This is a genomic window from Pseudomonas sp. HN11 (genome assembly GCF_021390155.1).
Lineage (GTDB): Bacteria > Pseudomonadota > Gammaproteobacteria > Pseudomonadales > Pseudomonadaceae > Aquipseudomonas.
In genome coordinates this window covers 5687473-5802298 of record NZ_CP089985.1, presented here as the reverse complement: position 1 = coordinate 5802298, position 114826 = coordinate 5687473, and the positions used below count along the sequence as shown (strand labels likewise).

Below are 114826 nucleotides of genomic sequence, written 5' to 3'. Positions count from 1 at the left end.
CACAATGGCACTTATCAGCATGCGTCAAATGCTGGACCACGCAGCCGAGTTTGGCTACGGCGTCCCAGCCTTTAACGTCAACAACCTTGAGCAGATGCGCGCCATCATGGAAGCCGCTGACAAGACCGACTCCCCCGTGATCGTCCAGGCTTCGGCCGGTGCCCGCAAATACGCCGGTGCGCCGTTCCTGCGTCACCTGATCCTTGCCGCGATCGAAGAATTCCCGCATATCCCGGTGTGCATGCACCAGGACCACGGCACCAGCCCGGACGTGTGCCAGCGCTCCATTCAACTGGGCTTCAGCTCGGTCATGATGGACGGCTCCCTTGGCGAAGACGGCAAGACCCCGACCGACTACGAGTACAACGTACGCGTCACTCAACAAACTGTGGCCATGGCTCACGCCTGCGGCGTATCGGTTGAAGGCGAGCTGGGCTGCCTGGGTTCCCTGGAAACCGGCATGGCCGGCGAAGAAGACGGCATCGGCGCTGAAGGCGTGCTGGATCACAGCCAAATGCTGACCGACCCGGAAGAAGCTGCGGACTTCGTCAAGAAGACCCAAGTCGACGCCCTGGCCATCGCCATCGGCACCAGCCACGGCGCCTACAAGTTCACCAAGCCGCCTACCGGTGACGTGCTGGCCATTGACCGCATCAAGGAAATCCACAAGCGCATCCCCAACACCCACCTGGTGATGCACGGTTCTTCCTCGGTGCCGCAAGAGTGGCTGGCGATCATCAACCAGTACGGCGGCGACATCAAAGAAACCTACGGCGTACCGGTTGAAGAAATCGTCGAAGGCATCAAGTACGGCGTGCGCAAGGTCAACATCGACACCGACCTGCGCCTGGCATCCACCGGTGCGATGCGTCGCCTGATGGCCACCAACCCGAGCGAGTTTGACCCGCGTAAATTCTTCGGCGCCACCGTGACCGCTATGCGTGACGTGTGTATCGCGCGTTATGAAGCGTTTGGTACTGCGGGTAATGCTTCTAAGATCAAGCCGATTTCGCTGGAAGCGATGTATCAGCGGTATTTGAAGGGTGAGTTGAACGCTAAGGTCAACTAAGACTGAGTCTGTTCAAACAAAAAACCCGCAGTGATGCGGGTTTTTTGTGCCGGATGATTTATCGGACGTTGTGTGTCAGCGCGTGCCAGTTATTCAGATAACGGTAAATCGAAGATTTTGTGAAATGACAGTGTAAGTTTGGGATGCATTGGTATGTTCGAAATAAACGTCGTAGGTGCCAGGCGAACTGAATTTGAAGGGCGCCTCTGCCTCATAATGCTCTCGTTTATTGTTGATGAATGCTTGTAAGAGTGGAGCGGTCAGCAGCGTGGTGATAACAGTCGCAGTCGGGAAACCGGCAGAGGGAACCGGATACACGTAGTAGGTAACTTTATCGCTAATCCGGGTGTCTTGATCGAGCAGGTGGTAGAGGACCAGATACCGTGCATTAATACTGACGACCGGAAACGTCTGAGGACCGGTGAAAAAATTTCCAGGCGGTACTGCGTTATGTATTTTCGGTTGGTTGCCCGAGGAAAATCCCGAAACGGGACCTTGAGCAATAGTAATTAAGCTAGGCATTCATTATTCCTCGGGAAAATAGGATGAAGTTTCGCCCTCTCTTAGTTTAGGGGAGTTGTAGCCATTTGACGCTGGACGCAGAATTTAAAGTGGAGTATGGGCGCTTCACCTGTGAGGTTTGACAGTTTCTTATATAACTTTGCTACCTCGATGGGCTTTTTTATTCTTCAGTATATCGAGGAATTCAAAAAGCCCGGCACCGGGTAACCTATCAGGGTTCAGTCGTGATCGATATCCAACTTCGCAAACGTCACTCTCGCCCCTTCCTTGCTGTCTCCACTGTTGTCCTGCACATATGCGCCCGCCTTGAAATACAGTGGCTTCGCCCCCCACGCGGCTCCAATCCGCTCATTCCACTCGCCATCTGCGGCATACACACTGAGCAACCCGGCTTTATTGAGGTTGATCACATAGGTAAAACTCTTCTCCAGCGGCACATTCGAGGCAACGATGATTACCCGTCCTTCACCATCATCCGGGCGCATGCGGACTTTGGCGACAATGTTGCCGGTCTGGGTCTTCTCCTTGAATTGGTACTCCAGCTTGATCAGCGGTTTCTGACTGTCATACGCGTGAATCTGCCCAATAACGATCTTGCCGCTGGACGGCACCTGATTAACTTCCAAGGTGGCACGTAGAAAGTTATCCGCATCCGGATAGGTCCAGTTGCGCAACCGCCCATCAGCATAGGTTTCGCGCAATTCACTGCGCGGGTACACGGCATTTTCAGTACGGGTACCGGTCACGGGCGTCCAGAATTGCACGCTGCTGCCTTCGGCCTGGAAATATTGGTCCTTGAAGCCACTCATCAGTTTGGGGGTTTCGATGGTCGCGGGCGGGGAGCCGACAGGGATGCTGAGGTTCCAAGTGGATAGGTCGATCATGGCGTAGGCCTTTTTACGGAGGGGTGTAGGCTATGGCCCTTGGGCCAGACAGGTTCTTTATAGGTGGTGTTAACCGACTTGTTAAATGGTTGCTGGCACTTTATTGGCGTCAAAGGAGTGTCAAAAAGCCATGTTTCCCATGGTCCGTGGGCTTCAGGCACTTACCGTTAGTCGGCTTCCTGAAAATTGGCGCAATGATGGCACTGCCATTACTTCTGATTTTTCGGCACCGGGGATAGAGTGATGCCTCAGTGTTTGTCCGGGTTTTATCTCAGAAGTGACCGGAGCAGCTCCTTCAAGGAAGAGACGTAGCATGGATTGCGCTCCACACCACGGCGATGGCGACTCGGTTCTTTTGGTGGTCGATGACTACCCTGAAAACCTGCTCAGCATGCGCGCGCTTTTGCAGCGCGAAGACTGGCAGATCATCACCGCCGGTTCCGGCCTGGAAGCCCTTGAGTTGTTGCTCGCGCATGACGTCGATTTGGTGCTGTTGGACGTGAAGATGCCCGGCATGGACGGCTTTGAAGTGGCCCGTCTGATGCGCGGCAGCCAACGCACGAAGATGACGCCGATCATCTTCCTCAGCGCCAATGCCCAATCCCCGGCCGCGGTGCTGGAGGGCTACGCCAGTGGCGCCATCGATTACCTGTTCAAACCCTTCGACCCGCATATCCTCAAGCCTAAGGTCCAGGCGTTGCTGGAGCATCAGCGCAATCGCCGTGCGTTGCAGCGCCTGAGCCATGACTTGGAATCGGCCCGCGCCTTCAATGCCTCGGTGCTGGACAACGCCGCCGAAGGCATTCTGGTGGTCGGCGAAGAAGGCGTGATCGAGTACGCCAACCCTGCGATATCACGCTTGCTCAATGCGACGATGGATGAGCTGCAAGGCCAGGATTTCCTGGGTTTCCTGCAAAAGCCCCACGTGCCGGCCTGGCCGGATTCGCTGATGTATACCGCTTACCGCCAGGGCGACACTTGGCGCCTGCACGATGCGATCTTACGTACCAGCCGCGGCCAGCAGGTGCCGGTGGCGTTGTCGTGCGCGCCGTTGCCGGCCGAACAGAAGGCGATGGTGGTGACGGTGCTGGACATGTCCGAAGTTCGCCACTTGCATCAGCAACTAGAGTTCCAGGCAGTCACGGATCCATTGACCGGGCTGCTGAACCGGCGCGGTTTCTATCAGGCGGTGGAGAACATCCTGCTGCGCAGTGAGCGCTTGGAACAATCTTTGGTATTGCTCTACCTGGACCTCGACGGCTTCAAGCGGGTCAACGATTCCCTTGGCCATGACGCCGGCGATCGGGTATTGCGCTGGGTCTCCGAGCAACTACAGGGCTGCCTGCGTTCCTACGACATCCTCGGGCGTATGGGGGGCGATGAATTCACCGCGTTGCTGACGCTGGAGTTTCCGGAGCAGGCTGCGAAGATTGCGGAAAAACTGATCGAACGCGTGTCGATCTGCCAACAGGTGGATGGCCTGGAGGTGATGCTTGGCGTGAGCATCGGCATCGCCACGTTCCCGGATTGTGGTTCGGACTTGAATGGCCTGCTGCGCGCCGCCGATATTGCCATGTATGAAGCCAAGCGCGCCGGGCGTCAGCAGTATCGCTACTACGACCAGGAAATGAACGGCCGCGCCCGCTCGCGCCTGATGCTTGAAGACAGCGTGCGCACGGCGATTCAAAACAAGGACTTCACCCTGGTGTATCAGCCCCAGGTCTCCCTGGAGGACGGGCGCCTGCGTGGTGTGGAAGCGCTGTTGCGCTGGCAGCACCCGAGTGTCGGCGATGTGCCGCCAGGGCTGTTCTTGCCGTTGCTGGAAGAGGCTAGGTTGATCAGCCAGCTGAGCACTTGGATTTACCAGCAGGTCGCTGCCCAGCGCCAGGCATGGAAAGCCACGTTCGATGCTGAGCTGGTGCTGAGCGTGAGCCTGAGCAGCAACCAGTTCAATATGCCCAACCTGGCGGCCCAACTGCAGGAGGTACTTGAACGACATGGATTGCAGGGGCGGCAGTTGGAGGTAGAAATCAGTGAGGACTGCCTCATGAGCAATCTGGACGAGTCGACCAAGCAGCTTGAATTGTTGCGCCAGATCGGCGTGCGCACCGCCCTGGATGACTTTGGCCTGGGCAACTGTTCCCTGGCGCATCTGCGCGATTTGGCCTTCGATACACTCAAGCTCGACCCGCAATTGGTCGCGCGTCTGCCGGGTTCAGCGCGGGACGCAGTGATGGCGCGCAGCATCATCGAGCTGTGCGGGCATTTTGATGTCGTGGTGGTAGCTGAAGGGGTAGAAACCCAAGAGCAAGCCCAATGGCTCAAGGCCAATGGTTGCCCGTTTATCCAGGGCCCGCTGGCGGCGCAGCCGTTGATAGTTGATGAGATGGCCGCCTGGGTGCGCGCCCGCCTGCGCTGAATTCGCTACACTGGCGCCCATCCGAACCCTGTTGCAGACTCCATGACCGCGCTGAAATACCTCCAGGCCTATCCCGCCGCCCTCCAGGAAAAAGTGCGCCAACTGATCGCCGAGGATCAGTTGGGAGCCTACCTGGAACAACGTTACCCCGAACGCCACCCCGTGCAGAGCGACAAGGCGCTGTACGCCTACGCCCTGGCCTTGAAGCAGGAACATCTGCGCAATGCACCGGCCATCGACAAAGTGCTGTTCGATAACCGCCTGGATCTGACCCACCGTGCCCTCGGCCTGCACACCACCATCTCGCGGGTGCAGGGTGGAAATTTGAAGTCGAAGAAAGAGATCCGTATAGCGGCGCTGTTCAAGGAGGCCGCGCCGGAGTTCCTGCGCATGATCGTGGTACACGAACTGGCGCACTTCAAGGAATCGGACCACAACAAGGCGTTCTACAAACTCTGTGAGTACATGATGCCAGGCTACCATCAGGTGGAATTCGACCTGCGGGTATACCTCACGTATCGCGACCTGCAGGGCAAATCCTGACTGCACAAGGCGACCGACCATGGATGTGAGCAAGACCAAAAGCAGCTTCTATCGCCGCCTGTACGTGGCCTATTTGATCGACAGCGGCCAGGCCAGCAGCGTCCCGGCATTGACCGATTTCACCGGCATGCCCCGGCGCACGGCGCAGGACACCATAACGGCGTTGGCCGACCTGGATATCCTGTGTGAATTCGAGCAGCAAGACGGTGCCCGTAACCATGCCGGACACTATCGGATTCGCAGCTGGGGGGCGATTGATAAGGCTTGGATTGAGGCAAACCTGACGGTGGTCAAGCAGGTATTGGGTTATCCCTGAATTCGGCAGTGGCTGGGCTGATGAAGTGCGCCCCAGAAGTTGGACACCCATCCAATTCTTGGGGCGTATTTTTCATGAGTAAGTACACGACGCAGTTCAAGCTATCCGCTATTACCACTTTCCTTGAGAAAGGCCGAGGCTTTCGCCGTATCGCCGCTCAATTTCAAATGGACCCTACATTGCTTCGTCGCTGGGTCGAGGCGTATCGATTGCACGGTGAGGCCAGTTTGAGCACCACCGGCCAACGTTACTCCGCCTTGTTCAAGTTCTCCGTCCTACAACGCATGTGGCGTGACTCCCTTTCCTTACGCCGCGCAGCGGCGCTTTTCAATTTGGGTAACTCCACTCAGGTGGGCAGATGGCAGCAGCAGTATTACAGTGGCGGCATTGAAGCCCTGGAGTCAGGGAAAAAAGGACTGTGTACCGTTATGTCTAAGCCACCCATTAAACCACGTAAATCTTCTGCCCCAATCACTGCCCCTGAGCCCGAACACAAGACGTTGCTCGATGAGCTCAAGTATCTGCGCATGGAGAACGCCTACCTAAAAAAGCTTGGGGAGTTAGGCGAGGCAGTGATGAGGCGGGAGAAAGAACAGAAGAAAAAGCCCGATTAGTCAGTGAGCTTAAGCAAGAGTTTTCCTTGAGTGAGTTGCTCAAGCTGGTGAGCCTTGCGCGAAGCACGTACTACTACCAACTCAAAGCGATGGGCGTTGCAGACCGGTTTGCCTCGGTCAAAGCAGCTATCCAGAACCTCCAGAATGAGCATATGGGCTGTCTTGGTTATCGTCGTATGACTTTAGAGCTTCGTAAAGAACGACCACAGATCAACGGGAAAACGGTACGTCGGCTGATGGGGGAGCTGGGTCTGAAATGCACCGTGCGACCAAAGAAATACCGGTCGTATAACGGACCGATGGGAGATGTATCGCCCAATACACTGGCTCGTCAATTCGAGGCTGAGAAACCGAATCAGAAATGGGTAACTGATGTCACCGAGTTCAAAGTGGCTGGCAAGAAGATGTACTTATCTCCAGTTTTAGATTTGTACAACGGCGAGATTGTGGCCTATCAGATGGCCATGCGCCCCCAATATGCTTTGGTGGGCGAGATGTTGGAAAAAGCTCTTCAACGCTTACCTGAGGGGGCTAAGCCTATGCTGCACTCGGATCAGGGCTGGCATTACCGACACTCAAAATACCGAGAGCGACTGGAAAAGGCGGGGCTGGAGCAAAGCATGTCACGCAGAGGAAACTGTTATGACAACGCCACAATGGAGAGTTTTTTCGGCACACTGAAGTCAGAATTTTACTACCGAAAAAACTTCGACAACGTGGAACAGTTGCAAGCTGGGTTGGATGAGTACATCCATTACTACAACTATAAACGAATCAAAGTGAAGCTTGGCGGACTGAGCCCTGTAGCCTATAGGGTCAAGTCCGCTGTAGCCTAACCAACAACTGTCCAACTTTTGGGGCGCACTTCACTGACGCTTTCGCGAGCAAGCCCGCTCCCACATTTTGACCGTGTGAACCCGATCCAATGTGGGGGCGGGCTTGCTCGCGAAGAGGCCTTCAATCCCGGCGCATACCAATGTGCGGAATATCATCCTCAAGGTATTCCTCACTGGCCACCACAAACCCATAGCGCCCGTAGTAGCCTTGCAAATGCGCCTGGGCTGACAGGAAAATCGGTGTTTCAGGCCAGATATCTTCAATCTGCTTGAGTGTTTCTTCCATCATCCGGTGCCCCAGCCCGGTGCCACGCGCTAGCGGCGCCACAATCACTCGGCCGACGACCACATCACCACCCTGGGTCTCCGGGTCCAGCAGGCGCAGGTAGGCCACCAACTGGTCATCCTGCCAGGCCATCAAATGATGGGTGTCGCCCGACAGATCCTGCCCGTCGATGTCCTGATAAACGCATTTCTGCTCGACAACGAAGACCTCGTTGCGCAGATGCAGGATGGCGTAAAGCTGCTCCTTGCCCAGCTCATTGTGGTGCTTGCAGACCCATTCAATGGTCATGGTATGTCCCCTTATGGATGTCTGCTTCGGATAGTAAGCGCGGCAGCCGTTTGTGTCTAAATCGACTATTTTTGTGAGTGAAATCAAATTGCCATCATTGAGTGCGTCCGGCACCGGTTTCTTTGTGTAATCTGAGCTACTGTTAGAACCTCAGGCCTCGCCTGAGCTAAGGCCACCGCCTGCCTGCCAAGGACTTTGAGCATGCCGCGATTCTCTCGTGCCGTTGCTTTGATTGGAGTGTTGTTGCTGGCCCAGCCGGCTCTTGCACAGCGTCTGCGCCTGGTAGCGGATGCCTGGCCACCCTTTACTGACGCCACGTTGATCAACGGCGGGCTGGCCACCGATATCGTCAGTACCGCCCTGGCCCGCGCGGGTTATGCCAGTGATTTCGAACAGGTGCCTTGGGCCCGGGCGTTGATGGGCGTGGGCGACGGTCGTTATGACGTATTGGTGAACGCCTGGTACGACGAAGCGCGCACACAACTGGGGCAATTCTCCGGCGAGTATCTGCTCAACCGCGTGCGTTTCATCAAGCGCCGTGACGATCCCATCGAGTTCCAGAACCTTGAGCAATTGCACGACTACCCCATCGCCGTGGTGCGCGGGTACGCCTATTCGGCGGCGTTCGATGGCGATGCGCAGTTACAGAAAGTGCCGGTGCATAACTTCGCCATGGCGGTGCGCATGCTCGCGGCGCAGCGGGTGCGGCTGACCGTGGAGGATGAATATGTGGCGCGTTATTACTTGTCCCGCGAGTCGGCGAGGGTACGCAATGCGGTGGAGTTTTTACCCAAGGCGCTGAGTGAAAACAGCCTGCATATCTTGGTGAGCCTGAAGAATCCGGAGCATGAACAGATCGTCGCCAGCTTTGACCGGGAGATTGCCAAGATGAAGGCCGATGGCAGTTATGCGCGGTTGATGAAGCAGCATGGGATGTAGCGGCCTAAGCCGCGCTGGTGTCCTTGATCAGATGCGCCGCCAACGTGCGTAACGGCCCCAGCTGCCGACAAATCAACGCCAACTGCGTTTGCACCAATCGCTGCCCTTCATCAACTTCGTCCGGCATCTGTTCCAGGTCTGCTGCCAGTGCCTCCTCGGCATCACTCTGGATTGCAATCGGCTGCTTGTTCGCCAGCCCGGTAGCGATTTCATCGATACTTGCCGCCAAGGTTTTGCCAGCACCATCGATCAAATGCTCACGCACCTCGGCCGGCAATTGGGTTTCGCGGTGCGCGCCCAACCCTGACAGGTAACTGAGCAAAGTGTGCGAGAGCACCAGGAAGCGGAAGCCTACGTCCGCTTCCTTACGGAAGTGTCCTGGCTCCATCAGCATATTCGCCAGGGTAGTCGACAATGCCGCATCGGCGTTGTGCGCGTTGCGTCGGGCGAGGCGGTAGGCCAGGTCGTCACTCTTGCCGGCGGCGTATTGCTGCATGATCTGGCGCAGGTAGATGCTGTTGCAGGTCAGGGTATTGGCCAACACTTTGTTCAGGCGGCGGCCTTGCCAGTCCGGCAGGAACAGGAATACCGCCAGGCCTGCAATCAAGCTGCCGAGCAAGGTATCGAACAGGCGTGGCAGGAACAGCCCGTAGCCGTCACCGACCTGGTTGAAGCAGAACAGTACCATCAAGGTAATGGCGGCGGTGGCCAGGGTATAGCGGGTGGTGCGGTTGATAAAGAACACCAGGCCGGCGGCAATGGCGAACATCGACTGCACCAGAGGGCTCGGGAACAGGTCAAACAGCGCCCAGGCCACGGTGAGGCCGATGGCGGTGCCGATGATCCGTTGGCCGAGCTTGCGCCGTGTAGCGCCGTAGTTCGGCTGGCAAACAAATAGTGTGGTGAGGATGATCCAGTAGCCCTGGGACGCGTGGATCGCATGCAACATGCCGTAGCCGACGGTCAACGCCAGGGACAGGCGCAAGGCATGGCGGAACAGCAGCGACGTCGGCGTCATTTGCGTGCGCAGGCGCGTCCACATCTCTTTGAGGTTGCGCGGGGCACGGTCCAGCAGGTTGCTGTCGGTGGCATCCGCCAGGCTGTCGGGGTTGCTGGCGTCACCCAGCAGGCGGTCGAGTGTGGACAGGTTGGCGGCCAGCGCACGCAACGAACGCAGCAGGCCACGCCAGGCCGGGTTGCTCTGGATGCGCAGGTGTTCCAAGGAAGCGTTCAAATCGCCCAAAGCCTCGGCGAAGCTGTCGTCATAGACGAACGGCTGACGCAGCTGGATCGACTCGGCCAAGGCTTGGCAAGCCTTGCCCTGTTGGCGCAGCAGGCGCTGGCAGCGGAACAGCACATCACTGTGGAAGAACGCTTCGGCCAGGGCGTTGTAGGGGTAGTGGGACGAGCTGGCGCGTTCGTGAATGTCCTGGGCCAGGAAGTACAGTTTGAGGTAGCGGCTGACCTTCGAGCCTGGTCGACCATTGCCCACGCGGTGCAGGATGATTTCCTTCGCGGCGTTCAGCGCTGCCACCACCCGGCCATTTTGCTGGGCCAGTTCCAGGCGCCGCGCTTCCACATCCAGTTGGCGGATCGGCTCGAACAATGACGACTTGAGCTTGAGGTAACGCCCCAGTTCGCGGAACAACCGCGCCAGGCTCTGCTGCACCGGCTGGTTGGAAAACAGCGCCTGCCACAACACCGACAGCGCGCCATACCAGGCGGCGCCGGCGACCAGCAGCAGCGGTTCATGCCAGAAATCGGAAACGGCACCACCGCGCTGGTCCACGCCGATCATGGTGTACACCGACAGGATCAGCGTCGCCGACGCAATCGCGCCATAACGCTCGCCCAAGGCGCCGAGCATGGTCAGGCAGAAAGTGGCCAAGGCCAGGGAAATCGCGAAGATCCAGGGATAGGGGAACAGCAGCTCCACCGACAGCGCGGCAATGCTGAAACACACCAATGTTACCGCCAGGGCGTTGAGGCGACCTTGCCAGCTGTCATCGGTCTCGGCCAGGGCGCTGGCGATAATCCCCAGGAACAGCGGGATCAGCAGCGTCATTTCATCCTGATACCAGCACAGCGCCATGCTGCCGGTGAGGGCGATGAACACCCGGATGCTGTAGCTGAATTTATCCAGCGCCCACAGGCGCCGCATGGACTGCTTGAACGAGGTCGATGACATGAAGTCTGGAGTCTTCCGGGACGATGCCGCTAAATTGAGCTATCAAGGACGCCACGGCAAGCGTAGCGATCACATCCAACAGCAAAATTTATTCCACTGCGGCGATCAGACGTACTGCGCCGCCGCGTAACCTGAAGCCCACGCCCACTGGAAGTTGAAGCCGCCCAGGTGGCCGGTCACATCCAGCACCTCGCCGATGAAGTAAAGGCCAGGGCTTTTCAGCGACTCCATGGTCTTGGACGACACTTCCCGCGTGTCCACGCCACCCAGTGTGACTTCCGCTGTGCGATAACCCTCGGTGCCTGCTGGCACCAATTGCCAGTTGCCGAGTTTTTGCGCGATGTCGGCAATTTCGGCGTGGGTGTACTGCTTCATCGGCTTGGACGCGAACCAGTTCTCCGCCAGCAGGTTGGCCATTTTTTTGGTGAAGATCTCGCCCAGCAGGGTTTTCAGCTCGCTGTTGGGGCGCTCGACCTGTTGCTGTTGCAGCCAGGTGTGAGCGTCGTGGTCGGGCAGCAGGTTGATCTGCACCATGTCGCCGGATTCCCAATACGAAGAAATCTGCAGGATCGCAGGCCCACTCAGGCCACGGTGAGTGAACAGGATGTTTTCGCGAAAGCTCTGGCCGTTGCAGCTCACCAGGCAATCCACCGACGTGCCCGACAACTCGCCGCACAAGTCCTTGAGCTGATCGGTGATGGTGAACGGTACCAGCCCGGCGCGGGTCGGCAGCAATTCGTGGCCGAATTGCTTGGCTACCTGATAACCAAAACCGGTGGCGCCCAGCGTAGGAATCGACAGGCCGCCGGTGGCGATCACCAGGGATTCACAGCGCAGCTCACCCAGGGTGGTCTGCAACTGATAACCGCTGTCGAGCTTGGCGATTTCCTCGATGGAGGTGTCCAGGTGCAGGCTGACGCCCGTCTGGATGCACTCGTCGAGCAGCATGCCGAGGATGTCGCTGGACTTGTTATCGCAGAACAGCTGGCCGAGCTTCTTCTCGTGGTACGGCACGCCGTGCTTGGCCACCAGCCCGATAAAGTCCCACTGGGTGTAGCGCGCCAGGGCGGACTTGCAGAAGTGTGCATTGTGCGAGAGGAAGTTGGCCGGCTCGGTGTACATATTGGTGAAGTTGCAACGGCCACCGCCGGACATCAGGATCTTCTTGCCGGCCTTGTTCGCGTGGTCGATCAACATCACCTTGCGCCCACGTCCGGCGGCGGTCAGTGCGCACATCAAGCCTGCGGCGCCGGCGCCAATGATCACAACTTCGGTCGAGCGCAAAACGGTGTCCTCACAAGAATCTGATTTGAAACGCGTTCAAATGTAGGAGCGGTGGCGTTCTTAAAGGATACGAACGCGCAACGAACGGCCTTTGATCTTGCCGTCGTTCAAACGTTGCAATGCCTGCTTGGCGATCCCGCGCTCCACGGCGACGAAGGCCTGGAAGTCAAAAATCGCGATCTTGCCGACTTGGGCACCCGGGATGCCGGCTTCACCGGTCAGTGCACCGAGGATGTCGCCTGGGCGGACTTTGTCTTTACGCCCGGCGGCGATGCACAGGGTGCTCATCTGCGGCAACAACGGACCACCGCTTTGCGGCTTGAGGTTGTCCAGTTGGTCCCAGTTCAGCGGCGACTTCTGCAGTTGCTCGATGGCCTGGGCGCGATGCGCTTCGGACGGCGCCACCAGGCTGATAGCAATGCCGGTCTCGCCAGCACGCCCGGTACGGCCGACGCGGTGGATATGGATTTCCGAGTCGCGGGCCAGCTCGACGTTGATCACCATGTCCAGCGAGTCGATGTCCAGGCCGCGTGCGGCAACGTCGGTAGCAACCAGCACCGAAGTGCTGCGGTTGGCGAACATTGCCAGTACCTGGTCGCGGTCGCGCTGTTCCAGGTCGCCATGCAGGCCGACCGCGGAAATGCCCTTGGACGTCAGGTGATCCACGGTTTCCTGCACTTGCTGCTTGGTGAAGCAGAAGGCCACGCAGGAGGCCGGGCGGAAGTGCGCCAGCACCTTGGTCACCGCGTCCATGCGCTCTTCCGGCGAGATTTCGTAGAAGCGCTGTTCGATCTGGTCGTCGGAGTGGAACGCCTCGGCCTTCACCTGCTGCGGCGCACGCATGAACTTGGACGCCAACTGCTTGATGCTCACCGGGTAGGTGGCCGAGAACAGCAGGGTCTGGCGGCGTGGCGGGGTCTTGCTGATGATGTCTTCGATGGCATCGTAGAAGCCCATGTCGAGCATGCGGTCGGCTTCGTCGAGGATCAGCGTGTTCAGGCCGTCGAGTACCAGCGAACCTTTGCGCAGGTGCTGCTGGATACGGCCCGGCGTGCCGACGATGACGTGGGCGCCGTGCTCCAGGGAAGCGATCTGCGGGCCGAGGGACACGCCGCCGCACAGGGTCAGCACCTTGATGTTGTCTTCGGCACGGGCCAGGCGGCGGATTTCCTTGGCGACCTGGTCGGCCAGCTCACGGGTTGGGCACATCACCAGCGCCTGGCAACCGAAGTAGCGCGGGTTGATCGGATTCAACAGGCCGATGCCGAAGGCGGCGGTCTTGCCGCTGCCGGTCTTGGCCTGGGCAATCAGGTCCAGCCCCTTGAGGATCACCGGCAAGCTTTGCGCCTGGATCTGCGTCATCTCGACATAACCCAGCGAGTCGAGGTTAGCCAGCATGGCGGCGGACAGGGGCAAAGTATTAAAAGCGGTGGCGATGGTAGTCACGGGACTGGCTCTGCAAAACAAAATGTCGCGCAGTGTAACAGGCCCCCTCGGGTTTATTTGTATGTTCTCGACGAGGCGTAAGGGGCCAGCGGTAAGTTATGAGCTGCAAGCGGCAAGCTTGAAGCTTAAGGCTTGAAGCTTGCAGCTGCCTCAATGCTCAATATGCTGCTCCGGGCTGGCTGCGCGTTTGCCGTCTTTTGGCGACAGTTGCAGGAAGATCGCCGCCGCCAGCATCGCCATGATGCCCACGGTGAGGAAGGTCAGCTGAAACGCGCCCAGTACCGTGCTGACGCCGTCGTTGCCGGTTTCGGCGGTGAACCCGCCAAGCAGTGCACCCGCGCAGGCGACCCCGAGGCTCAACGACAACTGCGCCACCACCGACAGCAAACTGTTGCCGCTGCTGGCCTGGGCGTCATCCAGGTCGATCAGGGTGACGGTGTTCATCGCGGTAAATTGCAGCGAGTTGATCGCCCCCAGCACTGCCAGCATCCCGAGCAGAAGCGGGTAGGGCGTGTGTTCCGTGACCAGGCCCATGCTCGCCAGCATGATGCCCAGGGCCAGGGTGTTGCCGGTCAACACGATGCGATAGCCCAGGCGCTCGATCAGCGGGCGTGCCACGGATTTGGCAAACATCGCCGCCGCCGCCAGGGGCAACATGCTCATGCCGGCTTCCGACGGTGAATAACCCAGCGCCACCTGTAACAACAGCGGCACCAGGAACGGCAAGGCGCCGCTGCCCAACCGCGCAAACAGATTGCCAAGGATGCCCACGGCGAAGGTGCGGGTCTTGAACAAGACCGGCGAGAACAGTGGATTATCGATATGCCCGGCCCGCAGCCAATACGCCGCCAGGCACGCGAGGCCGCCGAACAGCAGCAACATCACCCGCAGGTGCGGTAAGTGGAGTTCGCCCAGGCCTTCCATGGCGATGGTGATCAGTACCATCGCCGCGCCAAACAGCAGGAAGCCGATCCCGTCGAAGCGCGTGCGCTCACTGCCGCGCAGGTCGGGGATGAATTTCCACACGGCATAGCAGCCGATCATGCCCACCGGCAGGTTGATCAGGAAGATCCAGTGCCACGTCAGGTATTGCACCATCCAGCCGCCCATGGTCGGGCCGAGCAGTGGGCCAAGCAGTCCGGGGATGGTGATGAAACCCATGATGCGCACCAGTTCGGAGCGCGGATACGCACGCAACACCACCAGCCGTCCCACGGGCAACATCAGCGCACCTCCCAGGCCTTGGATCACCCGTGCGCCCACCAGCATGGTCAAGCTGCTGGACAAGGCACACAGCAGCGAGCCAATGCTGAACAGCATGATTGCGCCAAAAAAGATTTTCTTGGTGCCGAAGCGGTCAGCGATCCAGCCCGAAGCCGGGATCAGCAGGGCGACGGTGAGCATGTACGCGATCACCACGCCCTGCATGCGCAGCGGGTTTTCCGCGAGGTCCCGGGCCATGGCCGGCAATGCCGTGTTGAGGATCGTCCCGTCCAGCGACTGCATGAAGAAGGCAATCGCAACCACCCAGGGGAGCCAGCGGGCGGTTTTGGCATCGAGCGGGACACGGTTCGGCATGGAAAACCTTTTGTTAGCAGGCTATGTGTTGCCGATTATGCGCCATCCGTCGTGTGTTTTCCCACCAGGAAATCCAGCAGTTCACGGTGCACCGCCGCGGCGGCTTCGCTGGATTCAAGGTCGAGCAAGTGACCAGTCTGTTCGGCCACGGCAAAGCTGCTGCGCCCCACGTACTGCTTGAACGACTGGGCCTCGGCGGCGGGGGTGTATTCGTCCAAGGCTCCATTGAGGAAGTGCACCGGCGTTTCAATCTGCCGGAGTGCCGGCAGGTAATTGCCATCGCCCAAGGCCAGCACCTGGTGGATATGAAAGCGTGCCTGGCGGTATTCGGTGGTGGCCATGGTCGACAGGTGACGGTGGTTGTTGCGCTTGAGTCGGGGCGACAGGTATTTGCCTACGGTTTCATTGAGCAAGTGGCCGACGGCAGACTTGTCATCCGCCTCGATCAGTACGCGTACGCGCTCCACATAGTCGAGCATGGCCTGGTTGAGGTTGGGCGCTAGGGCCATCACCACGGAGCTTTCAATGGAGGGCGGGTTGTGCGCCAGGGTCAGCAACGTGGAGATGCCTCCCCAGGAGGCCGACACCAGGTGGTTAACTTCGAAGCGTTCAACCAGGGCGCGCAGCATCTGCACCTCATCGTCCTTGGTGACCAGGTCCAAGTCAGTGTTGTGTTCGCGGGAATAGCCGGAGAACGGCAGGTCGAACAGCAATACATTGAAGTGCTCGGCCAGGCATTTGCTGGTGCGAGCGAAGGAACGCGTGGTGGACAGCGCGCCATTGACCATCAAGACGGTCTTCTTTCCAGAATCGTTTCCTAGTTGCTCAACATGAACGTTGTAGTGCTTGAACAGCTTCTCAATGACAAAACTTCCATGGTTCATGTCAACGCTCCAGCTTGCCCTATCCCGGGCAAGGTCGTGCTCTCGTGGGTGGGGTGGCGGGATGCCATTAACCCTTATAACGAGGATTTTGGAGGAAAGGAAGGTGTCCTGCGGAGGAGATGAAACGCCTGTAGGAAGAGCCATGTCTACAGGCGTAAGAAGCTTACAGGGTCAGGGTCAGGCGTTTTACCAAGGCCCCCGGCAACAGGTTGGAGGCGGTGTTGCGCTGGCTGTAAGTACTGGCCGACAACAGCAGTTCCCGATCAGCGGTCAGGGTTTCCAACTGCGAACCGAGCAGGTTATAGACGCTGTCATCAAAACGCATGGTGCTGACCGGCGCCTTGATCTCGCCGTCTTCCACCCAAAATGTGGCAAAGCGCGTCATGCCGGTCAGGCGTGCCGCCGGCAGGTCCGAATAGTTCAGGTACCACAGGTTGCTGATGTACAGCCCGGTGCCCAACTGCTTGAGGATATCGGCCTGGGCCAGGCTGCCGGCGGCCATCTGCAAGGCGCTGGGCGATTCATCACTGCTTGCACCGTTGGTGCTCAAACCGTATTCGGCGGCGCTGCGCGAGTTGATCAACTGGCCGTCGGCTTTCCCCGCCTTGATCAGCGTGACGTCGCCGCGTGGGTAACCTTCGGTGGAAAACGCCTGGCTCAGGGAGCCGCTGATCTGTTCAGTCAATGTCACCAGCGGGCTCAGGGACTGTTCACCGGCATACAGCTTTTGCAGCGAGCTGCCTTTGCTGGCGATGGCCTGGGCGGAAAACCCGCCCCAGGTGATGATGCTGATGATTTCTTCAATCGCCGCCGGGGCGAGGTAGGCGCGGTATTGTCCGGGCGCCAGTTTGTGCAGTGGACGGCCGAGGAACTCAAGCTGCTCGCGGGCCTGCTGGAAGCGCGCGGCGAACTCGGCGCTGTCCCAGGTGTGCCCGGCGTAGCTGGCCTTCACGGCTTCGCCATTGGCGTGGAACAGGCTGAAATCGAAGTTAAAGCTATTGGCACGGTGCCAGCCGAAGGCGCCGTCGGAGCTGGCAAAGCCACGGCTGATAGGGCCGGCGGCATAAAAACCCACCAGATCGACGCCTTCTGCTGCCTGGCTGATGTCTTGCAGCACTTGGGCCAATGCCGGCAAGGGCCGAGTCTGTTCGTTGTTGCTCTGCCAGGCGTTGTGATTGAGCAGCAGGTAAGGATCCTGCGGCAGCAACGGCAAGGTTTCACGCAATTGCTGCAGGCCATCGGCCAAACGTTGGCGGTCCAGCTCGGGCTCGCCGGCTAGGGTGATGCCCAGGTCGGCGTGGCGACCATCGTTGATCAGTTTCAGGTTGAGGCTGGCCTGTTGCACCTGGCCGGCCTGGCGCACCTTGGCGTGGTTGAAACGCACGAACTCGGACGCTTCGTCCGCATAGCCGAGGTGGAATTGTTCGTTGGCGGTGATGGCCTGCTTGAGCCATTCCACCAGTGCCTTGAAGTTGTTCATCAGGCGTCTCCCCCAAATACGTCGACATCACTGAATACGCAGGCCGGCGACGCATGGCCAACGCGGATCACCTGGTTGGGTTCGCCTTTGCCGCAGTTCGGCGTGCCCAAGACCTTGAAGGTGCTGGCATCGCCAACCGCACTGAGGTTGCGCCAGAAGTTGGCAGAAATGGCACGGTAGTTGGGGTTCTTCACCACGCCTTTCAGCTCGCCGTTCTCGATCAGTTGGCCCCATTCGCAGCCGAACTGGAATTTATTGCGCGCATCGTCGATGGACCATGAACGGTTGGTCGACATCAGAATGCCGTTTTCGATGCCGCCGATCAGTTGCGCAAGGCTCTTGTCGCCCGCTTCGATGTTCAGGTTGGCCATGCGGTCGATGGGCGCACGGTTCCAACTGCTGGCCCGGCTGTTGGCCACGCCATTCATGCCCGAACGGAATTGCGACAGCGCACCGCCCAGCGGTTTGAGCAGCAGCCCTTCGCGGATCAGGAACTGCTTGCTGGCGGGCGTGCCGTCGTCGTCATGACTGTAGCTGGCGAGTTGCTCGGGGATGTCCGGGTCGAACGTCACGTTGAGCAACTTGGAGCCATATTGCAGATGGCCGAAGTCGCTGGCCTTCACAAAACTGGTGCCGGCGTAATTGCGCTCGTCACCGAGGATGCGGTCCAGTTCCAGCGGGTGGCCGATGGATTCGTGGATCTGCAGGATCATCTGGTCAGGCATCAGCAACAGGTCGCGCGGGCCGTTGGGGGTGTTGGGCGCGAGCAGCAGTTGCAGGGCTTCGTCGGCGATGCGTGGCGCGGCACCGACCAGGCCGAAGCGGCTGATCACCTCAAAACCGCCTTGCTGGCCGAAGTTGCTGCCGCCGAGGGTGCGGGTCTGGCTGTCGTTGCCGTCATAGGCAGTAACGTTGACGCCGGGGAACACGAAACGCTGGGCCTGGCGCAGCTCGGCGCCGGCGTTATTGAGGTAGATCTGCTCGACGTGGGTCAGTCCGAGGCTGATTTCCCAGCTCACCAGGCGCTCGTCCGTGGGCACGGCGGCGGATTCGTCGCCCAGCAGTTGGTAGCAGTCGCTCAGGGACGGGAACGGCTGGTTGAGCTCGGGGGACAGGTAGTCCGCCACATCGCTGGAGACGTGCTGGTCGCGCAGGTCGAGCAGGGCGTGGGGCAAGATTTGCCGGGCTTGCTGTTCGGCGCGCTCAAGGGCGGCTTGCAGGCCAGGCAGGGAAATGTCGTTGGTCGCCGCATAGGCTTCCACACCGTTGAGACGCACGGTGAGCATGGCGCCCTCGTCGTGGTTCAGGTGGGGAGGTTCGGCGACGTTTTTGCGCACGGCCAGGTATTGGCCGGATTCGCGTACATAGCGCAGCGAGAAAAACTCCGCAGAGGTGCGCAGGGCACTGAAATGCTGTTTGAGTGTGGCGTGATGGTCGAACATGGGGCCTTCCTTGTGGGCAGCTCAGCGCGGGCAGGCAAACAGAGTAGGCCTGGGGTGCTTAGCTGATCAAGGAGAGGCGATCATTGGAGTGAGCGGGGCAAGCCCGCTCACTCCAGGGTGTATCAGTTACTGCGCAGTAGGCCCCACTTCACGCATCGGCTTGCCACGCACCGGCGCATCGCCCGCCACGTAGTAGTCGGCGGTGCTACGCGGCAATGGCTGGCGGCCACGGATCTTGTCGGCGATTTTCTCGGCGATCATGATCGTCGGCGCGTTCAGGTTGCCGGTGGTGATGATCGGCATGATCGAGGCATCCACCACACGCAGGCCTTGCATGCCATGCACGCGGCCTTCGCCGTCCACGACCGCCATGTCGTCGGTGCCCATCTTGCACGAGCAGGACGGGTGGAACGCGGTTTCAGCGTGCTCGCGGATGAACTTGTCCAGTTGCTCATCGGTTTGCACGTCAATGCCGGGGCTGATTTCGCGGCCACGGTACGGGTCCAGTGCCGGCTGCTGCATGATTTCACGGGTCAGGCGGATGCCGTCGCGGAATTCCTGCCAGTCCTGTTCGGTGGACATGTAGTTGAAGAGGATGCTCGGGTAGTCCCGTGGGTTCTTCGACTTCAGCTGGATACGGCCACGGCTCGGCGAACGCATGGAACCCATGTGCGCCTGGAAACCGTGTTCTTTCACACCGTTGCTGCCGTTGTAGTTAATCGCCACCGGCAGGAAGTGGTACTGGATGTTCGGCCATTGGAACTCTTCACGGGTACGGATAAAACCGCCTGCTTCGAACTGGTTGCTGGCGCCGATGCCGGTGCCGTTGAACAGCCACTCGGCACCGATGGCCGGTTGGTTGTACCAGAGCAGCGATGGGTACAGCGATACCGGTTGGGTGCAGGCGTATTGCAGGTACAGCTCAAGGTGGTCCTGCAGGTTTTCGCCGACGCCTGGCAGATCGTGGACCACCGGGATGTCGAGGCTTTCCAGCAGCTTGGCCGGACCGACGCCGGAGCGTTGCAGCAGTTGCGGCGAAGCGATCGCGCCGCTGCACACCAGCACTTCTTTACGGGCGCGGGCTTCAACGCGCTCTTCGGCGGCGCCGATCAAGTAACGCACGCCAACGGCACGCTTGCCTTCGAACAATACTTTGTCAGTCAGGGCGTGGGTGACGATGGTCAGGGTCGAACGCTTCTTGGCGGTGTCCAGGTAACCGCGCGCGGTGCTGGCACGACGGCCTTTTGGCGTGACGGTACGGTCCATCGGGCCGAAGCCTTCTTGCTGGTAGCCGTTCAAGTCTTCGGTACGCGGGTAGCCAGCTTGCACGCCGGCTTCCACCATGGCGTGGAACAGTGGATTGTTACCGGCTTTAGGCGTGGTCACGCTGACCGGGCCATCACCGCCGTGCCAGTCGTTCGGGCCGATGTCGCGGGTTTCGGCCTTGCGGAAATACGGCAGGCAATCCAGATAGGTCCAGTCTTCCAGGCCTGGCAATTTCGCCCAGTTGTCGTAGTCCATGGCGTTGCCACGGATATAGCACATACCGTTGATCAGCGAGGAACCGCCGAGGCCCTTGCCGCGACCGCACTCCATGCGACGGCCGTCCATGTGTGGCTCTGGATCGGTCTCATAGGCCCAGTTGTAGCGGCGGCCTTGCAGTGGGAAGGCCAGGGCGGCGGGCATCTGGGTACGGAAGTCCAGGCGGTAGTCCGGGCCGCCGGCTTCCAGCAGCAGGACGGTGACGCCTTCGTCTTCGGTCAGACGGGTCGCCAGGGTGTTACCGGCGGAGCCGGCGCCAACAATGATGTAGTCGTATTCTTGAGTCATTTGTACTCCGGGGGAGCTGCTAGCTCCAAGCTTCAAGCTGCAAGAAAGAGCAGCGAGCGGTGTATCTGGGAGGTGCGGCAAACCAAACTGCTTTTACTTGCAGCTTGAAGCTTGCCGCTGATAGCTGGATCAGCTAATCAAAATACCGAAGCGTACTCACCCAGCTCGACTTGCACGGACTTGATGCGCGTGAAGTTATTGAGCGAGCTGATCCCGTTCTCACGGCCCACACCGGATTGCTTGTAGCCACCGACCGGCATCTTCGCATCGGACTCGCCCCAGGCGTTGATCCAGCAGATACCCGCTTCCAGCTGATGAATCACGCGGTGGGCGCGGTTCAGGTCCTTGGTCACCAGGCCAGCGGCCAGGCCGAAGTCGGTGTCGTTGGCGCGGCGGATCACTTCTTCTTCGGTTTCATAGGTGAGGATGCTCATCACCGGGCCGAAGATTTCTTCACGCACGATGACCATGTCGTCGGTGCAGTCGGTGAACACGGTCGGGGCCACGTAGGCGCCTTTGGCGAAGTCGCCGTCGGTCAGGCGGTTGCCGCCGCACAGCAGGCGGGCGCCTTGCTCTTTACCCTTGGCGATGTAGCCCAGCACGCTTTCCATGTGGGCAAAGCTGACCAGTGGACCGAAGTTGGTGTTGTCGTCCTGCGGGTCGCCCACACGGATGCGCGCAACGCGCTCGACGATCTTGGCTTCGAACGCCGCTTGCAGATGCTTCGGTACAAACACGCGAGTGCCGTTGGTGCAGACCTGGCCGGAGCTGTAGAAGTTGGCCATCATCGCGATGTCGGCGGCGCGATCCAGGTCGGCATCGTCGAAGATGATCAGCGGGGACTTGCCGCCCAGTTCCATGGTCACTTCTTTCAACGAAGAACTGGAAGCGCTGGCCATGACTTTCTTGCCGGTGTCGGTGCCGCCGGTGAACGAGACTTTCTCGATGCGCGGGTGCTCTGTCAGCCAGGTGCCGACTTCACGGCCGCTGCCTGTCAAGACGTTGAACACGCCAGCCGGAACACCGGCTTCGGTGTAGATCTCAGCCAGTTTCAGGGTGGTCAGCGAGGTGACTTCGCTTGGCTTGAAGATCATCGCGTTACCGGCGGCCAGGGCCGGCGCGGATTTCCACAGGGCGATCTGGATCGGGTAGTTCCAGGCGCCGATACCGGCGACCACGCCCAGCGGCTCGCGGCGAGTGTAGACAAACGACGTGTCGCGCAACGGAATCTGCTCGCCTTCGATGGCCGGCACCAGGCCTGCGTAGTATTCCAGCACGTCAGCGCCGGTAACGATGTCGACGTATTTGGTTTCGGAGAAGGCTTTACCGGTGTCCAGGGTTTCCAGGGCGGCCAACTCATCGTTGCGCTCACGCAGGATATCGACGGCGCGACGCAGGATGCGCGAACGCTCCATGGCGGTCATCGCAGCCCAGATTTTCTGGCCTTTTTCGGCGCTGACCACGGCACGTTCAACGTCTTCTTTAGTAGCGCGTTGCACTTGGGCGAGAACTTCACCGTTAGCCGGGTTGATGGCTTCGAAGGTGGCATCGCTGCCAGCGTCGCTGTAGCCGCCGTCAATGTAGAGTTTTTGCAGTTCGAAACGGGCCATAAAGTCCTCGCAAGTGCATAAGTGGTTGGCGTTGACCGCCGCACCGTAAGCCGGGGCGACAGCGTTCAGGGGTTGAGCGGTTATGTGTGCTCTAACTCACCTGCTTGGCCAATTGGAAATCCATGTATTCGTAAGCGATCCGTTGCGCCTGCTCCGTGTCGAAAGCGTCTCCCGACAGGGCGCCGCGCAACCACAAACCGTCGATCAGGGCCGCCAGGCCTCGGGCTGCGCTGCGTGCATCTTCCAGCGGCAACACACGGCGGAACTGGCAGCACAGGTTGGAATACAGACGGTGATCGTTGATCCGCTGCAACCTGTGCAAAGACGGGTGGTGCATGCTGGTGGCCCAGAAGGCCAGCCAGGTTTTCATTGCCGGACCGTTGACCTGGCTGGCGTCGAAGTTGCCGCCGATGATCACCTGCAGGTGAGCACGGGGGCTGTCGTCCGTGAGCGCAAGCCTGCGTTCGTGGACGTTCTCGATCAGCACATTCATCAAGTACCGCATCGTCGCGGCGATCAGGCCGTTCTTGTCCTGAAAGTAGTGACTGATGATGCCGTTCGAGACGCCGGCCAAACGGGCGATCAGCGCAATGCTGGCATCTCCCATTCCGACCTGATCGATGGCCGTAAGCGTGGCTTCGATCAACTGCTGGCGGCGTATGGGTTGCATACCGACCTTGGGCATGTAGCACCTCTCCTTAGGCCTGCCGATGGGCGATCAACGTCCGTCGGCTTGAGGGCCAGTCTATTTTGTTTTGATTGAACGTTCAATCAACAAAGAATAAGATCTGCGACAAATGGTCGCGTCCTACAGGTGTTTCTTACCTGAAGGCGCGACATCCGACACCTGGTTAAACCCCTGAAACGTCCCTGGGCACTGCGCTCATGGGGTGCAGGGATTTAAGGGGTGTCTTTATAACACCCGTCCGTCGACTGCCGAAAAATCGATGTCCCGGGATAACCGTTGCCTTGTGTTTCTCTCTCGCACTGCCCGGAGCATCTGCGCCATGAGTTCTGCCTCTCTTATAAAGACCCCGCCGGAAAAGGTGCGGGTCAACGGTTGGGTGTTCTACACCTCCACCGCGTTGATTCTGTTGTTGACTGCCATTCTGATCATCGCCCCGCAGGAGGCCGGGCGCATGCTCGGTGTCGCCCAGGCGTGGCTGTCGAAAAGCTTCGGCTGGTACTACATGGTGGTCATCGCCGCCTACCTGGTGTTTGTGGTGGGTCTGGCGTTTTCCTCCTATGGCAAGTTGAAACTGGGCAGCAAGGACGACACCCCGGACTTCAGTTACGGCGCCTGGGCCGGCATGTTGTTCTCCTCGGGCATCGGCATCTCGCTGTTGTACTTCGGTGCTTCCGAGCCGCTGGACCACTACTTCAACCCGCCCGAAGGCGCTGCCGCCAGCAATGGCGCCGCACGCCAGGCGCTGCAACTGACCTTCCTGCATTGGGGCCTGCACGGCTGGGCGATCTATGCCCTGGTCGGCCTGGCCGTGGCGTACTTCGCGTATCGCCATAACCAGCCGCTGGCCCTGCGTTCGGCGCTGTACCCGCTGGTGGGCGAGCGTTGGGTGAAAGGCGCGGCCGGCCACGCGGTGGATGGTTTCGGCATGTTCGTGACCCTGCTGGGCCTGGTAACGAACCTGGGGATCGGTTCGATGCAGGTGTCGTCCGGGTTGGAAAACCTGTTTGGCATGGAACACAGCAACACCAACCTGCTGATCGTGATCATCGTGATGAGCACCGTGGCAACCATCGCCGCCGTGTCGGGTGTGGAGAACGGCATTCGCCGCCTGTCCAACCTTAACATCGTGTTGTTCAGCGGCTTGCTGATCTTCGTGCTGTTGTTCGGCCCGACTCTGCATCTGCTCAACGGCTTGGTGCAGAACACCGGTGACTACCTTAACGGCATCATCCTGAAAACCTTCGACCTCTACGTGTACGAAGGCGATGCCGACAAGACCGAGCGCTGGATGGGCCTGTGGACCCTGTTCTACTGGGCCTGGTGGATTTCCTGGGCGCCATTCGTAGGCATGTTCATCGCGCGTATTTCCCGTGGTCGCACAGTGCGCGAGCTGGTGGCGGGCGTGCTGCTGATCCCGTTGGGCTTCACCCTGGCGTGGCTGTCGATCTTCGGTAACTCGGCCCTGGACCTGGTGCTGAACCACGGCGCGGTGGAGCTGGGCAAGACCGCACTGGAACAGCCGTCCATGGCGATCTACCAGTTGCTTGAGCATTACCCAGCGTCGAAAGTCGTCATCGGCGTGTCGATCTTCGTGGGTTTCGTGCTGTTCCTGACCCCGGCGGATTCCGGCGCGGTGATGATGGCCAACCTGTCCTGCAAAGGCGGCAATGTGGATGAAGATGCGCCGCACTGGCTGCGAATCTTCTGGTCGGCGGTGATCACCCTGGTGACCATCGGCTTGCTGTTCGCCGGCAACTTCGAAGCCATGCAGACCATGGTGGTGCTGGCGGGGCTGCCGTTCTCGGTGGTGTTGATCTTCTTTATGTTTGGCTTGCACAAGGCCATGCGCCAGGACGTGGCCATCGAACAGGAGCAGGCGCAATTGGCCGAGCGTGGCCGTCGTGGTTTCAGCGAGCGTTTGACCGCGTTGGACTTGCAACCGAGCCAAGGCACCGTGCAGCGTTTCATGGACAAACACGTGACGCCAGCGCTGGAAGAAGCGGCGACGGCCTTGCGTGAACAGGGGCTGCAAGTGCAGACGTTGCTCGGTAAGTCCAAGCGCTGCATTGGTGTGCGCATCGAGATGGAAGAGGGCAACCCGTTTGTCTACGAAGTGAGCCTGGATGCTTACTCGTCGGCACCGACCGATCTGCCCGAAGAAGAGCGCACCCGTTACTACCGTGCCGAGGTGTACCTGCACAACGGACCTCAGGAATACGACCTGATGGGCTTCACCCAGGAACAGATCACCCGGGATGTGCTCGATCAGTTTGAAAGCCATCGGCAGCTCCTTGGCCGTGTCTATAGCTGATAGTTGAAGCGAGCGGCGCCTTCACTGGCGCCACTTTTTTATGTTGTACATAGATCAAAATGTGGGAGCGGGCTTGCTCCCACCTTTGCTTTGCGGTGTGGCTTAACCCAGGTTTTTGCCTAAGAGAGCGTGATACAGCTCACTGTCTCCGAGAATTCCCACCACCTGGTTGTTGTCATGCAACACCAGCTTGTTCCCGGTGTGATAACGAATCTGCAACGCATCGCGCATGCCGATATTCGAATCCACCAGCGTCGGCACTCGGCCCAAACCTTCCACCGCTTGCCCTGGCGCCCAGTTCTGCAGGTTCATCACCGCGCCATTCTGGCGAGCACCCTTGATGGTGTTGCCTTCGGCCAAGTCCAGCCACGAGTCGCCGCCCGGGTCCAGGCACACTGAACCGTTCACACGCTTGCAGTTGTCCAGGGTGCGCATAAGGCTGCGGCCGCACAGCACGTTCAGCGGGTTGGTATGGGCGACGAACGTCCGCACGTAGTCATCCGCCGGGTTCAGCACGATCTCTTCCGGCACGCTGTACTGGATGATCTTGCCGTCTTTCATGATCGCGATGCGGCTGCCCAATTTGAGCGCCTCGTCGAGGTCGTGGCTCACGAACACGATGGTCTTGCTCAGCTTGCGTTGCAGTTCCAGCAGCTCGTCCTGCAGACCCTGGCGGATCAGCGGGTCAAGGGCGGAGAAGGGTTCGTCCATCAGCAGGATGTCGGCGTCCATCGCCAACGCACGGGCCAGGCCGACGCGCTGTTGCATGCCGCCGGAGAGTTCGTCAGGCTTCTTGTTACGCCATTGGGTCAGGCCCACCAGCTCGAGTTTTTCATCCACCAGCTTGCGTCGGTCTTTCTCAGGGCGGCCTTGCATTTCCAGGCCGAAGCTGATGTTTTCGCGCACTGTCAGCCAGGGCATCAGGGCGAATTTCTGGAACACCATGGCGATGCGTTTGGTGCGCATCATTTTCAGCTCTGCGGGTGTGCAGGAGGCGATGTCGATCTGGCGACCTTCATGCTCCACGAACAGCTGGCCACGGCTCACAGTATTAAGACCGTTGATGCAGCGCAACAGGCTGGATTTGCCGGAACCCGACAGGCCCATCAGCACGCAGATCTCGCCTTTTTCGATGTCCAGGCTGGCTTTTTCCACGCCGACAATCTGGCCGGTTTTTTTCAGGATTTCGTTACGGCTCATGCCCTGGTCCAGCAGCTTGAGTGCTTCACGTGGGTCTTTGGAGAAGATCACGTCGACATTGTCGAATCGGATAATGCTCATGCATCACCCCCTACTTTAGCGTCCGGTTGTTTGCAGATGCGGTCGAGCATGATGGCCAGCAGTACGATCGCCAGGCCGGCTTCAAAGCCCAAGGCGATATCGGCGGTGTTCAGCGCGTTGACCACGGGTTTGCCGAGGCCGTCGGCGCCTACCAGGGCTGCGATCACCACCATCGACAACGACAGCATGATGCATTGGGTAATGCCGGCGGCAATGCTCGGCATGGCGTGGGGCAGTTCGATGCGCGAGAGCAACTGACGGCGCGAGCAGCCAAAGGCCTTGCCGGCGTCCATCAACTCTTGCGGTACATCGCGGATACCCAGGTAAGTCAGGCGGATCGGCGCGGCAATCGCGAACACCACCGTGGAAATCAGCCCGGGCACCACACCCAGCCCGAAGAGGGTCAGGGTAGGGATGAGGTAGACGAAGGTCGGTACGGTCTGCATCAGATCGAGCACCGGCCGCATCATGGTGTAGAACAGCGGTTTGTGCGCGGCAACGATGCCCAGCGGCACGCCGATGACCACGCAGACCAGGGTGGCGAACAGCACTTGCGCCAGGGTCTCCATGGTTTCCTGCCAGTACCCCAGGTTGAGGATCAGCAGGAAGGAGGCGATGACAAAAACAGTCAGTCCCCATTTACGTTGGATAAAGTGAGCCAGCAGCGCAATCAGACCGATCAATGCCAGCGGATTGAACCAGGTCAGCGCGAACGTCACGCCGTGGATCATCGTTTCCAGTGTCGATGCGATTGCGTCGAAGTAGTTGGCGCCGTGTTGGGTCAACCATTCGACGAAGGCAGCGATGTACTGGCCTAGTGGGATTTTCTGTTCAGTCAGCATGGTAGTGAATGTCCACATGCGAAGAGGGAAAACATCCCGGGGCAGCGCACCGCCCCGGGGACAACATTACTTGGCGAGGTAGGCTTTAACGGCGTCGAGTCCTGGTTTGCCATCTACGGTGGTGACACCGGCGAGCCAGGTGTCGAGGACTTGCGGGTTCTTTTTCAGCCAGGCTTTTGCCGCGGCGTCGGGTTTCATCTTGTCGTCCAGGACATTACCCATCAGGGTGCTTTCCATGTTCAGGGTGAACACCAGGTTTTTCAGCAACTGACCCACGTTGCTACATTCCTCGGTGTAGCCCTTGCGGGTGTTGGTGTAGATGGTGGCCTGGCCGTAGTTGGGGCCGAACGAGTCGTCACCCCCGGTCAGGTATTTCATCTTGAAGCGGGTGTTCATCGGATGCGGTTCCCAGCCGAGAAACACGATGGCCTGGTCGCGCTTGGTGGCGCGTTCGACCTGGGAGAGCATGCCGGCTTCGCTGGACTCAACCACTTTGAAACCCGCGGTTTTCAATCCGAAAGCATCTTTGTCGATCAGGGTCTGGATGGTGCGGTTGCCGTCATTGCCCGGCTCGATGCCATAGATCTTGCCGCCCAGCTCATCCTTGAATTTGGTGATATCGGCGAAGTCCTTGAGGCCTTTGTTGTACAGCGCTTCCGGGACAGCCAGGGTGTACTTGGCGTTCTCCAGGTTGGCGCGCACGGTTTCCACGGTGCCGGCATCGCGGTACTGCTTGATGTCGTTTTCCATGGTCGGCATCCAGTTGCCGAGGAAGATGTCCATGTTTTTGCCGTCGGCCAGGGACTTGTAGGTCACTGGTACGGAAATCATCGTGGTGCGCGGCTTGTAGCCCAGGCCCTTGAGGATTTCGCTGGTGGTCGCGGTGGTGACAGTGATGTCGGTCCAGCCGACATCGGAGAAGTTGACGGTCTTGCACTGTTCCGGTTCTGCAGCGTGCGCCATGACTGGCAGACTCAGCATGGCGGCCAACAACAACTGGGGTGAACCTTTCATCGGGGTAGACTCCTGTGTTTTTTCTGGCGGCATTCGCCGCGCTTTATAGGTGTTGCGGTTGGTGCGTGCGACAACAGCTCTGGCACGGTGCCTTGCAAACGAGTCGAGACTGATCATGTACCAGTGAAAATCTGACGCCTACAGGGGGCGTCGTATCCAGTACAGGGATGGTCGTATCCAGTGTCGGTGACGTCGCTTACAGATTTTTCCAGAGGCGAAACCGCAGTTTTTGCCCATCTGCACCGCTTAAAACGGCCAAAACGCTGGTTCGCACGTGAGCGGCGTTAGTGAGCATGGTTACGTCGGTGTGAGACGCCGTGACAGCGGATAAAAGCTAGATGATGCCGCCATCTGGGCGATTTGAGCGTAGCAGCTGGCCCGTGCTTATCGAGGAGTTCCACGGCAATGGCTATCAGTGTTTTCGACCTGTTCAAGATCGGCATCGGGCCTTCGAGTTCTCACACCGTCGGCCCCATGCGCGCCGCGGCGTTGTTCGTTCAAGGGTTACGTGAACGTGAACTGTTGGAACAAGTGCGACGCGTCGAAGTTCAGCTCTACGGCTCCTTGTCCGCCACCGGCATTGGTCACGGCAGCGACACCGCGACCATCATGGGCCTGATGGGCGAATGGCCGGATGTGATCGATCCGTCGCAAATCGGCCTGCGCATCCACACCCTGCGCGAAACCGACACGTTGCTGCTGGACGGACGTTTACCGGTGCCCTTCGTCTGGGCACGGGACATGCGCCTGCTCGATGAAAACCTGCCGTTCCATCCCAACGCGATGACGTTGGTGGTATGGGGTGATAGCGGCGAACTGCACCGCGACACCTACTACTCCGTGGGTGGTGGTTTTGTGGTGGATGAAGCCCAGGCGCAAAGCGGCGTGGCCGACATGGACCGTACCGAGCTGCCCTATGATTTTTCCAGCGCGGTCGAGCTGTTGCAGCTGTGCAAGACCCACAACCTGCGCGTCGCCGAGTTGATGCTGGCCAATGAAAAGGTCTGGCGCTCCGAAGAGGAGATCCGCAGTGGCCTGATGAAGCTCTGGCACGCCATGCAGGATTGCGTGGAGCAGGGCCTCAAACACGAAGGCATCCTGCCTGGCGGCCTGAACGTGCGCCGCCGCGCGGCGAAGTTGCACCGCAGCTTGCAGGAATTGAACAAGCCCAACGTAATCGGCTCGACGTTGAGCGCCATGGAGTGGGTGAACCTGTTCGCCCTGGCAGTCAACGAGGAAAACGCCGCCGGTGGACGCATGGTTACCGCGCCCACCAACGGCGCGGCGGGTATCATCCCGGCGGTGCTGCACTACTTCATGAAATTCAGCGAGGAAGTCACCGAAGCCAACGTGGTCGACTACCTGCTCGGCGCGGCGGCGGTGGGGATCCTGTGCAAGAAGAACGCCTCGATCTCCGGTGCCGAAGTCGGTTGCCAGGGCGAAGTAGGCTCGGCCTGCGCCATGGCTGCCGCTGGGTTGGCCGAGATTCTTGGCGCCACGCCGGAACAACTGTGCAACGCCGCCGAAATCGGACTGGAACATAACCTGGGCCTCACCTGCGACCCCGTGGGCGGGCTGGTGCAAGTGCCGTGCATCGAGCGCAATGCAATTGCGGCGGTGAAGGCGATCAACGCAGCGCAAATGGCGCTACGGGGCGACGGCCAGCACTTTATCTCTCTGGACCGGGTGATCCGCACCATGCGCGATACCGGGGCGGATATGCATGACAAATACAAAGAGACATCGCGGGGCGGGTTGGCTGTCAGCGCTGTAGAGTGCTGAGACCGCATCGTCTGCATTCGCGAGCAAGCCTCACATTCGACTGCGTTTCTTCAGGATGTACACGGTCAAATGTGGGAGCGGGCTTGCTCGCGAATGCGGTAGTCCAGACAGCACTGCTCATAAAGTGAACACCGGATCCAAAAGCGCCACCTTTTAGCGCGTCGCAAACAGATAAGTAGCTACCGAACGATTTTCCGCCCTGTCACCTGTCACCCGTGCTTGGGGTGACAGACTTCTCCCACACCCGCAAAGCGCCTTCCCACAAGTGCTACCGATCTGCTCACGCCCCGTGTGCAGACTCCTTGCTACAGGTGATTCTAGCTATTTCCGCACTCGCGGCGCGGGCTTATTTAGACGCGTCATCAGGTCGTTTTTAGGATTTATTGGACGGCCATTCAATTTCAGGCATGGCATTTGCTCTATCAATTCAAAGCCTCTCTTTTCGCTTTCTTACAGGCGGGGATGAAGAGCGCAATAACAAGAGCCTCGCCTGAGGCCATCACCCGCTTTGTGTGAGGAGATACCGCGATGACGTCGTTCAACTCCGGGGCCCAACCCCAGAACCGTGCGCCTCAATCCATCGGCTTTTTGCTGCTGGACAATTTCACGCTGATTTCCCTGGCCTCCGCAGTCGAACCCCTGCGCATGGCCAACCAGCTCTCCGGCCGCGAGCTGTATCGCTGGACGACCCTGAGCGTCGACGGAAACCAGGTGTGGGCCAGCGACGGTCTGCAAATCACCCCCGATGCGTCCATGCACAAAGCCCCGGCCCTGGACACCGTGATCGTGTGCGGCGGCGTGGGCATCCAGCGCACCGTGACCCGTGAACATGTGTCGTGGCTGCAAAGCCAAGCGCGCCAGTCTCGTCGTCTTGGCGCGGTGTGCACCGGCAGTTGGGCCCTGGCCTGCGCCGGTCTGCTCGATGGTTTTGATTGCAGCGTGCACTGGGAATGTCTGGCCTCGATGCAGGAAGCCTTCCCCCGCGTGGCCATGAGCACGCGCCTGTTCACCCTCGACCGAAACCGTTTCACAAGCTCCGGCGGCACCGCGCCACTGGATATGATGCTGCACCTGATCAGCCGCGACCACGGCCGTGAATTGTCGGCTGCCATCTCCGAAATGTTCGTGTACGAACGCATCCGCAACGAGCAGGATCACCAGCGCGTGCCGCTCAAGCACATGCTCGGCACCAACCAGCCGAAGCTGCAGGAAATCGTCGCGCTGATGGAAGCCAACCTGGAAGAACCGATCGACCTGGATGAACTGGCGGTGTACGTCGCCGTCTCCCGTCGCCAGTTGGAGCGGTTGTTCCAGAAGTACCTGCACTGCTCACCGTCGCGCTACTACCTCAAGCTGCGCCTGATTCGCGCGCGGCAGTTGCTCAAGCAAACGCCGATGTCGATCATCGAAGTCGCGTCCGTGTGTGGGTTTGTGTCTACGCCGCACTTCTCAAAGTGCTACCGCGAATACTTCGGCATTCCGCCACGGGATGAGCGTGTGGGTTCCAACACCACCCAGCAGGTGGCGATGATGCCGATTCCGCAGGCGCTGGTGTTGGCACCGTTGTCGGGGCCGATGTCGGCGTTGAGCCAGGCTCGCAATGAGTCGACGTTTGCCAGCGTGAGGCTCTAGACCGAGTCGCCTGCATTCGCGAGCAAGCCCGCTCCCACATTTGGCATTCCAAGGATGGAATGTGGGATCGGGCTTGCTCGCGAAAGCGGTCTATCAGGCACCAGAGTTCTGCTTGAACTGCACCAACGCCGGCAACAACTGCTTATCGATCGCCTGCCGCACCGCCGGCAGGATCGTCGCACTCCCGGTGTACATCTGCTCAACCATGCCCTTGAGCGCTTTGGCCCGCGCTTCACTTAAACCGCGTACCGCACACTCGCAAGCCTGCTCGGCGGTGGCGCCGCTGGACACTTCAAATCCCAGTGAGCGCAATTGGCCCAGCAGGTCATCCTGGTCAATCAAATCCGCGTGCATCATGACGTTTATCCTGGTGAAGGGAACGGGGCTTGACCAGGATTCTGGTAGCCACCCAAGCGGTCGGCAAGGGCAGATTGCACGAATGCCTCAGATGGCTATGAGCATGTCGTTTTCGGGCCACGTACCGACCGTATTAATGGGCACACTGAACTCAAGCAAGCAGCTTGAAGGTTTGGTCACCCTCGGGATGTAACGCTCTCACAAGGCACTCTGCCCCGATCCAGTCACGGCTGGATCGGGGCTTTTTTGTGGGAGCGGGCTTGCTCGCGAAGGGCGCGCTGCGGTCTAGCGTTGCAACACCAAAATGCGGGAGAGCAACTCATCCCTATCGATATAGCACCCCTGGAAATGCCGAGCCCCGGAAGCCGGGTCAAAGGCATTTCGTGCATGCAACGTGCGGCGGTTGTCGAAGCACCACAGCTCACCCGGATTCAAGCGCTTGACCACACGAAAGCGGTCTTCACGTGTCATGGCGATAAAGCGTCGATACGCGCGATACAGCAGCGGCATCTGCGCAACGCTGGTCTCGAACGGCCCACGCAAAAAGTTAGCCATACGAATCTCCGCCACATCCCCCAACGCATCCAATGCAATGATCGGTGCCAGGCGGCGATAGTCGCTGTGCCGGTCCTTGTTGCGAAACTCCACCGGGATTTCACACAGTGCCCTGAACGCTTCGGGATCTTCCGTGCGCAGGGCGTTGGCGATGGCAAACCCATCGACAAAAATGCTCTCGCCGCCGTTGGCGTCGTTCACCAGGCAGTGCAGGAACTGCAGACCCGGCTGCAGCTCCCGCGTGGGCAGATCAGTGTGCAAGGGCAGGTTGAAAGCGGTGTAGGCATTGCTGTCGGCATCGGCCTTGGATTGCACATTGAACAGCACGCCGAAGTTGCTCTCGCGGATGAAGGCAATGCGCTTGGCGACCAGCGCCAGGGAGCCGGGCTCGATGGGGACGCCACGGATTTGCGTCAGGCCTGAATTGCGCAGGGCCAGCAACCATTGCAGCAACGCGTTCGGGTCTTCCATGACTGCCTTATATTCGAAAACCGGCAGTTGGAAGCGACTGTCCCACAGCTGCGATTGGGGCTTTGTCGCACGGCGTTCGGCACGGGATTCGTCGTCGTAGGCATGAGCCCGCAGCCAGCCAGGATCGTACTGGCTGCGGTGGCCGCCGCTCCATTCCACGTTCAGGTTGCCTTGGTCAATGTATGCCGAGACAGCAACGAGATTGGCGTCCACGTCGACAATCTCCAGCACTTGCTCGCGGGTCACACTGTATACGCATTCCGCGCATGGGCAGTTGTCCCGCAGCCATTGATGATGGAACGGGCTGACCCGCCCATCGGCCCAATGTACATGGATCTGATCGTCCAGCACCCGCGCGTCCGCGATGTCGCAGATCTTCGGGTAGGTACGGAAATCGGCAACAGCGGCGGCGGTTTGCATGGTGGCTCCTATTTTTTGGGTGGCAATCCAATCACCCGGCCAAGCAGGGCAGGGGGCGGCAGGTCAGCCTGCCCCGCACTGATAGCCGTAAGTCTTTCCAGCGTGGTCTCGGTGAACGGCGCCGAACTCGGACCCGCCAGATCAACGTGCAGCAGCATCTGCTCGTTGCCCGCCAGTTCTTTCTCATCCCCGACTAAATGCAGGCTGTGATACAGGTGCAGGCGCTTGGCATCAAAGGCGATCAGCTGGGTATGCACCTCCACGTCGGCACCGAGTTTCACTTCGTGCAGGTAGTTGAGGTGCACCTCCAGGGTGAACAGTGAGTGACCACTGACTTCGCGGTTTTCACTGTCCAGGCCCAGGGTGTCCATCAGCGCGTCGGTGGCGTAGCTGAAGATCAGCAGGTAGAACGCGTCACGCAGGTGGCCGTTGTAGTCCACCCAGTCAGGCTGGACCTGAGTGGTGAAGGTAGTAAGTGCGGGCATATCAGGGTTTCCGTTATTCGGCGAAGGTCATGCCGTGCTTGGCCTTGGTGGTTTTCACCGCCTCCAGCACCGCCAGCAGGCAGTCATCACGATAGCGCTCCAGCGCCGAAATGCTGTGTTTGCCCAGTTGATCGCTGGTGCCGTCGACTACATCGTCGATCAGCTTATCGGTCAGCTCCGGTGCCGGCAGGTAGGTCCACGGTAATTGCAGCGCCGGGCCGAACTGCGCCATGAAGTGGCGCATGCCGGCGTCGCCGCCGGCCAGGGTGTAGGTCAGGAAGGTACCCATGAACGACCAGCGCAGGCCCGCGCCAAAGCGGATGGCGTCGTCGATTTCGCCGGTGGTGGCGACGCCGTCATTGACCAGGTGCAGGGCTTCACGCCACAACGCTTCAAGCAGTCGGTCGGCGATAAAGCCGGGGACTTCCTTGCGCACGTGCAGTGGGCGCATGCCGAGGGATTCGTACACTTTGATCGCCGCTTGGACGGCCTGCGGCGCAGTGTTCCTGCCGCCGACCACTTCCACCAGCGGCAACAGGTAGACCGGGTTGAACGGGTGGCCGACCACGCAGCGCTCAGGGTGGGTCGAGCCCTCGTAGAATTCGCTCGGCAACAGGCCGGATGTGCTAGACCCAATCAACGCATTCGGCTTGGCCGCGGCGCTGATTTTGCTGTGCAGGTCGAGTTTCAGTTCCAGGCGTTCCGGGGCGCTTTCCTGAATGAAGTCGGCATCTTTCACGCACTCTTCAATCGTCGCGACAAAGCGCAGGCGGTCTTGGGAGGCACCTGGCGCCAGGCCCTGTTTCTCCAGGGCGCTCCAGGCGTTGGCAACACGTTTGCGCAGCGCAGCTTCGGCACCGGGCGCCGGGTCCCAGGCGATCACGTCCAGGCCGTGGGCCAGGGCGCGGGATACCCATCCGCTGCCGATGACACCGCTGCCCAGGGCGGCGAAGGTTTTGATTTCGGTGATAAAGCTCATGGCAAATTCCTAAAATAGTGGTGGCAGCGATCAACCGCGTTTGGTCAGGCCCATTTTTTTGCGGCCTTCGGCCGGGGTCATGACCCGTGCACCCAGGCGGCTGAGGATGTCGCTCGCCCGCTCAACGAGTTGGCCGTTGGTGGCGAGCACGCCCTTGTCCAGCCACAGATTGTCTTCCAGGCCGACCCGTACGTTGCCGCCCAGCAGCACCGCTTGCGCCGCCATTGGCATTTGCATGCGGCCGATACCGAAGCCAGCCCACACCGCGTCGGCGGGCAGGTTGTCGACCATGGCTTTCATGGTGGTGGTGTCAGCCGGCGCGCCCCATGGGATGCCCAGGCACAGTTGGAACAGCGGGTCGTCGAGCAGGCCTTCCTTGATCATCTGCTTGGCGAACCACAGGTGGCCGGTGTCGAAGATTTCCAGCTCGGCTTTTACGCCCAGCTCCTGGATGCGCTTGGCGCCCGCCCGCAGTTGCGCCGGGGTGGAGACGTAAATAGTGTCGCCATCGCCAAAGTTCAGCGTGCCGCAGTCCAGGGTGCAGATTTCCGGTAGCAGTTCTTCCACGTGGGCCAGGCGGGTCAGCGGGCCGACCAGGTCGGTGTTGGGACCGAACGCCATCGGGTTCTCGCCGCCGCCGATCTCCAGGTCGCCGCCCATGCCGGCGGTGAGGTTGACGATGATGTCGATGTCGGCCTCGCGGATGCGCTCCATCACTTCGCGGTACAGAGCGACGTCGCGGCTGAACTTGCCGGTCTCGGGATCACGCACATGGCAGTGCACAACGGTGGCGCCGGCCTTGGCGGCTTCCACGGCCGCAGCGGCGATTTGCTTGGGGGTGACCGGCACGTGTGGGCTGCGGCTGGTCGTGTCGCCAGCACCGGTGAGTGCGCAGGTGATGATGACGTCGTGGTTCATTGGGCGGTTCCTTACAGGCGTGGTGGTGCCGTTCGCAGCCCGGTTGAGCTGCGATACGGTGGTTCAGAAAAAGTTATTTGCTGGTCAGTTGCAGGTTGGCCGCGGCCGGCTTGCCGTCGAAGGTAGTCACACCTTCCAGCCAGCGTGCCTGGTCTTGCGGGTGATCCTTGAGCCACTGCCTGGCGGACTCGATAGGGTCCTTATGATCCAGCAACGGCTGCATCATCCGGCTCTCGTCGGCGGCAGTGAAGGTCAGGTTGGTCAGCAGTTTGTACACGTTGGGGCACTGCTCGGCGTAGTTCGGCGCGGTGACGCTCCACACGGTGGCCATACCTTCGTTCGGGCCCAGGGCGTCGTCGCTGCCGGTGAGGTAGGTCATGGCGACGTTGACGTTCATCGGGTGCGGCGCCCAGCCGAAGAACACCACGGCTTCCTTGCGGCGTACCGCGCGGTCGACGGCGGCGAGCATGCCGGCTTCACTGGACTCCACCAGCTGGAACTTGCCCAGGCCGAACTGGTTCTTGGCGATCATCGCCTTGATCTGGGTATTGGCCCCCGAGCCTGGCTCGATGCCGTAGATCTTGCCGGCCAGTTCTTTTTCGAACTTGGCGATGTCGCCGAAGGTTTTCAGGCCTTTGTCTGCCAGGTAGGTAGGCACGGCGAGGGTGGCGCGGGCGTCTTCCAGGCTGGGCTTGTCGAGCACCTTGACTTGCTTGGCGTCGACGAACGGCGTGATGGTCTGGGTCATCAGCGGGTTCCAGTAGCCCAGGAACAGGTCCAGGCGCTGGTCGCGGATGCCGGCGAAGATGATTTGCTGGGAGGCGCTGGTCTGTTTGGTCTTGTAGCCGAGGCCGTCGAGCAACACTTGGGTCATGGCGCTGGTGGCGATTACGTCGGTCCAGTTCACCACGCCCATGCGCACGTTCTGGCAGGATGCCGCGTCGGCAGCCAGTACGTTCGTGCTCAAGATGGCGCTGGCGCTGAGTGCGAGCACACAGCGGCTGATCAGTCGGTTCATGGTGGATCCCTCGGCAGGTCGTTATTGTGGGGGCCGGCGTCTTTGTGCGCCGTGAGGCCAAGTTACGCATGCTGAGGGGCGACAAAACGCACGGCGGCGACCAGCTCTTGCACTGCAGCGACCTGCGCTCTTGAATCCACCCGAGAACGGGAGTATCACAGTGCCACGCTGCCCGTTCGACGAGAGCGCCACCATGTCCCAGGATTTCTACTTTCTGCTGATGCCGGGCTTCTCGGCCATCGGCTTTATCTCCGCGCTCGAACCGTTGCGGGTGGCCAACCGCTTCCGTGGCGAGCTGTACCGCTGGCATGTGCTGAGCGCAGATGGCGGCGCAGTACTGGCGAGCAATGGCATGTCGGTCAACGCCGACGCTGCGCTGGAACCGTTGAAAAAGGGTGCGACGTTATTAGTGGTGGCCGGCTTCGAGCCGCTGCAGTTCGCCACGCCTGCGTTGGAGCACTGGCTGCGCCGCCTCGACCACGATGGCGTGACCCTCGGCGCCATCGACACCGGCGCCTGTGTGCTGGCTGAAGCCGGCCTGCTCGACGGTCACCGCCTGACCCTGCACTGGGAAGCCATCGACGCCTTCAAGGAATCTTATCCACAGCTCACCGTAACCCAGGAGCTGTTCGAGATCGACCGCCGCCGCATCACCTGCGCAGGCGGCACGGCCTCCATCGACCTGATGCTCGACCTGATCGCCCAATCCCACGGTTCGGAGCTGGCGATCCAGGTCTCCGAACAATTCGTGCTCGGCCGCATCCGCCCGCGCAAAGACCACCAGCGCATGCAGATCGCCACACGCTACGGCATCAACAACAAGAAGCTGGTGCAGGTGATCGGCGAGATGGAGCAGCACACTGAGCCGCCCCTGAGCACATTGGCCCTGGCCGAGGCGATCAAAGTGACACGTCGCCAACTGGAGCGCCTGTTCCGTCTGCACCTGAACGACACCCCCAGCAACTTCTACCTTGGCCTGCGCCTGGAAAAAGCCCGGCAGCTCTTACGTCAAAGCGGTATGAGCGTGCTGGAAGTGAGTATTGCGTGTGGGTTTGAATCGCCGTCGTATTTCACCCGCAGTTACCGGGCGCGGTTTGCCAAGTGTCCACGGGAGGATCGGCGACGAGAGGTTATTTGACGGCCAATTATAGTCAATTATACTCGTGACTATAATTTATAGTAATTTACATAATTTGGTATAAAACCATGTCCAAGCACAGCGGCTTTGTATTCCGCCGCCCCACGCTGGCAACCAGTATTGCCGATGGTCTGGTGGGGGCCGGTATCCAGGATTTCACCTCTGGCCTGTTTCTCGCGGCGCCGCGTCGCACGGGCAAAAGTACTTTTTTGCGCGAAGACCTGATCCCGGAGTGTCAGCTTCGCGGGTGGCTGGCGGTGTACGTCGATCTGTGGGCGGACAAAGAAAAAGACCCCGCAGAGTTGATTGCCAGCGCCATCGCCGCAGCGCTGGTTCCCTATGAAAAGGGCATTCGCAAGCTCGCCAAGAACCTTGGGATCGAGAAACTGAGCTTTCTGCGCACGCTGTCCTGGGACTTCAGCAAGCCTCAATTGCCCGTCGGCGCGACGTTGACCCAGGCCTTGGAGTTGCTCCATCACGCGGCGGAAAAACCCGTGGTCCTGGTGATTGACGAGGCGCAGCACGCGTTGACCAGCGATTCAGGCATCAATGCGATGTTTGCGCTGAAGGCTGCCCGGGATCAGCTCAACCAGGGGCGTGACGAGGAAGGCAGTGGTTTGCATCTGGTGTTCACCGGCTCCAATCGCGACAAGCTGGCCCATTTGGTTCTGGGCAAAAGCCAGCCATTCTTCGGCTCCAGCATCACGCCGTTTCCGCTGCTGGGTAAGGCGTTCACGCAAGCCTACACCGCGCACCTCAATGCGCACTTGGCAAAAACCAACCAATTCAGCGCGGCCGATATTGATGAGGCTTTTGAGCTGGTTGGCCGTCGCCCCGAGATGCTTCGTACCATCATTGGTGAAGTGGCGCTGGAGTTGGGTGAGGCGAGCAATTTGGGTCAACTGCTGCACAGCCGCGCCGAACTGTTGCGCGCAGATGTGTGGACCGAATTCGAAAGCGCCTGGAACACTCTCACCATTCCCCAACGTGCCGTGCTGGAAGTGATGGTGGAGCGCTCGCAAACGAACGAACCCTTCGCGCCGTTCACCGACAGCACCCTCATGGCGGTCAGCAAAGCGCTGGAAGACATGGGCAGCGATGTGGTGCCAGGTACCCAGACGATTCAGGCTTGCATCGATGCCCTGCGTGACAAGGAACTGGTGTGGAAGTCGAGCCGGGGAGGGTATGCCCTAGAGGACAAGACCTTTGGTGACTGGTTGCGGCAGAAACGCAAAAACGCCACAACACTGTAGGAGCCGGCTCCTACAAGGGTTGTGTGTGGCTTATTTCTTTAGCAGGGCCGAACACGCCGCCTTGTAGGCTTCGTGCTGGTACTTGTTCAGCGTCGCGGGCAGATCAAAATTGTGCTTCTTGTTCTGCGCATTGATGGTCTGCGGCGACAGCAGCGTGACCTCAACCGCATCCAGCAATTGAAACACCCCTTCAATCTTGAACGTGGTTGGGCCGCCGGCGAATTCACCTTTCTTGCTGCGCTTCTTGATGGCGATACGGGTGATGCCGTGTTCTTGCACAAACACCTTCACCTGCGCGGCAAAGGCTTTGACGTTGGCCGTTTCATCGTCATCGTTCAGGGCGATTTTCTTGGTGGCCAGGGCGACGTGGCTCAGCGTCTGGTTGTCCAGGGAGGTGACAGCGATGATGGCTTCGCTGCCTTTGATTTCGATGCCGCAGATTTTCATGGTTTGGCCTTGAAGGAGGTGAGATGGCGCAGATGGTCGCTTACCTTTCGATGGGGGTCAAAGATACTGCAAATCAGGTTAAGGACTTTTTGATATAAAGGGCTATATATTAGCCGTTATATGATTTTTTATCGTTTATTGGATAACCTGGTATCCATTGTTTAATTTGATTGTTTCGTGCCTGCTACACTTGGCAACACTCATTCGAGGTCGAACCATGGCCCTTACTCATATTCTCTACGCCCCTGGCGAGATTGCCTTGCAGATCGCCGGTAATGCCAAGGCTCTGCGGCTGAGCAAAAACCTTTCTCGCCGAGCTTTGGCAGCCCAGTCCGGAGTGGCTGAATCCACACTCAAGCGGTTTGAAACGACCGGCAAGGTGTCACTGGATGCTTTGTTACTGATCGCGATGAGTCTGGGAGTAGCGGAGCAAATGGCGAATTTGTTCAGTGCACCGCCGCCACTCAGTCTTCAGGAACTAAAAAGCCAAACCAGGCTTCGAGGACGTCGATGAAAAAAGTTTCTGCACTGCACGTGATGTTGCAGGGTTCACGAGTGGGAGAGCTGGTAGATGCGCCTGGCCGGGGCATTTATTTTTCGTATGATCCGAGTTGGCTGGCTAACGGCTTCAACCTGGCGCCGTTGTACATGGACTTTTCTTCCGCGCCTCAGTTGGCGGCAGACACACTGATGTTTGGTGGCCTGCAAGGGGTGTTCAGCGATTCGCTGCCCGATGGCTGGGGGCTCTTGTTGATGGACCGTTTCTTTCGCACGCAATTGGGCATTGAGCGCCGTGCGATCGGCCCATTGGACCGTCTCGCCTATATGGGAAACCGGGGTATGGGGGCGCTGGAGTACAAACCGGTGTTCGAAAAGGGGCCAGAGCAGCACGAACTTGACCTGGCCTCCCTTTACCAGGCTTCACAGGAGGTGCTGTCCGGTGAAGCGAAAGAGGTGATTGAATCACTGCGCCTCGCGGGTGGCTCCCCTGGGGGGGCACGTCCTAAGGCAGTCATTGGGCTTTCATCCGACAAGACGCAAGCTATCTCTTCATTTGGTGAGATGCCGGAAGGTTACGAACACTGGTTGATCAAATTCCGTAGCCAGGAAGAGCATCGTGACAGTGGCGCTATCGAACAGGCCTACGCCATGACGGCTCGTATGGCGGGGATCGAAATCTCCGACTCAGCGTTACTTGAGATAGAGACAGCTAACGCAATAGAGCGTTTTTTCGTCACGCGGCGCTTTGATCGCGTGGGTCTTACAAAGCGACATATGCTCACCGCCGCGGCGATTCTGTATGCCGACTTCCGTATGCCGAGCCTGGATTATGGTGACCTGTTGCGCCTGACCTTCACCATTACCAAAAACGCCAGGGATGTAGAAAAAATGGCTCGACTGATGGTGTTCAACGCGCTGGCCCACAACCGTGACGATCATGCAAAAAACTTCTCGTTCTTTGGCTCATTGGCAGGCTGGCAGATGGCGCCGGCCTACGACCTGACGTTTGCAAATACCAGCGGTCGGGGGAATGAGCACACCAGCGCTTTTGCAGGTGCAGGTCAGCCCTCACGCACGGTAATCAAGAAGGTCTGTGCGCCCTTCAGCTTTCTTGAGCCTGACCTCTACATCGAGCAGACGTTGGAGGCCCTATCGCAGTGGAACCAGCATTGCGCTGACCTCAATATCGACAAAGCACAGCGTGATCACCTGCAGATGGCCTTCAACTCGATAAGGAAGGCGTTTTAGCGGTCACTCCTGCCCGATCGACTCCAAAAACTCCGACCGCTCATCGCTCATTCGTGCCAGACAATCGTTCTGTGCAATCGCATACGCCTTGGTGCCGTTCACCGCCGGGAAGGTATCCACCGCACAATCGGCATCGCGTAATTTTTCCCATTTTTGCTGGGCATCCTTCAGACGAGCGGTAATGTCCGCCAGCTTGGTCTTGTCGCTGCCGTAGGTCGAAGCCATGCGTTCCAGCAGGCCCTGATAATTATCCTTGAGCAGTTGTTCAGCGGTGGTTTTGTTGTAAGAGGCGCATTCCAAGGTTTGCTTGTCGTTTTCGATGCCGTCGCACGGCGTGCTGTCGGTGTCTTCAGCCGCGTGGACGCCGGTTGCGATGAGTGCCAAAGCCAGGAAAATCGATTTCATTGCGCCGTCTCATATCAGGTGATGCGGGAATTCTGGCTCAAGCGTAAGACAAAGAACAGCCGCCAGTCAGACCTCTCTTAACAGCCTTTGTCGCGGATTGACGCTTTCGGCAATTCCCCTGTCGTTTTTGCACCCGGCTCTGTCGGCCCCTGGGCATATGCTGGCCCCAAAGCGCCGGCAGACGATTCGGCGCATGAATCGCCAATAAGGGGACGCCTGATGAGCCCAGCCGAATTGCACGCCGACAGCATCGTTATCGACGGGCTGATTATTGCCAAGTGGAACCGCGACCTGTTCGAAGACATGCGCAAAGGTGGCCTCACCGCCGCCAATTGCACCGTGTCGGTGTGGGAAGGCTTCCAGGCCACCATCAACAATATCGTGGCCAGCCAGACCCTGATCCGTGAAAACAGCGACCTGGTGATCCCGGTGAAAACCACCGCCGACATCCGCCGCGCCAAGGAACAGGGCAAGACCGGTATCATTTTCGGCTTCCAGAACGCCCACGCCTTCGAAGACCAGCTGGGCTATGTCGAGATTTTCAAGCAGCTCGGCGTCGGTGTGGTGCAGATGTGCTACAACACCCAGAACCTGGTCGGCACCGGTTGTTACGAGCGTGATGGCGGCCTGTCGGGTTTTGGCCGTGAAGTCGTCGGCGAGATGAACCGCGTCGGCATCATGTGCGACCTGTCCCACGTCGGCTCCAAGACCTCCGAAGAAGTCATCCTCGAATCGAAAAAGCCGGTGTGCTACTCCCACTGCCTGCCGTCCGGGCTTAAAGAGCACCCACGCAACAAGTCCGATGAAGAACTCAAGTTCATTGCTGACCACGGTGGTTTTGTCGGCGTGACCATGTTCGCGCCGTTCCTGGCCAAGGGCATCGATTCGACCATCGATGACTACGCCGAAGCCATTGAATACACCATGAACATCGTCGGCGAAGACGCCATCGGCATCGGCACCGATTTCACCCAGGGCCATGGCCAGGATTTCTTCGAAATGCTGACCCATGACAAGGGCTACGCCCGCCGCCTGACCAGCTTCGGCAAAATCATCAACCCGCTGGGCATCCGCACCGTGGGTGAGTTTCCCAACCTCACCGAGACCCTGCTCAAGCGCGGCCACCCTGAGCGCGTGGTACGCAAGATCATGGGTGAGAACTGGGTCAACGTCCTAAAGGACGTCTGGGGCGAATAAGCCACCGCCAACGCATCTTTTCCCCCGGCCGTTCGCGCCGGGGCATTAACAAGAATTTTTCTGGAGTTAAGTTTCCATGGCCAAGATCGCCCCGCAATTGCCTATCGAAGTCGACAGCGAAACCGGTGTCTGGACCTCCGACGCCCTGCCGATGCTGTACGTGCCGCGCCATTTCTTCGTCAACAACCACATCGGTATCGAAGAAGTGTTGGGTGCCGACGCTTACGCCGAAATCCTCTACAAGGCCGGCTACAAGTCCGCCTGGCACTGGTGTGAAAAAGAAGCCGAATGCCACGGTCTGGAAGGCGTCGCGGTGTTCGAGCACTACATGAAGCGCCTGTCGCAACGTGGCTGGGGCCTGTTCAAGATCCAGGACATCGACCTCGACAAAGGCACCGCCAGCGTCAAGCTCGAACACTCGGCGTTCGTCTACGTGTATGGCAAGGTCGGGCGCAAGGTCGACTACATGTTCACCGGTTGGTTTGCCGGCGCCATGGACCAGATCCTGCAAGCCCGCGGCAGCAACATCCGCACCGTCGCCGAACAAGTCTACGGAGGCTCCGAAGAGGGCCACGATGACGGCCTGTTCACCGTCAAGCCGTTGTAAGCCGAGGACCGTGCCATGGCTTTCGAAGCAATGTTCCAGCCGATCCAGATCGGTAAACTGACCATCCGCAACCGCGTGCTCAGTACCGCCCACGCCGAGGTCTATGCGACCGACGGCGGGATGACCACTGACCGCTATGTGAAGTACTACGAAGAGAAAGCCAAGGGCGGTATCGGCCTGGCAATCTGTGGCGGCTCCTCGGTGGTCGCCATCGACAGCCCGCAGGAATGGTGGGCTTCGGTCAACTTGTCGACCGACCGCATCATCCCGCACTTCCAGAACCTGGCCGACGCCATGCACAAGCATGGCGCCAAGATCATGATCCAGATTACCCACATGGGCCGTCGCTCACGTTGGGACGGCTTCAACTGGCCGACCCTGATGTCGCCGTCGGGCGTGCGTGAGCCAGTGCACCGTGCCACCTGCAAGACCATCGAGCCAGAAGAAATCTGGCGCGTGATCGGCAACTATGCCCAGGCCGCGCGCCGCGCCAAGGCCGGTGGTCTGGACGGTGTGGAACTCTCCGCCGTGCACCAGCATATGATCGACCAGTTCTGGAGCCCACGGGTCAACAAGCGTACTGACGAATGGGGCGGCAGCTTCGAAGGCCGCATGAAGTTCGGCCTGGAAGTCTTGAAGGCCGTGCGTGCCGAGGTCGGTGACGACTTCTGCGTGGGCATGCGCCTGTGTGGTGACGAATTCCACCCGGACGGTCTGTCCCACGAGGACATGAAGCAGATCGCCAAGTATTACGATGACACCGGCATGCTGGACTTCATCGGCGTGGTGGGTTCGGGGTGCGATACGCACAACACCCTGGCCAACGTGATCCCCAACATGAGTTATCCACCGGAGCCGTTCCTGCACTTGGCGGCCGGTATCAAGGAAGTGGTCAAGGTCCCGGTGCTGCACGCGCAGAACATCAAGGACCCGAACCAGGCCACGCGCATTCTGGAAGGCGGTTATGTGGACATGGTCGGTATGACCCGTGCACACATTGCCGACCCGCACCTGATCGCCAAGATCAAGATGGGCCAGATCGACCAGATCAAGCAGTGCGTCGGCGCCAACTATTGCATCGACCGCCAGTATCAGGGGCTGGATGTATTGTGCATCCAGAACGCCGCGACCTCCCGTGAATACATGGGCGTGCCGCACATCATCGAGAAATCCACCGGGCCCAAGCGCAAAGTCGTGGTGGTCGGTGCCGGCCCGGCCGGGATGGAAGCTGCACGTGTGGCTGCCGAACGTGGCCACGACGTGACCCTGTTCGAAAAGAAAGAGTTTATCGGTGGGCAGATCACCACGGCGTCCAAGGCGCCGCAGCGTGACCAGATCGCCGGTATCACCCGCTGGTACCAGTTGGAACTGGCGCGGTTGAAGGTCGACCTGCGATTGGGCGTGGCCGCCGATGCCGACACTATCCTGGACGTGCGTCCGGATGTGGTGGTGCTGGCGGTAGGCGGTCATCCGAACGTGGAACAGAACGAACACTGGGGCGCGGCCGAAGGTTTGGTTGTGAGCAGTTGGGACGTGCTCGACGGCAAAGTGGCGCCGGGCAAGAACGTGCTGGTGTACGACACCATTTGTGAATTCACCGGCATGTCGGTGGCGGATTTCCTTGCGGACAAAGGCAGCCAGGTTGAGATCGTCACCGACGATATCAAGCCGGGCGTGGCTATCGGTGGTACATCGTTCCCGACCTACTACCGCAGCATGTATCCGAAAGAAGTGATCATGACCGGCGACATGATGCTGGAAAAGGTCTACCGCGAAGGCGACAAGCTGGTGGCGGTGCTGGAGAACGAATACACCGGCGCCAAAGAGGAGCGGGTGGTGGACCAGGTGGTCGTAGAGAACGGCGTGCGCCCGGACGAAGCCATCTACTACGCACTCAAGGAAGGCTCGCGCAACAAGGGCCAGATCGACGTCGAAGCCTTGTTCGCGATCAAGCCGCAGCCATGCCTGAGCGAGTCGGGTGATGGGTACTTGCTGTTCCGTATCGGTGACTGTGTGGCGCAGCGTAATACCCATGCTGCGATCTATGACGCCCTGCGCTTGTGCAAGGATTTTTAAGAACAGTCGCAAGTCACAAGCTTCAAGCTGCAAGAAAGAGCAATGTGTGACCGGCTTTGACTTGCCGCTTGTAGCTTGAGGCTTGCCGCTTGAGGTCACCTCAATGTTGAACACCTTGCTGCCTATTCTCTTGTTTGCCGCTCTGGGGCTCGCCGTCATTGGGGCGCTGCGGCGTGTCGCGATGTGGCGCCGTGGCCGCGCCTCCAAGGTCGACCTGCTCGGCGGCCTGCTGGCCATGCCCAAGCGCTACATGGTCGATCTGCACCACGTGGTCGCCCGTGACAAATACATCGCCAACACCCACGTCGCCACCGCGCTGGGCTTTGTGCTGTCGGCCTTGCTCGCCATTCTGGTCCATGGCTTCGGCCTGCAGAACCGCCTCCTCGGCTACGCCTTGCTGCTGGCCTCGGTGCTGATGTTTGTTGGCGCCACCTTCGTTTACCTGCGTCGTCGCAATCCGCCTTCACGTCTGTCGAAAGGTCCATGGATGCGCCTGCCGAAAAGCCTGATGGCGTTCTCGGTCAGCTTCTTCCTGGTGACGCTGCCGGTGGCCGGGATTCTGCCGGCGGACTTCGGTGGCTGGTTGCTCGCCGCGTTACTCAGCGTGGGCGTGTTGTGGGGTGTGTCCGAGATGTTCTTCGGCATGACCTGGGGCGGCCCGATGAAACACGCCTTCGCCGGTGCCCTGCACCTGGCCTGGCACCGTCGCGCCGAGCGCTTTGGCGGCGGCCGTTCCACCGGTTTGAAGCCGCTGGACCTCAGCGATAAATCCGCGCCGCTGGGTGTGGAGAAGCCCAAGGATTTCACCTGGAACCAACTGCTCGGCTTCGACGCCTGCGTACAGTGCGGCAAGTGCGAAGCCGCTTGCCCGGCCTTCGCTGCCGGCCAGCCGCTGAACCCGAAAAAACTGATCCAGGACATGGTGGTCGGCCTGGCCGGCGGCACCGATGCCAAGTTCGCCGGCAGCCCGTATCCAGGCAAACCGGTGGGCGAACACAGTGGCAACCCGCATCAGCCGATCGTCAACGGCCTGGTGGACGCCGAGACCCTATGGTCCTGCACCACCTGTCGTGCCTGCGTGGAAGAGTGCCCGATGATGATCGAGCACGTGGACGCCATCGTCGATATGCGCCGCCATCTCACACTGGAAAAAGGCGCCACGCCGAACAAGGGCGCGGAAGTCCTGGAAAACCTGATCGCCACCGACAACCCTGGCGGTTTTGCACCGGGTGGTCGCCTGAACTGGGCGGCAGACCTGAACCTGCCGCTGCTCAGCGAGAAAGGCAGTGCCGATGTGCTGTTCTGGGTCGGCGACGGTGCCTTCGACATGCGCAACCAACGTACCCTGCGCGCCTTCGTCAAAGTGCTGAAAGCCGCCAAGGTCGACTTCGCGGTGCTGGGCCTGGAAGAGCGCGACAGTGGCGACGTGGCCCGGCGCCTGGGCGATGAAGCCACCTTCCAGCTGCTGGCCTCGCGCAATATCCAGACTCTGGCCAAATACAGCTTCAAACGTATCGTCACCTGCGATCCGCACAGTTTCCATGTGCTGAAAAACGAGTACGGCGCCTTCAACGGCCACTACTTGGTACAGCATCACAGCACCTTCATGGCCGAATTGATCGGCGAGGGCGCACTGAACCTGGGTCAGCACAAGGGCAACAGCGTGACTTATCACGACCCTTGCTATCTGGGCCGCTACAACGGCGAGTACGAGGCGCCGCGCCAGGTGCTGCGGGCTTTGGGCATTGAGGTCAAGGAGATGCAACGTTCGGGCTTCCGTTCACGCTGCTGTGGCGGCGGCGGCGGGGCGCCGATTACCGACATTCCCGGTAAGCAGCGTATCCCGGACATGCGCATGGAAGACATCCGCGAAACCGGCGCCGAGCTGGTGGCGGTGGGTTGTCCACAGTGCACGGCGATGCTTGAGGGTGTGGTTGAGCCTCGCCCCTTGATCAAGGACATCGCCGAACTGGTGGCCGACGCCTTACTCGAAGACGCTGCGCCCGCCAAGGCCCCTACCCAACGTGAACCTGCGGAGGTGCACTGATGAGCGACATTATCCGCCGCGACCCACGCGCTGAGTGGATCGCCCGCAACCGTCTGCACCCGCTGCACGCAGCGATGCAGCCGGTACAACACAGTTGGATGGGCCCCAACGGCGTCATCCGCAAGAACGTGCATGGCGTCGGTTTCATCGGCCCCAACGGCATCAAGCGTATCGACCGCAGCGGCGCCCAGCAGGGCGGCGCGGCTAAACGCACGGCGGCGGTGGAAATGCAGTTGCCGCTGCATCAAGTGGCGGCACCTGCGTTCTACATCAGCGTGGTGCCGGACATGGTCGGTGGCCGCCTGAGCAGCCATGACCGTGACTTGCTCGGCCTGGCCCGGCAACTGGCCGGCAGCGACGGCGCGGTGCTGGTGGTGGTATTTGGTGAACACAAGGAAGGCACCTTTGCCATCGCAGGCGTCGATCGCCTGCTGGTGCTGGAAGGTCACGAATTCGACGGTTATTCACCGGAACAACGGGTGCAAGGTTTGCGCGCTGTGGATAACCAGTTCAACCCGCGTCACTGGTTGCTGCCCGACAGCCGCAGCGGTGGCGGCGAACTGGGCCGACGTTTTGCTGCCAGTCTCAAGGAACGCCCGGCCACGCGTGTCTGGCAGATCAAGGGCGATGAGTGCATCGGCCGCGCCGGTGCAGGCCAGGAAGACTTGGCCCGTCCGCTGCCACGCCTGATTCTGGCCGCCGCTGAATGCGCCGACCCTGTCAGTGATACGCGGCATGAAGTGTTGCCCGTGGAGTTATCCACAGCGCTGGCGCGCAGCTTGCCGCGCATCGAGGATCTCGGCGCGGTGGCGGTGGATCCGGCGGCGATTCCAATGGCCGAAGCGGAGTTCATTTTCTCCGGCGGCAACGGCGTGAAGAACTGGGCGCTGTTCCACCAGACCGCTGCGGCCCTGGGCGCCACCGAAGGCGCGTCACGGGTAGCGGTGGACGATGGCTTCATGGCGCGTGATCGCCAGGTCGGTGCCAGCGGCACTTGGGTCACCGCGCGGGTTTACGTGGCGGTGGGTATTTCCGGGGCGATCCAGCACCTGCAAGGCATTGGTGCCTGCGACAAGGTGGTGGCAATCAACCTCGACCCAAGTTGCGACATGATCAAGCGTGCCGACCTGTCGGTGATCGGCGAAAGCGCCGCGATTCTGCAAGCCTTGATCGCGGCGGTCGAGACCTACCGCAACGGCGTCAAGCGCGATGCGGCTTAAGGAAATGGCTATGAATACGAATGTAATCAGCCTGGTGTCCATCGGCGCCCACCCGACTTCTGGCCGTCCACGCCGCGCCGAGCAGGATGCGCGTGCAGTGGAGTTGGGTTTGCAACTGGCTGGGGATAAGTTGCAGGTGCTGCACGCCGGCAATATCAACGAGCCGACACTGCGCAGCTATTTGGGCATGGGCCTGCCGCAACTGCATGTGCTGGAGCAACCGACGGGCAGCGATGCCTTGCCCGTGCTCAGTGAATACCTGCGCGACGCTGGCGCCCAAGTGGTGCTCGCCGGTAGCCAAGCTGAAACCGGTGAAGGCTCAGGCATGTTGCCGTACCTGCTTGCCGAGCAATTGGGCTGGCCGCTGATTGTCGGGCTGGCGCAGGTCGAGTCTATCGACGGCGGTGTTGCCCATGTGCTGCAAGCCTTGCCCCGTGGGCAGCGGCGGCGCTTGAAAGTGCGCCTGCCGTTTCTAGCGACGGTGGATAACGCTGCGCCCAAGCCACGGCAAAGTGCCTATGGCCCTGGGCAACGCGGTGAGTTGGCGGCGCATGAGGTTGAGGTCGAAGAGGATGAGTTATTCACCGGCGCGGTACTGCAACCGGCGAAGCCTCGGCCAAAGCGTTTGAAGGTGATCAAGGCCAAAAGCGGTGCGGATCGGATGAAAGCCGCGACGGCCAAGGCCAGTGGTGGCGGGGGGCAGGTACTCAAGGGCGTGAGCCCGGAGGAGGGCGCGCAGGCAATCCTCAAACTGCTGGTGGAAGAAGGCGTAGTGCGCTGACTCACAAACCACCACAAAACCTAAATGTGGGAGGGGGCTTGCCCTAATGCCAGTCAGTTAAGCGCAGATCCCCTGTGGGAGCGGGTTTGCTCGCGAAGACGTCGGCCCAGCAAACATTGATGTTGACTGTCACCCGCTGTTTAGACGGGCACCGCCGGTAGAACTGCGTTAGAACCAGTACTTATTCAACTGTAGCGTTGCGCGATATAGGGCGCCGTGGGGCGCCCTATAACGTTTGGCTCTTGGGCTTATTGGCTTAATGCATATGCCATGGGTTCATTGCACCTCATCCCAGGCTTGTTGCCAGGCGGTACCAGAGCCCGGCGCATATGCCCAACCCGCACCTGCACACCAGGTGGTGTAGGGGTGTGGTTTGCACTTATAGTTTTTGCCGTTGTGGGTCACGATATCGCCGTCCTTATAAGCGGTGCCTTCTTTGTAGTCAGGGTAGGTTCCGCCGCTGGCAGGCGTCACGGTGAAATCAAACTCAGCCTGTGCGGTTTTGCGGTTATCCGGGTCAAGAACGTTCAATCGCGCCTTGAACACGGTCGGCGTGGTGACCACGTAGGCTTTGCCGCTCACGGTGACGGCGTCTTGCGCGCCTGTCATTCCTGGAACATTCCACTGACGAAGCAGGGGGCCGTTGGACCCGGTCGATCGGGCGCTCGTAAACGTGAAGGCTTCTCCGGGCTTCAGCGTGGCCGGACCCGAGATATGGGCTACCGGTGGTGCGGGATTGACCGGTGAAGTGCCTCCTCCTGGAATAATCGACATGGCTTGGGTGTAGCCCGGTTGAGTTGCATAAGTTGAGTTGACCAAGGGGTTCTCGGCATTGAACGTGACAGTCTGGTTCTCCAGTTCGCCAATTCTGGCAACGGACGGGTCGACCTTATCCGCTATTTGTTTACCCCATTGGCCAGGTGCCAAATTGGCGCTGCTGATTTTTTGCGTGATATCAATCAATTCTTTTCTCGCCCCGTCGATCCCAAACACCCGGTAGTGCACGGAGTCGCCATCTTTGAGGGCTTGCATGTCGCTTTGGATAAACTGGCCAATATTGGTGAGTGGATCAGGTACCGCGCCACCTTCAAACTTCACATCCGAACACGAGATAAAAAACTCGCCCGCCGGATCGCTCCGCACCCATATGCCGACAATCAAACCATTTCCCGAGGCGTTGCCCGGGATAGGCCGGGTAATCCGGAAATAACCCGAGGCTCCAGCTATGGCGGGTGGGGTTTGCCAGTTTGTATTCGCTACCGTGAAGTTTTCGGGTTGTCCCAAGGGGATCAAGTCACTCCATTTCAGAACGTCAGTGGCAGTGTTAAACCCTGGGCGTGTGATAAACGGATAGAACGTGCTCGGTACGTGAGGGGCTGTACCGATAAGGCGCATCGTTAAAGATTGACCAGGAGTGACACTCGTCTTGGTCCAATGGGGGGTTGGATGGTCCAGACTGGCTTTTTTCGGGTCATTCGCCGCGCATATCTGGCCATCCTTGATAATCCCCTGGATCTGAGCCAGCGTCGGATTGTTGATATGCGGGATATGTGCGATCTCATGCCACTGTTGGGCCGGGAATGCCCATTCCGCAGGTGTGCCAAAGGTCGCCACGGATGCTTCTCGACAGCCTTTGTCCGCGATGGCTGAACCGTCCTGAGATTGCCAGAATCCACCCGTCACCTGGCAGTTCACTGCACGTGATGGCGGCATGTCCAGAGCACCATGTGCCCATCCCATCGCCGGCACTAGGCATACCGCCGCCAATGTCCACTTGATAAGTCCTTGCGCGAATTTATACATGCTCTAGTCCACCTTCAATTCAGATAAACAAGTTCCGAACTGCTGGAACGATCAGTGTGATTTATTCAACTAGCATCATTGGTCAGCTGATCTCCCATGGGAGCGACGCGGGTTGCAGGATTACTCTGTACAGAGCCATACAGAAACACCCACCCTTGATAACTACCTTGCCCTGTAAAACCTTGGTTGATGACTGCAAAGTTGCTTTGCTTGAACGGCGTGCCCCTGGCCTTACGTCGCCCAGGCCTTGTTCATCGGAGGGTTGCAGTTGCCAGCTATCACGCTTGCCGGTGACGGGGTCCAGCGGGATTTCGCGTAAGTAGCGTTTATCCACCAGGGCTTGCAGGGACTCGGGGTTGGCGCCATGGTCTTCGCGGTATTGGTCCAGCGCCTGGCGGATAATGGAGAGGTTATGGCGTAGCACGGTTTCCTGGGCCTTGTTGTGCTGGCGAAAATATTGGGGCGTGACCAGGGTCATGAGGGTGGCGATGATGGCCATGACCACCAGTAACTCGATCAGGGTAAAACCCCGATCACCAGTGGCTGTATAACGTTCCATTCGAACTCTCCCGGGTGCTGCGGGATGAAACGTCGAATACATCTTCTCCCTCTCGTGGGTTGTCGGCGTTGCTCTTGTAGCTGCGCAGTTGCCAGGTTTTTTCAGGCGTAAGTTCAGGGCACTCGCACACCGGGTCGCGAGGAATGTGTCGCGGGAAATGGAGTTTGTTGCCTGCAGGTTGGTTTTATCCGTCACGCCCTCCACCAGGCTTTTCAAGCTGGGCGGATAACCACTGTCGGTAACGCTCTTTTCGATGCGCCCGTCGTCGGAGGCTTCTTTATAGGAGTCAATGGCGCGACGTATCTCCCGCAACGAACGTTGCAAGTCCAGTTCCCGATCGCGTTTGCCCATCAGCGCTATCAGCGGATAAGCCACTGTCGCGAGCGTGGCCAGCAGGGCCAGCGTCAGTAGCAATTCAATCAGCGTAAAACCTTTGGCGCAGTGATGGCTGGGGTTAGCCGGCCACATCACCGTGTTTATCTCCTGTCATCCCGCCAAGGACTTCCGCATTAACCAAGGCTAGTGAAATTGACTGCAAGGGTGAGTGTAGATGCAGGATGTTTTTTGTACAGTCGGCGGTTTTACCCACATTCGCTGTGAGCCCATCTGTGGATAAGGTGTTTGTGGTTGTCCACAGGCCGCGTGTTTAAAGGGCTGCGCGCTGCTGTATGAAAAACAACCAGGCTAACTAACGGTTTTTACGGAAGTTTTCGTGTGGATAAAGGCAGGACGCGCGTTTAAGTTGCCCCCAAAGTCTGTTGGTGCTTCTGTGGATAAGATGTTCGCTATTGTCTCTAGATCATATGATTAGCGGCTCTCATGAAGCTGATCAAAAAATGAACAAAATAGCCCATGATGAGAATGAAAGCCTGAAAATCCCCGGTTTATGACGCTTTGACAAGCTTTTCCACAGCGCTTTTGAAGTTACACCCAATCTCTGTTGGCGGTTCTGTGGATAAGGTGTTTGCGTACTGCTACAGGCCACGGGATACATGGCGTTCAGAGATATGGTTAATAATTGATCAGGTGTGGGTTAAAACCGCAAAGCTGAATAAGTCACGGATTTTCTTCAGTTAATTTCGTCAGACGAGCACAGTTGCCCACAATTGCTGTGGGTGGCTTTGTGGATAAGTTGTTGGGCGAAGGCTGGAGGGCAGGAGAATCAAGGCGCAGCAGGGGGTTGGATGTTTTTTGTACAATCCGACCCCCTTGAGATCAATGGGTTATTCGTGGGCCGCAACACCCTTGAGGTAAGGCGCCGGAGCGGCCCCCAGGTTGTTCAGCATGCGCTCGCTGTACCAGTCGACGAAATTCACCACGCCGAACTCGTAGGTCTTGGAATACGGACCAGGCTGGTAGGCGGTGGAGTTGATGCCGCGCTGGTTTTCTTCGGCCAGGCGGCGGTCCTGGTCGTTGGTAGCGTCCCACACCTGGCGCATGCGCTCCACGTCGTAGTCCACGCCTTCCACCGCGTCCTTGTGCACCAGCCACTTGGTGGTGACCATGGTTTCCTGGGCGCTGATCGGCCACACCGTGAACACGATGATGTGGTCGCCCATGCAGTGGTTCCAGGAGTGAGGCAGGTGCAGGATGCGCATCGAGCCCAGGTCCGGGTTCTTGATGCGGCCCATGAGTTTGGCGCAGCCCTGCTTGCCGTCCAGGGTCATCGACACGGTGCCTTTGAGCAGCGGCATGCGCACGATGCGGTTACGCAGGCCAAAGCTGGCGTGGGCGTAAGGGATCTTCTCGGCATCCCAGGCGGCGGCGGAGGCGGCCACGTGGTCCTTGAACGCCTGATCGGCGCGCGGGTCCGTGACGTCGTCCCATTCCAGCAGGGTTTTCAACAGTTCGGGGTGCGACGCGTTGCAGTGGTAGCACTCGCGGTTGTTTTCCAGCACCAGCTTCCAGTTGGCTTTCTCCATCAAGGTGGTGGTAATCGCCACCTTGGTGTTTTCCATGTCGTAGGGTTCCATGTAATGGTTCAGTGTCGACAGGAAATCATCGATGGCCGGCGGGTTCTCCGCCAGGCTGATGAAGATGTAGCCACCGGCGGTCTTTACGTTGACCGGCTTGAGGCCGTACTGCTTCATGTCGAAGTCGGCGCCCATTTCGGTACCGGCGAACAGCAGACGGCCATCAAGCTCATACGTCCACTGGTGATAGTGGCAGACCAGTTTGGCGACCTTGCCCTTGTCGCTGGTGCACAAGCGTGAGCCACGGTGACGGCACACGTTGTGAAAGGCATGCACTACGCCCTCGGCGCCACGGATCACGATGATCGGGTTCTTGCCCACTTGCAGGGTCAGGTAGTTGCCCTTGGCAGGGATTTCGCAGGTCATGCCGGCGATCAACCACTCTTTCTGGAAGATCTCCTGCATGTCGATATCAAACAACCGTTCATCAGAGTAGAACGGCTGCGGCAGCGAGAAAGTGCGCTCGCGCTCTTGCAGCATTTGCGCGGTGGCCTTGCGTGCGGGTTCCAGCGGATCGCCCAAGCTTAAGGTTGCGGTGACGTCCATCGTGTGTGTCCTCATGGCCATTCTGTGGGGCCGGCGAATAGTGGCTACGGTTGTGCTTTGCAAGGCGTAAAGAAAGCGTCTGTGTTGGGAGCGAGTGTGGGGCCGACGATGCGCCGAACCTTATCCATGGGCGACATGGCCCAATCTGTTCCCGACGCGCAACCCTAGGTCGTTGGGGGCTGGTCGCGATAAGTATGTGAATGTCGCAGATAGGTAAATGGGTGGTTCTGGCGTTACGCAGAATCGCCACCATAAGGCCGATGTCGGCGGTGGAGAACAACATGTCCAATAATTTCCTGAATCCGGTAACCACCCAGACCTGGGCCAATGGTCGGCACATTGTCCGTTGCGTCAAAGTCATCCAGGAAACCTGGGATGTGCGCACCTTCTGTTTCATGGCCGACCAGCCGATCCTGTTCTTTTTCAAGCCGGGGCAATTCGTCACCCTGGAGCTGGAAATCGAAGGCCAGCCGATCATGCGCTCCTACACCATTTCCAGCTCACCGTCGGTGCCTTACAGCTTCTCGGTGACCATCAAGCGCGTGCCGGGGGGCAAGGTTTCCAACTGGTTGCACGATACCCTTCATGAAGGCCAGGAACTGGCGGTGCACGGGCCTGTGGGTTTGTTCAACGCCATCGACTTCCCGAGCCCGAAGGTGCTGTACCTCAGCGGCGGCGTAGGGATTACGCCGGTGATGTCCATGGCGCGCTGGTTCTACGACACCAACGCCAATGTCGACATGACGTTTATCCACAGCGCCCGTTCGCCAAAAGACATCATCTACCACCGCGAGCTGGAGCACATGGCGTCGCGGATTGATAACTTCAGCCTGCACCTGATCTGCGAAAAGCACGGTTTGGGTGAACCCTGGGCCGGTTATCGTGGTTACCTGAACCACAAGATGCTGGAACTGATGGTGCCGGACTTCCTGGAGCGCGAAGTGTTCTGCTGCGGCCCTACGCCGTACATGAACGCGGTGAAGCGCCTGCTGGAAGTGGCGGGTTTCGACATGACGCGCTACCACGAGGAATCGTTCGGCGCCACGCCACCGGAAGCCCGTGCGGATGCGGTGGAGCAAGCCGAACAAGCCGCCGACGCGCCGGAAATCGACCTGGCGGATCTGCACCAAGTGGAGTTCATTGCATCGGGCAAAAGCATTCGGGTGGCCCCCGGCGAAACCGTGCATGCCGCTGCCGCCAAGCTCGGCCTGTTGATCCCGAAGGCCTGCGGCATGGGCATCTGCGGGACCTGCAAGGTGATGAAGCTGGGTGGCGAGGTGGAGATGGACCACAACGGCGGCATCACCGAGGAGGATGAAGCCGAAGGCTACATCCTGTCGTGCTGCAGTGTGCCGAAGGGTGATGTGCGCATCGAATTCTGACGCTCAGTACAGCCCTGGCCGACGATCTTGGTGCACGTGGTTGTGGTCGCTGATTGACTTGTCCCTGGCCTGCGCCAGTGGCAGGTCAGCCACCAGCTGCTGTTCCTCAGGATGGGAGGTCGCTCCGGCCAGCGGGTAGCCATCAGCGTCGACGATGACCGAGCCGCCCACCCAATCCACGCCACGCTCTTCGCCATAGCGGTCGCACGCAGCGATGAACATGCGGTTGACTGCCGCATTGGCCTGGACCCGCACGATCTCCGCCGGCCTTTCATCGGCAGGGCGCGGGGCGTTTGGCCAGTTCACCGGGGCGCAAAGCAGGTCCGCGCCGGCAATCGCGGCCAGGCGCACCCACTCGGGCAGTTCCAGGTCGTAGCAGATCATCAGGGCGATCCGTCCGACGGCAGTGTTGACCACCGGCGGCGGCGAGTCACCGGGTGTGAATATCAGCTTCTCGCGGTTCCACAAGTGCGCCTTGCGATACACCGTCAGCCGCCCGGTGGGTTCGACCAGAGCGGCACTGTTGGCGACCCGTCCCGCGCTCAGGCGCTCGCAGAACCCTGCGACGATGATAATGTTCAGCTCAGCCGCCAGGCTCTTCCATAGGCTCAGCGTCGGGCCGTCGAGTGCCTCTGAGGCAGTGTGGGCCTCCTCCAGGTCAGTGAATACGTAACCGCTCTGGATCAGCTCTGGCAGGACGATCACTTGGGTGTTGAGGCTGGTCGCCCCACGAATCGCGCGCTCGGTCAGCGCCCGGTTGTAGTCGGGCTCGCCGATACGCGGCGCCAGTTGATGGCAAACGACGCGTAGCTCCGTCATCACTAGCTTCCTTCTAATTGACGCTCGCTGGCTTGTATGGCTCGCGACTCGGCGGCGTGGTCGAGGTGGCGAGTCATTACGCAGTAAACCACCGCCGAGACGGCCAGGCCGATAACGAACGCAATATCGGCGCCGCCCAGCATTGTGCTGATGGGGCCCTGATAAAAATCCAGTGCCATAAAGGGAATCATAGCTGCCAGGCCGAGAAAATACGCCGTGAGCCCGGCACCCGACCAACGGCCATAGATACCGGTCGGGTTGAATATGTCGCTGATTGCGTAATGTCCTTTTCGTACAAAGTAGAAGTCTGCGAGGTTGACTGCCGTCCAGGGCACCAGGAAGTACAACATCAGAAGTACGAAGGTGTTGAAGCTGTGCAGGTAGCTCTCTGGAATGCTCAAGGCGATCACAAAAATGACTGCGGCCACCAGGCTGATCCCGAGGATTCGGCCCTTGATCCGTGGTTTGATCGGTACAAAACCGTCAATGGCACTGACCCCGGTGAGCATCGCGCCGTAGCAATTGACCGCCATGATGCCGACCAGCGCCGGTACGGCCATCAACACAGTAAAAGTACCGAAGCCCGGTAGCAGTTGGTTGCCCACAGCCTGCACGCTGCCGATGGCGTCGGGCGAGGGCAGCGCCGATGCGAGAAAGGCCCCCAGCGACATCAGCCACAGCGCCGAGCCGGCAGCTCCCAGGTAGGTCCAGAGGATGACACTGCGTGACGGCGTGTTATGCGGCAGGTAGCGAGAGTAGTCCGAAACATAGACGGCGTAGCTGATCTGGTAGCCCGCCGCGGCCGACAATTGGATGAGGAAGGCCGACCAGGAAAAGTGTGCGTCGGCCACGGCACTGTCAGCCTGCAGGTGCATCACTGCGGCTACGGTGAGCACCGCGAACACGCTGATCATCACGTAGGTCAGCCAGCGTTGCACGGTGTGCAGGAGGTCGTGCCCGACCACGGCAATCACCACCGCCAGGATGATCATCAACGCATACCAGGGTGCGCGCGTGCCGGGCAGCACGGTATTGATGGCGTCGGTCGCCAGAATCACGTTGAACACGTTGAAGCCTATGTACACGAAGACCACCGCGATAAAGGGCACGATCGCTCCGCGCAGGCCGAATTGTGCCCGCGACTGGATCATCTGCGGCAACCCCATGCGCGGCCCCTGGTTGGCATGGAACGCCATGGCGAATGTGCCCAGGCATACGCCGATCACGATCGCCAGGATCGCGTATACCAGGCTCAGCCCCAAGGCCGCGCCGGTAAACCCGGTGACCATGGTGGTGAGTACGAAGTTGCCGGTGAACCAGAACGGCGCCTGATGCCAGACCTTGCCGTGGCGTTCATGACGCGGTACGTAGTCGATGGAGCGGGCTTCGATTTTCAGTGTGTTGGAAGGGGGAGCAGCCGATCGGTCAGAGGGCACGTTCATGGGCATCACGGTCTGTTTTTATTGAGTGAGACTACGAAGAGTCTTGTAACTAAAAAAACTATTGAATCGGCATTTGCAAATAATCACTTCATGAATTTCTGAACTGATGGCGCAAAGTCGTGTGATACAAGGTTTCATGCCTGATCGGCTTATTTATTTCCAATTGATATAGAGAAATTTCCTACGCGCATCTACGCTGAACAGCACTTACGTCGTATTCGCCCTTCGCATTGAAGCAGTAGGTGGACGTCCTTATACATGCCAAGGATGATTGCCATGTCTGCTATTCCCTCACGTAGTAAAGGCGCCGCGCGCTTGCTTGCGAACGATGTCACTGCGCTGGTTCCAGACTTTCCTTTTCATTACGGCCGGTTTCTCAGCCAGGCCGCCAGTAATGGCACCCCATTGGCGCAGGTGTCGAGCCTCGCATATGGCAGACGGGTGTTGATCGTCGGGGCGGGAGTCGCCGGAATGGTGGCAGCCTATGAAGCCATGCGCATGGGGTTGCACCCCGTGGTGATAGAGGCCGGCAACCGTATCGGAGGGCGGCTGTATTCTCATGTGGCGGGTGATCCGCAAGACCCGGCTAACAGCGTTATCTGTGAAATGGGTGCCATGCGCTTTCCTGTTTCGGGCAAGGCGCTAATGCATTATTTCGATAAAGTGGGCATGACGGCCAACTCGACGGACTTTCCCAATCCCGGTTCGGCGGTAACCCCCAGTACGGTGGTCGACTATCAGCAACAACAGGTCTATTACGAAGGCAATAATTTGCCGTCCGAGTATGCGGAGATCGAGCGCAAGTTATTTGAGGTTTTCCTCGAACAGAACCCGATCAAGTTTAAGGAGATGGAAGCCGCCATGTCAGAAGGAAGCCTTGATCAGACCAAGATCAAGGTCTTGTGGAACGCGATTCTGGACGCAGGTTGGGACAACCTCAGTTTTTTTGCCGCGATGGTCGAGCAGGCGGGATGGAGTCGCGAAGATATCGACCTGTTTGGCCAGATAGGCTTCGGCACAGGCGGTTGGAACACCGATTACCCGAACTGTTTCCTGGAGGTGTTGCGGGTGCTGTATACCGGCCTGGATACCAACCACAAGTTGATGTATGACGGCTCCAGCGAGCTACCGACCCGCTTATGGAGCCGTGCCCCGGATACCTTCGGCGACGCCATGCGCCATTGGCCAGCGGGCACCACCGTGCAAGACCTGACCACTCGAGTCATTGCTCAGCCGTTCAATCAAGAAGTGCGACAGATCATCCGCCGGTCGGATGGTGAGTTCGACGTGTGGGTGTTTGATCGAAACTCGGGTCGCGATCGCCAATACACCTTTCCTGCGGTGGTCTATACCCCGCACAAACGGATCCTCGACAAATTCCGTTATATGGACGGCACTGCCCGCTTCAATCAGGTGAATGACCTCTTATCCCCAAGGGAATGGGAGGCAGTGATGTACACCCATTACATGCAGTCGGCAAAAATCTTCGCCCAGACCAAACGACCGTTCTGGACCGACGTGGGAGCTGATCTGCAGTACAGAATGAGCGTAACGTTATCGGAACGCATTACCCGTGGCACCTATCTGCTGGACTATGGCCAGAGTCTGGGCCCCTACAGGGGCAGTGGCATGTTTTTGTCTTACACCTGGAATGATGACAGTCTTAAATTCCTGGGTGATCGCAGTGCGCCGCTGCCGTCCCATGTGCAGGTGTGCACGAGCTTGCTGGACAGCGTGTATGCCCCTCATCAGTTGAACCTGGCCAACGAGTTCGGCATGACCAACCCCTTTGCCGAAATCAATTGGGAGGAGCAGCCCTTTTTCCTGTGTGCATTCAAAATGAATCTGCCAGGACAGTACGAGTACCAGCGCTTGCTGTTTTCTCAGTTCATGAATGGCGTGCCGAGTTCCAATCCCGATGGTTTCATTCTTGCGGGTGACGACGTTTCCTGGACGGGAGGCTGGGCGGAAGGGGCTGTGACCACGGCCTTGAATGCCGTGAATAAACTGGCGGTGAAATTCAATGGTGGGACCTTGCTCAACAACCGCGGCCCCATTGATGAATGGCAAGCGCTTCAGCCAAAGGTGCTATGAGAGCAATCACATGAGTCCCGCGTCGCAGGTCATGAGTCTGCGGCGCGGGCCTTAGTGGTTAGCGGACGAAAAGGTTGATGAGGTACCCGCCGGATGCTGTCATTTCAAACTCTTTGCCGGTGACCGTAAAGAGTCTGGAAGGCTCGACGATGGTGTCGCCGACATTTGCCAGCCTCCTCAGATCGTCCAGGCTGACGAGTGTGGCGTTGGTGTCGTCCCGGAGCTGAGATTCAGTGGTGTAGCGTTGAATTTCCATGGTGTTGCCCTCTATAGGATTTCCTTTTCCAGCCGACTATTCGGCAGGCAGTCAGCCCCGAATTAACGCGTCCGTTTGTTCGGGGTGACGAGATCCTAACCAAGGCAGGGGGTAGATAGATACTGTCGGAAATACGTACAAACAGTCTCTGAAAAAAGGCTGAAAGGCCCGTCGTTTCAGGCTTCCATCACTTTCCGAATGTCCGCAGCCAATTCTCTTACGCGCTCTTCCTCGGTATCCCACGCACACATGAAGCGCGCACCGCCTTTGCCGATGAAGGTGTAGAAACGCCAGCCCTTGGCGGTCAACGCGGCAATCGCCGACTCCGAGAGTTGCAGGAACACGCCGTTGGCCTGCACCGGAAACATCAGCTCTACGCCGGGAATATCTGCTACCAGGCTGCTCAGCAGCTGGGCGCAGTGGTTGGCATGGCGTGCGTGCTTGAGCCAGGCGTCGTTCTCCAGCAGGCCCACCCAGGGCGCGGAGAGGAAGCGCATTTTTGACGCCAACTGGCCTGCCTGTTTACAGCGGTAGTCGAAATCTTCGGCCAGCTTGTGGTTGAAGAATAGAATCGCTTCGCCCACGGCCATGCCGTTCTTGGTGCCGCCAAAGCACAGCACGTCCACGCCGGCTTTCCAGGTCAGGTCCGCCGGCGAACAGCCCAAGAACGCGCAGGCGTTGGAGAAGCGCGCGCCGTCCATGTGCAGGTTCAGGCCCAGCTCTTTGCAGGTGACGCTGATGGCACGGATTTCATCCGGGGTGTACACGCTGCCGACTTCGGTGGCTTGGGTCAGGGTGACCACGCGTGGTTTGGGGTAGTGGATGTCCTGGCGCTTGAGGGCGATCTCGCGGATCGACTCCGGGGTCAGCTTGCCGTTTTCGGTGCGGGCGGTGAGCAGCTTGGAGCCGTTGGAGAAAAACTCCGGCGCGCCGCATTCGTCGGTTTCGACGTGGGCGGTTTCCGAGCAAATCACGCTATGGTAGCTCTGGCACAGCGACGACAGCGCCAGTGAGTTGGCGGCAGTGCCATTGAAGGCGAAGAACACTTCGCAGTCGGTTTCGAACAGGTTGCGGAAACCGTCGGCGGCGCGGTGGGTCCATTCATCATCGCCGTAGGCGCGTTGATGGCCTTGGTTGGCTTGTTCCATGGCGGCCCAGGCTTCCGGGCAGATGCCGGAATAGTTGTCACTGGCGAATTGTTGGCTCTTGTCGGTCATGGCCCATTCCTGTGGTCGATGTTGGTGCGCACTGTAACCAAGATTGTCGCGGGTGCGCACGTGCTGTAAATGCAAAGTCACTGGGGAATTATGCACGGTACTGGAACCCTGCCTGTCGGACGTGTCCGCGATGGCGCCTTGGATCTGCTCAAGTGGCTGGCGCTGTTGAGCATGGTGCTCGACCACTTGCGCTATGTCGGTTTGAGCCTGGACGGCCTGTATGTGCCGGGACGCTTGGCGTTCCCGTGGTTTTGCCTGGCGATTGCGGCGAACCTGCATCGGATCCGGGGTGCTCCCGTAACGGGCCAGTGGCGTTACATGGGGCGGCTGTTGTTGTTCAGCGTGATCAGCGAAGTGCCCTACCGCTTGTTTATCGACGATGCCGATACGTTGAACGTATTGCCCACGTTGGTTCTGGGCCTGCTGGTAGCCCGAGGATGGCAGCAGAAGGCGCTTTTTGATCGAGGATTGGCGCTGATTGCCATCACGGTTGCCGCTGTGTTCTCCACGCAACTGATGTTCGGTTTCTTTGGTGTCTTGCTGCCGCTGGCCATGCTGTTGGTGTTCAGTCGCCCATGGTATTTCAGCGTGTTGCCGGGTTTGGTCTGTGTCGCCGCCAACCAATGGCAGATCCTGCTCAACAGCGGCACGCCAGTGGCGACATTGGGATTGGTTGCGTGCCTGATCGCGCCATTGGCTGGGTTGCTCTTGTTGCGACACGCTAGGCACGTGTCGGCGCCGGCCATGCGGCGCTGGGCGTATGCACTTTATCCCGCGCATTTCTTACTGCTGCTACTCCTTCGAAAGATCATCACATAGCTCCTGTGGGAGCGAGCAAGCCCGCTCTCACATTTGTTTTGTGTCGCTCACTAATGTCGTAAACGCACCTTTGCGTGGCGTCCGTAGGCATTTGACCTGTCTGCGCCAGCCCTACCATCGCATCAAAGGGCCCTGCACGGGCCTCAACAATACGAAAGGCTGGGAGAGACGCGATGTTCAGCAAACAAGACCAGATCCAGGGATATGACGATGCACTGCTGGCGGCCATGAATGCCGAGGAGCAGCGCCAGGAAGATCATATCGAGCTGATCGCGTCAGAGAACTACACCAGCAAACGTGTGATGGAAGCCCAAGGCAGCGGCCTCACCAACAAATACGCCGAAGGCTACCCGGGCAAGCGCTATTACGGTGGTTGCGAGCACGTGGACAAAGTCGAGGCCCTGGCCATCGAGCGCGCCAAGCAGCTGTTCGGTGCCGATTACGCCAACGTGCAGCCGCACTCCGGCTCGTCCGCCAACAGCGCGGTGTACCTGGCCCTGCTGCAAGCCGGCGACACTATCCTGGGCATGAGCCTGGCCCACGGCGGTCACCTGACCCACGGCGCCAAAGTGTCGTCCTCGGGCAAGCTGTACAACGCGGTGCAATACGGCATCAACACCGACACCGGCCTGATCGACTACGACGAAGTCGAGCGCCTGGCCGTTGAGCACAAGCCGAAAATGGTCGTGGCCGGTTTCTCTGCCTACTCCAAGACTCTGGATTTCCCACGCTTCCGTCAGATCGCGGACAAAGTGGGCGCACTGCTGTTCGTCGACATGGCCCACGTCGCCGGCCTGGTCGCCGCCGGCCTGTACCCGAACCCGCTGCCGTACGCCGACGTGGTCACCACCACCACCCACAAGACCCTGCGCGGTCCACGGGGCGGTCTGATCCTGGCCAAGTCCAACGAAGAAATCGAAAAGAAACTCAACGCCGCCGTATTCCCTGGTGCCCAGGGCGGCCCGCTGATGCACGTCATCGCCGGCAAGGCCGTGTGCTTCAAGGAAGCGCTGGAGCCAGGTTTCAAGGCCTATCAGCAACAAGTGATCGACAACGCCCAGGCCATGGCCGATGTGTTTATCAAGCGTGGTTACGATGTCGTGTCCGGCGGCACCGACAACCACCTGTTCCTGGTCAGCCTGATCCGTCAGGGCCTCACCGGTAAAGAGGCGGACGCCGCCTTGGGGCGCGCCCACATCACCGTCAACAAGAACGCTGTGCCGAATGACCCGCAGTCGCCGTTCGTGACCTCGGGCCTGCGCATCGGCACCCCGGCGGTGACCACGCGTGGTTTCAAAGTGCCGCAGTGCATTGAACTGGCCGGCTGGATCTGCGACATCCTCGACAACCTCGGCGACGCCGACGTCGAGGCCAATGTGGCCAAGCACGTGTCTGCCCTGTGCGCTGATTTCCCGGTTTATCGCTGAGCGCGGTTTTGGAGTAATGACTATGCAACGCTACTCGGGCTTCGGCCTCTTCAAGCACTCACTCAGCCACCACGAAAACTGGCAGAAGATGTGGCGCACGCCGACCCCTAAAAAGGTCTACGACGTGGTCATCGTCGGCGGCGGCGGGCATGGTCTGGCGACCGCCTACTACCTGGCCAAGGAGCACGGCATCACCAACGTGGCCGTGGTCGAGAAGGGCTGGCTGGGCGGCGGTAACACCGCGCGCAACACCACCATCGTACGTTCCAACTACCTGTGGGACGAGTCGGCCCACCTCTACGAGCACGCGATGAAACTGTGGGAAGGCCTGTCCCAGGACCTGAACTACAACGTGATGTTCTCCCAGCGTGGCGTCTACAACCTGTGCCACACCCTGCAGGACATCCGTGATTCCGAGCGTCGCGTCAGCGCCAACCGCCTCAACGGCGTGGACGGCGAATTGCTCAATGCCAAGCAAGTTGCAGACGAGATCCCGTACCTCGACTGCTCGAAAAACACTCGCTATCCGGTACTCGGCGCCACTGTGCAACGTCGCGGCGGCGTGGCCCGTCACGATGCCGTGGCCTGGGGCTTTGCCCGCGCCGCTGACGCACTCGGGGTGGACTTGATCCAGCAGACCGAAGTGATCGGTTTTCGAAAGGAAAACGGTGTGTGCATCGGTGTGGAAACCAACAAGGGCTTTATCGGCGCCAAGCGTGTTGGCGTGGTGACTGCCGGTAACTCCGGGCATATGGCCTCGCTCGCCGGGTTCCGCCTGCCGATCGAATCCCACCCGCTGCAAGCGCTGGTGTCTGAGCCGATCAAGCCGATCATCGACAGCGTGATCATGTCCAACGCCGTACACGGCTACATCAGCCAGTCCGACAAGGGCGACCTGGTGATCGGCGCCGGTATCGATGGCTACAACGGCTACGGCCAGCGTGGTTCGTACCCGGTGATCGAGCACACCATCCAGGCCATCGTCGAGATGTTCCCGGTGCTTTCCCGCGTGCGCATGAACCGTCAGTGGGGCGGCATTGTCGACACCACGCCGGATGCGTGCCCGATCATCTCCAAGACCCCGGTGCCGAACATGTTCTTCAACTGCGGTTGGGGCACCGGTGGCTTCAAGGCCACGCCGGGCTCAGGCAACGTGTTTGCCGCGAGCCTCGCCAAGGGTGAAATGCACCCATTGGCCGCGCCATTCTCCATCGACCGGTTCCACAACGGTGCGTTGATCGACGAACACGGCGCTGCGGCCGTCGCCCACTAACAGGAGAAATTCCCTATGTTGCATATCTTCTGTCCTCACTGTGGCGAACTGCGCTCCGAAGAGGAATTCCACGCGTCCGGCCAAGCGCACATCCCGCGCCCGCTGGACCCGAATGCCTGCACCGATGAAGAGTGGGGCGACTACATGTTCTTCCGCGACAACCCCCGTGGCCTGCACCACGAACTGTGGATTCACGCCGCCGGCTGCCGCCAGTACTTCAACGCGACCCGCGACACCCTGACCTACGAAATTCTTGAAACCTACAAGATCGGTGAGAAGCCACAATTCACCGCCAAGGCCTCTGGAGAGAAGGTATGAGCCAGACCAATCGCCTGTCCAACGGTGGCCGGATCGACCGTAATAAAGTCCTGACGTTTACCTTTAACGGCCAGAGCTACAAAGGCTTTGAAGGCGACACACTGGCCGCAGCCCTGCTGGCCAACGGCGTCGACATCATTGGCCGCAGCTTCAAGTACTCGCGCCCTCGCGGCATCTTCGCTGCGGGCGCCGAAGAGCCGAACGCGGTGCTGCAGATCGGCGCCACCGAAGCCACTCAGATTCCCAACGTGCGTGCCACGCAACAGGCGCTGTACCAAGGCCTGGTCGCCACTAGCACCAACGGCTGGCCGAACGTCAACAACGACGTGATGGGCATTCTCGGCAAGGTCGGCGGCAAGCTGATGCCGCCGGGGTTCTACTACAAAACCTTCATGTACCCGCAATCGTTCTGGATGACCTACGAGAAGTACATTCGTAAGGCCGCGGGTCTTGGCCGCTCGCCAACCGAGAACGATCCGGACACCTACGACAACTTCAACCGTCATTGCGACGTGCTGGTGGTGGGTGCCGGCCCTGCCGGTTTGGCGGCTGCACTGGCGGCTGCACGCAGCGGTGCGCGTGTGATCATTGCCGATGAGCAGGAAGAGTTCGGCGGTTCACTGCTGGACTCGCGTGAAAGCCTCGACGGCAAGCCGGCGGCTGAATGGGTTGCCAGTGTCATTGCCGAGTTGAAAGCCCTGCCGGACGTGGTGCTGCTGCCCCGCGCCACCGTCAATGGCTACCACGACCATAACTTCCTGACCATCCATGAACGCCTCACCGATCACCTCGGTGACCGTGCGCCGATTGGTGTGGTGCGCCAGCGTATCCACCGTGTGCGCGCCAAGCGTGTGGTGTTGGCGACCGGTGCGTGCGAGCGTCCGCTGGTCTACGGCAACAACGATGTGCCGGGCAACATGCTGGCCGGTGCAGTCTCCACCTACGTGCGTCGCTATGGCGTGGCGCCGGGCAAGAAGCTGGTGTTGTCGACCAACAACGACCACGCCTACCGCGTTGCCCTGGATTGGCTCGATGCCGGCCTGCAAGTGGTGGCGGTGGCCGATGTACGCCACAACCCACGCGGTGCGCTGGTTGAAGAAGCTCGCGCCAAGGGCATTCGTATCCTCACCGGCAGCGCCGTGATCGAAGCCCGTGGCAGCAAACACGTCACTGCCGCTCGCGTGGCCGCGATTGATGTGAAGGCGCATAAAGTCACCAGCCCCGGCGAATGGCTGGACTGCGACCTGGTCGCCAGCTCCGGCGGCTATAGCCCAGTCGTTCACTTGGCCTCGCACCTGGGCGGCAAGCCGACCTGGCGTGAAGACATCCTCGGTTTCGTACCGGGTGAAGCCCCGCAGAAACGCGTGTGCGTGGGTGGTGTCAACGGCGTCTACGGCCTTGGCGATTCCCTGGCGGACGGTTTTGAAGGCGGCGTGCGCGCGGCCAGCGAAGCCGGTTTTGCCCCAGTGGAAGGCACCTTGCCGAAAGCCCTGAGCCGCTTGGAAGAGCCGACGCTGGCTGTTTACCAAGTACCGCATGACAAGCCAACTGCACGGGCGCCGAAGCAATTCGTCGACCTGCAGAACGACGTGACCGCCGCCGCCATCGAATTGGCGACCCGCGAAGGGTTCGAGTCGGTCGAGCACGTCAAGCGCTACACCGCGCTGGGCTTCGGCACCGACCAGGGCAAGCTGGGCAATGTCAACGGCCTGGCCATTGCCGCCCGTTCGTTGAACGTGACCATCCCGCAGATGGGCACCACCATGTTCCGCCCGAACTACACGCCGGTGACCTTCGGCGCGATTGCGGGCCGTCACGTTGGGCACATCTTCGAACCGGTGCGCTACACCGCGCTGCAAGCCTGGCACGTCAAGAATGGCGCCGAGTTTGAAGACGTTGGCCAGTGGAAGCGCCCATGGTACTTCCCGCGCAACGGTGAAGACCTGCACGCCGCCGTCAAACGCGAATGCCTGGCCGTGCGCGACAGCGTCGGCCTGCTGGACGCCTCCACCCTCGGCAAGATCGACATCCAGGGCCCGGACGCGCGTGAGTTCCTCAACCGCATCTACACCAACGCCTGGACCAAGCTCGACGTGGGCAAGGCGCGCTACGGTCTGATGTGCAAGGAAGACGGCATGGTCTTCGACGACGGCGTCACAGCCTGTCTCGCCGACAACCACTTCCTGATGACCACCACCACCGGCGGCGCCGCCCGCGTGCTGCAGTGGTTGGAAATCTACCAACAGACCGAATGGCCAGACCTCAAGGTGTATTTCACCTCGGTCACCGACCACTGGGCGACCATGACCCTGTCCGGCCCCAACAGCCGCAAGCTGCTGGCGGAAGTCACCGACATCGACCTGGACAAGGACGGCTTCCCGTTCATGACCTGGAAAGAAGGGTTGGTCGGCGGTGTACCGGCTCGGGTGTTCCGGATTTCGTTTACCGGTGAGCTGTCGTACGAAGTCAACGTGCAGGCCGACTACGCCATGGGCGTACTGGAAAAAATCGTCGACGCCGGCAAGAAGTACAACCTGACCCCGTACGGCACCGAGACCATGCACGTGTTGCGGGCCGAGAAGGGCTTCATCATCGTCGGCCAGGACACTGACGGTTCGATGACCCCGGACGACCTCAACATGGGCTGGTGTGTCGGGCGTACCAAGCCGTTCTCGTGGATCGGCTGGCGCGGCATGAACCGTGAAGACTGCGTGCGCGAAGAGCGCAAGCAACTGGTGGGCTTGAAGCCGATCGATCCGAATGTGTGGCTGCCGGAAGGCGCGCAGCTGGTGTTCGATCCGAAGCAGACGATCCCGATGAAGATGGTCGGTCACGTCACCTCAAGTTATGCGCACAACTCCTTGGGCTATTCGTTTGCCATGGGCGTGGTGAAGGGCGGCTTGAAGCGCATCGGCGAGCGGGTGTTCTCACCGCAGGCGGATGGCAGCGTGATCGAGGCGGAGATTGTTTCTTCGGTGTTCTTCGACCCGAAAGGCGACCGCCAGAACATCTGATAGACCGAGTCGCCGCCTTCGCGAGCAAGCCAGTAGCTTCACCACAGCATTCAGACAGGTGCTTTATGACAGCAGCCAACGTATACCAACAACGCCCCACCTCCGGCGCCAAGGCCGAGTCGTCGCTGCACCATGCCGACCTCGCCAGCCTGGTCGGCAAAGGCCGCAAGAACGCCGGCGTGACCGTGCGTGAAAAGAAACTCCTCGGCCACCTGACCATCCGTGGCGATGGTCATGACGCGGCGTTCGCCGCCGGCGTGCATAAGGCCCTGGGCATAGAGTTGCCCGGTGCTTTGCAGGTGATCGTCAAAGGCGACACCAGCCTGCAATGGCTCGGCCCGGATGAGTGGTTGCTGATCGTGCCAAGCGGTGAAGAATTCGCCGCCGAGCAAAACCTGCGTGCCGCCCTGGGCGACCTGCATATCCAGATCGTCAACGTCAGCGGCGGTCAGCAGATCCTCGAACTCAGCGGCCCGAATGTGCGTGATGTGCTGATGAAGTCCACCAGCTACGACGTGCACCCCAACAACTTCCCGGTGGGCAAGGCGGTGGGCACGGTGTTCGCCAAGTCGCAGCTGGTGATCCGTCACACGGCTGAAGACACTTGGGAACTGCTGATTCGCCGCAGCTTCTCGGATTACTGGTGGTTGTGGTTGCAGGATGCGTCTGCCGAGTTTGGCCTGAGCGTTCAAGCCTGAGGAATGACCCATGAGCCGCGCACCCGATACATGGATTTTGACCGCCGACTGCCCCAGCGTGCTCGGCACGGTGGACGCGGTCACCCGCTACCTGTTCGAAGAGGGTTGCTACGTTACTGAGCACCACTCGTTCGATGACCGGCTTTCGGGTCGGTTCTTCATCCGCGTGGAGTTTCGCCAGCCCGATGGTTTTGACGAACAGGCCTTCCGTGATGGCCTGGCCACCCGTGGTGAAGCCTTCGGCATGATCTTCGAGCTGACGGCGCCGAATTACCGGCCAAAAGTGGTGATCATGGTCTCCAAGGCCGATCACTGCCTGAACGATCTGCTGTATCGCCAGCGCATCGGCCAACTGTCGATGGATGTGGTTGCGGTGGTATCCAACCACCCCGATCTGAAGCCTTTGGCCGACTGGCACCAGATCCCCTACTACCATTTCCCCCTCGACCCCAACGACAAGCCATCCCAGGAGCGTCAGGTATGGCAGGTGGTGGAAGACACCGGCGCCGAGCTGGTGATCCTTGCGCGCTACATGCAAGTGTTGTCACCGGAGCTGTGCCGCAAGCTGGATGGCAAGGCCATCAACATTCACCACTCGTTGCTGCCGGGCTTCAAGGGCGCCAAGCCGTATCACCAGGCGTACAACAAGGGGGTGAAGTTGGTTGGCGCCACGGCGCATTACATCAACAACGACCTGGACGAAGGTCCGATCATCGCCCAGGGCGTGGAGGTGGTGGATCACAGCCACTATCCCGAGGATTTGATTGCCAAGGGGCGGGATATTGAAGGGCTCACATTGGCTCGAGCTGTGGGTTATCACATTGAAAGACGTGTGTTCTTGAACGCTAACAGGACGGTCGTTCTGTAGTGGCAATTTGCAAGCTTCAAGCCGCAGGAAAAAGCGGCACTGCACACTTCTTGCGGCTTGTAGCTGGCCGCTTGAAGCTCACTCCACTCTCTTAACAACGATAAATATAGAGGTGACTGACATGTCTGGTAATCGTGGTGTCGTGTATCTCGGCAACGGCAAGGTCGAAGTACAGAAAATCGACTATCCCAAAATGCAGGACCCCCGTGGCAGGAAGATTGAGCACGGCGTTATCCTGCGCGTGGTCTCCACCAATATCTGCGGCTCTGACCAACACATGGTGCGTGGCCGCACCACTGCCCAGACCGGCCTGGTGCTCGGTCATGAAATTACCGGTGAAGTGATCGAGAAGGGCAGCGACGTCGAGAACCTGAAAATCGGCGACCTGGTTTCCGTACCCTTCAACGTAGCCTGCGGCCGCTGCCGTTCCTGCAAAGAGCAACACACCGGCGTATGCCTGACCGTCAACCCGGCTCGCGCCGGTGGCGCCTACGGCTATGTTGACATGGGCGACTGGACCGGCGGCCAAGCCGAGTATGTGCTGGTGCCGTACGCCGACTTCAACCTGCTCAAACTGCCGGACCGCGACAAGGCCATGGAAAAAATCCGTGACCTGACCTGCCTCTCCGACATCCTGCCAACCGGTTACCACGGCGCCGTTACTGCTGGTGTCGGTCCGGGTAGCACCGTGTACATCGCGGGCGCAGGCCCGGTGGGTCTGGCCGCTGCCGCTTCAGCACGCCTGTTGGGCGCGGCGGTGGTGATCATCGGCGACGTCAACCCGATCCGCCTCGCCCACGCCAAGGCCCAGGGTTTCGAAGTGGCCGACCTGTCCACCGACACCCCGCTGCACGAACAAATCGCCGCGTTGCTAGGCGAGCCGGAAGTGGATTGCGCCGTCGACGCCGTTGGTTTCGAAGCGCGTGGCCACGGTCATGAAGGCGTGAAAGCCGAAGCCCCGGCCACGGTGCTCAACTCGCTGATGGGCGTGGTGCGCGTAGCGGGCAAGATTGGTATTCCAGGCTTGTACGTCACCGAAGACCCGGGTGCTGTGGATGCCGCGGCAAAAATGGGCAGCCTGAGCATTCGCTTCGGTTTGGGCTGGGCCAAATCCCACAGCTTCCACACCGGCCAGACCCCGGTGATGAAGTACAACCGCGCGCTGATGCAGGCGATCATGTGGGACCGTATCAACATTGCCGAGATCGTCGGCGTGCAGGTGATCAGCCTGGATGATGCGCCACGTGGTTATGGCGAATTCGATGCGGGTGTGCCGAAGAAGTTTGTGATTGATCCGCATAAGTTGTTTAGTGCGGCGTAAGGCGCGAAGTTAAAACGGCGACCCTCGGGTCGCCGTTTTCATGGGAGGCTCTTACTGTACAAATAGCCTGCCTGGGTCGGTGATCGTCAGTTGAGGGTAAACGAACATTTGGAAATGTCGGAATCTTTGCAGGAGTTCCCATTCCATTGTGTGCCTGGCGCTGGCGCCCAGTTTTCGACAGGTTTCAGTGCGACTCTGACGCCTGCATCGCCTGGCCCCTCATAACTGCAAATGACCGCTTTGGTTTCGCTTTTGTAGTAGGCATCTGTAAATTTTGAGTCGTCCAAGTAGTTGGATTGCCCTTGAGGATTTTCACCTGTCCAGGTGAGCCCGCTGGGCCCCGTTGCCGAGTAAGAATAGCCTCCGCCCGACATTTCAGTTTGCGTGATGGTTGAAATGGGAGGGCAAGTTGCGGTGGCCGCGTAGGCATTTCCCATCAGGGCAAGCATCGCAAAAGCTCCAGCAGTCAGTGCAATCTTCATGATTCAAATCCTTCTGGTATCAGTGAATAGTGGAGTAGGGATAGTGGTGTATCGTGCCTGGGCTCGCTACTGTCAGAAATGACAGTGCTTTAGATTGATTCTTTATAAAAATCATTTTTTTATTTCGAGATACGCTCACGGTTGCCCTGTGTATTTAAAGTCATTGATGGACTCTGATCGTGCAATCGGATTCCTGGAACGGCCCGGAACAATGCGCGGGATACCCAGTCAAACGCCTGCTTTCACCCCTACACCCAGAGGTTGTTTCGATGAAGATTTCACGCGGTTTCGCCCTTTCCTGCCTCATGACTCTGGCAGCAGGCCCGGTGTTCGCCGCAGGGTTCAGCCTTGGCGACGCGGCCAATGCCATTTCCGGCATGCAGGGTGGCAACAACAAGGCTGCCGCTGCTGCACCGTCTTCCGAGACGGCCGGTTTGCTGAGCGCTCTGACCTCCCAGCTGAACATTACCCCCGAACAAGCCGTCGGCGGCACGGGCGCCATGCTGGGCCTGGCCAAGAACAAACTGAGCGGCAACGACTATTCGCAGCTGGGCAATAGCGTGCCGGGGCTCGACCAGCTGTCGGGCAACAATGCGTTGGGTAGCCTCGGGGCCTTGAGCGGGATGCTCGGCCAGACCGGCGGCAGCAAGACCAGCGGCCTGGACGGCCTGCTGGGTAACGTGAAGAACACCAACGACCTGAACACCGCCTTCAGCGCCTTGGGCATGGACAGCGGGATGGTCGGCCAGTTTGCCCCGGTGATTTTGCAATATATGGAAGGGCAGGGGGCAAGCACTTCTATTGTGAGCAAACTGGGTAGCATTTGGGGAATTTGATGGTTGAGGCAACGGGGCACCGACGATACAAAATATAACATGTGCTCGTGGACCCTCAGCGTGACTTCTGCCACATAAGATCATCGCCCACAAGTCGCTCAAGCTTGGTGAGTGATACACACATCTTTTATTGGAGGTTTCCATGTCGACTCAGAACATTCTCACCCATTTCCCTGTGTATCAACCGTTGATGACGCAGCAATTGAAAGACGCCGCGAAGAATTATCCAAGTTCCTCTGATCCTAACGCCATGTTGAAACGTGCAAACGATGAATATATAGATCTTTTCCTAAAACCCACGCCTAAGACTTCATGAGAATACTGATTTTTTGATCCTTCTCCCTCCAGAGCTGATTCACCCAGTTCTGGAGGGTCTGGCGAAACACCGGATCGTTTTCGTAATCCCCTTGCCATAACGCGGGGTCCAGCTCGCGGGTACGGATATCAATGATCACCTTCGGTACAGAACCGCTGATCAAATCCCAGAACCCCGGAATCTTCTGCTGCGGATAGACCACCGTTACGTCGAGTACCGCATCCAACTGCTCACCCATCGCCGCCAGCACGAACGCCACGCCGCCCGCCTTGGGCTTGAGCAAGCGGGTGAAGGGTGAACCCTGCTGCTTGCGCTTGGCTTCGTTGAACCGTGTGCCTTCCAGATAATTGACGACCGTCACCGGTTGGCGCTTGAACAGCTCGCAGGCTTGCTTGGTGATCTTTAAATCCTGCCCCGCGAGTTCCGGGTGCTTGGCCAGGAAGGCCTTGGTGTAGCGCTTCATGAAGGGGTAATCCAGCGCCCACCAGGCCAGGCCCAGGAAGGGCACCCAGATCAGCTCTTTTTTCAGGAAGAATTTGAAGAACGGTGTACGGCGGTTAAGGGCCTGGATCAGCGCCGGGATATCCACCCAGGATTGGTGGTTGCTGATCACAAGGTAGGACGTGTCACCGCGCAAATCGTCGCCGCCGCGAATATCCCATTGGGTTGGGATGCACAGCGCGAAAATCAGCTTGTCGATCTCGGCCCAGGTCTCGGCGATCCACATCACCGCCCACGACATGTAGTCACGATAACGGCCGGGGGCCATCAGCTTGAGCAGGGCAAACACCATCAAAGGTCCGATGAGGACCAGGGTGTTGAGCAACAGCAGCAATGAGACAAAACAGCCGGTGAGCAGGCGGCGCATAAGTAACTCTTGAAATACTGTGGGCGGGCCATGATAAGCAACGTGAGTCGAGAGGCCAAATCCCAATTCGCCGGACGAATGTTTCACAATGTGCCGGTTATGCTGGGGTGAGCTAACTAAGTGCTGCCGTTGCGGTCTAGAATCCGCCTACTTCTTTCCGAGGAAATCACGTCGTGAAACTGCTATTTGCCTCGCTCGCCCTGGTCGCCTTGCCTGTCATGGCCGCCGAACCGACCCTGTACGGTCGCTACGAATACATCCAGTTGCCGGAGATCGGCGAAACCTTCAAGGCCAAGATGGACACCGGCGCACTGACGGCTTCGCTGTCGGCGCGTGACATCGAAACCTTCACCCGTGATGGCGACGACTGGGTGCGCTTCCGCCTCGGCGGCAAGGATGCGTCCAACAAAGTCTACGAACACAAAGTCTCGCGCATCAGCAAGATCAAGAGCCGCGCCGACGAAGACGACGACAAGGACGAACCCTCCGTGGCAAAACGTCCGGTGGTCGACCTTGAAATGTGCCTGGGCAACGTCAAGCGCACTGTCGAGGTCAACCTCACTGACCGCAGCAGCTTCAACTACCCGTTGCTGATCGGCGCCAAGGCTCTGCGCGAATTCGGCGCTGCGGTAAACCCGGCCCGTCGTTACACTGCCGACAAACCGGACTGCTGACGGACACCATGGCGCATATCCTGATTGTCGAAGACGAAGCGGCGATTGCCGACACGCTGATCTTCGCCCTGCAGGGCGATGGCTTCACCACCACCTGGCTGACACTCGGGCAGGCGGCGCTGGAGCATCAGCGCCAGACGCCGGCCGATCTGATCATCCTCGACATCGGCCTGCCCGATATCACGGGCTTTGAAACCTGCAAGCAACTGCGCCGGTTCAGCGAAGTGCCGGTGATGTTCCTCAGTGCGCGCGATGGCGAGATTGACCGCGTGGTGGGCCTGGAGATCGGTGCCGACGATTATGTGGTCAAGCCGTTCAGCCCACGGGAAGTGACGGCGCGGGTCAGGGCGATCCTTAAACGCATTGGCCCTGGCGCGGCGCCGGCGGTGTTCCAGGTTGATCTGGAGCGCATGCAGATTGCTTATCGCGGCCAGCCGTTGAGCCTCACGCGCCATGAATTCCGGCTGCTGCAAAGCTTGCTGGAACAACCCGAGCGTGTGTTCAGCCGCGAGCAATTGCTGGATGCCGTCGGCGTGGCGGCGGATGCCGGCTACGAGCGCAATATCGACAGCCATATCAAAAGCCTGCGTAGCAAATTGCGCAGCGTGGCCTTTGACGCCGAGCCGATCCAGACCCATCGCGGCCTCGGTTACAGCTACAGCCCGAGCAACAGCTGATGCGCCTGGGGCTGCGGATTTTCCTGGTGTATGCGCTGTTTATCGGCCTGACCGGCTACTTTGTGCTCAGCACCGTAATGAAGGAAATCCGCCCCGGCGTGCGCCAGTCCACCGAGGAAACCTTGGTGGACACCGCCAACCTGCTGGCCGAAATCCTGCGCGACGACGTGAAGAACGGCACCCTCGGCCAAAGCCACTGGCCAGAGTTGCTCAAGGCGTATGGCAATCGCCAGCCGGGTGCGACGATCTGGGGCTTGCCGAAGAACCAGGTCAACCACCGGATCTACGTCACCGACGCCAAGGGCACCGTGCTGCTCGACTCCACGGGCGAAGCGGTGGGGCAGGACTATTCCAAGTGGAACGACGTGTACCTGACCCTGCGCGGCGAGTACGGCGCGCGTTCCACTCGCAGCGAGCTGGATGACCCGACGTCGTCGGTGATGCATGTGGGCGCGCCGATCCGTGACAACGGCCAGATCATCGGCGTGGTCACCGTGGCCAAGCCCAACAGTTCATTGCAGCCTTACATCGACCGCACCGAGCGTCGCCTGCTGTGGTACGGCGCTGGCCTGGTGATTCTGGGCCTGCTGTTGGGCGCGCTGCTGTCGTGGTGGCTGAGCGTTGCACTGCGCCGTTTGACCGTCTACGCCGAAGCTGTCAGCGAGGGGCGGCGGGCCGAGTTGCCCCACTACCGTGGCGGTGAACTCAAGCAACTGTCCACCGCCGTGGAGCACATGCGCACGCAGTTGGAAGGCAAGGCCTACGTCGAGCACTACGTGCATACGCTGACCCACGAATTGAAAAGCCCCCTGGCTGCGATTCGCGGCGCGGCGGAGTTGTTGCAGGGGGACATGACTCGCGAGCAACAGCAGCGCTTCGTCGGCAACATCGACAGTGAAAGCGCGCGCTTGCAGCAGCTGATCGAGCGCCTGTTGAACCTGGCGCAAGTCGAGCAACGCCAAGGCCTGGAAGAGCAGGCGAGTATCCCGCTGGCGGCTATGGTCGATGAGGTGCTCAAGGCGCAATGCGCGCGGATCGAAGGCGCCGGGTTGCAGGTCGAACAGACCATTGCGGCAGATGTGAGGGTGTACGGCGAACCCTTCCTGTTGCGTCAGGCCCTGGGCAACTTGTTGGATAACGCCCTGGATTTCACACCGTCCGGCGGCCTGTTGAGGTTCAGTGCCCAGACGCGACACAACGATGTGCAAGTGAGCGTGTTCAACCAGGCCGCGCCGATTCCCGACTATGCCCTGCCGCGCCTGAGCGAACGTTTCTACTCGCTGCCGCGCCCGGCCAGCGGGCGCAAAAGCACTGGCCTGGGCCTCAACTTTGTCGAGGAGGTGATGAAGCTGCACGGCGGCGCGTTGCAGATCGGCAATGTCGACGGCGGCGTACGGGTGGTGCTGCATCTCCACACAGTCTCCACATTGCCCACATAAATCCCCCACACAGGCTGCCCAGACTCTCCCCATCAAAACAGGGAGAGACCCATGAACCGCAGCCTGCTTTTCAAACTTGGCGCGATTGCGCTGCTGATTTTGCTGTTGCTGATTCCGTTGCTGATGATCAATGGCATCATCGCCGACCGTCAGTTCACTCGTGACAACGTACTGGAAGACATCGCCCGCAGCTCCAGTCACAGCCAGCGCCTCACTGGTCCGGTGATGGTGGTGCCGTATCGCAAGACCGTGCGCGAGTGGAAGCTCAATGAGAAGCTTAACGAGCGCTACGAGGAGATCAGTGAAGTGCGCGGTCGTCTGTATTTTCTGCCGGAGCATTTTGCGCTCGACGGTCAGGTGCAGACCGAACTGCGTGCCCGGGGCATTTACCAGGCGCGGCTGTTCCACGCTGACAACCGCATCAGCGGGCGGTTTGTGCTACCGGAACAATTGGGCCTAAAGGACAACTTTGCCGATTACCGTTTTGAATCGGCGTTTCTGGCGGTGGGCATCAGCGATATTCGCGGCATCGAAAATGTGCTGAAACTTGAACTGGGTAGCCAGCGCCTAGAGTTCTCGCCGGGCACTCAAGTCGGTTGGCTGGGGGAGGGCGTGCATGTAGCGCTGCCGGAACTGGACAGCAAAAAGCCAGCCACGTTGGATTTCGCCTTCGACCTGCGTCTGCAAGGCACTGAGCAACTGCAGGTAGTGCCCGTGGGCAAGACAAGTCAAGTGTCACTTGCCTCTAATTGGCCGCACCCGAGCTTCGTCGGTAACTTCCTGCCATCCCAACGAAATGTGACCGACAAGGGTTTCAGCGCCGATTGGCAGACCACGTTTTTCTCCACCAACCTGGAAGAAATCATGCGCGGCTGCGTGTGGGACCAGGTGTGTGACAATTTCAACAACCGCAGCTTCGGCGTGAACTTCATCGACCCGGTGGACCAGTACCTCAAGAGCGACCGTGCGATCAAATACGCCCTGCTGTTCATCGCCCTGACCTTTGCCGGCTTCTTCCTGTTCGAAGTACTCAAGAACTTGGCAGTGCATCCGGTGCAGTACGCGCTGGTGGGCTTTGCGCTGGCGTTCTTCTACCTGCTGTTGTTGTCGTTGTCAGAACACATAGGCTTCGCCATGGCCTACCTCATCTCCGCCAGTGCCTGCGTGTTGTTGATTGGGTTTTACGTGTGCCATGTGCTGCGCAGTGTGGCTCACGGCCTGGGCTTTTCGGCGGGGTTGGCGGCGCTGTATGGCTTGTTGTACGGGCTGTTGAGTGCCGAGGATTACGCGTTGTTGATGGGCTCGTTGTTGCTGTTCGGCCTATTGGGCACGGTGATGGTGCTGACGCGTAAGTTGGATTGGTATGGCGTGGGCAAGCGTAAGGCGGTTGAGCCACTGCAGTTTGACCTGGAGGCCGTGCAATGATCGGGTTGCGGGAGGATCAGCAAATGAAGGCGAGGTTGGTCAACTTCCTCAACAATGCCACCGCTATCGCCTGTGGGAGCGAGCTTGCTCGCGAAGGCGGTGGGTCAGTTGATGAATCCGTTACTGATAGACCGCATTCGCGGGCAAGCCCGCTACCACAGGGGATCGCGGTGGGTGTTAGACCGGTGGTTGTGTTTCCTGCATTGAAGGCCTTTGGCTGACTTCAGCGTACCAGGCCGCAAGCTGCGGGTTATCCAGGCGCCATTGCATATCCGGATGACGGAAGTCGAGGTAACCCAAGGCGCAGGCTACGCTGATCGCGGCAATGTCGAAGTGACTGGTCAGCTCGGCGATGGCGTCCGCTTCCAGTTCAGAGAGGCTGCGGCGGATCTTGTTGCGCTGCCCATCGAGCCACTGATCCCAATGCTTTTCGGCTGGGCGCAGGGCGGTTTCGTAGCGCACCAACACGGCGGCATCCATGATGCCGTCGGCCATTGATGCCAGGGTCAGGCGGCGCCAGCGAGCCGAGCCGTCGCGGGGGATCAGCGGGGTGCCGACATGCTGGTGGTCGAAGTAATCGAGGATCACTCGGCTGTCATGCAATACCGTGCCATCGGCCAAGCGCAGGGCCGGGATCTTGCCGACGGGGTTGCCTTGCACCACCTGAGCATCCGGATTGACCGGGGTCGGCATGCAGCCATGCAGCCATGCAGCGCTACGCGGTCCTGCTGGCCGGTTTCAGCCAGCAGTACGCGCACCTTACGAACGAAGGGTGAAGCGGGGTTGTGGAACAAGATCATGCTGGGAGCGGACATGGGCATTCCTCAAGAAAGGGCCGGGCTAATCTATCTCACCGCTTGAGCAAGGCCCAAGTGCCAATTACGGCCGGTATGCCTAATCCCACCCAACTCAGCGAATCCCACAGTCCGTCCCCAAGCAACGCGGCAAACAACCCGGCGGCGCTGAGCAGGCCAATCCCCAGCGGGATACCAAACACCTTCCAGAAGTTCGACTGACGCGGCCTCATGCCTTGGCCGCCTTGCGCCGCACCATCCACAAGTAAATCCCACTGACCAGCACGATGATGGTCAGCACATCCAGTGCTGCCCACAGAATCTTCATCGGCATGCCGCCGTAGTCACCGAAGTGCAGCGGCTGGGACATGCCCATGGCGTCCATGTACCACGGCCGTTCGGCGATGGCGGTGACGGCCAGGGTGCTGGCGTCGATCAGCACGGGTGTGAGCAGATGCGAGGTCAGGTGGGTGCTGCCCTTCATGAATACGGCGTAATGGTGCTCGCTGGAAAAGCGCGTGCCGGGAAAGGCGATGAAATCCGGCTCCATGCCGGGGGCGGCTTTAGCGGCGATGGTCAGCAAGTCGGTGGCCGGTGCGCGCTGGGTCAGCGGCGGGGCGTTTTGGTAGGGTTCGATCATGGCGCTGAGGCTGTCCTGGCGCCAGGCGGCGATGATCAGGTCGGCGCAGGCGCTGATCACGCCGGTCACGCCCACCACCAGTGCCCAGGTCAGGGTGACCACGCCGATGAGGTTATGCAGATCGAGCCAGCGCAGGCGGGTGGATTTGTCCTGGCGCACCGTGGCGAAGTTCAATCGGCGCATGAACGGCAGGTACAGCACCGTGCCCGAGATGATCGCCATCACAAACAGAATGCCCATGAACGCCAGCAACAACTTGCCCGGCAGGCCGGCGAACATGTCCACATGCAGGCGCAGCAGGAACAGGGTGAACCCACCGTTGGCCGCCGGAGTCTCCACCGCTTCACCCGTGCGCGCATCGAGCATGAAAGTGTGGGATGAGTTGGGTTCGGTGCCGGCGGTAGCGGCCATGATCGCGATCACGCCGTTCTTGTTGTCCTCGTCCCAGGCTAGGTACTGCAGAGCTTCGCCGGGGCGATGGGCCTGAGCCTTGGCCACCAGTTGCTCAAGGTTCAGTTGCGGCGTGTCGGCGGGCATTTGCCCCAGTTCGGGCTCGTTGCCCAACAAGTGATCGATCTCATGGTGGAACACCAGCGGCAGGCCGGTGAGGGCGAGCAGCAGCAGGAATACCGTGCAGATCAGACTGGTCCAGGTGTGGATGAAGGACCAGCGGCGGATGGTTTTGCTTTTCATTTTTTAACCTTCAGACACACCAAAGCCGCCCTCTGGGGCGGCCTGGCGGTTAACTCAGCCGATTACCACTGGTAGGTGGCGCTGGCGACGACGCTGCGTTGGTCGCCGAAGTAGCAGTAGTTGCCATCACAGGTAGACAGGTAGTCCTTGTTAAACAGGTTGGTGGCGTTCAACTTGACCGAAGCACCTTTGAGGCTGTTGTCCAGGCGGCCCAGGTCATAATGCACCGAGCCGTCGAACACGGTATAGGCGTTGGCTTTGCCCAGCCAGGTGTTGGCCTGGTCTCCGTAGGTATTGCCGGTGTAGCGAGCGCCGAAGCCTATACCGAAGCCATCGAGCGGGCCGGTGTGCCAGGTGTAGTCGGTCCACAACGAGGCTTGCTGGTTGGGCATCAGCGTCAGGCGGTTGCCTTTGTAGATGCCTTTTTGCACCTCGGATTTGGCCAAGGTGTAAGCGGCGATGACCTTGAGGTTCTCGGTCACGTCAGACACGGCTTCCAGCTCCAGGCCCTTGACCTTCACTTCGCCGGTCTGGCTGTTGATTTGCTCACCACCTGCGCCGAGCGTCGTTACTTGCACGTTCTTCTGGGTCAGGTCGTACACCGCTGCGCTCAGCAAGGTATTGGAGCCGGGCGGCTGATACTTGACCCCCATCTCCCATTGCTGGCCTTCCGTCGGTTTGAACGTCTTGGTGGCAGTGGTATCGGCGTTGCTCGCCGGCTGGAAGGATTCGGCGTAGGACAAGTATGGTACGAAGCCCGAATCGAACACATAGCTCAGCGCCGCGTTGCCACTGAAGTGCTTGATGCGGTCGGTGTTGGTCGCGTCGCTGTCGTTGAAGTAGGTGGTGCCCTGATGCACCCAATCTTCACGTCCGCCCAGGGTCAGGCGCCATTTGTCCAAGGCCATCTGGTCCTGTACGTAGAGGCCGGTTTGCACGGTTTTCTGGTTGTAGTCATAGAAAGGGCGGACGCCGGTTGGTCGTAGCGTCGGCGTGGTGTTGACCGGGTTGAAGATGTTGATATTTGACGCTGTACCGTAAATCGCACGGTAGGACGTGTCAGTACGTTGGTGATCCAGACCCAGCAGCAGGGTGTGGATAACGTCGCCCGTGGCGAAGTCAGCCTGGAAATTGTTATCCACCGCGAACTGGCCAATGCTCTCGTTGACGTTGGTGGTCGAGCGGGTTATATCGCCCGCCGCATTCGCCGGGGAGAATGCATAAGAGCCAACCGTCAACTGTCGGAAGTCCAGCTCTGACTTGGTGTAGCGCAGGTTCTGCTTGAACTGCCAGGTGTCGTTGAAACGGTGTTCGAATGCATAGCCCAGCGCGTAGTAGGTGCGATCGTAGAACTCGTAGTCCGGGTCGCCCAGGTTCTTGTGGTGGGAAATGTCGCCCAGCGGCGATTTAATCTTGGTGCCTTGGATCGGCATGAACTGGCTGGTAGTACCCGTATCGTCACGCGTGAACTGCGACAGAAAGGTCAGCTTGGTATCCGGATCGATGTTCCACGTCAGGCTCGGCGCAATGTTGTAGCGCTTGTTGTCGATGTGGTCGACCTGGGTGCCGGCATCGCGCACCACGCCGCTGAGGCCGTAGAGGAACTGGCCTTCATCGTCGATTTTGCCGGTGCTGGCGAAGTTGATCTGGCGGTAGTTGTCGCTGCCGTATTGCACTTGGATAGCGTTGCTCGATTCCTCGCTGGGACGGCGGCTGACCATATCCAACAGGCCACCCGGCGGGGTCTGGCCGTACACCGACGAGGCCGGACCGCGCAGCAGGGCGAGGCGGTCGAGGTTCCAGGTCTCGGCCTTCGGGTTGGCGTACACGCCGCGTGGCAGCGGCAGGCCGTCGAGGAACTGGGTGGGCTCGAAACCGCGTACACGCATCCAGTCGTAGCGGGTGTCGCTGCCGTAGCTGGCGGACACGATGCCCGGCATGTATTTCACGGCGTCATCCAGGTTCTGCACGTTGCGATCCTGCATCTGCTCGCGGGTGGCGACAGAGATCGAACGCGGCGCCTCGACCAGTGCGGTGTCGGTCTTGGTGCCGGCGGCGGTGCGGCTGGCGAGGTAGCCTTGCACCGGGCCCCAGGCACTTTCCACGTCGGCGTCCTGGCCGGTGATGTTGGTGACTGGCAGCGCCATCACGCCCTGCGGAATCGCCACCAGGGTGTAAGTCCCCGCCGTGCTTTGCTCCAGCTGCAGCCCCGTGCCACGCAACGCCTCACGCAGCGCACCTGGCGCGTCGAACTGGCCCTGGACCGGCGCCGAGGTCTTGCCCGCGGCGAGCGCTGGGGTGAGGGCCAGCGCCAGGCCGCCCTGGCTGGCGATCTGGTTAAGGGTAGTGGCCAATGGTGCCGCCGGCAGATTGTAGGCGCGCACGCTGGAGGCGCGCACGCTGGAGGCCTGTTCGGCGGCGATCAGCGAGGTGCAGGCCAGCGGGGCGCTGAGGGCAATGGCCATGGCTAACAGGCTGGGGCGCAACAAGGTGTCTAGCATGCGGGACATAGGGCGGCTCCTGAATGGAAATATTTCGCAATTGCCTAGGTGCCGAACGAGAATCGAAAAGTGATAGGGCAGGATGAAAATATTTTTCCCTGGGGCGTTAAGGTGTTCTTGCGGGCCTCTTCGCGGGCAAGCCCGGCTCCCACATTCGACCGTGTTTTTTCAGGTAAAACGCGGTCAAGGGTGGGAGCTGGCTTGCCTGCGAAAGCGATAGCCAAGGCACCGCCAATCTAAGGCCTGCTCTTAACCGTCACCCACCACGGCGTGTGCTGCTCGATCTGCACCGGCAGGGTCGGCAGCAGCGCGTTGAGCGCCAAGGTAGTGTCATGCAGCGGGAAGCTACCGGTGACGCGCAGATCGGCCACGTTTTTATCCACGCTCAGGTAACCGGTGCGATAGCGGCTCAATTCCTTGATCACATCGCCCAGGCGGGCGTTGTCCACCACCAGCATGCCGCGCGTCCAGGCGTCGGTGGTCGGGGTTACGGCAAGCAGCGGGCCGAGGCCGTCGCTGCGCATCAGCACTTGCTGGCCTTCCTTGAAGATTTGCTCCTGATGCAGCGCCTCTGGTTGGGCGGCCACCGCCGATTGCAGCACGCTCAAGCGCGTGGCGTCGTCTTCGCGCTTGACGATAAACCGCGTGCCCAGCGCCCGCAGGCTGCCGTCGCGGGTTTGCACATAGAATGGGCGCGCATCGTTGTGGCCGGTCTCGACCAGAATCTCGCCTTCCTGCAACACGATCAGCCGGCGTTTTTCATCAAAACGCACGTCGAGGGCGCTGTGGGTGTTGAGGTTGATCAGCGTACCGTCCGCCAGTTTCAGCGTGCGCTGCTCGCCGGTGGCGGTGCGTTGGTCGGCCAGCCAATAGTGGAACGGCACATAGCGTTCACCGGCAAACAGCGCCAGGCCAATGACCACGGCGATACTCGCCAGTCCACTGCCCAGCTTGCGCACACGCTGGCGAATGCCTTCACGCGATTGCAGCAATGCTGCCCGCGCCGGGCCCGAGGCCACGCTGAAACGCTGGTCGAGCATGCCCAACTGACGCCAGGCGCGGGCGTGCTCTTCATCGCTGGCCAGCCATTTATCGAACTCTTCACGCTCGATCGCGCTGCCGTCACCCGAATCGAGGGACAGCTGCCAGGCGATCGCCGCGTCCAGCACCCGGGTCGACACCGGTTTGGAACGGTTCACCGTCACTGCGGCTCGCCATACAGCGCGACGTAGCACTGGCGAATGCCCTGGGCCAGGTACTGGCGCACGCGGGGCACCGACACGCCGAGGCGCTGGGCGATATCTGCGTGGCCCATGCCGTCGAGGCGGTTATAAAGGAAAGCGGCGCGGGCCTTGCTCGACAGCTTGCCGAGCAGGCGGTCGATGGCCTTGAGGTCTTCGATGATCAGTTGCTGTTCTTCCGGCGACGGATGTTCGCTTTCCGGGATCAGCATCAGTTCGGTGAGGTAGGCCTGTTCCAGAGCTGCGCGACGGAAGTAATCGAACAGCAGGCCTTTGGCGATCGCGATCAGAAATGCACGGGGTTCTCGGGGGGCGCGCAACTCGTCACGGCCCAGCAGGCGCATGAAGGTGTCCTGGCTCAGGTCTTCGGCGCGGCTTGGACAGGCGACGTTGCGTCGGAGCCAGGCCAGCAGCCAGCCACGATGGTCGCGATACAACGCGCCAACAAGCTCACTGTGTGGGTTCTGGATCGACGACAAGGCATCACCAAGTAAACAGGATGTTTAAAATAACGAGAATTATTCGCGATTGTGTCAGAGCCGTAAGGTGTGTGCAATTAGCGTCTGTCGGGAGATGACATTAAAACGATGGCGCGTGTTTACGCCGTTTCCATTGGCTCAAACGCTCCTGCAACGCCTGCGGTGTGTCGATGTGCTGCTGGCGCGCGCGGTTGAACAGGATCAGCATCAGCTCCGCCGTGGCCAGGGCATCGGCGCTGGCGTGATGGCGTTCACCTACGTGCAAATGGAAATAGTTGATCCAGTCGTCTAGCCCGGCTTCGCGGATATGTGCCTCGGGGCACAGCAGCGGGGCGATGTCGGCAACATCGAGAAACGGATGCGTTAGGCGATAACCCAGGCTGTCTCTAAGCGCCCGGCACAACATGTGTTGGTCGAACGGTGCATGAAAGGCCAGCAATGGGCTGTCGCCGACAAACGTCATGAAGTCCAGTAGCGCTTCCACCGGATCGCTGCCGGCGGCAATCGCACTGGGCCCGAGTCCGTGGATCAACACGCTGGGGCTGAGTTTGGTTTCAGCCCGTTGCAGTGTGCGTTCGAACAGTTGTGAGAAATCAACCGCCCCATCCTCGATCACCACCGCGCCGATGGACAGCACCTGGTCACGATTGAGGTTGAGGCCGCTGGTTTCCAGGTCCAGCACCACCCAACGCTGGTTGCGCAGGGGGTCGTTGCCCAGTGGCGTGGGTGCGCGCAGTTGCGCCAGGCGCTGTTGCTGCGCGCTGTCGAGCCCCGGCTTTTTCTTACGCAGCCAATTGAACAAGCTCACAGCTGATACCGCAATGTCAGGCTGCTTTGCAGGCGTTGGGCCTGGCGCAGGGATTCACGCAGGATGCGCCGGTCCAGATGGTTGAGGCGCTCGGGGTCGACACGGTTGGAGTACGGCTGGTTCTCGCGGGTTTGCAGTTGGTGCTGTTGCATGCGGGTCTGCTGGATAAAGTGGTAGGCCTCTTCATACGCAGCGCCGTCCAGGGGCTCAATGACCTCCTTGACCACCAGTTGGCGCAACCGCTCCAGGGTATTGTTGGCGTGGATGCCATTAGCCAGGGCCAGCAGGCGTGCGCCATCCACAAACGGTGTCAGGCCTTGCACCTTGAGATCCAGCGTGGCTTTTTCGCTGCCTTTGCGCGTCAGTACAAACTCTCGAAAACGTCCCACCGGTGGCCGCTGGCGCAACGCGTTTTCGGCCAGCATGCGTTGGAACAGTCGGTTGTCCGCGACCTGATCCAGGATGCCTTGGCGCAATTGCTCGCAGCCACGTTCATCGCCCCACACCACACGCAGATCGAAATAGATGCTGGAACCCAGCAGATTCTCCGGCGTCGCCTCGCGGATAAACGCCGCAAACCGCCGTGCCCATTCCGCCCGCGACAAGCACAGCTCCGGGTTGCCGGCCATGATGTTGCCTTTGCACAGGCTGAACCCGCACAGGGCAAGACTCTGATTGATCTGCTGCGCCAGCGGCAATAACCGGCCTCGGATCTCTGCGGCTTCGGCCGCGTCCTTGGCGTCAAACAGAATGCCGTTGTCCTGGTCGGTGTACAGCGTCTGCTCGCGGCGGCCTTCGCTGCCAAAACACAACCAACTGAACGACACGCCGGGGTCGCCTTTTTCGGCCAGGGTCAGCTCGATGACCCGGCACACGGTGTGATCGTTGAGCAGCGTAATGATGTGGGTGATCTGGGTGGACGAGGCGCCATGGGCCAGCATCCGTTCGACCAACTGGCCAATTTCGCCGCGAATCGCCACTAGATTGTCCACGCGCGGTGCATTGCGGATGGTGCGCGCCAGGTGCACCAGGTCCACCCGTTGCAGGGAAAACAGGTCGCGCTCGGACACCACGCCGCACAGGCGCTGGTCCTTGACCAGGCACACATGGGCAATATGCCGTTCGGTCATCGCGATAGCCGCGTCGAAGGCGCTGTGGTCGGGGGTCAGGAAAAAGGGCGCCTGGGTCATATGCCCTTCGATGCCCTGGCTGAAATCGCTGGTGCCATCGGCCACCACTTGGCGTAGGTCGCGCAGGGTGAAAATCCCCAGGGGCGCTTTGTGCTCATCGACGATTACGATGCTGCCCACCTGTTGTTCATGCATCAGTGTGACGGCTTCGCGCAGCGGCGTGGCTGGGCTGCAAGTCACCGGATGGCGCATGGCCAATTCGCCGAGACGCGTGTTCAGGGAATATTGAGTGCCGAGGGTTTCCACGGCTTTTTGTTGTACCTGCTGGTTCACCTGATCCAACAGGCTACTGACGCCACGCAGGGCAAAATCGCGAAACGGGCCGGACAGCGCGAACAGCTTGATGAACGCCGGCTTGTTCAGTTGCAGGCAGAAGGTATCTTCGGCGGCCTTGTGTTCGGTGCGGGTCGCCCGTTCGCCCAGCAGCGCAGCGAGGGGGAAGCATTCGCCCGTAGTGATTTCAAAGGTGGTCTCGGCACTGTCAGGCCGCTCGCCCACGACGCGTCCCTGCTTGACGATATAAAAGTGTTCCACCGGCCCGCCCGACGGTTTGAGAATGCTGTCGCCGGGGCCATAGAAGCGTAACTGGCACTGTTCCACCAAAAACGCCAGGTGAGCGTTTTCCATCTGATTGAATGGCGGGAAGCGTTGCAGGAACTGCAGGGTGCCGTGGATATTTTGCAACACAGCAGTTTTCCCCGCCTGGGCGAAGGCATCAGCTTTACTCATAACAATGACCGCATTTTTTTGTCGTTATCGTCCCTCATGGTCGACTCCTGCACAGCGGGTGCCCATTGGACGTAAGTCTAGGTCGATACAAAGGGCGCACACCTAGGGAAAAACCTTACACGACTATCGTGCAAAACCCGTAGAACGCCCACTAGGCAAACTTTCCGACGAAGTGCACATTGATCGCCCTTCCGCAGATGTCTGACGAGTGTGCTGGGAGATTGATGAGAACTGCTGAGAACCGTATGTCCGACCACGATATTTTGAGTGATGCCGAGCGCGAGGCGCTGAGCGCTGTGATGCTGGAACCTGATTTACCGCCACAACGCGTGCTGATCGTTGACGACGACAAGGACGCACGCGAACTGCTGGCGGAAATCCTGGGGCTGGACGGTATTCGCTGCATGACCGCCGACAGTGGTGAGGCGGCGTGGGATTTGTTGAAGTCGAGCAGCTCCATCGGTTTGCTGATCACCGACCTGCGCATGGCGCCCAGCAATGGCCTGGAACTGATCCGACAAGTGCGTGAGTCTACTCGGGCGGCGCTGCCGATCATCATCATGTCCGGGGACGCCGAAGCGCCGGATGTGATTGATGCGATGCATTTGAGTGTGGTGGACTTTCTACTTAAACCGATTGATAGCGTGAAGTTGGCGAAGTTGGTGAAGCGGGAATTGGGGATGGGGCAGTAGGGACCGTTGGTCGATCTTGTTTCAGAACTGTCAACTTTCACAGTAGAGGTCGATTGAAGACTCTTGTTTACTGATTTTGAGAGCACTGACCGGTGTTCAGTACTTCAAAACTTCGTGAACAGGAGCTTTGCCATGAACACAAAGCACACGCCCATCGATGAAAAGCAATTGCAGGACGCTAAATCCACCACTCATGGTTCGGCCGCGCTCACTATTGCGCGGAACGGGGTAATTGATGCCATCGAGGCGGGGACATATGGGTACTTCTCGTGGATCGGGTATTCTAAGACATACGAAAATGGTGACTACTTAGCCGGAAGTTTTGATTACGGACACGACTTACCGCCCGGGACACACGTCCGGGAGTTTCCGGATCTATATGCTTATCTAAACGATATCGACGGTGTTCAATATGGTGCTGGCCATATCAAAGCGGGCAAGTTTACTGTGAAGGTAGAGCGCAGCGGTCAGTACTTCAAACATGATGTGGTGGTGGAGGGCGTTACGTTTGAGCATGCTGGCCAAATAGTCGTTATCGACGGAGAACTTTCAGTCTCTTCTAACGATGAATAGTCCGCGTGACATCTATAAATGAAAAAGCCCTGGTCACTCGACCAGGGCTTTTTCATATACGCGATTAATTACAGACCATTCCTGGCCTTGAACTCCCGACGCCGACGGTGCAACACCGGCTCGGTATAGCCATTCGGCTGCTTCGTCCCTTCAATCACCAACTCCACCGCTGCCTGGAACGCGATGTTGCTGTCGAAATCCGGTGCCAGCGGGCGATACAACGTATCCCCGGCATTCTGACGGTCCACCACCGGCGCCATGCGCTTGAGGCTTTCCATCACTTGGGCTTCAGTGACGATGCCGTGGCGCAGCCAGTTGGCGATGTGCTGGCTGGAGATGCGCAGGGTGGCGCGGTCTTCCATCAGGCCCACGTCGTTGATGTCCGGCACTTTCGAGCAGCCGACACCCTGGTCGATCCAGCGCACTACATAGCCAAGGATGCCCTGGGCGTTGTTGTCCAGCTCGTTGCGGATTTCTTCGTCAGACCAATCGGTGTTGCTGGCCAGAGGAATCGTCAGGATGTCGTCCACCGACGCACGCTCGCGCTTAGTCAACTCGGCCTGGCGGGCGAATACATCGACCTTGTGGTAGTGCAACGCGTGCAGCGCAGCCGCGGTCGGCGACGGCACCCAGGCAGTGTTGGCGCCTGCCAATGGGTGGGCGATTTTCTGTTCAAGCATCGCCGCCATCAGGTCGGGCATGGCCCACATGCCTTTACCGATTTGCGCGCGACCTTGCAGGCCGGTACTCAAACCGATATCGACGTTCCAGTTTTCGTAGGCGCCGATCCATTTTTCCGCCTTCATCGCGGCCTTGCGCACCATTGCGCCGGCTTCCATCGAGGTGTGGATCTCGTCGCCGGTACGGTCGAGGAAGCCGGTATTGATAAACACCACGCGCTCGCTGGCCGCCTTGATGCAGGCCTTGAGGTTGACCGTGGTGCGGCGCTCCTCGTCCATGATCCCGACTTTCAGCGTGTTACGCGGCAGGTTCAGCACGTCTTCGATGCGGCCGAAAAGCTCGTTGGTGAACGCGGCTTCTTCCGGGCCGTGCATCTTTGGTTTAACGATGTACACGGAACCGCTGCGGCTGTTCTTGCGGCTGTTGTTGCCGTTGAGGCTGTGGATAGCCGCGAGGCTGGTGATCAGCCCATCGAGAATGCCTTCCGGTACTTCGTTGCCGTCTTTGTCGAGGATCGCGTCAATGGTCATCAGATGACCCACATTGCGCACGAACAACAGCGAACGACCGTGCAGCGTGACGTCCTGGCCATCCACACCGGTATAAACGCGGTCGGGGTTCATGGTGCGAGTGAAGGTCTTGCCGCCCTTGGCCACTTCTTCGGCCAGGTCGCCCTTCATTAGGCCGAGCCAGTTGCGGTAGATCACCACTTTGTCGTCGGCATCGACGGCGGCGACGGAGTCTTCGCAGTCCATGATGGTGGTCAGCGCGGCTTCCATCAGCACATCTTTGACGCCGGCGGCGTCGGTCTGGCCGACCGGGGTGCTGGCGTCGATCTGGATTTCGAAGTGCAGGCCATTGTGTTTCAGCAGGATCGCAATCGGCTCCGCCGCAGGGCCCTGGAAACCGATCAACTGTGCGTCATCGCGCAGGCCGCTGTTGCTGCCGCCCTTGAGGCTGACGATCAGCGTGCCGTCGACGATCTTGTAGCCGGTCGAATCGGCGTGGCTGCCGGCGCTGAGCGGTGCGGCCTCATCGAGAAAGGCGCGGGCGAAGGCGATGACCTTGTCGCCGCGCACCTTGTTGTAGCCCTGGCCCTTTTCGGCACCGTCGGCTTCGCTGATGGCATCGGTGCCATACAGCGCGTCGTACAGCGAGCCCCAGCGCGCATTCGAGGCGTTGAGGGCGAAACGGGCATTCATCACCGGCACCACCAGCTGCGGGCCGGCCATGCGAGCGATCTCGTCATCGACGTTTTGGGTCGTGGCCTGGAAATCCGCGGCTTCTGGCAGCAGGTATCCAATATCTTGCAGGAAGGCTTTGTAAGCCACCGGGTCGTGCGCCTGGCCTGCGTGGGTCTGGTGCCAGGTATCGATCCGCGCTTGGAAATCGTCGCGTTTGGCGAGTAGGGCTTTGTTCTTCGGTGCCAGGTCGTGGATGACCTTGTCGGCACCGGCCCAGAACTGGTCGGCAGTAATGCCGGTGCCGGGAATGGCTTCGTTGTTCACGAAGTCGAACAGGACTTTGGCGACCTGCAGGCCACCGACTTGAACGTGTTCAGTCATTGCTTGCCTCACTCTGCGGAGCTTATGCGCTTTTTCAGATGTTCATTATGTAGTGCACGGTTGGGCATACTACATGATGACTTGCGGTTGTGAAAATTAGACTAAATACGTCGTTTAGCGACCCACTTTGGTCGTACGGTCACAGCGGAGAACCGGATGTTCTCAAAAAACTATTGGATTGTTCCAGATAAATATAAAAATGGTACACGATTTGTTATCGAGGGCCTTCCGGTCCACCTTGTAGATTGAATTCCTGAGGGCGTTGCCATGGACCATCTTGTACTCACAATTATCGCTGCCGACAAACCCGGCCTTGTTGAACGCATCGCGCAGAACATCGCCGCCCACGGTGGCAACTGGCTGGAAAGCCGCATGGCGCACATGGCCGGGCAGTTTGCCGGGATCCTGCGGGTCGGCGTGCCTACAGAGAACCGTCAGGCGTTGGTCGGGGCGCTGGAGGATTTATCCACCCATGGCATTCGTGTGCTGGTGGGCGAGGGCAGCAGCGGGCAGGCCTCGGCTTCCAAATCGATCATGATGACGCTGGTGGGCAATGACCGTGCGGGCATTGTGCGCGAGATCACGGCGCTGCTGAGCAAGCAGGGCGTGAACCTGGAGAGCCTGAGCACCGATGTGCGCCCGGCGCCCATGAGCGGCGATCCGTTGTTTACCGCCGAGGCGTCGTTGCAGGTGCCGACAGCGTTATCCCTGGATACCTTGCAGTTGTCCCTGGAAACCCTGGCCGATGACTTGATGGTGGAACTGCACCACGAGGAATGATCTGCCCACAGGGTTATGCATGGAAATCTTGCATGGGCCTGTGGATAACCTGTAGAGACCCGGCGCCATGCCACACCGGCCGGGCTTCTCTGGCATCTGAGCAAAAAACGAGCAATTTCAAAAGCTTGTGCACAAATGGCGGGGATCAGGTTGTGGATAACCTTGGGGTGGATGCCTGCAAGCCCCGCCCGCTGTGGCTTGCAGAGGTTTGTACGTTATTTGATCAGCGTTTGCGCGCGCTGAGCCAGATATCCACGCTGTACACCACCAGGCCCGCCCAGATGAAGGCGAAGGCGGTCAGGGTGCTCGGCGCCAGGTGTTCGCCGAACAACAGCACGGCTTCGAGCAATACCAGAGTCGGTGCAACGTACTGCAAAAAGCCCAATGCAGTGTAGGGCAAATGCCGTGCGGCGGCGTTGAAACACACCAGCGGGATCAGCGTCACCGGGCCAGCCGCCACCAGCCACCAGGCTTCGGACGTACTCCAGAACGCCATTTGCGCGCTATGGGCGGTTGGGTTGAACAGCAGCCAGGCAATTGCAATCGGCACCAGCATCCAGGTTTCCACCACCAGTCCCGGCAGCGCCTTGACCGGCGCCTGTTTGCGAATCAGCCCGTAGAAGCCAAAGGTCAATGCCAACACCAGCGACACCCAAGGCAAGCTGCCCACCTGCCACACCTGTTGTGCCACCCCCATCGCAGCCAATCCGACTGCGGCCCACTGCAAGCGGCGCAGACGCTCACCCAGGATCAGCATGCCCAGCAGCACGTTTACCAATGGGTTGATGTAGTAGCCCAGGCTTGCTTCCAGCATGCGCCCGGTGTTTACCGACCACACATAGGTCAGCCAGTTAGCCGCAATCAAAGACCCGCTGAGGGCCAGAATCGCAAGGCGCTTGGGGTTGTCGCGCAGCTCGCGGAACCAGCCAGGGTGCTTCCACACCATCAGCAGCAAACCGCCGAACAGCGCCGACCACAACACGCGGTGCACAATGATTTCGGCGGCAGGTACGCTGGCGATGGCTTTGAAATAGAGCGGGAACAGACCCCAGATGACATAGGCACTCAGGCCCAGGATGTACCCCTTGCGAGGGTTGGCGGCTTGCATTGCAGAATCCTTGCTTAGGCAACTAACAAAGTGGCGATTGTAGGGAAATCCGTGTCCCGGTCAAAACAGCTTCAATGGCTCTTCATTCAGGGCTGCCAATTGCTCGCGCAGCGCCAACACCTGATCGCCCCAATAACGCTCACTGCCAAACCACGGGAAGCTGTGGGGGAAAGCCGGGTCGTCCCAGCGCCGTGCCAGCCAGGCGCTGTAGTGCATCAGGCGCAAGGCGCGCAGGGGTTCGATCATCGCCAGTTCACGTGGGTCGAAGTCATGAAATTCCTGGTAGCCGTCCATCAATTCCGACAACTGGCCCAGACATTCCTGACGATCTCCGGCGAGCATCATCCACAGGTCCTGCACCGCGGGGCCCATGCGGCAGTCGTCCAGGTCGACGATGTGGAACATCTCGTCGCGACACATCATGTTGCCGGGGTGGCAATCGCCGTGCATGCGGATGTTCTTGTGCGGCGTGGCTTTGTACACCTCCTCCACACGCTTGAGCAGATCGCGGGCCACGGACTCGTAGGCGGGCAGCAGGCTCTTGGGGATGAAGTTGCCTTCCAGCAAGGTGGTGAGGGAGTCGTGACCGAAGTTCTTCACGCCCAGGGCTTCGCGGTGCTCGAACGGGCGGGTGGAACCCACCGCATGCAAACGGCCGAGCAATTGCCCGAGGCGATACAGTTGATCGAGATTGCCCGGCTCCGGCGCACGGCCGCCACGGCGGGGAAACAGAGTGAAGCGGAAACCGGCGTGTTCGAACAGGCTTTCGCCGTTGTGGATAAGTGGCGCGACCACCGGTACTTCGCATTCGGCCAGCTCGAAGGTGAAGCGGTGTTCTTCGAGGATCGCCTCGTTGGTCCAACGCTGTGGCCGATAGAACTTGGCGATCAGCGGTTCCGAGTCTTCGATGCCTACTTGATAAACGCGGTTTTCGTAGCTGTTGAGTGCCAGAACGCGAGCATCGCTGAGAAAACCGATGCTTTCGACAGCGTCGAGCACCAGATCGGGCGTAAGTGTTTCAAACGGGTGGGCCATGCGAACTCCTGCGCGCAGCAGGGCGCCGCGTCCGGCCGGGTATGGTAACGCACACAAGCATAGATAGGTGGTGACTGTGGGGACGCCTTCGCGAGCAAGCCCGCTCCCACATTCGACCGCATTCTCATGCTGGCACTCGGTCAAGTGTGGGAGCGGGCTTATCAGGCGCCGACTATCCCACCATCATCCCTACGAATCGCCATCACCGACGACCGCGGCTTGCCATTCGGCAGATGCTCCGGCCAGGTCGAACCGCCGCTTTCGCCCGGGTGCTGGATCCCCACGAACAGCGTCTTCTGATCCGGCGAGAAACTGATGCCTGTCACTTCACAGGCCACCGGACCGACCATGAAGCGGCGGATTTCCCCGGTGGACGGGTCGGCACACAGCATCTGGTTGTTGCCCATCCCCGCGAAGTCGCCGGCATTGCTGTAGTCGCCGTCGGTAAGGATCCACAAGCGCCCGGCCTTGTCGAACCCCAGGCCATCGGGGCTGTTGAACATGTTCTGCGGGTTGATATTCGACGAGCCGCTCTTCGGTGTGCCCGCATGGACGCCGGGGTTGCCGGCCACCACAAACAGGTCCCAAGTGAATTCCATACTGCCGTGGTTATCGGCATCTGCCTTCCAGCGCAGGATCTGACCGTAGACGTTTTTCTCGCGCGGGTTGGGGCCGCCCACCGGCTGGCCGTCTTCACCGCGCTTGGCGTTGTTGGTGAGGGTGCAATAGACCTGGCCATCGGTGGGGCTGACCACAATCCATTCCGGGCGGTCCATGCGCGTGGCTTTCACCACGCTGGCGGCGAGGCGCGCGTGGATCAGCACTTCGGCCTGGCTGGCGAAGCCGGTGCTGGCGTCGATGCCGTTTTTGCCGTGGGTCAACTCGACCCATTGGCCTTTGCCCTTGGGATGGTCGGCGTTGCCGTCGCCCGCATCGAAGATCGCCACATACAGGGTGCCGTGATCGAGCAGGTCTTTGTTGGCCTTGGGGTTCTTGTGGTTGATCTTGTCGCGGCTGACGAACTTGTAGATGAATTCGCCGCGCTCATCGTCGCCCATGTACACCACGGCGCGGCCGTCGCGGGTTTCGGCCAGGGCGGCGTTTTCGTGCTTGAAGCGGCCCAGGGCAGTGCGCTTGACCGGGGTGGATTGCGGATCGAACGGGTCGATTTCCACGACCCAGCCGTGGCGGTTGAGTTCGTTGGGGTTCTTGGCTATATCGAAGCGCGGGTCGTGCTGGTGCCAGTTGATGTCTTTGCTGGCGGCGACCACGCCATAACGTTTCTGCCCGGCGTCGAAGGTCTGTTGTGGGTTGCTGCTGCCGAAGCAGTCGGTGAAGTTCTCTTCACACGTCAGATAAGTGCCCCATGGTGTCTTACCGTTGGCGCAGTTCTGGAAAGTGCCCAGGGCCTTTTTGCCGGATTTGTCGGCGCTGGTTTTCAACCAGGCGTGGCCGGCGGCGGGGCCGCTGAGGCGGATCGGCGAGTTGCCGTGGATGCGGCGGTTGTAGCGCGAGTCCTGCACGAACTGCCAGGTGTCGCCCTTGCGCCGTACTTCGATCACCGAGACGCCTTCGCTGGCCTGGGCCTTGTGCACGTCTTCGGCCGATTGCGGCGCGCCGCCGTGGGCGAAGAGGTAGCGGTAGTTGGTGTATTCGTTGTTGATCGCCATCAGCGCGCGATTGTCGTCGCCGGGGAAGGCGAACAGGCTCATGCCGTCGTTATTGTCGCCGAACTGCTGTTCCTGAGCCTTGGCCGTGCCGTTGCCGGACGGGTCGAAGGCCGGCGCGTTCTTGCTCAGCGGCTGGCCCCAGCTGATCAGCACCGAAGCGCTATAGCCCGGCGGCAACGTAATGGCGTCGCTGGTGGCAGCGGCGATGCTGGTGAAACCCAGCAACGGACTGGCGCTGGCGGCGTTGACGGCCAGGGCGCTGCGGGTCAGCAGGTTGCCACCCAGGAACATCGCGGCACCGCACAGGGCACCGGCGCCGATAAAGCGGCGGCGGGTGAGGCCGACCATCTGTTCAAGGTCGGTGGCTTGGTTTTCTTCTAATAGGCTCATCTCAGGCTCCCTGCGGTTTTTGCAAACACCATAAGGAGCGGGCGTGACGAAATTGTTGCAGTTTAAATAGCGGGCCGCTTATACCGGCGTGCCAAGCAGCACATTGCTCGGTGCAACTTGCACCTGGATCGCTTTGCCTTCAGTCACGCGCAGCGCCTTGAGCGTGTCGGGCTGCGCCAGGGCGCATAAAACCTGGCCGTTGGGCAGGGTAACGCGCACTTCGCTGGGCCCGTCCGAGGCGTCGAGAATGGCGTCGATGATGCCGCTCATGCAATTGTGTCCAGTTGTTGCGAAGGCCTCGGGGGCGAGCAATTCCAGCCAGCCCGCTTTGATCAGTGCGACCACCTCCACGCCGGTTTCCAATTCCAGCCGCTGCGTACTGTCGTGGGTGATCTGCGCAGCCAGGGTCAGCCCACCCGCCAGTTGCAGGCGGATCAGGTCATTGCGGCCATGTTGCTCGATGGCGACGACCTGACCATGCAGTTGATTACGCGCGCTGGTGCGCAGCATCAAACGGCCGAGCAGGTGGAAATCACTGGCGGCTTCGTCCGAGCCCAGCACTTCGGCCTGCAACACTTGCAGGCGCTGATAAAGACGTAACACCCGCTCACCTTCTGTCGTCAGCTTGGCGCCACCTCCCCCTTTGCCGCCGACACTGCGTTCCACCAAGGGCTTTTGCGCCAGATTGTTCAGCTCGTCGATGGCATCCCATGCCGCCTTGTAACTCAAGCCCGCGCTTTTAGCCGCGCGGGTAATGGAGCCCTGTTCGGCGATATGCGCGAGCAAGGCAATGCGCTGGGGGCGGCGGATGATGTGTTGGCTGAGGGGCGTTGGCAGAGACATGGCGATGCGCTTCGATGTGATGGGCCGAACGTTGCGGGCAAGGTGGGTTGGAGTCAAGTCAACTGCCTGGTTTGGGCGTGCGCGCCAGGCAGTACACATCGACCTGTCGTGCCCCGGCATTCATCAACAATCGCGCCAGGCTGTGGGCGGTGGCGCCGGTGGTGAGTACGTCATCCACCAATGCAAAGTGACGACCTTGCACCTGGGCGTCGGGTGCCAGGGCGAAGGCGCCGAGCAGGTTGCGTTTGCGGGTCTTGGCATCGAGGGCTTGTTGGGCGACGGTTTCATGGGGGCGTAACAACAGGTGTTCATCGTGGGGAATACTCAAGTTGCTGCTGAGCCAATGCGCCAGCATCAAGGCCTGGTTATAGCCGCGTTCACGCAGGCGCTTGCGCGCCAACGGCACCGGCAGCAGGCAGTCGGGGGGCGTGAGTCCGGTGGTGTCGAAGCGGTGTTGCAGGTGTTGCGCCAAAAGCTGCGCGAGCATTTGCCCAAGGGGCCAGCGTGCCTGGTGCTTGAAGCGGCTGATCAGGCTGTCGATGGGGAAACTGTAGGTCCAGGGTGCGATCACCTGGTTGAAGGCCGGCGGATGTTTCTGGCATTGGCCGCAGATCAAACCCTCCATCGGCAAGGGCAAGGCACATACGTCGCAGTGTTCCATCAGCCAGGGCAACTCAGTTTCGCAGACGTTACAGATACATTCGGCTGATTCCGTTGCCTCATCGCAGACTAAACATGTTTGTACGGTTTTTGACCAGATGTAAACCTTGTGTTTGTAGCCAGGTTGACAGTGCATGAATCTTCCTTAAATATGCCGAGCATCCGTGTCGTGCCTGTGGGTATTGCCCTCCCGCAGCGCTTGCCAAAGCATAATCAAGGAATCGCCCATGAGCGCCAGTACCACTGCCACTTTGCGTCACGATTGGTCACTCGCCGAAGTCAAAGCGCTGTTCGTGCAGCCGTTCAATGACCTGCTGTTCCAGGCGCAGACCGTGCACCGCGCGCATTTCGACGCCAACCGTGTGCAAGTGTCGACGCTGCTGTCGATCAAAACCGGTGCCTGCCCGGAAGATTGCAAATATTGTCCGCAGTCGGGCCACTACAACACGGGCCTGGAAAAAGAAAAGCTGATGGAAGTGCAGAAGGTCCTCGAAGAGGCTGCCCGCGCCAAGGCCATCGGTTCGACCCGCTTCTGCATGGGCGCCGCCTGGAAGCACCCGTCGGCCAAAGACATGCCCTACGTGCTGCAGATGGTTAAAGGCGTGAAAGCCATGGGCCTGGAAACCTGCATGACCCTCGGCCGCCTGGATCAGGACCAGACCGAAGCCCTGGCCCAGGCCGGCCTCGACTACTACAACCACAACCTCGACACGTCGCCGGAGTTCTACGGCAGCATCATCACTACCCGTACCTACAGCGAGCGCCTGCAAACCCTGGCTTACGTGCGTGATTCGGGGATGAAGATCTGCTCCGGCGGCATCCTTGGTATGGGCGAGTCCCTTGATGACCGCGCCAACCTGCTGATCCAACTGGCCAACCTGCCGGAGCATCCGGAGTCGGTGCCGATCAACATGTTGGTGAAAGTGGCCGGCACGCCGCTGGAAAACGCTGAGGACATCGACCCGTTCGACTTTATCCGCATGCTCGCCGTGGCGCGCATCCTGATGCCGAAGTCCCATGTGCGCCTGTCGGCCGGCCGTGAAGCGATGAACGAGCAGATGCAGGCCCTGGCGTTCTTTGCCGGTGCCAACTCGATCTTCTACGGTGACAAGTTGCTGACCACCGCCAACCCGCAGGCCGACAAGGACATGCAACTGTTCTCGCGCCTGGGCATCCTGCCGGAAGCCCGTGAAGAACACGCGGACGAGGTGCATCAGGCGGCGATCGAGCAGGCGTTGGTGGAGCAGAAGAGCAGCGCACAGTTCTACAACGCGGTCGTCTGATCTCACTTTGGAACACAGTTCAAATGTGGGAGCGTTAATCCTGCTTAATCGAGGCCAGCATGTCTTTCGATCTCGTCGCGCGCCTCGCTGCCCGCCGTGCCCAACACCTTTATCGCCAACGCCCGCTGCTGGACAGCCCCCAAGGCCCGGAAGTGGTGGTGGACGGCCAGACGCTGCTGGCGTTCTGCAATAACGACTACCTGGGCCTGGCCAATCACCCGCAGGTGATCGAAGCCTGGCGCGCCGGTGCGTCCCGATGGGGCGTGGGCGGTGGCGCTTCGCACTTGGTGGTTGGGCATGCCACGCCGCACCATGAGCTGGAAGAAGCCCTGGCGGACCTCACCGGTCGCCCGCGTGCGCTGCTGTTTACCACTGGCTACATGGCCAACCTCGGCGCAGTCACGGCGTTGGTGGGGCAGGGCGATACAGTGCTGGAAGACCGCCTCAACCATGCTTCGCTATTGGATGCAGGCTTGCTCTCCGGTGCGCGCTTCAACCGCTACCTGCACAACGACGCTGCCAGCCTGGCCAAACGCCTAGAGAAAGCCACCGGCAACACGCTGGTGGTCACCGATGGCGTGTTCAGCATGGACGGCGATCTGGCAGACCTGCCCGCGCTGGCCCGTGAAACCAAGGCCAAAGGTGCCTGGTTAATGGTGGATGACGCCCACGGCTTCGGGCCGCTGGGCGCCCACGGTGGTGGCATCGTCGAACATTTCGGCCTGAGTCAGGACGACGTGCCGGTACTGGTCGGCACCCTCGGCAAGGCGTTCGGCACGGCCGGCGCTTTTGTGACCGGCAGTGAAGACCTGGTCGAAAGCCTGATCCAGTTCGCCCGCCCGTACATCTATACCACCAGCCAGCCGCCAGCCCTGGCCTGCGCCACCTTGAAAAGCCTGGAACTGCTGCGCACCGAACATTGGCGGCGCGAGCATCTCAATAGTCTGATCCGCCGGTTCCGCCAGGGTGCCGAGCAGCTTGGGCTGGACCTGATAGACAGTTTCACACCGATCCAGCCGATCCTGATCGGCGACAGCGCCAAGGCCATGCGCCTGTCGCAGCTGCTGCGCGAACGCGGCTTGATGGTGACCGCGATCCGCCCGCCTACTGTGCCCGCGGGTAGCGCCCGTTTGCGGGTGACCTTGACGGCGGCCCACACCGAGGCGCAGGTGCAGCTATTGTTAAATGCATTGGAGGCGTGTTTCCGCGTATTAAGCCGTTCGGAGCCTGACCATGCGTGATCGACTGATATTGCTGCCCGGCTGGGGGCTTGGTGTATCGCCGCTGGAACCTTTGGCCGCCGCCTTGCAAGGCCTGGACGAACATCTGCAGGTGCAGATCGAGCCGCTGCCCGCGCTGGGTTCCAGTGATCTGGTTGAATGGCTCGACGAACTCGACGCCACGCTGCCGGACAACGCCTGGCTAGGTGGCTGGTCCTTGGGCGGCATGCTCGCTTCGGAACTGGCGGCACGGCGCGGCGAGCGTTGTTGCGGCTTGTTGACTCTGGCGAGCAATCCCTGTTTCGTCGCCCATGAAGGGTGGCCGAGTGCGATGCCCGCCGAGACCTTCGATGCGTTTCTAGCCGGTTGCCATGCCGATTCCCAAGTCACCCTCAAGCGCTTCGGTTTGCTGTGTGCCAAAGGCGCCGAAGACCCGCGTGGCTTGTCGCGCTTGTTGGTCAGCGGCGCACCAAATTCGCCTTCCAGTGTACTGATGCCCGGCCTCGAACTGCTCGCTCAACTCGACACCCGCGAAGCCTTGCTGGCCTATCGAGGTCCGCAGTTGCACCTGTTCGCCGGTCGGGATGGGTTGGTGCCCGCCGAAGCCGCCAGTGACTTGCTGGCGCTGCTGCCCGATGTTGAAATCGGCCTGATTGAACAGGCCGGCCACGCTTTTCTTCTGGAAGACCCCCACGGTGTTGCGGGGGCCATTCAGGCCTTTTTGCATGAGTGCGTCGATGACTGATTTATCCCACGCCCCGCTGCCAGGCGTGTTGCCCGACAAGCGCCAGGTGGCGGCGTCGTTTTCCCGTGCCGCTGCCAGTTACGACAGCGTTGCTGAGTTGCAACGGGAAGTGGGCCGCCAATTGCTTGCGCGTTTACCGGCTGATATCGCGCCCCAACGTTGGTTGGATATGGGCTGCGGCACCGGTTATTTCAGCCGCGCGCTGGCAGAACGTTTGCCCCTCAGCCATGGCATTGCACTGGATATCGCAGAAGGCATGCTTAATCACGCGCGGCCTCTGGGTGGTGCGCAACACTTTATCGCTGGCGACGCCGAACGCTTGCCGCTTAAAGCTGACAGCTTGGCGCTGCTCTTCTCCTCCCTCGCGGTACAGTGGTGCGCGAACTTCGAGGCGGTGCTCAGCGAGGCCTATCGCGTGTTGCAACCTGGCGGCGTGCTGGCGTTCGCCAGCCTGTGTGTGGGCACCCTGGAAGAGCTGCGCGAAAGCTGGCGCGCGGCGGATGGCCTGGTTCACGTCAATCGCTTCCGTACGTTCGAGGCTTATCAGAGACTGTGTGCGGACAGCGGTCTGCGGGTGGTCAGCCTGGAGCGTCGTCCCCACGTGCTGCATTACCCGGATGTGCGCAGCCTCACCCATGAATTGAAAGCGTTGGGCGCTCACAACCTCAACCCCGGCCGGCCGGGAGGGTTGACGGGACGCGCACGGATTGTTGCACTGGTGCAAGCTTATGAGCAGTTCCGCCAGGCCGAGGGCCTGCCGGCGACTTACCAAGTGGTGTATGCCGTACTGGAGAAACCTCTATGAGCGCCGCTTACTTCATCACCGGGACCGACACCGACGTCGGCAAGACCACCGTTGCCGCCGGCCTGTTACACGCTGCGCGGCAAGCCGGCAGAAGCACGGCGGCCGGTAAGCCCGTGGCATCCGGCTGCCAGCTCACGCCCAAGGGCTTGCGCAACGCCGATGCTTTGGCGCTGTTGGCCGAATGTTCGTTGCCCTTGAGTTATGCCGAGGTCAACCCGGTGGCGTTCGAACCGGCTATCGCGCCGCATCTGGCGGCGCGGGAGGCGGGTGTATCGCTGACAGTGCAATCCTTGCTCAAGCCCATGCAACAGATTCTGGCGCGAAAAGCGGATTTCACCTTGATCGAAGGCGCAGGCGGTTGGCGCGTGCCACTGGCTGATCAGGCGAACCTTTCGGATCTGGCCGTGGCGCTCAAGCTGCCGGTGATTTTGGTAGTAGGCGTGCGTCTGGGTTGCATCAGCCATGCCTTGCTCACCGCCGAAGCCATCGCCCGCGACGGTTTGCAGTTGGCCGGTTGGGTGGCGAATATCATCGACCCCAAAACCTCCCGTCTGGAAGAAAACCTCGCCACGTTGGCCGAGCGGCTGCCCGCGCCGTGCCTGGGCCGCGTGCCGAAACTAAAGCACGCGGGGGCTGAAGCCGTGGCGGAATACTTGCAACTGGACCTGCTTGACTGATTTTGACTATCGACAAGGCATTATGCCATTAGTGTTTTTGACGGGCGTTCCTCGGGCAACTCTGCTTCAATCACGGTTCACGATTCTCTAAAGGCAGGCTTACGCCATGGAAATCTCTGGAAGCAGTGCGTTTTACTCGGGCCTGAGCAGTATTCAGACCGGGCAGAACCGGGTCGACCAGGCCGCCGGTAAAATTGCCAGCGCCGCGACGACCCAGCCATCGGATGCGCAAAGTGACCGCCTGCAAGCCAACGACCGCGCCCAGCCGTCAAACTCGGCCAGCAACATGGTCGAAATGGCCCAAGGCAAGTTCCAAGTGGAGCTCGGCGCAAAAGTCGCCAAGGCTTCGGATGAAATGCTCGGCACCCTGATCGACACCTACGCGTAATCCTCTCTCTGTCTGCTCCTTGGCTTTTCTGTGGGAGTGGGCTTGCTCGCGAAAGCGGTCTTTCAGCCAATACATCGGTTGACTGATCCAGCGCTTTCGCGAGCAAGCCCGCTCCCGCATTTGTTCTGCGTCATCCCTCTGAACTTCTATTATTTCTGAACGCCTTGTGGCATCTCGCCGCAGGCTTCGCTATGCGCGCCTTTGATTCACGTCATGACAAACGGCATCCGGACGACGCTTGACATCCCCAGGTGGTAAACGTATGTTTCAAACACCTGTTTGACCGCCACATCACATCCACGCGGTTGTTCATTCCAGATACATCAGCAGAGGTTTATCGCTATGCCTGACTACAAGGCCCCCTTGCGTGATATTCGCTTCGTTCGTGACGAACTGCTTGGCTATGAAGCGCACTATCAGAGCCTGCCGGCTTGCCAGGACGCTACCCCGGACATGGTTGACGCCATCCTTGAAGAAGGCGCCAAGTTTTGTGAGCAAGTGCTGGCACCGCTGAACCGCGTGGGCGACATCGAAGGCTGCACCTGGAGTGAGTCGGGCGTTAAAACCCCAACCGGTTTCAAAGAAGCCTATAAACAATTCGTCGAAGGCGGCTGGCCAAGCCTGGCCCATGACGTGGAGCACGGCGGCCAAGGCCTGCCGGAATCCCTGGGCCTGGCCGTCAGCGAAATGGTTGGCGCCGCCAACTGGTCGTGGGGCATGTACCCGGGCCTGTCCCACGGTGCGATGAACACCATCTCCGAGCACGGCACCCCCGAGCAGCAAGAGGCTTACCTGACCAAACTGGTGTCGGGCGAGTGGACCGGCACCATGTGCCTGACCGAGCCACACTGCGGCACCGACCTGGGCATGCTGCGCACCAAGGCCGAGCCTCAGGCGGACGGTTCCTACAAAGTCTCCGGCACCAAGATCTTCATCTCGGCCGGTGAACACGATATGGCCGACAACATCGTCCACATCGTACTGGCCCGCCTGCCGGATGCACCGGCCGGCACCAAAGGTATCTCGCTGTTCATCGTGCCGAAGTTCCTGCCGAACGCAGACGGTTCGATCGGCGCGCGCAACGCAGTGACCTGTGGCTCCCTGGAACACAAGATGGGCATCCATGGCAATGCCACCTGCGTGATGAACTTCGACGCGGCTACCGGTTTCCTGATCGGCCCGGCGAACAAAGGCCTGAACTGCATGTTCACCTTTATGAATACCGCCCGTCTGGGCACCGCGCTGCAAGGCCTGTCTCACGCCGAGATCGGCTTCCAGGGCGGCCTGAAATACGCTCGCGACCGCCTGCAAATGCGCTCCCTGACCGGCCCGAAAGCACCGGACAAAGCCGCTGACCCGATCATCGTGCACCCCGACGTGCGCCGCATGCTGCTGACCATGAAGGCCTTCGCCGAAGGCAACCGTGCGATGGTGTACTTCACCGCCAAGCAAGTGGACATCGTCAAGTACGGCACCGACGACGAAGCCAAGAAACAGGCCGATGGCCTCTTGGCGTTCATGACCCCGATCGCCAAGGCGTTCATGACCGAAGTCGGTTTTGAATCCGCCAACCACGGCGTGCAGATCTACGGCGGCCATGGCTTCATCGCCGAGTGGGGCATGGAGCAAAACGTTCGCGACAGCCGCATTTCGATGCTGTACGAAGGCACTACCGGCATCCAGGCTCTGGACCTGCTGGGCCGTAAAGTGCTGATGACCCAAGGCGAAGCGCTTAAGGGCTTCACCAAGATCGTGCACAAGTTCTGCCAGGCCAACGAAGGCAACGAAGCCGTCAAAGAATTCGTTGCACCGCTGGCTGCACTGAACAAAGAGTGGGGCGAGTTGACCATGAAGGTCGGCATGGCCGCGATGAAAGACCGCGAAGAAGTCGGTGCCGCCTCGGTGGACTACCTGATGTACTCCGGTTACGCGTGTCTGGCTTACTTCTGGGCCGACATGGCGCGCCTGGCTGCCGAGAAACTGGCTGCCGGCACCACCGAAGAGGCGTTCTACACCGCCAAGTTGCAGACTGCGCGCTTCTACTTCCAGCGCATCCTGCCGCGTACCATGGCCCATAAAGCCACCATGCTGTCGGGCGCCAACAATCTGATGGACATGAAAGAAGAAGACTTCGGCCTGGCTTACTAAGCCTACCGGGTTCACTTCCAGAGCCGCCGCTTCTTCACGGGAGCGGCGGCTTTTTTTGCTGTTAAGGGCGCGCGCGTTCATTCAGGCTGCCCACGTCATCGTTGACGACCTTCGCGAGCAAGTCCGCTTCCACAAAAAACTACCGTAGAGCGCTCAGGGATTGTGCTCGGCTGCCGTTACAGTGATGGCAATGTGATACATGCGTGCCAGGTTGTGCTTAACTGTCTACATAAAGGCACAGTGCCATCATTTTCTGCGGGTCGGAGTTTTACCCTTGTCGCGCGTGTCCGCTGTACGTTTCAGTCACTTTCTTCCTTCGTTGCTGCTCTTGCTGGCCGGGCTCTCGGCTGCGTACGTCAAGGACCTCAACGTCTTCTTTACCTCGCTGTTTAATGTGTTGCCGACTCTGGTGCTGTTACTCGGCGGTTCATACTGCGCGGTGTACCGCCGCCAGCGTGAACTGTTCCTGATGATCACGGTGTACATCGCCTACTTCCTGCTTGATACACAGACTGACTTCTACCGTGACAATGGCCGCGTGCGTGAAGATGCGGCGGTGGTATTCCACCTATGTTGCCTGCTGTTGCCGTTGTTGTTCAGTATCTACGCGCTATGGCAGGAAAAGACTCACCTGTTTCGCGACTTTGTCGCCCGTGGCGCGGTGTTGCTGGCGATCGGTAGCGTGGCGCTGGCGCTGGAACAAAGTTATCCCCAAGGCGTGCTGAACTGGCTGGCTGAAATTCGTTGGCCCGCGCTGCATGGCGCTTGGATGAGCTTGATCCAGCTGTCGTACCCGATGTTTCTGATCGGCTTTCTGACCCTGGTGGCGCAATACTGGTACCAGCCGCGGCCACTGCATGCGGCTCAGTTGGTGGGCTTGCTGGGCTTGTTCTGGATGTTGCCGCAGACCTTCATCCTGCCGTTCACCCTGAACATCATGTGCAGCCAAGTTATGCTGATGATCGCCGCCGGGGTGGCTCACGAGGCTTATCAAATGGCCTTTCGCGATGAGCTCACCGGTTTGCCGGGGCGTCGTGCGCTGAACGAGCGTATGCAACGGCTGGGGCGCAACTATGTGTTGGCGATGAGCGATGTAGACCACTTCAAGCGTTTCAACGACACCCATGGCCATGACGTCGGCGACCAGGTGCTGCGGCTGGTGGCGAGTAAGTTGTCCAAGGTCAACGGCGGCGGGCGTGCCTACCGCTACGGCGGTGAGGAGTTCGCCGTGGTGTTTGCCGGCAAGACGGTAGAAGAGTGCTTGCCGCACCTGGAGGAAATCCGCGAGATCATCGCCGACTACGATATCAAGCTACGCAACATGGATCGTCCTCAAGACGATCAACAGGGGCGTCAGCGTCGATCAGGCAGCGGGGCATCAAGTGTTTCGGTGACCATCAGCATCGGTGTGGCCGAACGTCAGGCCGAGCAGCGCACGCCGGAAGAGGTGCTCAAGTCCGCCGATCAGGCGCTTTACGCGGCCAAGGGCGCCGGGCGCAACTGCGTGGTGGCTGCCGGGCAAACCCGGCGTGGCGCCGTGCGCATGGAGAGCGCTGCCGGTTGAGTGATGGCGGTGTATTCAGCAGCGCTACAGTGATTGTCCGGTCTTGTTGCCAGCAGTAGGTTGAAACCATCTGCTGACGGAGACATTGCCATGCCTGAATACAAAGCTCCCCTTCGCGACATGCGCTTTCTGATCGACAACGTGTTTGATTTCCACGGCCATTACGCCGCTTTGGGTGCGACCGACGCCAGCCCGGACATGGTGGGTGCGATCCTCGAAGAAGGCGCCAAATTCTGCGAAAACGTACTCGCGCCGCTCAACCGCAGCGGTGACGAAGAAGGCTGCCATTTCGATAATGGTGTGGTCACCACGCCCAAGGGTTTCAAGGAAGCGTTTGCCCAGTACGTGGAAGGTGGTTGGCATGGCCTGGCGGCGGATACGGCCTACGGCGGCCAGGGCTTGCCGTCGTCGCTGGGCCTGGTGCTCAGTGAGATGATCGGCTCCAGCAACACGTCCTGGGGCATGTACCCAGGGCTGACCCACGGCGCGATGTCGGCGATCCACGCCCACGGCACCGCCGAGCAGAAAGACACGTTTCTCACCAAACTCACTGCCGGCGAATGGACCGGCACCATGTGCCTCACCGAAGCCCACTGCGGCACCGACCTGGGCCTGATCAAGACCCGCGCCGTGCCCCAGGCGGACGGCAGCTACGCGGTCACCGGCAGCAAGATCTTCATCTCGGCCGGCGAACATGACATGAGCGCCAATATCATCCACTTGGTGCTGGCCAAACTGCCGGACGCACCGGCGGGTACCAAGGGCATCTCGCTGTTTATCGTGCCCAAGTTTCATGCCGATTCCGGCGAGCGTAACGCGGTGCACTGCGGTTCCATCGAGCACAAGATGGGCATCAAGGGATCGGCCACCTGTGTACTGAACTTTGATGGTGCCAAAGGCTTTCTGATCGGTGAGGCAAACAAAGGCCTCAACTGCATGTTCACCATGATGAACCACGCGCGCCTTGGCACCGGCATGCAGGGCTTGTGCAATGGCGAAGCGAGCTTCCAGGGCGCGGTCAAATATGCCAATGACCGCCTGCAAATGCGTTCGCTGACCGGCGCCAAGGCCCCAGAAAAAGCCGCCGACCCGATCATCGTGCATGCCGACGTACGCCGCATGCTATTGACCATGAAGGCCTTCAACGAAGGCAACCGCGCATTGACCTACTTCACCGCCCAATTGCTCGACACCGCGCATCTGAGCAGCGACGCCACCCAGCGCCAGGAAGCCGAAGACCTGCTGGCGTTCCTTACGCCCATCTGCAAAGCCTTTATGACCGACACCGGCCTGGAGGTGACCAACCACGGCATGCAGATCTTCGGCGGCCACGGTTACATCCGCGAATGGGGCATGGAGCAACTGGCCCGCGATGCGCGGATTGCGCCGATCTATGAGGGCACCAACGGCATCCAGGCCCTCGACCTGCTGGGGCGCAAGGTGCTGGGCAGCCAGGGCAAGTTGCTGCGTGGCTTTACCAAGATCGTGCATAAGTTCTGCGGGGTGAATGCCGAGCATCCGCAGCTCAAGGCTTATGTAGCGCAGCTCAATCAACTGAACGGGGAATGGGGTGAACTGACGACCAAAGTCGGCATGGCCGCGATGAAGAACCCCGATGAAGTGGGGGCGGCGGCTGTGGATTACCTGATGTACAGCGGCTACGTGATCCTCGCCTACCTGTGGCTGCGCATGGCGATTGCGGCCCTTGAGCAATCGGACTCGGATTTTTCCAAGGCCAAGCTCGCGACTTGCGACTTCTATTTCAAGCGCCTGCTGCCACGTACCGCCACCCACCGCGCTGCGGTGGAAGCGGGCAGCGACTGTCTGATGAGTCTGCCCGCGGAGGCATTCGCGCTGTAGTGACTTTAAAATACCGATCAGTCACAAGTGGACCCTATGTGTCTGAAAAGTTGTTCGGGTACACTCTGAGCCTGTAAAACCGACTCTTACCCGATTACTTTTCACGTTCTCACGAGGTTTGCCATGGCTGATTACAAAGCGCCGCTGCGTGATATGCGCTTCGTCCTCAACGAAGTCTTTGAGGTCGCCACCACTTGGGCCCAGTTGCCGGCATTGGCAGACACCGTTGACGCCGAAACCGTAGAGGCCATCCTCGAAGAAGCCGGCAAGGTCACCGCCAAATCCATCGCCCCGCTCAGCCGCGGTGGCGATGAACAGGGTTGCCGCTGGGACAACACGGCAGTGTTCACGCCGGACGGTTTTCCACAGGCCTATAAAACCTATGCCGAAGGTGGTTGGGTGGGCGTTGGTGGTGACCCGATGTTCGGTGGCATGGGCATGCCCAAGGCGGTGTCGGCCCAGGTAGAAGAGATGATCAACTCGTCGAGCCTGGCGTTTGGCTTGTATCCAATGCTGACCTCCGGTGCCTGTGTGTCGATCAACACCCACGCCAGCGAAGCACTCAAGGGCGCTTATCTGCCGAAGATGTATTCCGGCGAATGGTCAGGCTCCATGTGCCTGACCGAGGCACACGCCGGTACTGACCTGGGGATTATCCGCACCAAGGCCGAACCACAGGCGGACGGTTCCTACAAAGTCAGCGGCACCAAGATCTTTATCACTGGTGGCGAACACGACCTCACCGACAACATCATCCACCTGGTGCTGGCCAAGTTGCCGGACGCACCGGCAGGTCCGAAGGGCATCTCCTTGTTCCTGGTGCCGAAGTTCATGGTGAACGCCGACGGCAGCCTGGGCGCGCGCAACACAGTGAGCTGTGGCTCCATCGAGCACAAGATGGGCATCCAGGCTTCGGCCACCTGCGTGATGAACTTCGACGAAGCCGTGGGTTACCTGGTGGGCGAGCCGAACCGTGGCCTGGCAGCGATGTTCACCATGATGAACTACGAGCGTTTGGGTGTGGGCATCCAGGGCTTGGCCTCCGGCGAGCGTTCCTACCAGAACGCCATCGAATACGCGCGCGACCGCGTGCAAAGCCGTGCACCGACCGGCGCACAGCATAAAGACAAAATGGCCGACCCGATCATCGTGCACCCGGACGTGCGCCGCATGCTGCTGACCATGAAAGCCGCGAACGAGGGTGGCCGGGCGTTCTCCACCTATGTGGCGACGCAATTGGACATCGCCAAGTTCAGTGACGATGCCACTGCGCGTGAGCGTGCCGATAATCTGGTTGCGCTGTTGACCCCCGTCGCCAAGGCGTTCTTGAGCGATCTGGGCCTGGAAACCACTGTGCTGGGCCAGCAAATATTCGGTGGCCATGGTTACATTCGCGAGTGGGGCCAGGAGCAACTGGTGCGTGACGTGCGCATCACCCAGATCTACGAAGGCACCAACGGCATCCAGGCACTTGACTTGATGGGGCGCAAGATCGTCGGCAGTGGCGGAGCGTTCTATACCTTGTTTGCCGATGAGATCCGCGCATTCATTGCCTCGGCGGGCACCGAACTGGCTGAATTCACCAAACCGTTGGGCGTAGCGGTGGATAACCTGGATGAGTTGACCGCCTGGGTGCTGGACCGCGCCAAGACCAACCCGAATGAAATCGGCGCGGCGTCGGTGGAGTACCTGCACGCCTTTGGTTACATGGCCTATGCCTACATGTGGGCGCGCATGGCCAAGGCTGCGTTGGGCAAGGAGTCTGAAGAGGACTTCTACGCCAGCAAGCTGGGCACCGCACGCTTCTACTTTGCGCGTTTGTTGCCACGCATCCACTCGCTGAGTGCGTCGGTAAAATCCGGTAGCGAATCGCTGTTCTTGCTGGATGAGGCACTGTTCTAAGGGCTTGGAGGGCGTGTAAGCATTCTCTTACATGACGTGCTGCTAATCGTCCTCTATCGCCAGATTGGATCCACGGATAATCTACTTCACATGGACGTCGCGCAGGAAGCGCAAAGCAACAACACGGACACGTAGGATTCTGCCAGGACGGCGGAGTGAAATGGATGTCAGGGAAACAGTCTGCAAAGCCCCGCTTCGGCGGGGTTTTCTTTTGCCCGCGAAAAAGTCAGGCAGGCGCCTGCGGGGCATTCATCACGTCTTCCAGCAAAGTGCGCAGCAGCGCTACCGTCGCCTGCTGGCGCTGCACATCGCGGCATACCAGCCCCACTTTCAGCGGCACCCTGGGTTCACTCAAGGGTTTCCACAGCAGCAACTGGCTGTTGTGCTCGTCCTGGGAGCGCCCCGGCAGCACGGTCGCCAGTTTTGTGTGCGGCAAGCTGTCGAGAATCCCCACCATGGTATTGAGCTCCGCCTGCACTTGCGGGCGCCGTCCGAGGTTGGACAGTTGGCCCTGCCAGATCTGTCGCACCTGGAACTCTTCCCCGAGCAGCAACATGGGCAACTCGGCCGCCTGCTTCAGCGAGACTTTCTTGAATTCGCGCAACGGGTGGTCCTCGGGGATGACCACTTTCAGCTCATCTTCATACAGCAACACGCCATGCAGCCCCGGCTGGCGTGGCGGCAAATAGCTGATGCCAATATCCAGCGAACCGTTCAGCAACCGCCGTTCGATCTCAAGCCCGGTCAATTCGTAGATCTGCACCACCAAGTGCGGCTGAGCCTTGCGCACGCGTTCGAGCATCTGCGGGACCAGGCTGGTGTGCACGGTTTGCAGTACGCCAATGGCCAACGTGCGCATCGCCTGGCCCTTGAAGTTACGTAGCGCTTCAACCGCCTGCTGCAGACCATCGATCAGCGGCAGGGCATGGTTGTATAGCGTGTGCGCCGCCAGTGTCGGGAGCAGGCGCTTGCTGCTGCGTTCGAACAGGCTCACGTCCAGGTTCTGTTCCAACTGGCGAACCTGCTGAGACAGCGCCGGCTGGGAGATCGACAGACGCTCAGCGGCACGGCCTACGTGGCCTTCCTCATACACCGCGACGAAATAACGCAGTTGCTTGAAATCCATAAGACTTACTTATCGAAAAAGCTGGAAAAACGAAATGGCTGTTGGCCCCCGAGACGCCTAGTCTAGCGCCTATTCGCAGGGCTTACAGGGCCGGATCGGGCAATGAACAGCGTTTATGTTGATAGCGTTTACATAGGCAAGGCAAACAATTTCCGGTCAGGGCACAGGGTGTCTACCGACCAAGGTCCGGTTGCCAGCGGGGGTGAGGTGTGAACCTGTTCAATATACGCCGTCCCGCGCCGAGCCTCGACGACCTGATCCTCGACACACCAGGCGACAGTCCTTCCAGCGAATCGCTGATGCCCACAGTGGCGCGGCCGGCTCAAGTGTTTGTGCGCGGCCAGGGCTCCTGGCTGTGGGACAGCGACGACCGCGCTTACCTGGACTTCAACCAGGGCGGCGCAGCCAACAGCCTCGGCCACAGCCCACAGGTGTTGATCAAGGCCTTGGCCGATCAGACCCAGGCGCTGATCAATCCGGGTAGCGGCCTGCATAACCGCACCCAACTCAACCTCGTTGATCGCCTGTGCCATCGCACCGGCAGCGACCAGGCGTACCTGCTCAACAGCGGCGCGGAAGCCTGCGAAGCGGCGATCAAGCTGGCGCGCAAATGGGGGCAACTGCATCGCAGTGGCGCCTACCGCATCATCAGCGCGAGCAGTGGTTGCCACGGCCGCAGCTTTGCGGCGATGTCGGCGTCGGCGAGTGAGCGTGGCAATCGTTTTGAACCGCACCTGCCGGGCTTCAGCCATGTGCCCTTCAATGACCTGCCAGCGCTGCATGCGGCAGTCGATGCGCAAACCGTTGCGATCATGCTTGAGCCGATCCAGGGTGAGGCCGGCGTGGTCCCCGCGACGGAGCACTATCTCAAAGGGGTCGAGCGGCTGTGCCGCGAATTGGGCATCCTGCTGATCCTCGACGAAGTGCACACCGGCATTGGCCGCTGCGGCACTCTGCTCGCCGAGCAGCAATACGGCGTACGGGCTGACATCATCACCCTGGGCAAAGGCCTGGGCGGCGGCGTACCCCTGGCGGCGCTGCTGGCACGCGGCAAGGCCTGCTGTTTCGAAGTGGGCGAACTGGATGGCACCCATCATGGCAATGCGCTGATGGCGTCAGCCGGGGTTGCGGTGCTCGATACCGTGTTGGAGCACGGCTTCCTGGAGCAAGTGCGTGAGTCCGGCCTTTACCTCGGCGAAGGCCTGGCCCGCCTGGCCTACCGCTACGACCACGGTCAATTGCGCGGTCACGGCCTGATGTGGGGCCTGACGCTGTCGGATGATTCGGCGCAAGCCGTCGTAAAAGCTGCCCTGCACGAAGGCCTGATCATCAATGCCCCGCAACCTGACTGCCTGCGCTTCACCCCGGCCCTGACCGTGAGCAAAAGCAACATCGACGAAATGCTCCTGCGCCTGGCCCGCGCCTTCTCCCGCGTACGCACTGCACAGCTGCAGTGCCGCAAGGGCATCGCCGTTTAACGCCCTATTCCTGAACCGTCTCGCGGACTACGCGGCGCCTCCGGCCTGATTCTTTTGGCTGGGGGCGTTTTTTTGTCTGCGCAACAACGATGGATGGCCCAACGCCAGATCCCACTGAACCCTCACGAACGCCCAAGGTCGATTAGCTACACGGCTCACACGAGCCGATTTTCTGGAGCTGACCCCATGGATTTCATTCGTATCATCATCGCCATTTTGTTACCGCCACTGGGTGTGTTCCTGCAAGTAGGTTTTGGCGGCGCGTTCTGGCTGAACATTCTGCTGACCCTGTGCGGCTACATCCCCGGCATCGTGCACGCGGTTTACATCATCGCCAAACGCTGAGGCCGTCAGCCTTTTGCGATGAGCCGTGAGTTGCGCTCGTTGCGAAAGGCCAACTGCTCGATGGTCTGGGTGGCGTGTTCGGCTTCTTCCCGCGCTTGCAGGATGATGCCGTGCTGCTCGGACTTGCTGCACACCGGGTCGGCATTGCTCGCGTCTCCCGTGAGCATGAAGGCCTGGCATCGGCAGCCGCCGAAGTCCTTTTCCTTTTCATCGCAAGAACGGCATGGTTCGGGCATCCAGTCGTAGCCACGAAAGCGGTTGAAGCCAAACGAGTCGTACCAGATGTGCTGCATGCTGTGCTCGCGCACGTTGGGAAATTGCACCGGCATCTGTCGGGCGCCGTGACAGGGCAGTGCGGTGCCGTCTGGCGTTACTGTCAGAAAGATACTGCCCCAGCCGTTCATGCAGGCCTTCGGGCGCTCCTCGTAGTAATCCGGCGTGACAAAGATCAGCTTGCACGGGTGGCCTTCGGCTTCCAGCTTGGCGCGGTATTCGTTGGTGATGCGTTCGGCGCGCACCAGCTGTTCCTGGGTTGGCAACAACCCCACACGATTGAGCTGCGCCCAGCCGTAGAACTGGCAGGTGGCAAGCTCGACAAAGTCTGCCTCAAGCGCGATACACAGCTCGATGATGCGGTCGATCTTGTCGATGTTGTGCCGATGGGTCACGAAGTTCAGCACCATCGGGTAACCGTGTGCCTTCACCGCTCGGGCCATTTCCAGTTTTTGTGCGAAGGCTTTTTTCGAGCCGGCCAGCAGGTTGTTTACCTGTTCGTCGCTGGCCTGGAAGCTGATCTGGATATGGTCCAGACCGGCCTTCTTGAAATCGCTGATCTTCTGCTCGGTCAGGCCGATGCCGGAGGTGATCAAGTTGGTATAGAACCCAAGCCTGCGCGCTTCGCCGATCAGCTCGGCAAGGTCCTTGCGCACCAGTGGTTCACCGCCGGAAAACCCCAACTGTGCGGCACCCATCTCGCGGGCTTCGCGAAATACCTTGAACCACTGTTCGGTGGTCAGCTCCTTGCCCTGCTCGGCAAAGTCCAACGGGTTGGAGCAATACGGGCACTGCAATGGGCAGCGGTAGGTCAGCTCGGCCAGCAACCATAGCGGCAGGCCGATGGCTGGCTTCTCAGGCAAGGGTGATCCAGTGCTCGGCACGGGCGACCTCCATGAATTGCTCGATGTCTTCGCCAAGCTCCGGCACGCCGGGGAACTGTTTATCCAGCTCGGCGATGATCGCCGCCACGTCGCGCTCGCCGTCGATCAAGCCACCGATCAGCGCGGCGCTGTCGTTGAGCTTGATCATGCCTTCGGGGTAGAGCAACACGTGGCCTTTTTGCGCAGGCTCGTACTGGTAGCGATAGCCCTGGCGCCAGGTCGGTATTCTGCTGCGATCAAAGCTCATAGGGTGATCCCTTTATGCCATACCCGCTGCGCGGTCACGCTGTGATACGGCGGGCGGTTGAGTTCATAGGCCATGCTCATGGCATCCAGCATGCTCCACAGGATGTCCAGTTTGAACTGGAGAATTTCCAGC

The 114826-nt window shown here is 59.9% G+C and carries 98 protein-coding genes and 3 pseudogenes (1 of these 101 cut by a window edge); 49 read left to right on the top strand and 52 right to left on the bottom strand.

The features are described from left to right. Nucleotides 1–4 precede the first annotated feature (4 nt). The gene (fba, locus tag LVW35_RS26625) at nucleotides 5–1069 is read left to right on the top strand and encodes a class II fructose-bisphosphate aldolase (RefSeq protein ID WP_003177554.1); all 1065 of its coding nucleotides are present in this window, start codon (nucleotides 5–7) and stop codon (nucleotides 1067–1069) included. Nucleotides 1070–1162: 93 nt separating this feature from the next. On the opposite strand, the gene LVW35_RS26620 is transcribed toward fba, so the two are convergent. Both LVW35_RS26620 and LVW35_RS26615 read right to left on the bottom strand, forming a co-directional pair. Continuing rightward, nucleotides 1163–1591, bottom strand: coding sequence for a hypothetical protein (locus LVW35_RS26620; protein ID WP_233892706.1), 429 nt, complete (start codon nucleotides 1589–1591; stop codon nucleotides 1163–1165). A 218-nt stretch (nucleotides 1592–1809) separates the two neighbouring features. Then, nucleotides 1810–2475, bottom strand: coding sequence for a polysaccharide lyase family 7 protein (locus tag LVW35_RS26615; RefSeq protein ID WP_233892705.1), 666 nt, complete (start codon nucleotides 2473–2475; stop codon nucleotides 1810–1812). Nucleotides 2476–2788: 313 nt separating this feature from the next. Here LVW35_RS26615 and LVW35_RS26610 point away from each other — a divergent pair, with 313 nt between their 5' ends. From LVW35_RS26610 to LVW35_RS26595, 4 genes are all read left to right on the top strand, one after another. Continuing rightward, nucleotides 2789–4894 carry a putative bifunctional diguanylate cyclase/phosphodiesterase gene (locus tag LVW35_RS26610; protein ID WP_233892704.1) on the top strand — a complete coding sequence of 702 codons (2106 nt, stop codon included), beginning with the start codon at nucleotides 2789–2791 and terminating at the stop codon, nucleotides 4892–4894. Between the two features lie 42 nt (nucleotides 4895–4936). Continuing rightward, nucleotides 4937–5437 (top strand): M48 metallopeptidase family protein, encoded by a 501-nt coding sequence (locus LVW35_RS26605; protein ID WP_233892703.1) that lies wholly within the window; start codon nucleotides 4937–4939, stop codon nucleotides 5435–5437. A 19-nt stretch (nucleotides 5438–5456) separates the two neighbouring features. Beyond that, complete coding sequence (locus tag LVW35_RS26600; RefSeq protein ID WP_233892702.1) at nucleotides 5457–5753, top strand: winged helix-turn-helix domain-containing protein; 297 nt, start codon at nucleotides 5457–5459, stop codon at nucleotides 5751–5753. A gap of 74 nt (nucleotides 5754–5827) precedes the next feature. Then, nucleotides 5828–7203, top strand: a protein-coding gene (locus tag LVW35_RS26595) for an IS3 family transposase (RefSeq protein ID WP_442799565.1) whose coding sequence is annotated in 2 segments (ribosomal slippage) — nucleotides 5828–6307 and nucleotides 6310–7203 — 1374 coding nt in all. Because the reading frame shifts where the segments join, the coding sequence is not laid out codon by codon here. Nucleotides 7204–7324: 121 nt separating this feature from the next. Here the strand turns inward: LVW35_RS26595 and LVW35_RS26590 are convergent. Further along, entirely contained in the window at nucleotides 7325–7777 is a 453-nt protein-coding gene (locus tag LVW35_RS26590) for a GNAT family N-acetyltransferase (RefSeq protein ID WP_233892700.1), read from the bottom strand. Nucleotides 7778–7978: 201 nt separating this feature from the next. On the opposite strand from LVW35_RS26590, the gene LVW35_RS26585 reads away from it, so the two are divergent. After that, nucleotides 7979–8716 carry a substrate-binding periplasmic protein gene (locus LVW35_RS26585; protein ID WP_233892698.1) on the top strand — a complete coding sequence of 246 codons (738 nt, stop codon included), beginning with the start codon at nucleotides 7979–7981 and terminating at the stop codon, nucleotides 8714–8716. Between the two features lie 4 nt (nucleotides 8717–8720). Here the strand turns inward: LVW35_RS26585 and yccS are convergent, their stop codons facing one another. The 10 genes from yccS to betI form a co-directional block, all read right to left on the bottom strand. Next, nucleotides 8721–10904, bottom strand: a complete 2184-nt coding sequence (gene yccS / locus LVW35_RS26580; protein WP_233892697.1) for a YccS family putative transporter — start codon at nucleotides 10902–10904, stop codon at nucleotides 8721–8723. 105 nt (nucleotides 10905–11009) lie between these two features. Beyond that, nucleotides 11010–12188 carry an NAD(P)/FAD-dependent oxidoreductase gene (locus LVW35_RS26575; RefSeq protein ID WP_233892696.1) on the bottom strand — a complete coding sequence of 393 codons (1179 nt, stop codon included), beginning with the start codon at nucleotides 12186–12188 and terminating at the stop codon, nucleotides 11010–11012. Nucleotides 12189–12248: 60 nt separating this feature from the next. Then, nucleotides 12249–13586, bottom strand: a complete 1338-nt coding sequence (gene dbpA / locus LVW35_RS26570; protein ID WP_231501119.1) for an ATP-dependent RNA helicase DbpA — start codon at nucleotides 13584–13586, stop codon at nucleotides 12249–12251. Nucleotides 13587–13784: 198 nt separating this feature from the next. After that, a complete protein-coding gene (gene mdtD, locus LVW35_RS26565) occupies nucleotides 13785–15212 on the bottom strand; it encodes a multidrug transporter subunit MdtD (RefSeq protein WP_016977771.1) in 1428 nt (475 codons plus the stop codon). Between the two features lie 35 nt (nucleotides 15213–15247). Next, nucleotides 15248–16096 carry an alpha/beta fold hydrolase gene (locus LVW35_RS26560; protein WP_233892695.1) on the bottom strand — a complete coding sequence of 283 codons (849 nt, stop codon included), beginning with the start codon at nucleotides 16094–16096 and terminating at the stop codon, nucleotides 15248–15250. A 163-nt stretch (nucleotides 16097–16259) separates the two neighbouring features. Then, nucleotides 16260–17576: a TldD/PmbA family protein gene (locus tag LVW35_RS26555; RefSeq protein WP_233892694.1), complete on the bottom strand. Its 1317-nt coding sequence runs from the start codon at nucleotides 17574–17576 to the stop codon at nucleotides 16260–16262. Then, nucleotides 17576–19018, bottom strand: coding sequence for a TldD/PmbA family protein (locus tag LVW35_RS26550; protein WP_233892693.1), 1443 nt, complete (start codon nucleotides 19016–19018; stop codon nucleotides 17576–17578). The genes LVW35_RS26555 and LVW35_RS26550 overlap by 1 nt, the downstream gene beginning before the upstream one ends. Nucleotides 19019–19144: 126 nt before the next feature. Then, a complete protein-coding gene (betA, locus tag LVW35_RS26545) occupies nucleotides 19145–20848 on the bottom strand; it encodes a choline dehydrogenase (RefSeq protein ID WP_233892691.1) in 1704 nt (567 codons plus the stop codon). Nucleotides 20849–20985: 137 nt separating this feature from the next. Beyond that, nucleotides 20986–22458 (bottom strand): betaine-aldehyde dehydrogenase, encoded by a 1473-nt coding sequence (gene betB, locus LVW35_RS26540; protein ID WP_233892690.1) that lies wholly within the window; start codon nucleotides 22456–22458, stop codon nucleotides 20986–20988. 91 nt (nucleotides 22459–22549) lie between these two features. Further along, nucleotides 22550–23143: a transcriptional regulator BetI gene (gene betI, locus LVW35_RS26535; RefSeq protein ID WP_016972880.1), complete on the bottom strand. Its 594-nt coding sequence runs from the start codon at nucleotides 23141–23143 to the stop codon at nucleotides 22550–22552. Between the two features lie 379 nt (nucleotides 23144–23522). Between betI and LVW35_RS26530 the strand changes: the two genes are divergently transcribed. Continuing rightward, nucleotides 23523–25457, top strand: coding sequence for a BCCT family transporter (locus LVW35_RS26530; RefSeq protein WP_233896553.1), 1935 nt, complete (start codon nucleotides 23523–23525; stop codon nucleotides 25455–25457). A gap of 102 nt (nucleotides 25458–25559) precedes the next feature. Here the strand turns inward: LVW35_RS26530 and choV are convergent, their stop codons facing one another. From choV to LVW35_RS26515, 3 genes are all read right to left on the bottom strand, one after another. Next, nucleotides 25560–26738 (bottom strand): choline ABC transporter ATP-binding protein, encoded by a 1179-nt coding sequence (choV, locus tag LVW35_RS26525; RefSeq protein WP_133075421.1) that lies wholly within the window; start codon nucleotides 26736–26738, stop codon nucleotides 25560–25562. Next, entirely contained in the window at nucleotides 26735–27580 is an 846-nt protein-coding gene (gene choW / locus LVW35_RS26520; protein WP_016972877.1) for a choline ABC transporter permease subunit, read from the bottom strand. The genes choV and choW overlap by 4 nt, the downstream gene beginning before the upstream one ends. Nucleotides 27581–27646: 66 nt before the next feature. After that, nucleotides 27647–28594: a choline ABC transporter substrate-binding protein gene (locus LVW35_RS26515; protein ID WP_233892689.1), complete on the bottom strand. Its 948-nt coding sequence runs from the start codon at nucleotides 28592–28594 to the stop codon at nucleotides 27647–27649. A 405-nt stretch (nucleotides 28595–28999) separates the two neighbouring features. Here LVW35_RS26515 and LVW35_RS26510 point away from each other — a divergent pair, with 405 nt between their 5' ends. Both LVW35_RS26510 and LVW35_RS26505 read left to right on the top strand, forming a co-directional pair. After that, on the top strand, nucleotides 29000–30376 hold the full coding sequence (locus tag LVW35_RS26510; protein ID WP_233892688.1) for an L-serine ammonia-lyase: 1377 nt from the start codon (nucleotides 29000–29002) through the stop codon (nucleotides 30374–30376). A gap of 528 nt (nucleotides 30377–30904) precedes the next feature. Next, nucleotides 30905–32008, top strand: a complete 1104-nt coding sequence (locus LVW35_RS26505; protein WP_233892687.1) for a GlxA family transcriptional regulator — start codon at nucleotides 30905–30907, stop codon at nucleotides 32006–32008. A gap of 93 nt (nucleotides 32009–32101) precedes the next feature. On the opposite strand, the gene LVW35_RS26500 is transcribed toward LVW35_RS26505, so the two are convergent. From LVW35_RS26500 to LVW35_RS26475, 6 genes are all read right to left on the bottom strand, one after another. Next, a complete protein-coding gene (locus LVW35_RS26500) occupies nucleotides 32102–32365 on the bottom strand; it encodes a hypothetical protein (protein ID WP_010207120.1) in 264 nt (87 codons plus the stop codon). Nucleotides 32366–32650: 285 nt separating this feature from the next. Further along, nucleotides 32651–33811: a gamma-butyrobetaine dioxygenase gene (locus tag LVW35_RS26495; protein WP_233892686.1), complete on the bottom strand. Its 1161-nt coding sequence runs from the start codon at nucleotides 33809–33811 to the stop codon at nucleotides 32651–32653. Nucleotides 33812–33819: 8 nt separating this feature from the next. Next, complete coding sequence (locus LVW35_RS26490) at nucleotides 33820–34296, bottom strand: thioesterase family protein (protein WP_233892685.1); 477 nt, start codon at nucleotides 34294–34296, stop codon at nucleotides 33820–33822. Nucleotides 34297–34309: 13 nt separating this feature from the next. Then, nucleotides 34310–35275, bottom strand: a complete 966-nt coding sequence (locus LVW35_RS26485) for an L-carnitine dehydrogenase (RefSeq protein ID WP_233892683.1) — start codon at nucleotides 35273–35275, stop codon at nucleotides 34310–34312. 30 nt (nucleotides 35276–35305) lie between these two features. Further along, a complete protein-coding gene (locus tag LVW35_RS26480; protein WP_233892681.1) occupies nucleotides 35306–36193 on the bottom strand; it encodes a 3-keto-5-aminohexanoate cleavage protein in 888 nt (295 codons plus the stop codon). 73 nt (nucleotides 36194–36266) lie between these two features. Then, on the bottom strand, nucleotides 36267–37211 hold the full coding sequence (locus tag LVW35_RS26475; protein ID WP_233892680.1) for a choline ABC transporter substrate-binding protein: 945 nt from the start codon (nucleotides 37209–37211) through the stop codon (nucleotides 36267–36269). 193 nt (nucleotides 37212–37404) lie between these two features. On the opposite strand from LVW35_RS26475, the gene LVW35_RS26470 reads away from it, so the two are divergent. Next, on the top strand, nucleotides 37405–38349 hold the full coding sequence (locus LVW35_RS26470) for a GlxA family transcriptional regulator (RefSeq protein ID WP_233896552.1): 945 nt from the start codon (nucleotides 37405–37407) through the stop codon (nucleotides 38347–38349). A 68-nt stretch (nucleotides 38350–38417) separates the two neighbouring features. Next, nucleotides 38418–39602: an AAA family ATPase gene (locus tag LVW35_RS26465; protein ID WP_233892679.1), complete on the top strand. Its 1185-nt coding sequence runs from the start codon at nucleotides 38418–38420 to the stop codon at nucleotides 39600–39602. Between the two features lie 30 nt (nucleotides 39603–39632). Here LVW35_RS26465 and LVW35_RS26460 read toward each other — a convergent pair whose 3' ends face one another. After that, nucleotides 39633–40049, bottom strand: coding sequence for a DUF3010 family protein (locus tag LVW35_RS26460; RefSeq protein WP_233892678.1), 417 nt, complete (start codon nucleotides 40047–40049; stop codon nucleotides 39633–39635). 217 nt (nucleotides 40050–40266) lie between these two features. Here LVW35_RS26460 and LVW35_RS26455 point away from each other — a divergent pair, with 217 nt between their 5' ends. Both LVW35_RS26455 and LVW35_RS26450 read left to right on the top strand, forming a co-directional pair. After that, nucleotides 40267–40563 carry a helix-turn-helix domain-containing protein gene (locus LVW35_RS26455; RefSeq protein ID WP_233892677.1) on the top strand — a complete coding sequence of 99 codons (297 nt, stop codon included), beginning with the start codon at nucleotides 40267–40269 and terminating at the stop codon, nucleotides 40561–40563. Further along, nucleotides 40560–41798 (top strand): type II toxin-antitoxin system HipA family toxin, encoded by a 1239-nt coding sequence (locus LVW35_RS26450; protein WP_233892676.1) that lies wholly within the window; start codon nucleotides 40560–40562, stop codon nucleotides 41796–41798. The genes LVW35_RS26455 and LVW35_RS26450 overlap by 4 nt, the downstream gene beginning before the upstream one ends. A gap of 3 nt (nucleotides 41799–41801) precedes the next feature. On the opposite strand, the gene LVW35_RS26445 is transcribed toward LVW35_RS26450, so the two are convergent. Beyond that, nucleotides 41802–42203: a lysozyme inhibitor LprI family protein gene (locus LVW35_RS26445; protein ID WP_016977792.1), complete on the bottom strand. Its 402-nt coding sequence runs from the start codon at nucleotides 42201–42203 to the stop codon at nucleotides 41802–41804. A gap of 219 nt (nucleotides 42204–42422) precedes the next feature. Between LVW35_RS26445 and LVW35_RS26440 the strand changes: the two genes are divergently transcribed. The 6 genes from LVW35_RS26440 to etfB all read left to right on the top strand — a co-directional run bounded on the left by LVW35_RS26440 (nucleotide 42423) and on the right by etfB (nucleotide 50131). Next, nucleotides 42423–43400 carry a dipeptidase gene (locus LVW35_RS26440; RefSeq protein WP_025858791.1) on the top strand — a complete coding sequence of 326 codons (978 nt, stop codon included), beginning with the start codon at nucleotides 42423–42425 and terminating at the stop codon, nucleotides 43398–43400. Between the two features lie 76 nt (nucleotides 43401–43476). Beyond that, entirely contained in the window at nucleotides 43477–44007 is a 531-nt protein-coding gene (locus LVW35_RS26435; protein WP_128588989.1) for a DUF5943 domain-containing protein, read from the top strand. 15 nt (nucleotides 44008–44022) lie between these two features. Next, nucleotides 44023–46083: a dimethylglycine demethylation protein DgcA gene (gene dgcA, locus LVW35_RS26430; RefSeq protein WP_233892675.1), complete on the top strand. Its 2061-nt coding sequence runs from the start codon at nucleotides 44023–44025 to the stop codon at nucleotides 46081–46083. A 103-nt stretch (nucleotides 46084–46186) separates the two neighbouring features. Next, nucleotides 46187–48130, top strand: coding sequence for a dimethylglycine demethylation protein DgcB (dgcB, locus tag LVW35_RS26425; protein ID WP_233892673.1), 1944 nt, complete (start codon nucleotides 46187–46189; stop codon nucleotides 48128–48130). Continuing rightward, nucleotides 48130–49350, top strand: coding sequence for an electron transfer flavoprotein subunit alpha (etfA, locus tag LVW35_RS26420; RefSeq protein ID WP_233892672.1), 1221 nt, complete (start codon nucleotides 48130–48132; stop codon nucleotides 49348–49350). The genes dgcB and etfA overlap by 1 nt, the downstream gene beginning before the upstream one ends. Before the next feature lie 10 nt (nucleotides 49351–49360). Then, nucleotides 49361–50131, top strand: a complete 771-nt coding sequence (gene etfB / locus LVW35_RS26415) for an electron transfer flavoprotein subunit beta (protein WP_233892671.1) — start codon at nucleotides 49361–49363, stop codon at nucleotides 50129–50131. Between the two features lie 276 nt (nucleotides 50132–50407). Here etfB and LVW35_RS26410 read toward each other — a convergent pair whose 3' ends face one another. The 4 genes and pseudogenes from LVW35_RS26410 to gbcA form a co-directional block, all read right to left on the bottom strand. Next, nucleotides 50408–51934 carry a lytic polysaccharide monooxygenase gene (locus LVW35_RS26410; RefSeq protein WP_233892670.1) on the bottom strand — a complete coding sequence of 509 codons (1527 nt, stop codon included), beginning with the start codon at nucleotides 51932–51934 and terminating at the stop codon, nucleotides 50408–50410. A gap of 220 nt (nucleotides 51935–52154) precedes the next feature. Next, a pseudogene (locus tag LVW35_RS26405) lies at nucleotides 52155–52493 on the bottom strand (type II secretion system protein); the annotation flags it as partial. Then, a pseudogene (locus LVW35_RS26400) lies at nucleotides 52468–52961 on the bottom strand (type II secretion system protein). The pseudogenes LVW35_RS26405 and LVW35_RS26400, both read right to left, overlap by 26 nt. A 755-nt stretch (nucleotides 52962–53716) precedes the next feature. After that, on the bottom strand, nucleotides 53717–55012 hold the full coding sequence (gbcA, locus tag LVW35_RS26395) for a glycine-betaine demethylase subunit GbcA (RefSeq protein ID WP_233892669.1): 1296 nt from the start codon (nucleotides 55010–55012) through the stop codon (nucleotides 53717–53719). 281 nt (nucleotides 55013–55293) lie between these two features. On the opposite strand from gbcA, the gene gbcB reads away from it, so the two are divergent. Further along, the gene (gene gbcB, locus LVW35_RS26390; RefSeq protein WP_028618224.1) at nucleotides 55294–56394 is read left to right on the top strand and encodes a glycine-betaine demethylase subunit GbcB; all 1101 of its coding nucleotides are present in this window, start codon (nucleotides 55294–55296) and stop codon (nucleotides 56392–56394) included. A gap of 3 nt (nucleotides 56395–56397) precedes the next feature. On the opposite strand, the gene LVW35_RS26385 is transcribed toward gbcB, so the two are convergent. Continuing rightward, a complete protein-coding gene (locus LVW35_RS26385) occupies nucleotides 56398–57213 on the bottom strand; it encodes a nitrilase-related carbon-nitrogen hydrolase (RefSeq protein WP_233892668.1) in 816 nt (271 codons plus the stop codon). Nucleotides 57214–57215: 2 nt separating this feature from the next. Next, entirely contained in the window at nucleotides 57216–58655 is a 1440-nt protein-coding gene (locus LVW35_RS26380; protein WP_233892667.1) for a purine-cytosine permease family protein, read from the bottom strand. A gap of 276 nt (nucleotides 58656–58931) precedes the next feature. Here LVW35_RS26380 and LVW35_RS26375 point away from each other — a divergent pair, with 276 nt between their 5' ends. Beyond that, nucleotides 58932–60749, top strand: coding sequence for a flavin monoamine oxidase family protein (locus LVW35_RS26375; RefSeq protein WP_233892665.1), 1818 nt, complete (start codon nucleotides 58932–58934; stop codon nucleotides 60747–60749). 58 nt (nucleotides 60750–60807) lie between these two features. Here the strand turns inward: LVW35_RS26375 and LVW35_RS26370 are convergent, their stop codons facing one another. Both LVW35_RS26370 and LVW35_RS26365 read right to left on the bottom strand, forming a co-directional pair. Continuing rightward, entirely contained in the window at nucleotides 60808–61005 is a 198-nt protein-coding gene (locus LVW35_RS26370; RefSeq protein WP_233892664.1) for a hypothetical protein, read from the bottom strand. Between the two features lie 176 nt (nucleotides 61006–61181). Next, nucleotides 61182–62222: a threonine aldolase family protein gene (locus LVW35_RS26365; protein ID WP_233892663.1), complete on the bottom strand. Its 1041-nt coding sequence runs from the start codon at nucleotides 62220–62222 to the stop codon at nucleotides 61182–61184. Nucleotides 62223–62312: 90 nt separating this feature from the next. Here LVW35_RS26365 and LVW35_RS26360 point away from each other — a divergent pair, with 90 nt between their 5' ends. The 8 genes from LVW35_RS26360 (at nucleotide 62313) to fdhA (ending at nucleotide 71960) form a co-directional block, all read left to right on the top strand. Then, nucleotides 62313–63041, top strand: a complete 729-nt coding sequence (locus tag LVW35_RS26360) for a TraX family protein (protein ID WP_233896551.1) — start codon at nucleotides 62313–62315, stop codon at nucleotides 63039–63041. 173 nt (nucleotides 63042–63214) lie between these two features. Beyond that, on the top strand, nucleotides 63215–64468 hold the full coding sequence (gene glyA, locus LVW35_RS26355; RefSeq protein WP_010207085.1) for a serine hydroxymethyltransferase: 1254 nt from the start codon (nucleotides 63215–63217) through the stop codon (nucleotides 64466–64468). Between the two features lie 22 nt (nucleotides 64469–64490). Next, nucleotides 64491–65741: a sarcosine oxidase subunit beta gene (locus tag LVW35_RS26350; RefSeq protein ID WP_010207084.1), complete on the top strand. Its 1251-nt coding sequence runs from the start codon at nucleotides 64491–64493 to the stop codon at nucleotides 65739–65741. 15 nt (nucleotides 65742–65756) lie between these two features. Then, on the top strand, nucleotides 65757–66059 hold the full coding sequence (locus LVW35_RS26345; protein ID WP_010207083.1) for a sarcosine oxidase subunit delta: 303 nt from the start codon (nucleotides 65757–65759) through the stop codon (nucleotides 66057–66059). Then, complete coding sequence (locus LVW35_RS26340; protein WP_233892662.1) at nucleotides 66056–69073, top strand: sarcosine oxidase subunit alpha; 3018 nt, start codon at nucleotides 66056–66058, stop codon at nucleotides 69071–69073. The genes LVW35_RS26345 and LVW35_RS26340 overlap by 4 nt, the downstream gene beginning before the upstream one ends. Before the next feature lie 65 nt (nucleotides 69074–69138). Next, nucleotides 69139–69771 carry a sarcosine oxidase subunit gamma gene (locus LVW35_RS26335; RefSeq protein ID WP_233892661.1) on the top strand — a complete coding sequence of 211 codons (633 nt, stop codon included), beginning with the start codon at nucleotides 69139–69141 and terminating at the stop codon, nucleotides 69769–69771. A 10-nt stretch (nucleotides 69772–69781) separates the two neighbouring features. Further along, complete coding sequence (gene purU / locus LVW35_RS26330) at nucleotides 69782–70639, top strand: formyltetrahydrofolate deformylase (protein WP_233892660.1); 858 nt, start codon at nucleotides 69782–69784, stop codon at nucleotides 70637–70639. A gap of 121 nt (nucleotides 70640–70760) precedes the next feature. After that, entirely contained in the window at nucleotides 70761–71960 is a 1200-nt protein-coding gene (gene fdhA, locus LVW35_RS26325) for a formaldehyde dehydrogenase, glutathione-independent (protein WP_016977809.1), read from the top strand. 86 nt (nucleotides 71961–72046) lie between these two features. Here fdhA and LVW35_RS26320 read toward each other — a convergent pair whose 3' ends face one another. Continuing rightward, nucleotides 72047–72442, bottom strand: a complete 396-nt coding sequence (locus tag LVW35_RS26320) for a DUF3757 domain-containing protein (RefSeq protein ID WP_233892659.1) — start codon at nucleotides 72440–72442, stop codon at nucleotides 72047–72049. Nucleotides 72443–72711: 269 nt separating this feature from the next. On the opposite strand from LVW35_RS26320, the gene LVW35_RS26315 reads away from it, so the two are divergent. Further along, a complete protein-coding gene (locus LVW35_RS26315) occupies nucleotides 72712–73278 on the top strand; it encodes a DUF2780 domain-containing protein (protein WP_233892657.1) in 567 nt (188 codons plus the stop codon). 302 nt (nucleotides 73279–73580) lie between these two features. Here the strand turns inward: LVW35_RS26315 and LVW35_RS26310 are convergent, their stop codons facing one another. After that, on the bottom strand, nucleotides 73581–74462 hold the full coding sequence (locus LVW35_RS26310; RefSeq protein ID WP_233892656.1) for an acyltransferase: 882 nt from the start codon (nucleotides 74460–74462) through the stop codon (nucleotides 73581–73583). Between the two features lie 173 nt (nucleotides 74463–74635). On the opposite strand from LVW35_RS26310, the gene rloA2 reads away from it, so the two are divergent. Genes rloA2 through creD form a run of 4 tightly spaced genes read left to right on the top strand, consistent with a single transcriptional unit; the run spans nucleotide 74636 to nucleotide 78677 of the window. Next, nucleotides 74636–75136 (top strand): retropepsin-like aspartic peptidase RloA2, encoded by a 501-nt coding sequence (rloA2, locus tag LVW35_RS26305; RefSeq protein WP_233892655.1) that lies wholly within the window; start codon nucleotides 74636–74638, stop codon nucleotides 75134–75136. Nucleotides 75137–75144: 8 nt separating this feature from the next. Next, the gene (creB, locus tag LVW35_RS26300) at nucleotides 75145–75813 is read left to right on the top strand and encodes a two-component system response regulator CreB (RefSeq protein ID WP_233892654.1); all 669 of its coding nucleotides are present in this window, start codon (nucleotides 75145–75147) and stop codon (nucleotides 75811–75813) included. Beyond that, nucleotides 75813–77252: a two-component system sensor histidine kinase CreC gene (gene creC, locus LVW35_RS26295; protein WP_233892653.1), complete on the top strand. Its 1440-nt coding sequence runs from the start codon at nucleotides 75813–75815 to the stop codon at nucleotides 77250–77252. Before creB ends, creC begins: the two co-directional genes overlap by 1 nt. Nucleotides 77253–77303: 51 nt before the next feature. Continuing rightward, nucleotides 77304–78677: a cell envelope integrity protein CreD gene (creD, locus tag LVW35_RS26290; RefSeq protein WP_233892652.1), complete on the top strand. Its 1374-nt coding sequence runs from the start codon at nucleotides 77304–77306 to the stop codon at nucleotides 78675–78677. Between the two features lie 177 nt (nucleotides 78678–78854). On the opposite strand, the pseudogene LVW35_RS26285 reads toward creD, so the two are convergent. The 8 genes and pseudogenes from LVW35_RS26285 to LVW35_RS26250 all read right to left on the bottom strand — a co-directional run bounded on the left by LVW35_RS26285 (nucleotide 78855) and on the right by LVW35_RS26250 (nucleotide 87752). Further along, nucleotides 78855–79492: pseudogene (locus tag LVW35_RS26285) on the bottom strand (glutathione S-transferase family protein). A gap of 35 nt (nucleotides 79493–79527) precedes the next feature. Beyond that, entirely contained in the window at nucleotides 79528–79704 is a 177-nt protein-coding gene (locus tag LVW35_RS26280) for a hypothetical protein (protein ID WP_233892651.1), read from the bottom strand. Beyond that, complete coding sequence (locus tag LVW35_RS26275; protein ID WP_233892650.1) at nucleotides 79701–80804, bottom strand: PepSY-associated TM helix domain-containing protein; 1104 nt, start codon at nucleotides 80802–80804, stop codon at nucleotides 79701–79703. The genes LVW35_RS26280 and LVW35_RS26275 overlap by 4 nt, the downstream gene beginning before the upstream one ends. Nucleotides 80805–80866: 62 nt before the next feature. Further along, on the bottom strand, nucleotides 80867–83314 hold the full coding sequence (locus tag LVW35_RS26270) for a TonB-dependent siderophore receptor (RefSeq protein WP_233892649.1): 2448 nt from the start codon (nucleotides 83312–83314) through the stop codon (nucleotides 80867–80869). Between the two features lie 227 nt (nucleotides 83315–83541). Further along, on the bottom strand, nucleotides 83542–84510 hold the full coding sequence (locus tag LVW35_RS26265) for a FecR domain-containing protein (RefSeq protein WP_233892648.1): 969 nt from the start codon (nucleotides 84508–84510) through the stop codon (nucleotides 83542–83544). After that, the gene (locus LVW35_RS26260) at nucleotides 84507–85025 is read right to left on the bottom strand and encodes an RNA polymerase sigma factor (protein WP_233892647.1); all 519 of its coding nucleotides are present in this window, start codon (nucleotides 85023–85025) and stop codon (nucleotides 84507–84509) included. The genes LVW35_RS26265 and LVW35_RS26260 overlap by 4 nt, the downstream gene beginning before the upstream one ends. A gap of 100 nt (nucleotides 85026–85125) precedes the next feature. Continuing rightward, nucleotides 85126–85833: a 3'-5' exonuclease gene (locus LVW35_RS26255; RefSeq protein WP_233892646.1), complete on the bottom strand. Its 708-nt coding sequence runs from the start codon at nucleotides 85831–85833 to the stop codon at nucleotides 85126–85128. Further along, nucleotides 85830–87752, bottom strand: coding sequence for a putative nucleotidyltransferase substrate binding domain-containing protein (locus tag LVW35_RS26250; protein WP_233892645.1), 1923 nt, complete (start codon nucleotides 87750–87752; stop codon nucleotides 85830–85832). The genes LVW35_RS26255 and LVW35_RS26250 overlap by 4 nt, the downstream gene beginning before the upstream one ends. 245 nt (nucleotides 87753–87997) lie before the next feature. Between LVW35_RS26250 and LVW35_RS26245 the strand changes: the two genes are divergently transcribed. Together LVW35_RS26245 and LVW35_RS26240 are read left to right on the top strand one after the other, a co-directional pair. After that, nucleotides 87998–88444, top strand: coding sequence for a response regulator (locus LVW35_RS26245; protein WP_233892643.1), 447 nt, complete (start codon nucleotides 87998–88000; stop codon nucleotides 88442–88444). 132 nt (nucleotides 88445–88576) lie between these two features. Further along, nucleotides 88577–89017, top strand: a complete 441-nt coding sequence (locus tag LVW35_RS26240) for a hypothetical protein (RefSeq protein ID WP_233892642.1) — start codon at nucleotides 88577–88579, stop codon at nucleotides 89015–89017. 68 nt (nucleotides 89018–89085) lie between these two features. Here LVW35_RS26240 and LVW35_RS26235 read toward each other — a convergent pair whose 3' ends face one another. Next, nucleotides 89086–91263 (bottom strand): malate synthase G, encoded by a 2178-nt coding sequence (locus LVW35_RS26235; RefSeq protein ID WP_233892641.1) that lies wholly within the window; start codon nucleotides 91261–91263, stop codon nucleotides 89086–89088. A 267-nt stretch (nucleotides 91264–91530) separates the two neighbouring features. Between LVW35_RS26235 and LVW35_RS26230 the strand changes: the two genes are divergently transcribed. Then, a complete protein-coding gene (locus LVW35_RS26230; RefSeq protein WP_233892640.1) occupies nucleotides 91531–92043 on the top strand; it encodes a glycine cleavage system protein R in 513 nt (170 codons plus the stop codon). Nucleotides 92044–92266: 223 nt separating this feature from the next. Here the strand turns inward: LVW35_RS26230 and rarD are convergent, their stop codons facing one another. From rarD to LVW35_RS26205, 5 genes are all read right to left on the bottom strand, one after another. Next, nucleotides 92267–93151 carry an EamA family transporter RarD gene (gene rarD / locus LVW35_RS26225; protein ID WP_233892639.1) on the bottom strand — a complete coding sequence of 295 codons (885 nt, stop codon included), beginning with the start codon at nucleotides 93149–93151 and terminating at the stop codon, nucleotides 92267–92269. Nucleotides 93152–93211: 60 nt separating this feature from the next. Beyond that, entirely contained in the window at nucleotides 93212–94186 is a 975-nt protein-coding gene (locus LVW35_RS26220; RefSeq protein WP_233892638.1) for a serine/threonine protein kinase, read from the bottom strand. A gap of 161 nt (nucleotides 94187–94347) precedes the next feature. Then, nucleotides 94348–96246 carry a PhoX family protein gene (locus LVW35_RS26215; RefSeq protein ID WP_233892637.1) on the bottom strand — a complete coding sequence of 633 codons (1899 nt, stop codon included), beginning with the start codon at nucleotides 96244–96246 and terminating at the stop codon, nucleotides 94348–94350. A gap of 78 nt (nucleotides 96247–96324) precedes the next feature. Next, nucleotides 96325–97089: a TOBE domain-containing protein gene (locus LVW35_RS26210; RefSeq protein ID WP_233892636.1), complete on the bottom strand. Its 765-nt coding sequence runs from the start codon at nucleotides 97087–97089 to the stop codon at nucleotides 96325–96327. 58 nt (nucleotides 97090–97147) lie between these two features. After that, nucleotides 97148–97885 (bottom strand): ComF family protein, encoded by a 738-nt coding sequence (locus tag LVW35_RS26205; RefSeq protein ID WP_233892635.1) that lies wholly within the window; start codon nucleotides 97883–97885, stop codon nucleotides 97148–97150. A 91-nt stretch (nucleotides 97886–97976) separates the two neighbouring features. Between LVW35_RS26205 and bioB the strand changes: the two genes are divergently transcribed. From bioB to LVW35_RS26155, 10 genes are all read left to right on the top strand, one after another. Next, entirely contained in the window at nucleotides 97977–99032 is a 1056-nt protein-coding gene (bioB, locus tag LVW35_RS26200) for a biotin synthase BioB (RefSeq protein ID WP_233892634.1), read from the top strand. A 59-nt stretch (nucleotides 99033–99091) separates the two neighbouring features. Then, the gene (gene bioF / locus LVW35_RS26195; protein ID WP_233892633.1) at nucleotides 99092–100273 is read left to right on the top strand and encodes an 8-amino-7-oxononanoate synthase; all 1182 of its coding nucleotides are present in this window, start codon (nucleotides 99092–99094) and stop codon (nucleotides 100271–100273) included. Beyond that, a complete protein-coding gene (locus LVW35_RS26190) occupies nucleotides 100266–100997 on the top strand; it encodes an alpha/beta fold hydrolase (RefSeq protein WP_233892632.1) in 732 nt (243 codons plus the stop codon). The genes bioF and LVW35_RS26190 overlap by 8 nt, the downstream gene beginning before the upstream one ends. Continuing rightward, nucleotides 100990–101802: a malonyl-ACP O-methyltransferase BioC gene (bioC, locus tag LVW35_RS26185; RefSeq protein ID WP_233892631.1), complete on the top strand. Its 813-nt coding sequence runs from the start codon at nucleotides 100990–100992 to the stop codon at nucleotides 101800–101802. Before LVW35_RS26190 ends, bioC begins: the two co-directional genes overlap by 8 nt. Further along, nucleotides 101799–102479, top strand: coding sequence for a dethiobiotin synthase (gene bioD / locus LVW35_RS26180; protein WP_233892629.1), 681 nt, complete (start codon nucleotides 101799–101801; stop codon nucleotides 102477–102479). The genes bioC and bioD overlap by 4 nt, the downstream gene beginning before the upstream one ends. Nucleotides 102480–102585: 106 nt before the next feature. Further along, complete coding sequence (locus tag LVW35_RS26175) at nucleotides 102586–102867, top strand: hypothetical protein (protein WP_016977847.1); 282 nt, start codon at nucleotides 102586–102588, stop codon at nucleotides 102865–102867. A 342-nt stretch (nucleotides 102868–103209) separates the two neighbouring features. Next, on the top strand, nucleotides 103210–105015 hold the full coding sequence (locus LVW35_RS26170) for a phenylacyl-CoA dehydrogenase (RefSeq protein ID WP_233892628.1): 1806 nt from the start codon (nucleotides 103210–103212) through the stop codon (nucleotides 105013–105015). 274 nt (nucleotides 105016–105289) lie between these two features. Further along, on the top strand, nucleotides 105290–106579 hold the full coding sequence (locus LVW35_RS26165; RefSeq protein ID WP_233892627.1) for a GGDEF domain-containing protein: 1290 nt from the start codon (nucleotides 105290–105292) through the stop codon (nucleotides 106577–106579). A gap of 90 nt (nucleotides 106580–106669) precedes the next feature. Next, nucleotides 106670–108439, top strand: a complete 1770-nt coding sequence (locus LVW35_RS26160) for an acyl-CoA dehydrogenase C-terminal domain-containing protein (RefSeq protein ID WP_233892626.1) — start codon at nucleotides 106670–106672, stop codon at nucleotides 108437–108439. Nucleotides 108440–108562: 123 nt separating this feature from the next. Further along, nucleotides 108563–110341 carry an acyl-CoA dehydrogenase C-terminal domain-containing protein gene (locus tag LVW35_RS26155; RefSeq protein WP_233892625.1) on the top strand — a complete coding sequence of 593 codons (1779 nt, stop codon included), beginning with the start codon at nucleotides 108563–108565 and terminating at the stop codon, nucleotides 110339–110341. Nucleotides 110342–110567: 226 nt separating this feature from the next. Here the strand turns inward: LVW35_RS26155 and LVW35_RS26150 are convergent, their stop codons facing one another. Continuing rightward, complete coding sequence (locus LVW35_RS26150; protein WP_078050445.1) at nucleotides 110568–111467, bottom strand: LysR family transcriptional regulator; 900 nt, start codon at nucleotides 111465–111467, stop codon at nucleotides 110568–110570. Nucleotides 111468–111676: 209 nt separating this feature from the next. Between LVW35_RS26150 and LVW35_RS26145 the strand changes: the two genes are divergently transcribed. Together LVW35_RS26145 and LVW35_RS26140 are read left to right on the top strand one after the other, a co-directional pair. Then, nucleotides 111677–112945 (top strand): aspartate aminotransferase family protein, encoded by a 1269-nt coding sequence (locus LVW35_RS26145; RefSeq protein ID WP_233892624.1) that lies wholly within the window; start codon nucleotides 111677–111679, stop codon nucleotides 112943–112945. Nucleotides 112946–113131: 186 nt separating this feature from the next. Continuing rightward, nucleotides 113132–113290, top strand: a complete 159-nt coding sequence (locus LVW35_RS26140; RefSeq protein ID WP_003228885.1) for a YqaE/Pmp3 family membrane protein — start codon at nucleotides 113132–113134, stop codon at nucleotides 113288–113290. A 5-nt stretch (nucleotides 113291–113295) separates the two neighbouring features. Here LVW35_RS26140 and pqqE read toward each other — a convergent pair whose 3' ends face one another. The 3 genes in view from pqqE to pqqC are tightly spaced (each overlapping or abutting the next) and all read right to left on the bottom strand, a layout consistent with a single transcriptional unit that may run on beyond the window. After that, a complete protein-coding gene (gene pqqE / locus LVW35_RS26135) occupies nucleotides 113296–114426 on the bottom strand; it encodes a pyrroloquinoline quinone biosynthesis protein PqqE (protein WP_442799564.1) in 1131 nt (376 codons plus the stop codon). Beyond that, on the bottom strand, nucleotides 114419–114694 hold the full coding sequence (gene pqqD / locus LVW35_RS26130; RefSeq protein ID WP_015886196.1) for a pyrroloquinoline quinone biosynthesis peptide chaperone PqqD: 276 nt from the start codon (nucleotides 114692–114694) through the stop codon (nucleotides 114419–114421). The genes pqqE and pqqD overlap by 8 nt, the downstream gene beginning before the upstream one ends. Then, nucleotides 114691–114826, bottom strand: the end of a protein-coding gene (pqqC, locus tag LVW35_RS26125) for a pyrroloquinoline-quinone synthase PqqC (RefSeq protein WP_233892621.1). 617 nt of this gene lie beyond the right edge of the window; 136 of the gene's 753 nt are visible here — the last part of the coding sequence; its start codon lies beyond the right edge, outside the window — the gene reads right to left on this strand; it ends in the stop codon at nucleotides 114691–114693. Before pqqC ends, pqqD begins: the two co-directional genes overlap by 4 nt.

Excerpts from the sequence above, each read along its gene's own strand:
- fba (WP_003177554.1), top strand. The coding sequence starts at position 5 with ATGGCACTTATCAGCATGCGTCAAATGCTGGACCACGCAGCCGAGTTT.
- LVW35_RS26620 (WP_233892706.1), bottom strand. The coding sequence starts at position 1,591 with ATGCCTAGCTTAATTACTATTGCTCAAGGTCCCGTTTCGGGATTTTCC.
- LVW35_RS26615 (WP_233892705.1), bottom strand. The coding sequence starts at position 2,475 with ATGATCGACCTATCCACTTGGAACCTCAGCATCCCTGTCGGCTCCCCG.
- LVW35_RS26610 (WP_233892704.1), top strand. The coding sequence starts at position 2,789 with ATGGATTGCGCTCCACACCACGGCGATGGCGACTCGGTTCTTTTGGTG.
- LVW35_RS26605 (WP_233892703.1), top strand. The coding sequence starts at position 4,937 with ATGACCGCGCTGAAATACCTCCAGGCCTATCCCGCCGCCCTCCAGGAA.
- LVW35_RS26600 (WP_233892702.1), top strand. The coding sequence starts at position 5,457 with ATGGATGTGAGCAAGACCAAAAGCAGCTTCTATCGCCGCCTGTACGTG.
- LVW35_RS26590 (WP_233892700.1), bottom strand. The coding sequence starts at position 7,777 with ATGACCATTGAATGGGTCTGCAAGCACCACAATGAGCTGGGCAAGGAG.
- LVW35_RS26585 (WP_233892698.1), top strand. The coding sequence starts at position 7,979 with ATGCCGCGATTCTCTCGTGCCGTTGCTTTGATTGGAGTGTTGTTGCTG.
- yccS (WP_233892697.1), bottom strand. The coding sequence starts at position 10,904 with ATGTCATCGACCTCGTTCAAGCAGTCCATGCGGCGCCTGTGGGCGCTG.
- dbpA (WP_231501119.1), bottom strand. The coding sequence starts at position 13,586 with ATGCTGGCTAACCTCGACTCGCTGGGTTATGTCGAGATGACGCAGATC.
- mdtD (WP_016977771.1), bottom strand. The coding sequence starts at position 15,212 with ATGCCGAACCGTGTCCCGCTCGATGCCAAAACCGCCCGCTGGCTCCCC.
- LVW35_RS26560 (WP_233892695.1), bottom strand. The coding sequence starts at position 16,096 with ATGAACCATGGAAGTTTTGTCATTGAGAAGCTGTTCAAGCACTACAAC.
- LVW35_RS26555 (WP_233892694.1), bottom strand. The coding sequence starts at position 17,576 with ATGAACAACTTCAAGGCACTGGTGGAATGGCTCAAGCAGGCCATCACC.
- LVW35_RS26550 (WP_233892693.1), bottom strand. The coding sequence starts at position 19,018 with ATGTTCGACCATCACGCCACACTCAAACAGCATTTCAGTGCCCTGCGC.
- betA (WP_233892691.1), bottom strand. The coding sequence starts at position 20,848 with ATGACTCAAGAATACGACTACATCATTGTTGGCGCCGGCTCCGCCGGT.
- betB (WP_233892690.1), bottom strand. The coding sequence starts at position 22,458 with ATGGCCCGTTTCGAACTGCAAAAACTCTACATTGACGGCGGCTACAGC.
- betI (WP_016972880.1), bottom strand. The coding sequence starts at position 23,143 with ATGCCCAAGGTCGGTATGCAACCCATACGCCGCCAGCAGTTGATCGAA.
- choV (WP_133075421.1), bottom strand. The coding sequence starts at position 26,738 with ATGAGCATTATCCGATTCGACAATGTCGACGTGATCTTCTCCAAAGAC.
- choW (WP_016972877.1), bottom strand. The coding sequence starts at position 27,580 with ATGCTGACTGAACAGAAAATCCCACTAGGCCAGTACATCGCTGCCTTC.
- LVW35_RS26515 (WP_233892689.1), bottom strand. The coding sequence starts at position 28,594 with ATGAAAGGTTCACCCCAGTTGTTGTTGGCCGCCATGCTGAGTCTGCCA.
- LVW35_RS26510 (WP_233892688.1), top strand. The coding sequence starts at position 29,000 with ATGGCTATCAGTGTTTTCGACCTGTTCAAGATCGGCATCGGGCCTTCG.
- LVW35_RS26505 (WP_233892687.1), top strand. The coding sequence starts at position 30,905 with ATGACGTCGTTCAACTCCGGGGCCCAACCCCAGAACCGTGCGCCTCAA.
- LVW35_RS26500 (WP_010207120.1), bottom strand. The coding sequence starts at position 32,365 with ATGATGCACGCGGATTTGATTGACCAGGATGACCTGCTGGGCCAATTG.
- LVW35_RS26495 (WP_233892686.1), bottom strand. The coding sequence starts at position 33,811 with ATGCAAACCGCCGCCGCTGTTGCCGATTTCCGTACCTACCCGAAGATC.
- LVW35_RS26490 (WP_233892685.1), bottom strand. The coding sequence starts at position 34,296 with ATGCCCGCACTTACTACCTTCACCACTCAGGTCCAGCCTGACTGGGTG.
- LVW35_RS26485 (WP_233892683.1), bottom strand. The coding sequence starts at position 35,275 with ATGAGCTTTATCACCGAAATCAAAACCTTCGCCGCCCTGGGCAGCGGT.
- LVW35_RS26480 (WP_233892681.1), bottom strand. The coding sequence starts at position 36,193 with ATGAACCACGACGTCATCATCACCTGCGCACTCACCGGTGCTGGCGAC.
- LVW35_RS26475 (WP_233892680.1), bottom strand. The coding sequence starts at position 37,211 with ATGAACCGACTGATCAGCCGCTGTGTGCTCGCACTCAGCGCCAGCGCC.
- LVW35_RS26470 (WP_233896552.1), top strand. The coding sequence starts at position 37,405 with ATGTCCCAGGATTTCTACTTTCTGCTGATGCCGGGCTTCTCGGCCATC.
- LVW35_RS26465 (WP_233892679.1), top strand. The coding sequence starts at position 38,418 with ATGTCCAAGCACAGCGGCTTTGTATTCCGCCGCCCCACGCTGGCAACC.
- LVW35_RS26460 (WP_233892678.1), bottom strand. The coding sequence starts at position 40,049 with ATGAAAATCTGCGGCATCGAAATCAAAGGCAGCGAAGCCATCATCGCT.
- LVW35_RS26455 (WP_233892677.1), top strand. The coding sequence starts at position 40,267 with ATGGCCCTTACTCATATTCTCTACGCCCCTGGCGAGATTGCCTTGCAG.
- LVW35_RS26450 (WP_233892676.1), top strand. The coding sequence starts at position 40,560 with ATGAAAAAAGTTTCTGCACTGCACGTGATGTTGCAGGGTTCACGAGTG.
- LVW35_RS26445 (WP_016977792.1), bottom strand. The coding sequence starts at position 42,203 with ATGAAATCGATTTTCCTGGCTTTGGCACTCATCGCAACCGGCGTCCAC.
- LVW35_RS26440 (WP_025858791.1), top strand. The coding sequence starts at position 42,423 with ATGAGCCCAGCCGAATTGCACGCCGACAGCATCGTTATCGACGGGCTG.
- LVW35_RS26435 (WP_128588989.1), top strand. The coding sequence starts at position 43,477 with ATGGCCAAGATCGCCCCGCAATTGCCTATCGAAGTCGACAGCGAAACC.
- dgcA (WP_233892675.1), top strand. The coding sequence starts at position 44,023 with ATGGCTTTCGAAGCAATGTTCCAGCCGATCCAGATCGGTAAACTGACC.
- dgcB (WP_233892673.1), top strand. The coding sequence starts at position 46,187 with ATGTTGAACACCTTGCTGCCTATTCTCTTGTTTGCCGCTCTGGGGCTC.
- etfA (WP_233892672.1), top strand. The coding sequence starts at position 48,130 with ATGAGCGACATTATCCGCCGCGACCCACGCGCTGAGTGGATCGCCCGC.
- etfB (WP_233892671.1), top strand. The coding sequence starts at position 49,361 with ATGAATACGAATGTAATCAGCCTGGTGTCCATCGGCGCCCACCCGACT.
- LVW35_RS26410 (WP_233892670.1), bottom strand. The coding sequence starts at position 51,934 with ATGTATAAATTCGCGCAAGGACTTATCAAGTGGACATTGGCGGCGGTA.
- gbcA (WP_233892669.1), bottom strand. The coding sequence starts at position 55,012 with ATGGACGTCACCGCAACCTTAAGCTTGGGCGATCCGCTGGAACCCGCA.
- gbcB (WP_028618224.1), top strand. The coding sequence starts at position 55,294 with ATGTCCAATAATTTCCTGAATCCGGTAACCACCCAGACCTGGGCCAAT.
- LVW35_RS26385 (WP_233892668.1), bottom strand. The coding sequence starts at position 57,213 with ATGACGGAGCTACGCGTCGTTTGCCATCAACTGGCGCCGCGTATCGGC.
- LVW35_RS26380 (WP_233892667.1), bottom strand. The coding sequence starts at position 58,655 with ATGAACGTGCCCTCTGACCGATCGGCTGCTCCCCCTTCCAACACACTG.
- LVW35_RS26375 (WP_233892665.1), top strand. The coding sequence starts at position 58,932 with ATGTCTGCTATTCCCTCACGTAGTAAAGGCGCCGCGCGCTTGCTTGCG.
- LVW35_RS26370 (WP_233892664.1), bottom strand. The coding sequence starts at position 61,005 with ATGGAAATTCAACGCTACACCACTGAATCTCAGCTCCGGGACGACACC.
- LVW35_RS26365 (WP_233892663.1), bottom strand. The coding sequence starts at position 62,222 with ATGACCGACAAGAGCCAACAATTCGCCAGTGACAACTATTCCGGCATC.
- LVW35_RS26360 (WP_233896551.1), top strand. The coding sequence starts at position 62,313 with ATGCACGGTACTGGAACCCTGCCTGTCGGACGTGTCCGCGATGGCGCC.
- glyA (WP_010207085.1), top strand. The coding sequence starts at position 63,215 with ATGTTCAGCAAACAAGACCAGATCCAGGGATATGACGATGCACTGCTG.
- LVW35_RS26350 (WP_010207084.1), top strand. The coding sequence starts at position 64,491 with ATGCAACGCTACTCGGGCTTCGGCCTCTTCAAGCACTCACTCAGCCAC.
- LVW35_RS26345 (WP_010207083.1), top strand. The coding sequence starts at position 65,757 with ATGTTGCATATCTTCTGTCCTCACTGTGGCGAACTGCGCTCCGAAGAG.
- LVW35_RS26340 (WP_233892662.1), top strand. The coding sequence starts at position 66,056 with ATGAGCCAGACCAATCGCCTGTCCAACGGTGGCCGGATCGACCGTAAT.
- LVW35_RS26335 (WP_233892661.1), top strand. The coding sequence starts at position 69,139 with ATGACAGCAGCCAACGTATACCAACAACGCCCCACCTCCGGCGCCAAG.
- purU (WP_233892660.1), top strand. The coding sequence starts at position 69,782 with ATGAGCCGCGCACCCGATACATGGATTTTGACCGCCGACTGCCCCAGC.
- fdhA (WP_016977809.1), top strand. The coding sequence starts at position 70,761 with ATGTCTGGTAATCGTGGTGTCGTGTATCTCGGCAACGGCAAGGTCGAA.
- LVW35_RS26320 (WP_233892659.1), bottom strand. The coding sequence starts at position 72,442 with ATGAAGATTGCACTGACTGCTGGAGCTTTTGCGATGCTTGCCCTGATG.
- LVW35_RS26315 (WP_233892657.1), top strand. The coding sequence starts at position 72,712 with ATGAAGATTTCACGCGGTTTCGCCCTTTCCTGCCTCATGACTCTGGCA.
- LVW35_RS26310 (WP_233892656.1), bottom strand. The coding sequence starts at position 74,462 with ATGCGCCGCCTGCTCACCGGCTGTTTTGTCTCATTGCTGCTGTTGCTC.
- creB (WP_233892654.1), top strand. The coding sequence starts at position 75,145 with ATGGCGCATATCCTGATTGTCGAAGACGAAGCGGCGATTGCCGACACG.
- creC (WP_233892653.1), top strand. The coding sequence starts at position 75,813 with ATGCGCCTGGGGCTGCGGATTTTCCTGGTGTATGCGCTGTTTATCGGC.
- creD (WP_233892652.1), top strand. The coding sequence starts at position 77,304 with ATGAACCGCAGCCTGCTTTTCAAACTTGGCGCGATTGCGCTGCTGATT.
- LVW35_RS26280 (WP_233892651.1), bottom strand. The coding sequence starts at position 79,704 with ATGAGGCCGCGTCAGTCGAACTTCTGGAAGGTGTTTGGTATCCCGCTG.
- LVW35_RS26275 (WP_233892650.1), bottom strand. The coding sequence starts at position 80,804 with ATGAAAAGCAAAACCATCCGCCGCTGGTCCTTCATCCACACCTGGACC.
- LVW35_RS26270 (WP_233892649.1), bottom strand. The coding sequence starts at position 83,314 with ATGTCCCGCATGCTAGACACCTTGTTGCGCCCCAGCCTGTTAGCCATG.
- LVW35_RS26250 (WP_233892645.1), bottom strand. The coding sequence starts at position 87,752 with ATGAGTAAAGCTGATGCCTTCGCCCAGGCGGGGAAAACTGCTGTGTTG.
- LVW35_RS26245 (WP_233892643.1), top strand. The coding sequence starts at position 87,998 with ATGTCCGACCACGATATTTTGAGTGATGCCGAGCGCGAGGCGCTGAGC.
- LVW35_RS26240 (WP_233892642.1), top strand. The coding sequence starts at position 88,577 with ATGAACACAAAGCACACGCCCATCGATGAAAAGCAATTGCAGGACGCT.
- LVW35_RS26235 (WP_233892641.1), bottom strand. The coding sequence starts at position 91,263 with ATGACTGAACACGTTCAAGTCGGTGGCCTGCAGGTCGCCAAAGTCCTG.
- LVW35_RS26230 (WP_233892640.1), top strand. The coding sequence starts at position 91,531 with ATGGACCATCTTGTACTCACAATTATCGCTGCCGACAAACCCGGCCTT.
- rarD (WP_233892639.1), bottom strand. The coding sequence starts at position 93,151 with ATGCAAGCCGCCAACCCTCGCAAGGGGTACATCCTGGGCCTGAGTGCC.
- LVW35_RS26220 (WP_233892638.1), bottom strand. The coding sequence starts at position 94,186 with ATGGCCCACCCGTTTGAAACACTTACGCCCGATCTGGTGCTCGACGCT.
- LVW35_RS26215 (WP_233892637.1), bottom strand. The coding sequence starts at position 96,246 with ATGAGCCTATTAGAAGAAAACCAAGCCACCGACCTTGAACAGATGGTC.
- LVW35_RS26210 (WP_233892636.1), bottom strand. The coding sequence starts at position 97,089 with ATGTCTCTGCCAACGCCCCTCAGCCAACACATCATCCGCCGCCCCCAG.
- LVW35_RS26205 (WP_233892635.1), bottom strand. The coding sequence starts at position 97,885 with ATGCACTGTCAACCTGGCTACAAACACAAGGTTTACATCTGGTCAAAA.
- bioB (WP_233892634.1), top strand. The coding sequence starts at position 97,977 with ATGAGCGCCAGTACCACTGCCACTTTGCGTCACGATTGGTCACTCGCC.
- bioF (WP_233892633.1), top strand. The coding sequence starts at position 99,092 with ATGTCTTTCGATCTCGTCGCGCGCCTCGCTGCCCGCCGTGCCCAACAC.
- LVW35_RS26190 (WP_233892632.1), top strand. The coding sequence starts at position 100,266 with ATGCGTGATCGACTGATATTGCTGCCCGGCTGGGGGCTTGGTGTATCG.
- bioC (WP_233892631.1), top strand. The coding sequence starts at position 100,990 with ATGACTGATTTATCCCACGCCCCGCTGCCAGGCGTGTTGCCCGACAAG.
- bioD (WP_233892629.1), top strand. The coding sequence starts at position 101,799 with ATGAGCGCCGCTTACTTCATCACCGGGACCGACACCGACGTCGGCAAG.
- LVW35_RS26175 (WP_016977847.1), top strand. The coding sequence starts at position 102,586 with ATGGAAATCTCTGGAAGCAGTGCGTTTTACTCGGGCCTGAGCAGTATT.
- LVW35_RS26170 (WP_233892628.1), top strand. The coding sequence starts at position 103,210 with ATGCCTGACTACAAGGCCCCCTTGCGTGATATTCGCTTCGTTCGTGAC.
- LVW35_RS26160 (WP_233892626.1), top strand. The coding sequence starts at position 106,670 with ATGCCTGAATACAAAGCTCCCCTTCGCGACATGCGCTTTCTGATCGAC.
- LVW35_RS26155 (WP_233892625.1), top strand. The coding sequence starts at position 108,563 with ATGGCTGATTACAAAGCGCCGCTGCGTGATATGCGCTTCGTCCTCAAC.
- LVW35_RS26150 (WP_078050445.1), bottom strand. The coding sequence starts at position 111,467 with ATGGATTTCAAGCAACTGCGTTATTTCGTCGCGGTGTATGAGGAAGGC.
- LVW35_RS26140 (WP_003228885.1), top strand. The coding sequence starts at position 113,132 with ATGGATTTCATTCGTATCATCATCGCCATTTTGTTACCGCCACTGGGT.
- pqqD (WP_015886196.1), bottom strand. The coding sequence starts at position 114,694 with ATGAGCTTTGATCGCAGCAGAATACCGACCTGGCGCCAGGGCTATCGC.